Here is a 115,343-nt window from a genome sequence, read left to right as displayed (position 1 = left end):
GTATTCATTGAAGTGCGCGTTAGCTGCGCAAACTCTAGATAAGCTCAAAGTGCTCAAAAATTTTGTTTACATCAATCAACTTAGCATTATTTTTATTCAACTCAGGCATCGTTTACAGTTTGGTGCAAATCGTTACGTAGTTCTTGGTAAAGTTATAAGTAGATGTACATAACTCCTACTGTTTAACTTCAACTAGTAAGATGGTGATCAACAATATCAATCAAAGTAGAACGTGCTGTTTTAAACTCAGCTTCTTAATAAGCAGTTTTGAAGTTGTTTCTTATTATTTTGAAACAGATTTAAATTGTACTTAACAGCATAATAGCTACCTTGAAGGTAAAGTGAATATTCCTGACATGGAAGTTCGAGCGATTTATAAAAAGCTTGAAGTGCCAAGTTTAGATGAAGGGCTTGATCAGATTTTTAAGGTAAAGATTGTGGGGAATGGGGAGTTTACATACATCCCCATCTCACAAAGGAAATCTAATTTTTATTACATTTATTATCCTGACCCAAAGCTCTAATACGATCTTGCTCAATGCGCTTATTAAACAATTTTTGATTCAAAGCTGACATTTTTGTCGCATAATAAGTCATTTTTGTTGAATTCTCCCCCGTAGCTTCTAAAGTCGTTTTAAAGAAAAGCGCCCCATAAGGTAAATTACCCGTAAAAGTACCCATCTTTTTATCGCGATCTAAATATGAATTCACAATTAATGAACCATTTACATCTTTGATTTCAACACATTGTTTATACGCCAGCTTTAAATTCGCATAGGCTTGAACATAATCTATCTCTAAATCGGTAATTACTCCTCCATTGATCGATTTGCTCATTAATTCCGTCTCAGATGTCGGATACATCATTCTGACACATCCCTGTAAACCAAGTATTGAAATCATAATGGCTGTGAATGGAGTTTTAATAAACTTTGACACTTTTTAAATTCCCTATTGGTATATTTTCGATAATTTTCTTTTTAATAATGAAGTGTTCGGGTTCTACGACTTTAAAGCGATTATCTATTTCGTATTCTGCTATAAAAATTTGAGCATTTTGCCCTTTTTTCACATCTGCACCAATAACGTACTTCTTATCTTTTTCAAAATTTACTTCATCTATCTTTGTAAACCAACGTGAATTCCCAAGTCCATTTACAATAATTAAATCGTGCTTTCCAATTGGAATCCTTAAATCATGTTGAGCATATTCTGTTATCCGAACATTGTTTGGATTAAACATTGTATTTTCGAATATTTTCACTGGATTGGAGTCAATTTCATAAACCATGAATGGGATAGGGGTAAACCGATCATTTGTTTGATATGAAGGACGTGGTAGAACTCTAATATATGCACTATTTTGCTCACCATAAAATTCTGATAGCTGATTTGAATAATTTTCAAGCTTCTCTGCTTTACTCAAATTTTTATCATCTACATGTAAATATCTATTTTTATCTGAAATAAGCGGTAACATGTCTACCTGCTTGCCATTTGGGGTCGTAGTGACAGAACAACCAAATAGCACAATAGGGATTGATATAGTAAATATAATCTTTTTAATCATTTCTTAAACCTAACTGCTATATAGAAAATTTATTTTTTTAACTATTAATAATCAAACATCTGTCATTTTTAAGAAGCTATCAAAACCAACCTGTACAATAAACATTTATAACAGATTTTCAATAAAGCGTTAAATGAATCACATCCTAAATAGATATATATAAAAAAACCACCCTTTCGGGTGGTTTTTCAATCTCGAACCGTCTCTTATTGAGCGCGGTTTTTGATTTTGCGGATGGTTTCCAACTGTGCAGCTGTTTCTGCAAGCGCAGCCAAAGCAGCAGCAGCGTCCAAATCGCTCTTTTGATTTGCAAGCAAGTTTTCAGCATTTTTACGTGCTTCAACGATTGCAGCTTCATCTAAGTTTTCTGCACGGACTGCAGTATCTGCAAGAACCGTAACAACATGCGGTTGAACTTCAAGAACACCACCAGATACATAGATTAATTCTTCTGTACCATTCTCCAACTGAACGCGAATCGCGCCCGGTTGAAGTAAAGTTACTAGTGGAGCATGGCCAGGCATAATACCTAACTCACCACCAGCACCTTTAGCAATTAGCATAGTTACAGTGCCTGAGTACAAAGACTCTTTAACACTTACAACGTCACATTGCATAGTCGCCATGAGAACCTCCTAAATTAGGTAGCTAATTAAAGTTTCTCGGCTTTAGCAATAACTTCGTCAATACCACCAACCATATAGAACGCTTGTTCTGGGATGTGATCGTATTCACCAGCTAGAAGACCTTTAAAGCCACGAATAGTTTCTTTAAGCGGTACAAGTTTACCAGGAGCACCAGTAAACACTTCTGCTACGTGGAACGGTTGAGAGAAGAAACGTTGGATCTTACGTGCACGGTATACAGTAAGTTTGTCTTCTTCTGACAATTCGTCCATACCAAGAATTGCGATAATGTCTTTCAATTCTTTATAACGTTGAAGAACGTTTTGAACTGAACGAGCGATTTCGTAATGCTCAGTACCAACAACTAATGGATCTAATTGACGTGAAGTAGAGTCAAGTGGATCGATCGCAGGGTAAATACCTTGTGAAGCGATGTCACGGCTCAATACAACTGTCGCATCCAAGTGAGCGAACGTAGTCGCTGGAGATGGATCCGTTAAGTCATCGGCAGGTACGTATACAGCTTGGATAGATGTAATCGAACCAGACTTAGTAGAAGTAATACGTTCTTGAAGAACACCCATCTCTTCTGCAAGTGTCGGTTGGTAACCTACTGCAGATGGCATACGACCTAGAAGTGCTGATACTTCAGTACCTGCTAGTGTATAACGGTAGATGTTGTCCACGAACAATAATACGTCACGGCCTTTACCGTTTTCGTCTTTTTGATCACGGAAATACTCAGCCATAGTAAGACCAGTTAACGCTACGCGTAAACGGTTACCTGGTGGCTCGTTCATCTGACCGTAAACCATTGCTACTTTGTCAAGAACGTTAGAGTCTTTCATCTCGTGATAGAAGTCATTACCTTCACGAGTACGCTCACCAACACCAGCGAATACAGATAAACCTGAGTGCGCTTTAGCGATGTTGTTGATCAACTCCATCATGTTTACAGTTTTACCAACACCGGCACCACCGAACAGACCAACTTTACCACCTTTAGCGAATGGGCAAAGTAAGTCAATGACTTTAATACCAGTTTCTAAAAGGTCAGTAGAAGCAGCTTGTTCTGCATAAGAAGGCGCTTGACGGTGAATCGGTAAACGCTCTTCAGTTGCAACAGGACCAGCTTCATCGATCGGGCGACCAAGAACGTCCATGATACGACCAAGCGTCGCTGGACCAACTGGTACAGAGATCGGAGCGTTAGTGTTAGTTACGTTCAAACCACGCTTAAGACCTTCTGTAGATCCCATCGCAATTGTACGTACAACGCCGTCACCAAGTTGTTGCTGAACTTCTAATGTAGTTTCAGTGCCATCAACCTGAAGAGCGTCATAGATCTTAGGAACACTGTTGCGTTCAAACTCGACGTCGATAACCGCGCCGATGATCTGAATGATACGACCGCTACTCATTGCTGTCTCCTCAATTCAAAATAATGTTAAACGGCAGCGGCACCACCAACGATCTCAGAAATTTCCTGAGTAATCGCGGCTTGACGCAGCTTGTTATAAATAAGTTGTAGGTTCTTGATCAATTCACCCGCGTTATCCGTTGCAGCTTTCATTGCAACCATACGAGCAGATTGCTCACACGCGATGTTTTCGATCACACCTTGGTATACCACAGACTCGATATAACGAACCAATAAACCATTTAAAAGCTCTTCAGCTTCTGGTTCATAGATATAATCCCAACCGTATTGGCGGTTAAGAGTCTTGTCATCTTCAGCAGCTGCTAAAGGAACAAGTTGTTCGATTTTTTGATTTTGAGTCATGGCATTCACAAAGCCGTTAGACACCAAATAAATGCGATCTAATTCGCCTTTATCGTATGCATCCAACATGACTTGTACAGAACCAGACAACTGTTCAAGACTTGGAGTGTCACCCACTTGAGTGGTTGCACCAAGTACTTTACCGCCGTAGTTTTTAAAAAACGAAACCGCTTTTTGACCAATCAAAGCAAATTGAACTTCAATTGACTGCTCTTGTTGCTGTTGAACGTGTTTTACCACTTTCTTGAACAAGTTAATGTTCAAACCACCAGCAAGACCGCGATCTGATGACACGATGATATAGCCAACGCGCTTAACTGGGCGTTCAACCATATAACGATGTTTATATTCAGGGTTCGCTTGTACTAAATGAGCAATTACACGGTGCATATTTTCGGCATACGGACGGCCCTGAGCCATGCGCTCTTGCGCACGACGCATCTTAGAAGCTGCTACCATCTGCATCGCGCGAGTAATTTTCTGCGTGCTTTTGATACTAGCTACTTTGGCGCGAATTTCTTTTAAATTTGCCATACGCTTAACCTAGTATTCGAAGGCCCTTTCGAGCCCTCGAAGGTTGATTCCGTGAACCAAACCGACACTAAATTTCAACAGTTTGAAAATTAGTAAGTTTGAGTCGCTTTAAAGCTTTCAATACCAGCTTTGAATGCTGCTTCGATGTCTTTGTTCCAATCACCAGTTTCATCGATCTGTTGCATTAACGCAGCATGTTCAGAACGGAAGTAAGAAATTAATGCAGCATCAAAGTCTACAATTTTCTTCACTTCTACGTCAGCCATGTAGCCTTCGTTAGATGCATATACAGAAACAGCTTGGTCAGCAATTGAATATGGAGCATACTGTTTTTGCTTCATTAATTCAGTTACACGTTGACCATGCTCAAGTTGCTTACGAGTTGCTTCATCAAGGTCAGAAGCGAACTGAGCAAACGCAGCCAATTCACGATATTGTGCTAAAGCAGTACGAATACCACCAGACAATTTTTTGATGATCTTAGTTTGAGCAGAACCACCAACACGAGATACAGAGATACCCGCGTTCACAGCAGGACGAATACCTGCGTTGAATAATGATGTTTCTAAGAAGATCTGACCATCAGTAATCGAAATTACGTTCGTTGGTACGAATGCAGATACGTCACCCGCTTGAGTTTCAATAATCGGTAATGCAGTTAATGAACCAGTTTGGCCTTTAACTTCACCGTTAGTGAATTTCTCAACATAGTCAGCAGATACACGAGAAGCACGTTCAAGTAGACGACTATGAAGATAGAATACGTCACCTGGGTAAGCTTCACGACCTGGTGGACGGCGTAAAAGCAATGAAATTTGACGATACGCAACTGCTTGTTTAGATAAGTCATCATAAATGATTAACGCATCTTCACCGCGGTCACGGAAGTATTCGCCCATTGTACAGCCAGAGTATGGAGCAAGGAAAAGCATTGCTGCTGGATCCGCTGCCGCTGCTGCTACAACAGTCGTATACGCCATAGCGCCAGTTTCTTCTAACTTACGTACAACGTTTGCGATAGTTGATTGTTTTTGACCAACTGCAACGTAGATACATTTAATGCCAGAATTCTTCTGTGCGATGATCGCATCGATCGCCATTGCTGTTTTACCAGTTTGACGGTCACCGATGATTAATTCACGTTGGCCACGACCAACTGGAATCATTGTATCAACTGATTTATAACCAGTTTGTACAGGCTCATCTACCGATTGACGCCAAATTACGCCTGGTGCAACTTTTTCAACTGCATCAGATAATTTTGCATCAATTGGGCCTTTACCATCAATTGGGTTACCCAAAGCATCTACTACACGGCCTAAAAGCTCTGGACCAACCGGAACTTCTAATACACGACCTGTGCAACGAGCTTTTTGACCTTCTTGAAGGCTTAAGTAGTTACCTAAAACAACGACGCCCACTGAATCCTGTTCTAGGTTCAGTGCCATACCGTATAAGCCGCCGTCGAATTCGATCATTTCACCGTACATTGCATCAGCAAGGCCGTGAATACGCACAATACCGTCGGAAACCATAACAATGGTTCCTTCGTTCTTAGCGGTCGCGCTGGTGTCCAGATCGCCGATACGCTGTTTAATGAGCGCACTGATCTCGGATGGATTCAGTTGTTGCATTGCGCTATACCTCAATCTTTATTAAGTTCAGTCTTCTTTTTACGCAATTATGCAAGAAGACGAGTCCGCATTTTTTCAAGCTTATTAAGCGCAGAATCATCTATCACTTGGTCGCCTGCACGAATAACAACACCCGCGATTAACGCTGGGTTAACTTCTACTGAAACATTTACAGCTGCGTTGAAACGTTTCTCTAACGCAGATGCAAGTAATTGCTCTTGTTCAGCAGAAAGTGGTAATGCAGATTCAATCACAACATCTACCACATTGTTATTTTGTGATTTAAGAAGTTCGTACTCTGCTTCAATCTCAGGTAACAAAGTTAAACGATCATTTTCAGCCAAAAGTGTCAAAAAGTTAGACACTTCAGCAGTTTGATCTGCACCTAAAACCTTAGCAAATAAACTTACTTGCTCCACAGGAGTAAGCTCAGGGCGACTCAAGTAAGCGGAAAATGCTTCATCTTGCACCGCAGCACTAAGCACTTGTAACACATTTGACCAATTGTCAGTTGCACCTTGCTCAGAAGCGAAAGCAAATGCTGCTTTAGCGTACGGGCGTGCTAACGTCAAGAGTTCAGCCATAATCGCCTCGCTTAAAGTTTAGCAGCCAGCTGAGTAAGCATGGCATTGTGAGCTGCTTCATCAACTTGTTGGTTCAGAATTTTCTCTGCACCAGCAACAGCAAGAGCTGCAACTTGTTGACGTAATTCTTCACGAGCAGCATTGATCTCTGTGTCAACAGCTTCTTTCGCTTGTTGACGAATACGCTCACCTTCAGCAGATGCTTGAGTACGAGCTTCTTCAACCAATTGAGCCGCACGACGGTTCGCTTGTTCGATCAATTGAGCCGCTTGTGCTTTCGCTGCATCTAATTCAGCTTTAACTTGAGCTTGCGCATCTGCAAGATCAGCTTTCGCCTTTTCAGCTGCATTTAAGCCATCAGCAATTTTACGCTGACGCTCACTAATCGCATTGATTAGTGGAGGCCAAACGAATTTCATACAGAATGCGACAAAGATCGCAAACGCAATCGCTTGACCAAACAGAGTATAGTTAATATTCATTGCTATTCCTCAAATAGTTGATTTCGGAATTTAGCTAATTAACCTACTAGGCCGATGAACGGATTTGCAAAGATAATGAACAAACCAATACCAACACCGATCATAGGCACAGCATCAAGAAGACCCGCGATTAAGAACATACGAGTTTGAAGTTGTGGAGCCAATTCTGGTTGACGAGCAACAGCTTCAAGGAAGCGACCACCTAAAAGACCAAAACCGATCGCAGTACCTAAAGCACCGAACGCGATTAAAAGAGCAGCTGCAACAGCAGATAAGCCAACTACTAAATCCATGAAAAAATCCTCAGAGGTTGAGTTTAAATCAAACAAAAAAACTTTAGCCCAACTACATAGTGTAGTCGAGCAAATATTAATTAATGCTTCTCGCTAGCCATACTCATATACACGATCGTTAACATCATGAAGATGAATGCTTGTAACGTGATAACAAGAATATGGAAGATTGCCCAAGGCACAGACAACGCCCATTGAATCCAGAACGGTAATAATGCGATCAAAATGAAGATCAATTCACCCGCATACATGTTACCGAACAAACGGAGAGCCAATGAAATTGGACGCGCGATAAAAGTTACTAATTCAAGAAGAATATTTACTGGAATTAATAATGCTTTTAAAAATGGGTTACTTGGATTGAATGGGTTAAGCGCAAATTCTGCACCGAAACCGACAAGACCTTTTTCACGGATACTATAGAAAATAGTTAACGCAAATACTGATAACGCCATACCAAGGGTTACGTTAGGGTCAGTAGATGGAACGATCTTGAAGTAAACATGATGCGGGTCGATACCGAATAGCCCACCAATTATGTGTTGAGCTGTATAAGGAATCCAGTCAACAGGGATAAGGTCCATCAAGTTCATGAGGAAAATCCACACGAAGATGGTAAGAGCTAGAGGCGCGATTAAACGTGATTTACCATGAAAGGTATCACGAACACTTGAGTCAACAAACTCAACGATCATTTCAATTGCAGCCTGGAACTTGGTCGGAACACCAGAGTTTGCAGCTTTCGCTACTAACCAGAACAACAAACAGAAAATGACGCCAAGGCCGATTGACCAACCCATAGAATCCAAGTGAATAGCAGTGAACCCCATCTCTTTCGCTTCTTCAGCAGTCTCAGCTAACTTCCACGTACCATCTGGTGCTTTACCATAGGTCATGTTCGTTAAGTGATGCTGAATATACTCAGACGAGGTAAGGGTATGTTCTTCAGCAGCCATAAATCACACCTGGTTAATGTCAAATACAAATTAGAGTTAACGAATATCGCGTGCTGCTTGATATCTCGTTAAACATCTAAAAAACTTTTCAATTTTTCGTTGCAATTCAACTCATTTTGATAGACGCGACGCCCAAAAAGGTGCGACCCACGACATGGTCTGAACGAGTATGAAACCACAAAACAATGCGACCGCTGACAACGGTTTCACATTGATTAAAATCAAAATGAAGCCAACAATCACAATTCCAAACTTACCGAGCAACCCCCGATACATATTCGATAGAACCTGTTTCGAAGCTCTTGCACCTGCAGCTCTGAACGACTGCCATGAAAAATAACAACTGGCTAGCCAACATACGAATGCACCTAATGCTGCACTCAAAGCCGCAGTCGAGTCTTTCAAGACCCACGCTATCAAGGCTGAAACAGGTATCATACATGCTTGCAAGATGACTAAAGCTTTCGCTAATCGTCGGTCAATCAAGCGACTAGTTCGGCTCATTTATTATCCACTCACAGCAATAATGCTTGACAAGTTTAGCTGATGATTATTTTTAATCGCAGGCATTATAGAGTTACACCCCTGAACATGCAATCTTTTCCCGACCTAAGTCTGGTATTTTTAGATCGTTTATTGCTGAGCACTTATACAATTATCGGCTGTTTTTACATCACTTTTGTGCTTTTTCTACACATGCACGTACTTGTATCGCTAGAGTCTGCCATGCTGTTATAAAATTCTGGTGTTTAGCAAAACTCTCATCAACTGCGAGAAAATTCACATGACCTAGAGACTTATATTGATTCTTATTAGCTACAGTTTCAGCCAAAAGACACATCTTTTGCTGAGGGCGATGGTCTTTTAAATATTTGATTTGAGCAATTGTAGGTGCCATATGTGGGTCTTCTGTCATCGCACCAGCGAATTTTAGCAACAGCGCACGCTCCAAGTATTGGTATGCATCATGTAATGACCAATACGGCTGAACACCATGATTGAGTTTTACACTTTGTGAGGTTTTCAGCATCTCATGTGCAAAAAGTTTAGCATTACTCCAATACTTGTCTTTAAACTCAGGTTGTTGTTGTGAGCGTAATGCCGCTATAAAAAAGCCAATACGAACTGCATTATTTGGTTCTAACCATACATGAGTATCGACAGTTCCTTTTACTACGTCCCCTCGACTATTTCTAAGCGGCAATGTTTGCAATATTCCTGTATTCAATAAGGCAACTGCTTTAGAGTTTTTCGCCAAAATACTCTCTAATGGCGCTTCATGCGCTTTACCAAGCCAAATAACCAATCCAGCATCCTGAATTAATTTACGGTGCGCAGGGGTCAGATGAACATCATGCCCTGTTTGATTTTCTAGCAACAATTTTGGTTCTTCAATACCTTGAGTGATTTCTTTTGCAATCAAATACACTGGGTGTGTCGAAACCACCAAGGGTGCTTGTGCCCAAGCCAAGGTTGTGAATAATGCTGTAAAGCATAGTGCTAGCAGACGCAACATGAAATTAATTACCACTCGAATTTTGACGTTATAATATAACAAACAGTTAAAAATGCCTATGCTGTTCGTAAGTTGCAAGGTCTCATGATACTATTTATGAGATATCCCCTTCCCTTTTCGAAGTCTTGAGGTCAGTCCATGAGCGCATGTTCACACGAACATCATGATACTTTACACGGTGTGCATGATCACCCGAATGTTGAAGCTCGTTTATTAGAAGCTGAAGCAAGCTGCGCTGCTTCAGGCGCTAAATTGACTCCGCTTCGCAAAGAAGTTTTAGAGTTAATTTTAACGGCCTCAGGGCCCATGGGCGCTTATGACTTGTTGGCGAAATTAAAAGGTAATGCTGAACGTCCAGCAGCACCTCCAACTGTTTACCGCACCCTCGATTTTTTGCTCGAAAAAGGTTTTATTCATCGTTTAACTTCAATTAATGCCTATATTCCATGTTGCCATCCTCGTGCTGGACATCAAGCCGCTTTTCTCATTTGCTCTAAATGCAATACAGTGAAAGAGGCTTCAGCTCTTGGTTTGATTCAACAACTTGATCAATTGGCTTCGTCTGATCATTTTCAGGCTCAACATAGCATTATTGAGATTTCAGGATTATGTCAGCAGTGCTCTCAGTAAGTTCTGCATTGCCATTAATTGAATTGCAACAAATTAATGTGCGAATTGATGAAAGAGACATTTTAAAGAATGTTGACTTTCAGATTCATGACAAAGAAATTATTACCCTCATTGGTCCCAATGGGGCGGGTAAATCTACGCTTATCAAAGTGATTCTCGGAATTGTGAAGGCCAATTCTGGTCAAATTAAACATCATAAAGCTTTAAAACTTGCTTACGTCCCTCAAAAGTTCAATCCATCCCACAGCTTGCCACTTCGAGTGAAAGATTTACTTGATTTAGAAAAGTGTGATCTTGCGATTAAACAAGAAATTATTCGAGATACTGGGATCATAAAATTACAAGATTCGAAAGTCCAACAGCTGTCTGGTGGGGAACGCCAGCGTGTACTTTTAGCACGCGCTCTACTGCGTCAACCCAACTTATTGGTACTCGATGAACCGATGCAAGGTTTAGATATTCAATCTGAAGCTGAACTTTATGATTATGTTCGAAGTCTACCTGAGCGCTACGGTTGCTCGATCTTAATCGTCTCTCATGATTTGCAGTGGGTGATGCAAGGTACACAGCGTGTGGTATGCCTCAATAAACATATATGTTGTAGCGGTTTGCCTGAAAATATTCAACAAGACCCTGAGTATCAAGCTATTTTCGGCACTAATCGAGTGTTCTACCAACATCATCACGATCATTGTGCACATGGTGATACAGCAACACCATGTCAACACGATCCTCGTCCCCATATTCATCCAGAACCGGAAGCTTAGATCATGATGGAATGGTTACAACTTCTATTACCCGCATGGATTATGGGAACATTATTAGTGTTTCTAACTGCACCGCTCGGTTGTCTTATGTTATGGCGCCGTATGTCATTCTTTGCAGACACAATGGCGCATGGAACTCTCTTGGGTGTGGCGATTGCTGGCTTACTCACCCTCCCCTTATGGATGGGGGTTACGTTTACCGCGTTACTCTTGGTCGCAGTCCTTTGGGTATTGCATGATCCTCGCCTGCCCAACGATGCATTACTTGCGTTATGTTCAGCAACGCTGCTTTGCTCAGGACTATTAGTCATCCAACATCTCCCTGCACTAAGACCTGAGTTGCTGAGTTATTTATTTGGCGATCTTTTAACAATATCTTGGTCCGACTTACCGACATTTGCAGTGGTGATTGTCATTGCACTCTCTGTGCTCTATAAAAGTTGGCAATCTCAAATTCAAATTGCGATTGATCCTGATATTGCGGTAAGTGAAGGTGTGAATGCGAAATGGCAGCGCCTTATTTTTATGCTGCTTCTTGCCTTATTTACAGTACTAGCTTTACGTGCAGTAGGTTCATTACTCATGGGTGCTTTATTGGTTATACCTGCATTAACCGCAAGACTTTTAGCACACTCACCTAAACATATGGTGCTATGGTCTTTTATTGTGGCTCAAATTGGTGTGACTGTGGGTTTATGGTCGAGTGCGGGTTTAAATATTGCGACAGGTTTAAGCATTGTATTAACCATGGCAATCGTATTTGCTGTAATTTTTATCATTCAAAAATTTAAAAAGATAGCCTGAATTATTTGGGCTATTCATTAATCTTGCTGCTTTGTAAAATATTTATGAAGACAGATAAAGATATAACAAGAGAATATAAAAACCACCATAACCAATAAATTAATGAGGCCTTTATCCATAACAAATGCCAAAAGCCAAAAAAGGTCTCGGGCATAAACCAAGATTCAACAATATAGAAAGGTTACCATTCGAATAGTAAACCGATTGCAGCCGTCATAAATAAGACTACATTGATCCACATCAAATAAACCATTTGTTTGAAAACAATCTTATATTGCGAAGTATCATCCACAATCATTTTTTTATAAGGGTGGTGACCAAAACTAAAATCAATGTAAGTCCAAATGTGGCGCATATGCCAACACCCGCGCCCCACATCACAAACTTGATCCATTCCCACACACTTTCAGGCTGTAAATAAAAATACGCCCAAATATAGGGAGTTGAAATTAAGCCGAGCCCCAACAGAATAGTCAAAATTAAGATTATAATTTTCAATAAAATAACCCTCAATCGTTATTTTATTGTGTCTTATTGATGCACTAAACTCAATAAAAAAGCCGCACCTGCAAATAAACCTGCAAAGGTACGATTCATCACTTTTTGCTGACGAGGTGATTTAAGTAAACGCAATACCTTCGCTGCAAGACCTGTATATCCAGCCATAACGATAAGATCGATAACAATCATCGTACAAGCCATGATGAGGTATTGTGGCCATTGAGGCTTTGAAAGATCCAGAAACTGTGGCAACACTGCCAATAAGAAGACAATTGCTTTTGGATTACTCATATTGACAAAGAAACCGCTGATTACTAGCTTCATCGCTGACTTTTGCTTTAAACCAGTCTGAATTTCGATGGACTGCACTGGGGCTTTCCACTGTAAATATGCCAAATATAATAAATACCCAACCCCAAACCATTTGACGATCAAAAATGCCAAAGGTGTCGTAGCAAATAGTACGCCTGCTCCCGCAGCGACAACTCCAATTTGAACCAAAAGTGCAAGTTGCAGACCAATTGCATTCCAATAGCCTCGTTTGAATCCATAATTCAAACCACTAGACATAGATGCAATAGCACCTGCACCAGGCGAAATACTAATAACCCAACATGCAAGCATGTAGGCAAACCACATTTGATAAGACATAACGATTTGGGAGATTTATTTTGATGAGATTATATGACAATTCGACTTTTTTAAGATTTAAAATTTGAATGTTTTTTTAAACGTCTGTCTGTTCAGCACTATGATGATCAGGCACAATGTGATCAGCAAAATTAGGATATTATAATTTCAGGAGCCATGAATGACTTCCCAATCCGTAATCTTACCATTACCTTCAGATCATGCTCGCTTTATCACTTTGCGTTTAAAAGATTTATCAATAGATCAACTAAAAGAAAAACTTGAAGATCTCTTTACGACTCGTGATCGCTTAATTACTCAACATCCTCATGCTCAAATTAAAACTGCGGTGGCTTTTGGACCAGAACTTTGGTCACAACTTTACCCTCACCAACCAAAAGGTTTTAAACAGCTTGAACCAATTCAAGGCTCTTTCACCATGCCTGTGGTCCCTGCTGATGTTTTAATCCATATCGCAGCACAGCGCACTGATATTTGTTTTGCCTTAAGCCAAGCTTTTTTTGAAGGCATTCAGGATTTAGTTGAGGTTTTAGATGAGCGCGTGTGCTTCCGAAATTTTGATGGTCGAGATTTAACTGGTTTTATTGATGGCACCGAAAATCCTCAATTTCCAGATGATCGTGCTGAAACAGCTTTATTAGGTGAAGATGCAGGAATTTTCACTGATGGCTCATTCGTTTTTGCTCAACGTTATCGTCATGATTTAGATAAATGGAAAAAACTTAAAGTTGATGCACAAGAGCAAGTGATTGGGCGCACCAAACTCGAAAGCATTGAGCTTGATGACGATATTAAACCTGACAATGCACATGTGGCTCGCACCGTTGTTGAAGATGATGAAGGTGAGGAGCTTGAAATTCTTCGCCACTCTTTGCCATATGGGGATGGACGTGGTGATCAAGGTTTGTATTTTATCGCTTATACGAAAGATTTAACCCGTATTGATCGCATGCTGACACGTATGTTTGGAACTAGTGGCGATGGTATTCATGATCGTTTATTGCACTTTGTTGCGCCTTTAGATGGAGCATACTACTTTGCTCCGAGTGAAGAATTGTTAGAAGAAATTTTAGAAGTTTAATCAATAAAGCCGACGAGAGTCGGCTTTTATAGGGGAGGTAGTAGTTACATACAAATATATGTTAACAATTCCCCTAACCACATCGCCCTCTATAAGTAGAGAAAAAAACCTTTGAATTAGACATGCAGTTTATTTTTTTAGGCTTTTTATTGTCCTTTCCATTTAATTCATTAACTAAATAATTATCTTGAATTACAACTGGTTCATTTTTAGAGTCGACTCTAAATGTTGTATATCTATGACCTAACATAGAGTTATCTGCACAAGTATTATACTCTAATGTAAAATTATTTTCACTGATTACTATATTCTTAAACTCACTATATTGACAATTATTAAAACCATCATCAAATAAAATATTATTTTTCCATAATGTTTTATTATTAAGACCATCCCTAATAACAATTGATTTCAACGAATATTTTCCGCCTAAAACATCAATATAGTCACCAACCCCATCTTTATTAACATCCATTTTTCTTTTTAAAAAAGCACCGCTATAAGATAAAACCCTATTTTCAACAAAATCATTCATTTGATCTAATTTAGAAACTTGACTATTCTCAACCCAACCTTTCCCAGAGTTTAAAAAAACTTTAAATTTATAGTTTGCTTTAGGTATATAATTGGAATCGGAATTATTTGTCTTAACTAAATTATCTTTTGGAATTAAAAAAATAATTTTTTCCTTAACTGCTTTTATACTCTTGTAATTTAGATCTTTTTTTTATCAACACTTGGAATCAAAAAAACAAATGCATTCCCAAGCTTATTAGTCTTACCATTATATATACAGCCATAATCTGGCAAATAATAATAACCATCCAAATTTGTATATTCAGTATTCTCACCATAACAAGTCAATAGACTATCTAACTGAACATTATTTAAATCTTTTTTATCAGCATTAGCAGTACAAGCTGCTAATACCATGATAGAAATAACTACTGTACTTTTTTTCATATTCTCTTTCCACTTATATTGGGTCTAAAATATCCCACCCGTCCAGCATGAGATGCCAAAGCTTTACCCGAAATCGTATAAACAGCTGTTCTACTGCACCCCTTCTACACACAACCACCATTTTCTGTATTGAATCTTTCTTCAGCACTACCAACAAAGCCTATAGCCGCTAAAATTGTTACAGTTTTATTTTCAGTATCGACTGTATAAATAATTTCCAGATGATCATACTAAAACAGCTTTATTAGTCAAAGATGCAGGAATTTTCACTGATGGCTCATTCGTTTTTGCTCAACGTTATCGTCATGATTTAGATAAATGGAAAAAACTTAAAGTTGATGCACAAGAGCAAGTGATTGGGCGCACCAAACTCGAAAGCATTGAGCTTGATGACGATATTAAACCTGACAATGCACATGTGGCTCGCACCGTGGTTGAAGATGATGAAGGTGAGGAGCTTGAAATTCTTCGCCACTCTTTGCCATATGGGGATGGCCGCGGCGATCAAGGTTTATATTTTATCGCTTATACGAAAGATTTAACCCGTATTAATCGCATGCTGACACGTATGTTTGGAACTAGTGGCGATGGTATTCATGATCGTTTATTGCACTTTGTTGCGCCTTTAGATGGAGCATACTATTTGCTCCGATTGAAGAATTGTTAGAAGTTTAATCAATAAAGCCGACGAGAGTCGGCTCTATTAAGATTTAACTTTAAAAAAGTATTTCATTTTTAATTTCTAAAATTTAAAACTAGATTTGAAAATTTTGACTCAACTTCAAATCATTCCAAATTACAGGAAATGTGATCAAAGCTTTCAATTGAGATAGACTCAATTTTATTATTATCGATATTATATATAAAATATCCTTTACTTTCTTTCATAGGGATTTTATATAAAAATAGGTCTAGTGATTCATCCCCACTAAAAACTTTTTTTGGTTTGATATTATTATTTAATTTCGCAACATTAATTTCACCCTTACCAATACTTATATTATTAGCATCAACCGCTTTAACATCTCGAGTATGAATAGAGGTGACAATTTCATTATTATCAACATCAACACTAGTAAGAGTATTATTAACTAAAATATTTTTTCTGTTTTGACATTCTTTTAAGTCAGTAATATCACTATATTTTTGAATAATTATATCCCCCTTAAATCTACTCTTCAATGCGTCTAAATTATCTCCTATTTTAATACCGTTTAATTCATTTTCTTTACTCTTAATACTATGTAAATCAGATGAATTACTTTGACTATTTGAACAACCACAACATAATAAAATAGAAAAAATATAATATAATTTTTTCATAAATTAAATATCCTCTAGATTTGGAGACAGCCCTTGTAAATGAAGGTGATTATTGTGCCTTGGTTTAGCTAAATGATTGCAATTTGGGAAAATATAATTACTTTTGACTCCGGCCTTAGAGTTTGTGAAATACTCACTTAGCATTTTTTTTGATTTACCCCAGCCAAATTTTATAAAGTTATTAATCAAATTTAAAGTTCTTTCATGGTCATAATTAGCATCTTGTAAAATAACCGATAAAGCCTTCTTATCAGTTCTTAAATATCTCAAATCTCCTGCTTCACCATTAATATGAGATTTACTTTCACCAGGATCACCATTGACTCTGCTAAAACCATTAAAGGAAATGTCATCATACCCAGATTTGCATAGTGCTCCTAAAAATGCTGCTAACTCTATACCACCTAAATAATATCGTTGCTGCCCAGAATTCATTAACATTTTATAACCGACTACACCTGAGCGATATTTCTGAAAATGTCTTACATCGATTAAATAAACATTCCCACTGCCTAAGACGCCCTTAGAAGACCATCTTTTTGCTACAACATATTTTGATTTACCTAAATTATGAGACTTACTTGTAGAATCATAATAAATATATTCTGCGAAACCTGTAGCTGATTTGTTCTCTCTTTTAATCTTCCCATCATGATAAATGTGATAACGCGTTGTATCACTTGTAGGTGGGGACTGATTACTAACTTTAGTTAAAGGCTTACCACCGTTTTCTGTATGCGTATTTTGTTGTATTGCTTTCGGTGTTTCCTGCTTTACTTCAGCTTGTTTAGTTTGAGTTGTTGTATTATTTGGTTGTGATCCTGAATTTGTTTGTTGATTATTCGGTTTAGTTTGAGTTGTAGTATTTTGTTTAGAAAGTTTTTCAAAACCTTCATTTATTCGAAATATTCGCGATGTATTACCATATATCGCCCTTACTTTAATAAAAGACTTACTACTAGTACCAAATCCATATACAAAGCCAACTAGCATTTTTACAGAAACTTCACCTAATGCATTAGTTTTTTTAGGAATCTCCCGCCCTCTATAAAATAATGTTATTGGCAAATTCGGCACCAATCTATTGTCTTTTTTTACAATTATTTTGAAAGATTGAACTGGTAACTTAATTTTAACTGTCTGATTAGACAAAGTTTGTTCGACTTTAAAGTGATGTATTTTTTGATTTCCTACTTCACCTGAAACTGAAACTTCTATGTCTTGTCCAACTTCAGCAATAATACCTTGCTTAATACCTTGATCATTCGCTGTATGTTTTTTCTGATTTGCTTTATATGTAAGAAAAAAATTCATATTAGAGATTGGTTTCCCTGTATCACCCTCTACAATTTGAATATTGAAACTAATATCTTTGTTATTTTCAGCAGCTCCTTCTTGCTTAGCTTCAGATTGATTTTTCTCATTTCTTACTTGTTGAGGTGTTTTATTTGGTAGAGGTTTAGGCTGAGAAGTACTATTTTGCTCTAAGGTTGCTGGAAATTTTGAAACTTCAAAATCCTTTAAAATTGCACGTTGTTTTTGGTCAGCTTTCTGAACAATAGGATTTGACTCTTTGCCATCAGCCACAATTTTAATTTCAGTTGATGGATGCCTAACAATGACAGGAAGATATCCATTTTCATCGCTTTTTATTTTAACTTTGGTCTCACCAGAAAAACTTTTTCCAGAATATTTTGAGACAATTGTAACTTCCTTATCTGGTAATACATTATCATTTTTATCCTTCAAATTTATATATATTTTCCGATTACAGCACTGCTCCAGATCAAAGCCACCAAAGTCTTGAATATATTTCTTAATATGTGTTCCATTACCATCCGTTTGTTTTTCACCAGAAAATTTTGAAAACCCTAAAAAAGCACCCAAACCTCCTATACCAACCAAATGCATCCCAGCAATTGCTCCAGACTCATTGACTTCAACGCCTTGAATCGTTCTACCAAAATGCTCATTTAAATTATTATTTCTTATTTGTTTACATAAATAACCAATCCATTCTTTGATAACCTCATACTGAACCTTAGGATTATTTAAAAAATCAGATTTGGAATTTATATTTCTTTTACCTGACCACTTACCCGACCAATTATTAGAGTCAAATTGACTCTTCCAACTATTGTGTAAAGCAGATCCTCTTCTTGCATCTTTAATATCATCATAGGAAATTCCTTTATCCCCTAAATAATACCCCAGCTCATACAGAGCAGACTCTCCCCATTGAAATAGGCCCAAATAACCTGCCTCGTTTACTTTTCTTGCACACCTTATATTGACTGGATTACTTAATGGCAAAGACAAATCTGATGAAGATTCTTTAAAACTTACAGCTTGAATAAAACCCTCCAAATTTGTTTCAAACGTTCTAGTTGTCCCATCTTTAAAAGTTATTGTTTTTTTCATTCTTATTACTCTTTATACCAATCATTTGCTTTATATTTTTGCATACTTACAGATGTATTATTTTTTAAATAAGTATTGAGTATAAATTTCAAATTTGTGTCCGCCCCCTCTTGAGCACAACTCACCTCCACTGATTGATCTTTACTATTCACTTTTCTAAAATATGCAAAAGCATTTTTGTCATCGTAAATTAGCCAAATATTGTGCCCATATTCTTTGTACTCTGAATTGTAAATATTAAACTGTTTTTTATTGTATGATACTTTTTGACACTGCCCTGTTGACATCCATTGTGTATTAGTTGTTTTAAGATTTAAATTATTTACCACTTTGAAGCGATTCAAACTATTTTTACTTTTACCAAAATCCCAGATATGATCACATTCAACTTCTTCTAATACCGTGATCTTTTTCATTGGTTGATTCCAATAATTCATACACTCTTTCGAACTTTCAGCATATAGTGTTGGGCTACTTAAGCACACGAACATAGTCATTATTTTTTTTAGTTTTTTCATAAATCCACCTTAAAGTCCAAAACTATTGAAATCAGCTTCTAAATCACTTTCATCGTTAAATTCTTCATCATGATAGTCATGATCATCTTCATCATGCCCTCCACAACATGCTTCATCTGAACTATCACTTTTATCTTGAGTAAATTCTTCCTCAATTAGAAGCAACTTATCTGATTCATCCTCAGATTTACCCAATAGTACTATTTCAACATTATCAGGGTTCTCACTAAAGATTCTCTCTGTGCGAGCATTTTCATCAAGAAAACCTATATATTCTGTCTTTTTATCATGATTAATGACTTTATATTTATAGCCATTCTTTAAAAGTTCTTTTGAAATTAGTTCACTAAAATCAAATCTTCTACTAAATATCCCACTCTCAGGCATCTTAGGTAATTGCGCATTTACAGTTGCCCCACCCGTAAACAAATGTTGCCCTGCCTTACTCTCAAATTTTCCACCCGTCGTGCTAAATACTCCACTAGCATTAATCTTGAGTTGCGAGCCACCTGCGGTCAGTACAATTTCTTTAGGGCTGGTAATTTCAATTTTATCTTCGGTTGAAATAAGCTTAATCACCTTACGTGCAATTGCTTCAATCGCATCATCTTGCGCTTGTAATTCAACTTTACCTTTAGCTGCGAACGCTCGAAATCCTTTCTGTGCAGCAAACAAACTGATCTTGTCTTGAGCGTGCCCTACAATATTTTTTTGCGCACTTAAATTAATTGAACCCTGTGCACTCTCCGCAATATCTTGTGATGCTTGAAGAATAATGTCCTCAGGCGTTGTTAATGCAATCCCATTGGGTGAAGCCAAAAGCATGAGTGCCTGTCTAAATAAACGCCCTTGCTCTTGTTTTTTTTGATCAGAACTATTTTCTAATCCTTGAGTATATCCCTCCATAAAACCTGTCAGTGTGCTTAAGGCTTTTATTGGATTAATATCATCTTTTTTGTTTGCACCACCAAAACCAGTGCATAACACAAGCTGATCTTCCATATTCAAGTCAACGCTTGAAATTGCTTTACTCACATCTTGAAGTGCTTGAAATGGGTTATCTTTAATCCCATTTTTAATACTTTCAAATTTCCTCTTTATCGCTTCAGAACCATATTCTTGTACGTTATCAATAAATTCCTTGAGATTATCAACCGCTTCTTGAGCATGCTCAAAGTAACTATTAAACTCATCCACAATTCCAGCAGTATTACCACCTAAAGTACCAATATCCTTAATAAAACCACCACAATCTTTCAGTGCATTTAATGGATCCTTCGCTATTCCCTCTTTAAATAAATTCACTGTAGACTGCAAAGCTTGAGCACTACTTTTGATTTCTAATGATTGAATAAATTTAGGTAATCTACTAATTACATTTAATGCATCCGATTGTTGTTTTACTGCAATTTCACTGAGCACTTTCATCCTCTGCTCACTCTGACTCAACAGAGATTGAGCCTGTGTAGCTTCAAGATGATCAGCAATTGCTTTTTCTTGTGCATAAGTCGTAATGAGCATTCCTTTCCCTGCACGAACAGCGCCATACGCATCAGTTCTCAGCTCAAATCCTTCTCCACGTCCATCACTTTTTTCCTTATCCTTAGGATGACTCAAATTACCCAGATTCAATTGAGTTGCCGCATGACTACTTTGCAACTGAGTACTAATTTGTCCTGTCGTATCATCAAATCGGAGTTGGTTAAATCCAGAACCACCAACTTCAGACGAACGAATCCCACTCAGTTTTTTGGTGTCCGGTAACTGCCCCTTAACATCAAACATGGTTTGATGACGTTCTGCTTCATGTAAACGCCCAACAACGAAAGGTCGATCAACATTTCCATCAAAGAAATCAATGACTACAATTTCACCTATACGTGGATGGAATCTTGATCCGTACCCCTCCCCAGCCCAAGAAGTTAAAACATCAACCCATGCAGAGTCTGTATCATTATCATTCGCCCCTGCACCACCATCATGTTGATGATCATCATTACGTGTAAATACGAAGCGAACCTTAATACGTCCCCATTGATCCACATAGATCGTTTCACCTTCAGGACCAACCACTTTTGCCCGTTGAGGATAAGCAACTGGACGATGTTTCAATGGATCATATTCTGGAACAATAGGTATAGCTCGGCGCACTAAACTCAGTTCTGTAGATAAACGCTCATCTGTTTTTGTCTTTTTCCAACGACTCAAATCAATTAATGTTTCAATTTGATTATTTAAATCTTTAGGTAAATTATTTTGATTAAAAAAATGTTTTCCTAAAATAATAAATTGGCGATCTACCCCTTGATGTTGATCTATTTCTGGATGCCCCATAAATTCAAACCAATACCCAACATTGGCATCTCGAACGCTACTCACCGCAGTAAAGTATTTAGCCTGCAAATCTTGGTATTGATTGAGTTGTGTATTCAGTTTTTGCAGTTGTGAATTGTTTGATAGAGTGGCTTGATCTTCACCTTTTAAATCAGCAATCCAAGCAGGACTCACAGTCCATGCTTGTTCTAGACTTAAGGTTTCATTATCCAACTGGTCACTATGTTGATGAGCACTGAGTTGATAATCATCTTGATCTTGCGCAAGTATATCGCCCTGCCAACGTTGTACCTGAATTGCTGTAGATTGTATCGAGCGTTGAGCAATAAAGCTGGTAATCGTATCAAAACGTTCTGTTGCATGACTGCGATGGAATCTGAGCGTGCGTCGATCTAAAGGCTCGTACTGACTATTTTCATCTATTAGCCTTAATTTTTGTGATTGAATTTCTTTCGCTGAGAATGGCACAGTTTGATCTGTCTCATCAATCAACCAATTAATGCCTTCACTCCGCCATAAGCGTGTTAGAAAATCATAGTCTGATTCGTTGGCTTGCATCACAAATGGACGTATATCATATGATGCTTTTAAACCCGCCGTTGACAGACTCAAAGCGGTACTAAATAACACGCTTTTCGTCTGCCACTCTTTAAAAATAATCTCAGTGATATCAACCACGGATTTGTTCATAAATACGCGACTGTTACGGCGTTTGTGCCAAAGTGAAGTTGCATCTTCAACAGTCAACTTATATAAGGTCAACGCTCCATCACTTTGACCTTGGCTCACCCCTGTCACAATCCCAGTAGTCCGAGCTAATTTTCCAAGATCCGTAACTTGATCGACAGCCACTAAACAACCAATGAATTGCTTAAGTTGTAAATGCGCATTCGTCGATAAGCATAATACTTCAGCTTTTAAGCCTTGATTAATAAAGTGTTGACCCTGAATTCGTTGAATGAAAACTTGGCTATCTAATATTGGATTAGAAAATTTAATATGTAAGGCGCGCTTTTGCGGGCTAAGACCCAAGCCTTCTATAATTGAATTGATATTATTGAGCATAGAATGATTAAAGCTATTATTATGATTTTTGAAAATTGTAGCGTATTCCGCTCAATCTTGCTTTTAAATATTGTAATTATTCTAAACAAAAAATAGGAACCAACGCATTGATTCCTATTTATTTCCAATGAATTTATATTGAAAATTCAAGTTTTTTTAAAATGGAATTCGCTTATAACGGCGATATTCAGGCTTCCAGAAATTATCTTCAATACTTTTTTCGATCAGCTCATCACTCAATGGCAAAGCAACACCATCCTCAATTGCCGCTTTTGCAACCTTAAACGCGATGATTCGGGAGACTTTCTGCAAATCATTGAGATCAGGAAGTAAGTCGTCGTCAGGGTTTTGCAATTTTGGAGAGCAATCTGCTAACGCCATGCTTGATGCCATCAGCATATTGTCTGTAACACGCGTTGCCTGCACAGCAATCACCCCTAAGCCAATCCCTGGGAAAATATAAGAGTTATTACACTGAGAAATATTGTGTAGCTTATCTTGATAATTAACTGGCATAAATGGACTACCAGTTGCAATCAAAGCGCGACCGTCCGTCCACTGAATAATATCTGCTGGTACGGCTTCTACGCGCGACGTTGGATTCGACAATGGCAATACAATAGGATGCTCGCAATTGGATGCCATAGTTCGAATAATTTCTTCAGTGAATAAACCCGGTTGTCCAGAGACACCAATTAACACAGTTGGGTGTGCATTTTTTACAACATCTAGCAATGAAATGATGCCTTCCGCATCAGCCCACGCGGATACATTTTCTGAACTTTGAACCAGTTTACGCTGAAAATCTAAAAGGTTTGGTTGATTATCGGTCAATAACCCAAAACGATCGACCATATAAATTCGTGATCTTGCCTCAGCATCACTCAAACCTTCAGCCACCATTTGCGCAATGATTTGCTCAGCGATACCACAGCCCGCTGAACCAGCACCCAAGAATGCCACTTTCTGGTCACGTAATTGTTTTCCTGCAGCTCGACTTGCTGCGATTAAGCTACCGACTGCAACAGCAGCAGTGCCTTGAATATCATCATTAAAACAACAATATTGATCACGATATTTTTCCAGCAATGGCATTGCATTTTTTTGAGCAAAATCTTCAAATTGAATCAAAGCTTTTGGCCAACGGCGTTTAATAGCACGAAGTACGTCATCCACAAAGTCATAGTATTCATCGCCACTAATACGAGGCTGATTCCAACCTAAATAAATTGGATCATTTAGCAACTGTGCATTATTGGTTCCTACATCCAATGTAATGGGTAATGTATAAGCTGGGCTAATACCACCACATGCGGTATAGAGAGATAATTTTCCGATTGGAATTCCCATGCCACCAATCCCTTGGTCACCTAAACCAAGAATGCGTTCACCATCTGTGATTACAATGACTTTGACGTTATTCTTATTCACATTTTGTAAAATATCGTCAATGTTGGCACGATCAGGATATGAAATAAATACACCACGATGACGGCGGTAAATATCAGAAAATCGTTGACAAGCCTCACCTACCGTTGGGGTATAAATAATCGGCATCATTTCTGATAAATGATTTTCTATGAGGTGATAAAACAAAGTCTCATTGGTGTCTTGTATATTTCTCAGATAAATATGCTTATTAATGTCGTCATGAAATGACGTAAATTGTTGATATGAACGTTGGTGTTGCTCTTCAATCGTTTCAATCACATGAGGTAGTAAACCATTGAGATTAAAACTTGCTCGCTCCTCCTCAGTGAACGCAGAGCCTTTATTAAGGAGAGGTAGTTCAAGCAAAGTAAAGCCAGCATAAGGGGTATAAAGAGGGTGTTTCACTTCAGTGTGTTCAGTTGTCATCTCTAATCTCATGGATCAGGCCTAAATTCAGACCCTTTTCATTTCATTTTTACCATTTATTTAAGAAATAGCTTAAGCCGAAATGAAGACAAATGTATATTTATAAAATTGATAATAATATTGGCAGTATTTTTAAATTTTATAACTTCAATCCATCATTCTATTGATTGAAAAATAGATAAAACTGTCACATTTCAAATGTATTATTCATGTTTATTAACTTTTTTTTGCAAACTAATCTGAACGATTCAGCTAATATCGGATTCAATCGTATTTTTACTTCATTATTAGATCCACATGAAAATTACAGCTAAAATTGCCATTTTGCCATTAACTATTATTTCACTGCTAAATGTAACGGGTTGCCAAACCATCACTGACACGACCTCAAGGGTCGGTGATAAAGCACTTTCAATGGTGGGTTTAGCACGCGCCGATAAGACCCCTGAAATTGATAAAAAAGGCATTGTCGATATTAGTAAAACAACCCTCGAGCAAATTGAGAAACTTAAACAAAATATGCCGATTGGTCAGTGGGTATATATCGAAAATGACCTTCAAGGAATTTATGACTTACAAAACAAAGCAGTTGATGGTCACATGCTGTTCCTGCGCTTAAATTGTAAGAATAGTGTCCAAAAACCAAGTCTCAGCATACAAAATGCGGAAGGATCAGAAATTTTAAATAGTCTTCAGCCTGAAGTTGGAACAATCCAAGTACTACTCGACAATAAGAATTACGGAAATCCTTTTAGTTTGGCGAATCAAAAAAAATTAGCGACATTTCAAACTGCTGCTCAAAAGGCCAAAACCATTAAAATCTTCCATGCATCTAAGTTATACACTTTCCAAAATGGTAAAGCAGAATTACTAAATAAGCCTGTCACGTGTATGGCTTAATTTCGAGTCATAAAATTGCCTGATTTCTATTTAAATTCACATTAAATGAGATAAAGACAATCAGGCTCAATTCAATCATCGATATGCATTAGATGTAAAAGATAAATTTCATCATCGTTAATTCTGCAAATAGCGCATAGTGATTAAAAAAACTGATTTTATTATTTTTTATGTGGGATAAGTTTTATTCAACGCAAATCTGCTTCGCTAATGAGCGCTAAATTTGCTATATTTGTCGTTTTTCTGCGACATTAATTTTTCGATAAATTATGAATACGGCAATACAAGCAGCTCTCGATCATGCAGTGCAATCTCTTCAAGCTGAAGGGGTCCTCCCATCTGACTTTAACAACAGCGGAAACTTAACGCGAACCAAAGACCGAAGCCATGGTGACTTCGCTTCCAATATCGCAATGATCGCGTCTAAAGCTGCAGGTATGAAGCCTCGTGATTTAGCAGAAAAAATTCTTGCTGCACTGCCAGAAGTTGCGGATATCAGTAAAGCGGAAATCGCTGGTCCTGGTTTTATCAACTTTTTCTTGAATGCAGACCAACGTTTTGCTGTTCTTGATGCCATTCAGGCACAAGCTAATGATTTTGGTCGTACACAAGTAAATGCTACGAAAAAAATCCAAGTTGAGTTTGTCTCTGCGAACCCGACATCAAGCTTACATGTGGGTCACGGTCGTGGCGCAGCATATGGCATGACGGTTGCGAATTTACTTGAAGCAACTGGTGCTACAGTGGATCGTGAATACTATGTGAATGACGCTGGTCGTCAAATGGATATTTTAGCGACGTCTACTTATCTACGTTACCTTGAGTTAACTGGTCAAACATTAGTATTCCCTAAAAATGCTTACCAAGGCGACTATGTCAAAGAAATCGCACAAAGCATTATTGATCAAGACGGCGATGTATATGTTCGCCCTGTAGCTGATGTTTATAAAGATGTGCCAGAAGATGTGCAGTATGCTGAAGAACTTGATGCCGAAGGTAACAAGGTTGTAATTTCTGGCGATAAAGAAAAACACATTGATGGTCTAATTTTTAACTCGCAGACGTTAATAGGTGAAGGTTATCGCGTTTTTCATCAAGCTGCGTTAAAAGCAATTCTTGATGATATCAAAGATGATCTTGGTGAATTTGGTGTGACTTTCAACCAATGGTTCAGTGAAGCATCATTGACTGAAAAAATTGAAGAAGCATTACAAACACTTGATCAACGCGGCTTCCTCTATGAGAAAGATGGCAACATTTGGTTCAAATCAACAGAATTTGGTGATGAAAAAGACCGTGTTGTAAAACGTCGTAATGGTCAAACCACTTACTTCGCATCTGACATTGCTTACCATCTGAATAAACTTCAACGTGGTTATACTGACATTATTGATATTTGGGGTTCAGACCACCACGGTTATATCGCACGAGTAAAAGCAGCGATTGATGCGATGGGATATGACTCGAAAAAACTGACTGTGTTATTAGTACAATTCGTCAGCCTATGGCGCGGTGGTGAGATGGTTCAAATGTCATCTCGTTCAGGTCAATTTGTCACATTGCGTGATCTACGTAAAGAAGTCGGCAACGACGCTGCTCGCTTCTACTATGTCATGCGTAAGTCTGAACAGCACATCGACTTTGATCTAGATCTCGCGGTTTCTCAAAGTAAAGACAATGCGGTGTATTACATTCAATATGCTCATGCACGTATTTGTCGTATGCTAGAAAAAGCAAGCAGCTTGAACATCAACTTCGATGCGACCACTGCGCGTGGTTTTGCCGCAAAGCTTGAATTAGAAGCTGAAACTGAAATCTTAGCAAAACTTGCAGCCTACCCTGAAATTATTGCACGTGCTGCAAACAGCCATGAACCGCATCAAGTAGGTAACTACTTAAAAGAACTTGCAGCATTGTTCCATGGTTGGTACAACGAAAATAAAGTACTCGGTGATGATGCTGATCTGACCCAAGCACGTTTGTTGTTATCGGTAAATGTTCGTCAAGTTTTGAAAAATGGTTTAGAGCTTTTAGGCGTTTCTGCACCTGAAAGCATGTAAGTCATCGAAGGTGAATCTTTTTAAAAGATTCACCTCTTCAGACTTTTATTATTGAAAAAAATGAGATAAAAATTCCATGTGATGGTAATCCAATTTTCCATTGCATGATCTTAAAATAAGAGAGGTTTCCAAGTGTTTGGAAAAACGCAGCGTGGTGTATCAGAAAGACCTAACAAACCTAAACAACCATTAATACCAAAATGGTTAGGTATGCTTGTTCTGATTTTAATTGTACTGAGTTTTGCCGTAGCCTTAATGCTATGGAAACCGTGGGCGCCAGTCCAACCAAAAAGCAATGATATTCAATCTGAACATTATCAAGAAGATACGAATAAAGATTATCGCTTCTACGATTTATTGCCTCAACAACAAGTGACTCCAATCCCCGATCAAGCTGTACCTGAAAATCAGCAAGTGAACACCGCACCTGTCATCGTGGAAGCACCTGTGGTTGCTGATGCTACAACGACCGAGGGTGAACTGATTGAAAATGCAGAACCTCAACCCGTGGCGAGTAGCTACCTTTTACAAGTCAGAAGTTATCCAGATCCAGACAGTGCTGATGCACGTCGTGCTGAAATTATTCTCAACGGCTTATCTGCAGATGTCATTAAAACCACAGAAGGCGGACAAACTTGGTATCGTGTTGTCTCTGGACCTTATGACTCTCAAGAAGCAGCTGTTATCGCTCAGCAAACCCTACAACACAGCGGTATTGATTCAATCGTTGTAAAACGATAATCATAAAAAAAGGATGCGATTAGCATCCTTTTTTAGTCTAGAGCAAACCTAAAATTTTGCTAAGTAGCGCTGAATAAAAGAAATACACTCTGGCGCATAAACTTTAGCTAAGTCATGTTGTCCGTTCGGGATCACATTCAACTCTGAATACTTAAAAGCGTGATTTAAATACTCGCCTACTGCAACAGGACTAATGTCATCATCTCCGCCCCAGATTAATAGTACAGGACATTCAATTTCAGCAAGCCGTTCATCTAATTTGGTTTCATCATCAATAAACCAATGAGGCACTTCATATTCATTTTGATATTCTGAACGCCAATCTTTAACATGAAATGCTGTTAAATCAACGCCACCTGACGTAGCGACCAACACCAAACCTTGAACCAATTTTGGATACCTCAACGCCGCTTGAACAGCAATGACCCCACCCATAGATTGAGCGATCAGAATACTTGGGTGTTGAAGATGATCAAATACATAATCTTGTAAATCTGACATTGAATTTACATGTGGATGATCAGGATATTCACCAAAACTGGGATAAGCAATGATATGCGTGTCGTACTCAGATTCAAAATGTGATTGAACAGGTTTCCAAAATGCAGTACTGCCAGATGCTCCGGGCAGGAAGATTAATTTCACTGCCTGATCCGCCATCTTAATCACCCCCCTTGATAACCGCTCGCTGATAAGCAGGTCTTTGTTTTATGCGTTTTACATAGGCATGAATGTTTGGATATTTTCCATTTAAGCGTTCATCAATCGCGATCAAGGGAAAACTCATTTGGATATCTGCAAATGAAAACTGAGATGTAAAAAATTCATGTTGCGCCAAATGCTGTTCTAAAAATTCAATATGTTCAGCTAGACGTGGTTGTATAAATCCATCAGTCACCCCATCAATAATTTTATTGGCAATTGGTCGAATCGCAAAAGGTACTTTAGGAGGTACAAACGAGAGAACTAAGGTCATCACTAAAAGTGGCATTAATGAGCCTTCAGCGTAATGCATCCAATACTGATATTGTGTTAAGTCCGGCTGTGACTGGGGTTTAAATTGATGCTGAGTATCATAGCGATCTGCCAGATAGTCTAAAATCACCGCAGATTCTGCGATCACTAAATTATCATCAGTAATCACTGGTGATTTCCCCAAAGGATGAACCTTCTTCAATTCTGTTGGAGCGGCGTAAGTTGGCAATCTTTTATAATGTTGAATTTGGTATTCAGCACCCAACTCTTCTAGCGCCCAAATAATTCTTGAAGAACGTGATTTTTCTAAATGATGTAATGTCAGCATAAGACCACCTAATTTTATTTCTCTCTATATAGCCATTTTGAATAAAAAAAAGACATCCTGCTTTACACAAAATGTCTTCTTTTTAGCTGTAAATTACAAAAATACAGAATGTTGATGCCTATTAAATTGTCTATATTTAAACAATTGTTGTTTTAATTTCGACGCTTCTGAGCAATGTTTTAGTGACGGGTGTTTTTTGGCACACATTTAAAACTTTTTCTTGTAGTGCTTCATCCAAGTTAGTTTTAAAACTTAAACGACGCTCAATCCATTCCTGCCCTTCTTTATTGGCTTTAAAATCTGCCTCAACACTAAATTCGCCTAAACCCAGTCCTTTATGCTCTGCATACATCCGTAATGTGATCATTGTGCAGGAAATTAATCCTGAACAAATAAAATCATACGGTGCAGGCCCACGATCTAAACCTTGGAATGATTCAGGTTTATCGGTGAGAAATGTGTGCTGACCAGATTGAATTTCACCACCCCATTTTTCAGGTAGTGTGGTGACCTTTGCATTTGCAATCGTTGCCATTTTATTTTCCTTCTTTGTCTTATTATTTAGATGGACGCATGCTATCAGGCAATATCGGAGCTTTCAAACGCTCGCCTTGGTATGATGGAATTGACCCAAAACGTGGATCTTCTGCTATCCATTGATCACGTGCAATTTTGATTTCTTCTTGCGTACGTCCAACGAAATTCCACCATAATAAAATTGGTGACTCAAATGGCTCACCGCCCAAAAGCAGTACACGACTATTGTCATGGATTTCTACTTCCACATGTTCTAGCCCTGGCTCTAAAATCACCATATTGTCTTCATCTAAATGATGACCATTAATAGTTGCTGTACCTTCAAGCGCCATGAATCCATATTCAAACTTTGGATTTAAAGGTAAACGTGCTTTAGCGGCTGTTTGCGCAAATAAATCAACACCTAAAAGCTCTGTATGTACTTTGACTGGTGATACTGTATTTAGATACTCACCGACCAATACCGTAAATTCGATACCTGACTGATTAACCACGGGTAATTCAGGATAGTGATTAAAAGCTGGATCGATGGTAAGTTTGTCATCAGGCAATGCAATCCAAAGTTGGGCCGCATGCATTTTTGTTTCATTCGCTGGCGCGACTTCAGTATGTGAAATACCTCGACCTGCTGTCATGAGATTGACTTGCTTGGGCTGAATGAGCTGATCTGTTGTACCTAAGCTGTCGCTATGCAACATGGTCCCTTCAATCATCCAAGTAAAGGTTTGTAGACCAATGTGTGGATGTGGTCCAACATCTAGACCTTGTCCAGCTTCAAATGTCACAGGACCTGCATGATCTAAGAAGCACCATGCGCCAATCATACGCTTATGGCGACTTGGTAAGGCGCGTTTGATCACTGTCCCTTGACCAATTTCAGCACGGCGCAGTGGAAATTCCTGAATAAATTGGTTGGCGTATTTTTCACAGTCTTCTGAATGAGACAATTCGGTATAAGTATTATTGGTCATGTTGTTATCCTAAAAGTTTGGCAAATGGCTATCTTTGTTATAGATATTAACAAGGTCATGCAAATTGAACCACCTTAGACTTAATACGCTGAATACTATAGGTAGGACAATTAGAGTTTTGTATGTATTAAAAATAGAATGCTTGCCTGCCCTTGATTTAATAGTTTTGGAAATAACTGTGATAAAGGATACTCATGCTCTAACGTATAAATAATTTTATCCAATCTAAATTGATCTGCTGTTAGATCAACTATATATATCTACTTCGTACATTTAAAAGCCAAGCAGACTTTCTGTTTCCTTTATATTTTTTCCTAAAATATATTGGAATTCACCATATCCTTTTGATTCTAAGTAAGTAGCAATCAAATTGCTTGCATTGCCACAACAAGAGTTTGGGGAATTTCTTAAAACAACGTTATTTGGGCTAATGACTTCCTATGCTTTACGTATTTTGACTATTCCTTCAAACATAGAATTCTTCTAAATTAAATTTTAGATAATAAATAGAAAGGACGCCTAAGCGTCCTTTCTATTGGGACATGTCTTGATTCAGATACTGCCGCGCACGCAGCGCTTGGAGTAATTCAAGCGGATAGCCATGCTGTCCGAAATCCCTCACTGCCGCTGGGACAGCCCTTGGCGTAATCTAGGCAAGAAACGTTGTTTCTTGAAAGCCCTAAATTACTCCCATTCAATCGTAGCAGGTGGTTTAGACGATACGTCATAAACAACACGAGAAACTTCTGCAATCTCGTTCATGATACGAGTAGAGATTTTATCAACAAGATCATAAGGGAGGTGTGCGAAACGAGCCGTCATAAAGTCAACTGTTTCAACCGCACGAAGTGCAATCACCCATGCATAACGACGACCATCACCGACTACACCCACAGATTTTACTGGTTGGAATACAGCGAATGCTTGTGCAGTTTTGTCATACCAACCACTTGCACGAAGTTCTTGCATGAAGATGTCATCGGCTAAACGAAGAATGTCAGCATACTCTTTCTTCACTTCACCCAAGATACGAACACCAAGACCTGGTCCTGGGAATGGGTGACGATAAAGCATCTCAAATGGTAAACCTAAAGTCGTACCCAAACGGCGTACTTCATCTTTAAATAAATCACGAATTGGCTCAACCAATTCAAAAGCGAGATCTTCCGGTAAACCACCCACGTTATGGTGTGATTTAATCACATGCGCTTTACCTTGTTTGCTTGCAGCAGATTCAATCACATCAGGATAAATCGTACCTTGCGCAAGGAAGTTCACGCCATCAAGCTTACGTGCTTCTTCAGCAAATACTTCGATGAACTCACGACCAATGATTTTACGTTTTGCTTCAGGATCAACTTCACCTGCCAAAGCATCAAGGAAACGTTGTTCAGCATCAGCACGAATCACACGGATACCCATGTTTTTCGCAAACATTTCCATCACTTGATCCCCTTCATTTAAACGAAGAAGACCATTGTCAACGAATACACATGTCAATTGATCGCCAATTGCTTTGTGAAGCAATGCAGCCACAACAGATGAATCTACACCACCTGAAAGTCCAAGAAGAACCTTCTGATCACCAATCTGTTCACGTAATTGTTCAACACGTAAATCAATGATGTTTTCAGAATTCCATAGGCTACGGCAACCACAGATCTTTTGTACAAAGTTCTCAAGTAACTCTTTACCTTTAGCAGTATGTGTTACTTCAGGGTGGAACTGGATACCGTAGAAACGACGAGATTCGTCAGACACCATTGCCACTGGGCAACTTGGTGTACTTGCAGTAATTTGGAAACCTTCTGGAATTTGAGTCACTTTATCGCCATGACTCATCCATACTTTCAATTTGTCTGCTGAATCTTCAAGATCGCCAATTAAAGCATCACGTACTTTAATATCGACTTCAGCATAGCCAAACTCATGAACTGTACCCGGTTCAACTTTACCGCCCAACTGAGCAGACATCGTTTGTAAACCGTAACAAATACCCAATACTGGTACGCCTAAGTTAAACACAACTTCTGGCGCACGTGGGCTGCCTTCAACGTGAACACTCTCAGGACCACCTGAAAGAATAATCCCTTTTGGATTAAATGCGCGGATGTCCTCTTCCGACATATCAAAAGCATACATTTCAGAATATACGCCTGATTCACGTACACGACGTGCGATCAATTGGCTATATTGAGAGCCGAAATCCAAAATCAGGATACGATCTTCGGTAATTTGAGTATTGGTAGTCATGATAACAACTATGAAAGGCTAACGAAGGATTAGCGCGCTATTCTATCATTTTTATTAAGCTTACGCACACTATTCAAATCTCTCTATATTTCAATACATTATTATTAAATATTGCCTTTTTATTCAACAATTTCAGTTGATTGCTTTGATCATATAAGCCTTGGAGTTACATTCAGATCATGATGCAGCAGGCGAATAATTCTGTCATTTCACCTGCGTTGCGTATTCGTCATTTATTTTTCAAAACCCTGATCAACACTCCATTGACCTGCACCATGCAATACGAGAAAGATTAGACCACCCGCCATAGCAAAGTTTTTCATGAAATGTATCGAATCTTCAGGTGTACCATGAAAAAGAAATGCGGTAACTAAACTGAAACCAGCTAAAGCTGCTGCGAATAATCGTGCTTGCACTCCAAACAACAGTGCTAAGCCTCCACCCAGTTCAACCAAAATGGTTATTGGCAATAATGCACCTGGCACACCCATCGTTTCCATATATCCAACTGTCGCGTATAACCTGCGAGTTTGCCCCACCCCGCTACGATAAAGATATATGCTAAAAGGACACGTGCGACGAAGGTTAAAGTTGCATGCACTGTGGATTGAGCAACAATTTTTTGAATCACTTGATTTGGATTAAACATTAGGTTGACCTATCTACGTTTTGTTTTTGGTAATGACCCTAGATTAGTAGCTTTTATTTTTAGGATAAACAATCAACACAAAGAATCAGCGTTGCATAATCAGAACAATAATTCACCTATAATTTAAATCAATTGACTACTGACATCAGCGCCGTTGGCTGTTAGCATTTGAACACATTTTTGCTCAGTTCACCCCTCATGGATTTAATCGATTTTATTCTGCATGTAGATGATCATCTACTTGAATTTATTACCAATTATGGCATTTGGATTTACGGAATTTTATTCCTGATTATTTTCGTAGAAACGGGCTTGGTGGTCATGCCTTTTCTACCCGGGGACAGTTTACTGTTTGCAGCAGGTGCTTTAGCAGCCTCAACAGGTGCAATGGATCCGTGGCTTTTGGGCGTGTTGTTATTCACTGCGGCAGTATTGGGTGATACCTTAAATTATCATATTGGAAAATATATTGGACCACGCGTTTTTGAAATTGAATCTCGATTTATCAATAAAAAACATTTGGTTTATACGCAAAAATTCTTCGAAAAACACGGCGGTAAAACCATTATTTTTGCGCGTTTTGTCCCATTCGCACGTACATTTGCACCCTTTGTCGCTGGTGCAGGAAGCATGAACTACAAATACTTCATTACTTATAATGTCGTTGGTGCTTTCTTGTGGATTTCTTCGTTTATCACCTTGGGTTATTTGTTCGGTAATATGCCGATCGTGAAAGATAATTTCACCCATTTAATTTTCGGAATCATTATTCTGAGCGTATTGCCGGGGATCATTGGCTTTATTCGCCACAAGTTTTTCCCAAAGAAAAATCCCGAAATGATGTAATGATCTTAGACGTCAAAAAAAGCAGATTCTCCACCAAGAATCTGCTTTTTTTATCACTACAAAATATTGAATGGCTTAGAAAAATCCAATAATGACAGGTAACATACTGAGCATAAGTAACATGGCAGAACCTTTGTATAAGCGATCTGCGCTGACCACCGTCTGATTCCCTGCCAAGACTTTACGACCAAAATACATCCAAAATAAAGCACATGGAATTAAACATAAGGTGAATACACCCAAAACTAAAAAATAGTTTTGAAAAGAATCCCAAGTCCATGCTGGAAAAATACCAACTGCAAACAAAATAGATTTTGGATTTTTCAGAGTCGATTTAAAAAGATGACTGCGACTCATTCGAATGTTTTTTTGGCTCAATTGCTTAAGGTGTGAAGCTTTCCATAAATGAAAAGCCATCCAAATCACATAAACTGCACTTACCAAATGTAAGATATGAATCAGCATCGGCCAAATTGGTAGGGTTAAATGCACCAACAGCGCCCAAATGCTAATGCCGTAGATATAACCCAGTAATTCAAGAGGTACGAAATAGAATGCTTTTAATACGCCATGGTGATGTGCTGCGCTAGCCAATAATGCATTGGTTGGACCGGGAATAAGTAATACCGCGAACACTGCAAAAATATAAAGCCAACTTTCTACCATAGATTAAAATCAGAAATTTAGAGGAGGCACACCTTAAACGAAAAATGAATTTAAAGACAAGTTTTTAAAGTGAAGGAATGATGAATGTCACGTCTATTTTCAGTTAATAATTTTATAAAATATTGATTTTTAATAAATTTACATTGAAACATTTTGCTAAAAAAAAGCTGCTCAAGCTCAGATTGAACAGCCCTTTTAAATTACTGAGCTTGCTGTTGACGTTTAGGGACATAAGGACAATTTTTGAAAGTTGCCGCTTGTGAGATCGCATCTTGCTCGCCATATAATCGCGACAATTCAGTATTTTTGGTATTCGATGACTGCCCCATATTGACGGAAACTGAAGGGCCAAAGCCCCAACCGCCACGGCCCCAGCCACCACCAACACCTAGACCAACGCCAACACCTGTACGTTTAGGCGGTTGTACACCATTATTGATGTACTGCTGAATACGATTAAATTCAGCACCAAGTTGTACACAGTTCAATGCTTGATATTGCGTCGGAGAAACATAACTCGGTTTAACCGTCGTCGCACAAGCAGTCATCAATACAGCAACCGTACCGACTGCACTAAGTTGCATGACCATTTTCATCGCGCGTGAGTTCATACTCTTCTCAAATCTTATTTATTCTCGATTTCATTGAACAATGATTGGTAGGCCTGCGTCAATTTATGATCTGTATTTAAATAGATTAACGGCATATTTTTATGATGAGACTCTTTCATCAATACCGACGGTGGCAACATCGCATTGAGCACAGGTAGTTGTTCATCTCTGAGCTGCTGTACCACTTCACGAGGAAGTTTTGCTTGCGCTTGAAACTGGTTAACAATGATACCTTCAATTTCCAATCGATCATTATGATCATCTTGGGTTTCTATAATGTTTTCGATCAACGTGTTTAATGCCCGCTTAGAAAAGACATCACAATCGAATGGAATCAACACTCGGTCTGCTGCAATTAATGCCGACAAAGTAAAAAAATTAAATGCAGGCGGTGTATCGATATAGATCCGATCATAAGTCCCTGCTAGATGCTGAATCGCGTCACGCAGCTTATAAATTTTATGTTTGGATTCGAGGCTATGTTCTAAAGCACCAAGCGAGGGACTTGCAGGCAAAACATCGAGAGATGGGAATGGTGACTGATGTATATAAGCTTCTAAGACTTTATTTTTATTTTTGAGCAAATTTCCAATGGCTTGACCAATCAAACCTTTGCTCGACTGATTCGCCAATACATCTTCGAAAAAATTTTCAATATTGGGTTCTAGTGCAGGTTTATCGGCATTATAAGTCGCATCATCACCCAATAGATACTGACTAGAATTGGCCTGAGGATCGAGGTCAATGACAAGCGTCTTAAAACCCTGATGTGCACTAAGTGCAGCCAAGTTTACTGTAATACTGGATTTACCAACGCCACCTTTTTGATTAAACACCACACGTGTACGCATCATTCCCTCTAGGCTCAATTCACTTTATAGATGAAGTTTAACCTAGAGGGGTGAGAGCCTAAGCGATTGTGTCTAACAATTAACCGAAAGTTGGCTTAATCATCACGATGCCAATAATGGCCATAAATGCGACACAACTAATCAGTACCCCCGCACGACGTTGAATTAACAATACAGACGCATCTTGGCGATATGCTTTAATTAATGAAGATAACATCACTATCACTAAGACCACTTTGGCATAGAACCAAGGCTGAACTTGAAAATTATTCAAAAACAATAAAATCAAGCCTGTCCCAATGATCAAAGTAAATGCCAAATGTTGAAGCGCAACATAAGCCTTACGTCCTTTCGGATTGGGTTGTTGATTTTCGACGCCAACATATAAGGTTGTCGCACGTGCTAATACAGCAATAATCAACAAGAGCAAACTCGACATATGCACGATTTTAATGACTAAGTGTGTATCCATTTCAGCCACTCTCCTACTTTTAAAATTTAAGCTTTCGGTGCATGTGCACATTCAGGACTATTTGGCGCTTGACCAGTCCATTCAGTTGGCACATAAGCATGAATCGCCAAAGCATGAATCTTTCCTGGACTCAATAGGTCACCCGCCAGTGCATATACTTTTTGATGGCGTTGTACTAAACGTAAGCCTTGAAACACTTCACTTACAACAGTGACTTTAAAATGCGATTCTTTACCAGGGAAATAGCCACCATGACCTGATGACTCATTCACCACGTCCAAGTGCACAGGAGACAATTGTTGTAAACGTTCAATTAATTGTTGCTCTAAAGTCATGCTTACATTCCACACGCATTCATTGGTTGCCAGCAGTATACCGTGAAGTTTTAGAATAAAAAGTAAATAAAACACACCGCCATTGGAGAGTTACGCTTTAATCTTGAGCTTAAGACCTATCAAAAATTAAGCGAAATACATTGAAATGCTTTAATTTTATTCAATCACACGATATTTTTTTATAAAGTTGTTGACCCTGATTTTTCATGCTGTATTATACACGGCATGCGGGAATAGCTCAGTTGGTAGAGCATAACCTTGCCAAGGTTGGGGTCGGGAGTTCGAGTCTCCTTTCCCGCTCAAAATTTTTTCATTCAGTTTTTTCACTTAAAAAATTGATAGACTCCGCGGGAATAGCTCAGTTGGTAGAGCATAACCTTGCCAAGGTTGGGGTCGGGAGTTCGAGTCTCCTTTCCCGCTCCAGATTCAAAAAAGCCCTGATCAATATCAGGGCTTTTTTATTATTAAATTTTTATAAATTCAATTTTTTACATCCAATAAAGTTTCACTACATTTTTTCCAAAAAAAATTCATCCACTTATGAGCGCTGCTTGATTTACAACCAACAATAAGCATCATAACGTAAATTAATTTACTGAATTTAATTGTAATTTTTCATCTCAACCCATGCCGTACTTACATAAAATCGCTATAATTTTCATCATCAATTTGCTCAATAGATTAGAACCTTAACATGGAAAAATTAACCTGTTTCAAAGCCTATGATATCCGCGGAAAATTGGGCACAGAACTCAATGAAGATATCGCATACCGTGTTGGACGTGCTTATGGCGAAATTTATCAACCTCAAAAAGTAGTGGTTGGATGTGATGTTCGCTTAACCAGTGAAGACCTAAAACAAGCTACCATTCGTGGTCTAAATGATGCCGGCATTGATGTTTTAGATTTAGGTATGACGGGGACTGAGGAAGTTTATTTCGGTGCATTCCATCTTGATGTGCAAGGCGGGATCGAAATAACAGCCAGCCATAACCCGATGGACTATAACGGCATGAAGCTTGTACGTGAAAATGCTCGTCCGATTGGTGCAGACTCGGGTTTAAAAGATATCCAACTTCTTGCTGAAAAAAATCAGTTCAAAGCAGTCGAAATTAAAGGCACAACTCAGCATTATAATATCTTGCCTGAATTTATTGATCATTTGATGATCTATATTGACCCTGCTAAAATCAAACCACTAAAACTCGTGGTCAATGCGGGGAATGGTGCAGCAGGTCATGTGATCGATGCGATCGAAGAAAAGTTTAAAACCCTGAATATTCCAGTAGAATTTATCAAAATTCATCATGAAGCGGATGGCAACTTTCCAAATGGTATTCCCAACCCCATCTTAGTTGAAAACCGTGCAAGCACCTCCGATGCTGTACTTCAACATCAGGCTGACATGGGCATCGCGTGGGATGGTGACTTTGACCGTTGTTTCCTTTTTGATGAAAAAGGTCAATTCATTGAGGGGTATTACATTGTCGGTCTCTTAGCACAAGCATTTTTACTGAAACAAAAAGGCGAAAAAATTGTGCATGATCCGCGTTTGGTGTGGAATACCTTCGATATTGTTGAACAATATCAAGGTGAAGCTGTGCAATCGAAATCAGGCCACTCCTTCATTAAAGATAAAATGCGTGAACACAATGCAGTGTATGGTGGTGAGATGTCAGCGCACCACTACTTCCGTGATTTTGCCTATTGCGACAGTGGCATGATTCCATGGTTATTGGCAATCTCGGTTGTCTCTGAAACGGCAAAACCACTCTCTGCTCTGGTTGAGGAAATGATTGAAAAATTCCCATGTTCTGGCGAGATTAACTTTAAAGTTGCGGACACAAAAGAAACCATTCAAAACATCTTTGATCATTTTGCTGACCAAAAACCCAAAATTGATGAAACGGATGGCGTCAGTTTAGATTTTGGTGCTTGGCGTTTAAATGTACGGGCTTCAAATACAGAGCCATTACTCCGTTTAAATATTGAAAGCCGTAAAGACAAAAATCCGAAGCCGATGCAAGCTTATGTCGATGAGCTTACTCAACTCATTCTGGCTTAAAACCGCATAAAAAAACGGAGCGTTTCAAACGCTCCATTTTTTATTCACAATAACCGTTTGGATTTTGTTTTTGCCAATTCCAGCTATCTGCCAACATATCTTCAAGCTTATATTGTGCAGACCACCCCAGCTCGTTAAATGCTCGTGCACTATCTGCATAAAAGCAAGGTAAATCCCCTGCTCTTTTCTCTACAAACTCGTATGGAATTTTAACCCCATTCACTGCCTCAAAAGTTTTAACTACTTCTAAAACAGAAACTGGCACACCTGTACCAATATTCCATGCTCGACATCCTTGAGCATTTAATCGATTTTCTATCGCTAGCACATGCGCTTTGGCCAAATCGACCACATGAATAAAATCGCGTTCACATGTACCATCAGCAGTCGGATAATCTGAACCAAAAATGGAAAGTTTGTCACGACGCCCGACTGCAACCTGTGTAACAAAAGGCATTAAATTATTCGGAATCCCTTGCGGATCTTCCCCAATTTGACCACTCTTATGTGCGCCAACAGGTTTAAAATAACGCAGTAAAGCAATTGACCAAAGTGGATTGGCTTGTGCTGTCTTTACTAACAGTTGCTCCACCACCATTTTGGTATAGCCATAATTATTATTGGGCATACTTAGCGGCATATTTTCCTGATACGGTGATGGATTTGTCTCACCATAAACCGTTGCAGAAGAACTAAAGACCAACTTAAAGACTTGGGCACGTTCCATGGCTTTGACTAAGCTAATCGAGCCAGAAATATTATTCTCGAAATACTGCAATGGGATTTGCTGACTTTCACCAACCGCTTTTAAACCAGCAAAATGAATCACAGCATCAATCTGATGATTTTGGAAAATTTGATCCAAAATCGCTTGATCAAGAATATCACCCTCGATAAATTCTAAAGATTTAGAGGTTAAAGCTTGAACGCAATTCAAAGATTCTGGTGAGCTATTCGATAAATTATCAAGAACAATAACTTCATGTCCTGCATTTAACAATTTAACACAGGTATGCGAACCAATATATCATGCACCACTCGTCACTAAAACTTTAGACATTGTCTTTTCCCATTAATATCTGAATTAAACCTTGTGTCGACGCATCAAGATTCGATACATCTGTTTGTTCTCCACTTAAAATCGGCAATAGTTGATTGGCAATCTCCTTGCCTTTTTCAACACCCCACTGATCAAATGGGTTGATATTCCAAAGCACGGATTGAACAAAGACTTTGTGCTCATACATGGCGATCAGCATACCCAAACTATAAGGATTCAGCTCTTGCATTAAAATGGTGGTGCTCGGTTGATTACCTGCATATTGTTTATATGCAGGTAAATCTACAACTTCATGTTGATCCAATACCTGATTACCAAATGCCAATAAACGAGACTGTGCCAAACAATTTGATAATGCTAAATGATGTTGTTCGATTAACGCATCTGCATTATCGATATAAGTAAATTGTTGCCCGTTATAACGCTTAACTGGTGCAATAAAATCACAACTGACGGACTGTGTCCCTTGATGCAATAACTGATAAAAAGCATGCTGTGCATTGGGTCCTACTTCGCCCCACACAATCGGACAGGTATCTAAATCGACTTTCTTGCCATCGCGTTGAACTGACTTACCATTCGATTCCATTTCCAATTGTTGTAAATAAGAGGCGAAATATTTCAAACGACCGTCATAAGGCAATACAGCATGGGTTTGAATATCTAAGAAATTTGTGTTCCAAGCACCCAGTAAACCCATCAGTACAGGTAGATTTTCAGCAAAAGGCGCTGTTTGGAAATGCTGATCTATGGCATACGCCCCTGCCAACAACTGCTTAAAGCCATCTAAACCCACGGTTAAAGCAATCGGCAAACCAATACAAGACCATAAGGAATAACGACCACCGACCCAATCCCAAAGGAGCAGTTGATTTTCAGGTGCAATTCCCCAAGCGGTCATTTTTTCAGGTTTGGTCGAAACTCCGATAAAATGGTGTTTTAAAACTTTCGCTTCCTGACCTAAAGCTTTTTCCAACCATAAACGTACCGTTTGAGCATTGGATAAGGTATCAATCGTCCCAAATGATTTCGATGAAATAATAAAAAGTGTCGTTTCAGGGCGCAGCTTATGTAATAAATCAGAAAGCTGACTACCATCCATCGTGGATACAAAATGCACATTAAGTGGCTTTTCTGTCGTTTTCTTAAAATCAGACAGTGCATGACTGACCATAAGCGGCCCTAAGTCCGATCCTCCGACACCAATATTGACCACATCCTGAATCACTTCACCAGTTGCACCGCGGTATTGCCCTGCATGAATTTTATTAACCAAAGCATACATTCGATCCAGTTGTGCATGCACTTGTTTTGCCAATTCAGGATGAGTCAGATCATGCTTCGGTAAACGAAGTGCCCAATGCATGGCTGCTCGGTTTTCTGTGTAGTTGATCTCTTGTGTCGAGAATAGACGTTTGATCCAAGGATTAAGGTCGTGCGCATTTGCCCATGCGACCAAAAGATTTAAAGCGTCTTGATTAATACGATGTTTACTAAAATCAAATACAATTGGTGAAACAGTCACAGAAAATTTTTCAAAACGTGTAGCATCTTTGGCAAATAACTCAGTTAGATGTAATTGCGCAAATTCAGCTTTCAATGTGTTTAATTGTTGTATGACTGTCGCACGATCTTCAACCGCATAAGGTTTTGCATGACTGCTCATTAGCGACCTACCCCCATATAAGCAAATCCTTGTGCTTTCACATAACTTGGATCGTAAATATTTCGCCCATCCAAAATCAGTGGATGGTGCATGGTTTTTAATAATTCAGGATAATCAGGACTCCAATATTGCTTCCAAGCGGTCAGCAAACACAGCGCATGTGCGTCTTTGACTGCATCATATTGGTCTGTACAGTAGATTAAGTCGGGACGATGGCCATAAACTTTTTCAATTTCAGGCAAAGCTTGAGGATCATGTAACTTCACTCTGATCCCTTGCGCCCAAAGTGCGTTCAACATGGTGTGAATCGGAGATTGCTGAATACGTGAGGTATTTTCTTTAAATGCAGCACCCCAAATCGCAACAGTTTTACCGTTTAAATCACCATGATAATAATTCCATAATTTACGGAATAGAATTTCTTTTTGTTGTTCGTTAATATCCCAAACTTGTGCCAGCAGTTGACTCCTTGCACCCGCACCTAACACCGTTTGCGTCAATGTCAAAATATCATGTGAGAAGTTCTCCCCACCAAAACCTGCACCTGGATATAAATAAGATGCGCCAATACGGCTATCCGCTGCCATGCCTTGACGCACTTGTTCAATATCAATCCCCATTTTTTCAGCTACTACCGCCAAGTCATTAATATAACTAATACGTGTCGCCAACATGCCAGAAATACTCAGTTTGGTAAATTCCGCATCCAAAATTGGCATAAACAAATATTGTTGTTCACGTGGAAATAAAGGACGTAGTAACTCTTTCAGCGTACTTTTTGATATGTCATTGTTACAGCCAACAATTAGCTGACTCGCCTGAGTGAAACTATGCAGTGCATTACCTTCTTGAATCACATCTGGCAAATAAACCCAGTGATCTTGTGAGAGTACGCTTTCAAATTTTTGTGTTCCGCGCAAACCCAATGTTGAAGCATTAATCATGAGTTTAGGATGAATGATCGGACGCTGTTTCAGATCACGCAGGATCTCGATAGCCTGTACTTCTTCTGTTGGATTGAAGCTATATAAATAGACATCACTGTCTAAGGGAATGTCATCAAATTTGCAGTAGGTCAAAAAGCCTTTGGTATGTTGCTTATTCAATAAATGCTGCACCGCTTCATCTTGTGCATATACCTTTTCAGAAGCAGGTTTTGTCAACAAATCACACCAATACACAGTATGACCACATTCAGCCAGTAAAGCGGACATTACGCCTGAGTATAGCGTCTGACCAAATACGGCAACTTTCATAACATCCCCTAGCTAAATAGCTTAAAGTTTAAGTTCTTGAATCAATGCTTTAAAATCTTGACCTAAATCAGGATGAGTTACACCATAGTGTAATACAGCTTTTAAATACCCTAACTTGCTACCACAATCGAAGGTTTGGCCCTTCATACGATACGCTTCAACTGTATCCGTTTGCTGTAGCATTGCTATTGCATCAGTCAGCTGAATTTCATTGCCTGCCCCTTTCGGAGTCTGTTCAAGGAATTGCATGATTTTTGCAGACAAAATATAGCGACCAACGACAGATAAATTTGATGGTGCAGTACCAATCGAAGGTTTTTCAACAATACCTTGCATTTTAATACTGTGACCTTCTGCAGGCGTAGATGCAACATCAACAATACCATATTGATCCACCATATGATCAGGCACAGCTTCGACCATAATCTGTGATGCTTTGGTTTCATTAAAACGTTGAATCATCAAACTCAAATCATTCTTGTCTGATGAATCTTTAACAAGAACATCTGGTAAAAGAACCGCAAAATCATCTTCACCTACAACCGCTTTTGCACAGAGTACTGCATGACCTAAACCTAATGGTTGTGGCTGACGTACACTAATCACACTAACGTGAGGTGGTAAAATTTCAGTAATTTCTTTAAGCAGATCAAATTTCTTTTTAGATTGTAAAGTCGTTTCTAACTCAAAATTACGGTCAAAATAGTTTTCAATTGAAGCTTTTGAAGAATGCGTCACTAAAATAATTTCTTCAATACCTGCAGCAACTGCCTCACGTACCACATATTCAATCGCAGGACGATCAACAACAGTCACCATTTCCTTAGGAATAGACTTACTTGCAGGTAAGAAACGTGTGCCAAGGCCTGCAACAGGGAGAATAGCTTTCTTAATCATTTTATTAATCACAAAACTTAGGAATTACTTAGAGCCCACTTTAACTTTAGACTCATTTTGGTTTGAAAATCGCACAGCTCCAACCTTTTGATCAGGAGCATTAATCCCTTCTTTAGCCAGGATGACCTTAACTGTTTTAAACATAATTTTAAAATCAAGCCAAATAGATTGGGTTTCGACGTACTTTACATCAAGTTCAAATTTTTCTTCCCAAGAAAGATTATTACGTCCACTGACCTGAGCCAGACCAGTCATTCCAGGTTTTACTTCATGTCGACGCATTTGTTCAGGCGTATAGTGATCCAAAAACTCTTTCATTTGAGGACGCGGGCCCACAATACTCATGTCACCCTTCAACACATTAATAAGTTGTGGCATTTCATCCAATGTAGTAGAGCGAAGCTTTTGACCAAATGGTGTGATCCTATCTTCATCAGGCAAAGGGTTACCATTTTTATCAAAGGTATCTTTCATTGATCGAAACTTAATCATTTTAAATATTTTGGCATCTTTACCTGGACGTTCTTGCAAAAAAAATACTGGTGAACCTAGCTGTTTTCTCACCTGATAAGCAACGAATGCAAAAATAGGTAAAAGTACAATAATTGCTATTAATGCAATAAGTATATCGAGAAACCTTTTAAGCATTGTAGAAAATCCTAGTATATTTCTGATTTAAAACTAACTTGATCTAAGCATTTAGCGTTTAATTGATCACGGCTAGGATCAAAAAACCATCCCCATTTGTTGAAATATTTAATCGCACTTTGTAAGTGTGCTTTCAATAATTTAACATTCTTATATGATGCTTGCTCATGATGATGCACAACTTCTGCTAGAGGATAGTAGATTGTACCGAATTTTTCAGCACATCTTCTAGATAAATCTATATCTTCTAAATACATAAAAAATCTTTCATCAAAACCATTGAGTTCTAACAAACAATTAGACTTAAAAAGCATAAAACAGCCAGATAAATAAGGCACAAAATAGGCTTGATCAAGTTCTAAATCTTTCAATAAATAAGTTTGATCTAGTTTTTCAGCCAATTTAGGAGAAAATCTACGAGCAAATAGATTAAGTGGACTCGGCAATAATCTTGCACCAAACTGATTTTCTCCACTAGGGTACATAATTTTAGGCAAGAACAGGCCTTCTGTACGGGTTTCAGCAAAATTTACTAGTTTTTTAAATTCACAATCAGTAAATTGAATATCAGGATTACAAATTAAGAAATAATCACTTTCTTGTGCGTACTTTTGAATTGCAACATTATGACCATAACCAAATCCAAAATTACCTTCAGATTTTATATACGTTACTTTAGGATGTAAAAATTTAGATGCCCAATCACTATGCTCATTATCTACTAAAATAATCCTAGAAATAGCGGAAGACTTTAATAAACTATTCAAAGTAGGCTCAAGCTCTTGATAGCCATGTTTGTAGATTACAATTGATACATTTACTCTAAACATGATAATCCTTACTTTGTTTTAACCCATCACGTATTGCTTTTAAATAATACTTAATATATTCATTTTTCTTATCTTTAATTAAAATTAATAATATCTGATGAACGAAATTTGATAGCATCAATTTTATTGTAAGAATTTTTGGAATATATGGCATCTTCCACATAAAAAATAAATTTCTGATCCTATAGTATCTCCTGAAACCAGAATGAACTGGAATATTAAACCCTAAAAATCGAATAGTATCATCGCCTATGCTATGTTCCATAATTGCATTTTTAGAGATGAAAATTTTATACCCCATACTTATTGCTCTAAAACACCACTCAGTATCTACATAATCGATAAAAAATTCATTTTTCATAAAGCCAATTTTTTTGAGCGCATTAATAGAAATCAATGTTCCAGATGAAATTAGACAACTTACTTCTATCGAATCATCTATATTAACAACATCAAGCTTGTCAATTAATCCAAATCTGTTTAATTTTAAAGCCGGAAAATAAAAATTATTTTTTTTATCAATAAACTTAGGACCTAAAGCTGCAATATTTTTATTTTTATTTTGAATTAATTTAAAATCATTATAAATATTATCAATAAATGAATTATCAATACAACTATCTTGGTCAAAAAACAAAATCTCTGAAATAGATTTTCTATTATTAAAAACATCACTAATAGCAAAGTTTTGTGCAAAAGCTATTCCTTTATTTTCTGGGAGACTTACTAAGCATAATTTTTCAGAAAAAATAGAAGATGAAATATCACTTAAAATACATTTATCTGAATTATTATCTAGAATATAAATAACTTCCACACTATCAGAATTCAAAAGCACATTAACTAATTTTATAAGTGTTTGAAAACAAGGATTGTAAGAAACAATAGCAACAGCAATCAATTTAGACCTCTATTTAAAAAAATATTAGTATTTGAATTTTTTCCAAATGAATTAAAACATAATGAAAAAACAAACCATAGCATAAAATTACCTATAAATGATGCCTCAAAAACCCCATAAACAAAAAAACCTATAAAAAGTCCTATTCTCAATCTTGAATAAGCATCGTTAGAGTTATTTAACTGATAAAAAATAAATATTAAAAAAATCAAGACTGAAAACAATCCATAATAGATATAAGATAATAAATACATATTATCAATACCACCATATAAATCTTGTATTTTTTGATAAGAAGAAAAAGACACCCCCAAAGGAAAACTATTATTAATAATATCCATATAAATTAATGTTCTATCCAACCTACCATTCTCCTGAAGATTATTAAATCTATTCATTAAAGGAGTGTTTTTTATAGACATAAATATTAAAAAAAAAGAAAAACCAAATGTAAACATTTGTTTAAAATTCTTTAGAGAGAAAAAAAACAAAACAATTATTAAAAATAAAATTGATGCTCGTGATTGAGTTAAAACAAGAATACAAAGAGAAATAAGAAATAAGAAATACTTTTTATTAACATAAAAGCCTATTGAAACTAAAGCACTTATGATTGCAATTACATTAGGATTAAGTGTACCATTGCCAAATACAATAGGCCAAAGCCTATCATTCAACATAAATACACTTTTTGTATCACCATATCTCTGCTCTAAAAAAGGTAAAATTACTAGAAATGGTAAAAAAAAGAAAGAGTATAGTTTTAACGATTTTAAAATATCAAAAGAAAATTTTGTTGAATATAATAATATAGAAAAAACCATTAATATATAAATTTTAAAGTTATCAAAACCAACCAATAAAAAGAAAGGAGAAATAAATAAAAATACACATAGATTAACTATATTTGACTTAATAGCGCTCATTAAAAAAATTAAAGAAATTAATAAAAAATAATAAGTACCAAAAACAAAAGATAAAAAGTTAAAGATAATTACCGCCAAAAGCAATATTTCACTTTTTAAAATTTTTAAATTTAAAATCATATCAGTTAAACACTTTTGAATTAGCTATGTTTTTTAAAAAAACAGATAGTCTCAACATAATACTTTTACATATTTTTAATACAATATTAATATCCCCATGCTCTCTTAATTTAAAATAAATTGAATTACCCCTAGCATTTCCATTTAAAAATTCATATTTCATTTTATTTTCTTTAATTATATAATCAAAACTTAATTGATCTCTTATTGAATTTTCATTTACACACAACCACCACTCCTCCATAGCTTTAACAACATCATTTTCACAATGTTTTCTAAACATAACATTAGTTTCTGCCAATCCTGCATTTGAGGGATAGCCATTATCAATACATTTTTTAATCTGCAAATACACATTTTCTACTGAATCTTTTTCAAAATTTATACAAGCTAATGCCTCCTCATAAACACAATTTCTTAAATAATGTTTAAATGTATATATTTTTGTTTTTTTAACAAAAAAATATTCATTAATAACTTTACTAAGATCATCAATTATATCAATGTTTCCATCAACCCAAATACTGTATTTATAGCCTTTTAAGTACTTATGTGGTCTTATTTTTATTTCTCTAGCTTGTTTTCTTGGTGAATCACTATTCTTTTCAATAGTGACAATCTTCCAAATATTACTTTTTAAGTTTTTATTATCGGTAAAACATATATAGTCTACATTTGGTGTAATTATTTTGGGGTCACAAATCTTGTCAAATCCACCCATAATTGCAGTATATACAACAACTTTATTTGAATTCTTCATTTTAAATAACCTTTAAAAAACATCTTTATTTAAAATTGCATTTTTCAATACTGGTGCCAACTCATCTTTATTTGTCAAAAATAAATTTATTTTCTCATCAAACGGCCATTTAATTTTAATATCTGAATCATTCCAAACTATTGAGCGTTCACACTCTTTGGAGTAATAATCCGTCGTTTTATACAAAAACTGAGTATTATCTTCAAGTGCAATAAAACCATGTGCAAAACCTGCTGGTATCCAGAATTGTTTATGGTTATCACCACTCAATTCAACACCTACCCATTGACCAAAGGTTTCAGAGTCTTTACGAATATCAACTGCAACATCCCAAGCACGCCCCTGAACAACGCGGACTAATTTACCTTGAGCGTGTGGATTTAACTGATAGTGCAAACCACGCAAGACACCTTTTTTTGAAAAAGAATGATTATCTTGAACAAATGTTGGGATATCTAATCCACGATCAGCTAAAGCTTTTTCAAACACCTGCTGATTAAAGCTTTCCATAAACCAGCCACGATCATCCCCGAATACACGCGGTTCAAAAATCAATAAATCTTTAATCTTGGTCTCTATGACATTCATAACACAAACTCTAATTTAGATAATCTTTTAATAACAAAGTGCCCACTTGGGCACTTTGATTTTATTTCGCTTTAGCCGTATGTTCCTGATATAGTTTAAGCAAATATTGCCCATAACCTGTTTTCTTAAAAAACTCTCCACGGGCTTTAAGCTGCGTTGCATCAATCCAACCATTGTTGAATGAAATCTCTTCAAGACTTGCTACTTTTAAGCCCTGACGGTTTTCAATGGTTTGGACAAACTGACTCGCTTCAAGCAAAGAATCATGGGTACCAGTATCTAACCAAGCAAATCCTCTACCCAAAACCTCGACATTCAAAGCATTCTTGTCAAGATAAATATTATTTACATCTGTGATTTCAAGTTCACCTCGATGTGAAGGCTTAATATTCTTTGCAATCTCGACAACATCGTTATCATAGAAATATAGACCTGTTACAGCATAATTCGATTTTGGTTGTTCAGGTTTTTCTTCAATGCTTAATGCTTTCCCTTCAGCATCAAAATCAACCACACCAAAACGCTCTGGATCATTCACATAATAACCAAACACTGTTGCACCACTGGTTTGATGAGCTGCCCGTTTTAGCTGATCACTAAAATGCTGACCATAGAAAATATTATCTCCTAAGATCAAGCAAACATTATCATCACCAATAAATTCTTCACCCAAAATAAAGGCTTGAGCTAAACCATCTGGAGATGGTTGAACTTTATAAGATAATTCAATACCTAGTTCTTCACCAGTGCCCAATAATTTTTCAAAATTAGGCAAATCTTCAGGCGTAGAAATAATTAAAACTTCACGAATACCCGCTAACATTAATACGGATAAAGGATAGTAAATCATTGGCTTATCGTAAATTGGAAGCAGTTGCTTCGATGTTCCCATTGTGATTGGATACAAACGAGTACCCGAACCACCAGCCAATATAATACCTTTACGCTTTATTGAAGTTGTCATGTTTTTAAAATCTCATTCATTACTTGAGCTACGCCTTGCTGCCATTCTGGCAAGCGAAGTTTAAAAGTTTTCTGCAATTTCTGCGTATTCAATCTTGAATTCAATGGCCTACAAGCAGGTGTTGGATAAGCCGAGGTCGCAATTGGATTTACTTTTTGAATAGCTAAATTCACACCACTTTGGCGAGCTTGCTCAAAAATATATTGAGCATAATCATACCATGTAGTTTCACCCGTTGGTGCCAAATGATAATGCCCATGTAATTGTAACTGTTGTTCAGATGGCTGCAATGTGTAATAGCGCAAAACTTGTGCCGTAACATCAGCAATCAATGCTGCACCTGTTGGTACACCAACTTGATCCTGAATAATCCCTAACTCTTCTTTGGTTTGTGCCAACTTCAACATCGTCTTAATAAAATTATGACCATGTGCACCATATACCCAGCACGTACGGAAATTAATAAAACGCACTTGGCTATTTTCTAAGGCAATTTCACCATCACGTTTAGTACGTCCATAATGGTTTATGGGTGCTTTGACATCATCTTCAGCCCAAGCACTTGTACCCGTCCCATTGAATACATAGTCTGTTGAGTAATGTATTAACAGTGCATCCTGTTGTTTGCATTTTTCTGCCAAATGTGCAATTGCAAGATGGTTAATCAGATCCGCTTGATCTTGTTCAGATTCAGCCTTATCTACAGCTGTATAAGCAGTGGCATTTACCACAATATCAGGTTGCACTTGCTTTAATACATGTTCAATCGCTGTAAACTTTGCAATATCACCACATAGACCATCGCCATTGATAGAACGATCCAAAGCAATCACTTCACCAAGTGGCTGTAATGCACGTTGCAATTCCCAACCGACTTGACCATTTTTACCTAAAAGCAAAATTTTCATCTAATTAATTAAGCCTTTTCAGTTTGATATTGCTGTTGAATCCAGTTTTGATATTCACCACTCTGAATGTGCTCAACCCACTCCTGATTATTCAGATACCATTCAACCGTTTTACGCAGTCCTGTTTCAAAGCTTTCTTGAGGTACCCAACCTAGATCTTTTTTAATTTTTGATGCATCAATGGCATAACGTAAATCATGTCCTGGGCGATCTGTCACATAAGTAATGAGATCTTGATAATGCTCAATACCTGATGGCTTATTAGGAGCTAACTCCTCAAGTAAAGCACAAATAGATTTCACAACATCAATATTTTTCTGTTCATTATGTCCACCAATATTATATGTCTCACCGACTTTTGCCTCTGTTACAACTTTATATAGTGCACGTGCATGATCTTCAACAAATAACCAATCACGAATCTGATGTCCATTACCATATACAGGCAATGCTTTCCCGGCTAATGCATTTTGAATAATAAGAGGAATGAGCTTTTCAGGGAAATGATAAGGTCCGTAATTGTTTGAACAATTTGTAATAACTACAGGCAAACCATAGGTACGATGCCATGCACGGACTAAATGGTCTGAACTTGCCTTACTTGCCGAATAAGGAGAGCTCGGTGCATAAGGAGTAGTTTCTAAAAATAATTCATCAGTTCCTTCGAGATCGCCATATACTTCATCGGTTGAAATATGATGGAAACGGAAAGCTTGTTTTTTTGCTTCCTCTAAAGTGTTCCAATAATGTCGAGCAGCTTCGAGTAATTGATACGTTCCAATAATATTGGTTTCAATAAAATCTGCCGGTCCAGAAATTGAACGATCTACATGTGATTCAGCAGCCAAATGCATTACAGCATCAGGCTTGAATTCAGCAAAAAGTTGATCTAGTGCTGTACGATCACAAATATCAGTTTGTGAAAAACGATAACGTTCATTATATTCAATCAACGCTAAGGATTCTAAATTTCCTGCATAAGTAAGTTTATCGACATTTAATACATGATGATCTGTATTCTTTATAATATGACGTACGACAGCAGAACCAATGAAACCCGCACCGCCTGTGACAATTATATTCATAGTATTTCCTTAATTTTCCCCAAAGAGGTCGCGTGAATAAACTTTAGCTTTTGCCGAGCCTAATTCTTCGTGCATACGATTTGCTAAAATTACATCAGATTTTTTTATAAACTCAGATAGTTCATCTATAACACTATAATTTTCAAAGTGTGTACAATTCAATGTCGGTTCATAAACAATAATCTTAATACCGTAATCCTCTAATTCACGTATTATATCCTGAATAGCTGAATCACGAAAATTATCGGAACCCGCTTTCATAGTGAGCCTGTATATGCCAACTACGTCAGGGCGCTTTTTCAAAATTTCTTTAACAATAAATTGTTTACGTGTTTGATTTGAGTGAATTATCGCCTGAATTAAGTTCTGTGGCACACCTTTATAATTTGCCAAAAGCTGCTTGGTATCTTTTGGCAAACAATAGCCACCATAACCAAATGATGGGTTGTTATAATGTTGCCCAATACGTGGGTCTAAACCTACACCACGTATAATATCAAAACTATCTAAATCGTTTTTCGCACAATAAGTATCAAGCTCATTAAAATAAGCCACACGCATTGCTAAATATGTATTAGAGAACAATTTAACTGCTTCTGCTTCCGTCGAATCCATACAACGTGTTGGAGCATTTTTTTCGATGGTTGCATCTAAATAAAGCTGAGCAATCGCTGCACCACGCTCAGACTTTTCACCCACAATAATTCTAGATGGATATAAATTGTCGTAAAGTGCTTTGCCTTCACGTAAGAACTCTGGAACAAATACAATTTGATTAGTTCTAAATTTTTCCTTTAACTGTGCCGTATATCCCACTGGTATTGTCGATTTGATAATAATCGTTGCTGTAGTATTGATCGGTAAAATCTGAGCAATAACATTTTCAATCGAGGATGTATCGAAATAATTTGTTTCCGCATCATAATTTGTCGGCGTTGCAACAATAATGTAATCGGCATCTTTATATGCTTGCTCAGCATTTAAGGTTGCAGTTAAATTCAACTTTTGTTCACTTAACGCTTGTTCAATATAGTCATCTGCTATGGGTGACTTTTTTTGATTAATTAAATCAATACGTGCAGAATTAATATCCAAACTAATGACGTGATGCTGCTTCGCAAAAAGAACAGCATTTGACAATCCTACATAGCCTGTTCCAACGACCGTAATATTCATTTTTTGATCTCCCATAATGTTCCCATCATTTCTCCAAACGCTCCTGAAAAATTTAGGCTTCTCCCTGCCCCAGGAGTGAATGTTATTTCGCCGAAATAAATTTTGTTTTCGGTGATATACCAATCCAAACGAACATAATCATAGTCAGGACACAGTTTTGTATTTAATTTAACAATTTCAGCAATACAATCCTTTTCTCTTTCAGTTAATACAAGTTTAAATCCGAACGGTGAGTGAAAAATATGATCTAAGTCATTTACATCAAAAAAAACAGTTTCAAAACCCTGTTCAGATCGGTCAGATATAATTTGCAAAATTTGTCGATATGATCCATTTTCCGAAAAAAATCGATGGAATTTGTAATCAGTTAACCCTTCTTTTTTTCGAGTTATTTTTTTTTCTACAAGAATTTTAGGTTTTATAAAGCTGTAATGTACTTCATCTCCTATTTTTCCATAATTAACTTGTAGCCAACATTGAGCTTCGTTAATTATATTTAGCTTTGTGAAGTGATCAGGTTCACTGTCAATAATTTTTACCATACCCGCACCATGGTTTGGCTTTATAACAACCTGCTCCCAATTTTTCATAGTTTGTAAATCACAGGCATTTTCATATACAGCAAGTAGTGGGATTAAAAAATCGCTACCAACAGTATCTTCTATATACTGCCTAACCTCATATTTATCTGCAAAGAAGCTAAATTTATTATCTTTTTCATAAATAATTCTATGAAGAATTTTTTCATTAAAATTTTTAGGCTCGTCAATATTGGGCCAAACTTTAAAAATACGAAAATAATTAACTGCAATTCGTATTTTTTTGGGTAAATGATTGAGAATTAGTCGATAAATTTTCTTAATCATTTTTGATTTCCGTTCTTAAATTTTAATAACGTTGAATAAAGGATATTTAAATGTGTTTTCAACATGAGACCTTTTCTAAAAAAATAATTCGCTATTGTTAAAGAAATAAATTCAACAATTACAAAACAAATTGCCGCGCCCAAAACACCATATTGAAAAATTAAAAAATATGACATTAATACACTTAAAGTAGCCATAATAGACATTTTTATAGCTAAATATTTATAAGCATTAAATACAATCATATAACGATAGCTAATTGTACCCAATGCTGATAATGCAGTACCAATAACGATATAAGGAAGTAAATCTGAAGATGCACTATATTCAACCCCATATAACCATGCTACAACCCACTCACCTAACCACAATACACCTGAGAGTGCACAACCTGAAATTAGAAGAACAATGATATGTAATTGCTTTAAAATCTTTTGTTGAACTTCAAATTGCTTTTCTTCATAAACTTTGGAAAAAAAACTTGTAATTAAAGCTAAGTTTACAAAGCCCCAAGCTCCACCCAAAGTCATAGCAACGTTATAAATGGCTAATTCTGAAAAGGAAACAAACTTCGCCAAAAATATATTTGAAATTTGTGTATAAAACACAATAGATAATGTTGAAAAAACTAGACTACTACCCGTTAAAAATAAATATTTATTATATTTTTTCGTAAGTGTGACATAAATTTTCTTGTTTTTCTGATAGTAATAAATTTTTCTTAGTAAATATGGAATCAACGCAATGATAATAATTGGATAGACCATGGTGTAAGGTTCTGCTTCAAAAAGCACCAAAAAAAACCTTAAAACTAAAGCCACAGCCAAACCAATGGTGTTTGAAATGGCATTTACATAGGAAATTAACTGACTATTATTATAAATCGTATAAAAATCACTCACTATAAAATAGCTTGCTATAAAATTACCTAGTCCAAATATAAAGGTGAGCGGATCTGTATACAGCCATAAATATACCAGAGCGATCGCAGAAACTAACACACAAAAAAATTGTCGCATTTTTTGAGTGGATATAGCTAGCTTTAATCCAGATTGAGCATTTTGGCTAAATCTTTTAAATAGAATATTTTGAGCACCAAACCATGCCAAGGTCTGTACAAATAAAAAAATAGAAGTGGTAAAAGCTAATTTACCAAAATTTTCAGGCCCTATATATTTCGCCATCAATGCATTCACAAAAATTAAACCAAAAATGGAAATCACTTTTTCAAGCATCATCCATAGGGAATTAGAAAATATCTTTTTAGAAAAAACTTGCATTTCAGACTTCTAATCCTATTAATGGCTTATTTCATCTACTTATATAATTAGTAAGAGTTCACTTACAGATTTCCACACATTATAGTAAAAACCATCTTTGTTGTCTTTGTTTTTTGACAAAACCCATGTTTTAGTGTTGTTTTTTAACATTATGAATGTACAAATCCATCTACATAAGTTCGTAATATCCTCATAAATTGAGCTTTACTTTCATCCCTCATGATTTCATTAAATTCATTATAAACATTCGATATTTCAGCATGTTTATAAAATTTCTCAAAACACTTTAAAATCCGCTCATGCCCTGTTTTTTCAACACCGTCCTGATCAATCAACAACTCTTCATACAGTTTTTCACCTGGACGAAGCCCTGTAAACTGAATCTCGATATCCCCTATCCCATTTTCATCAATCGGACGGAAACCACTAAGACGAATCATTTGTCGAGCTAGGTCAACAATCTTTACTGATTCACCCATATCTAATAAAAATATATCTCCGCCCATCCCCATTGCACCTGCTTGAATCACGAGCTGTGCAGCTTCAGGAATAGTCATAAAGTAACGTGTTACTTCAGGATGGGTCACCGTCACAGGTCCACCTTGTGCAATTTGCTTCTTAAAGAGCGGCACCACCGAACCCGATGAACCGAGTACATTACCAAAACGTACGATACTAATCTGCGTTTTAGGATTGGTTGATGCTAAGCCTTGACAATAGAGTTCTGCCATTCGCTTGGAAGCACCCATGACATTGGTTGGACGCACGGCTTTATCGGTTGAAATCAGTACAAAAGTTTCTACACCTTGTGCTACAGCGGCATCGACGCTGCGCTGGGTACCAATCGATGTGTTATAAATCCCTTCAAAAGGATTGGCTTCTACCAAAGGTACATGCTTATAAGCGGCTGCGTGATAGACCGTTTGAACACTATATTGCTGCAAAATACGTTCCAATTTTACTTGATTTGTCACAGAGCCTAAAACTGGAACAACCTGCACACCTGAAGTTTGTAATTCACGATCAATCGAATACAGCGCAAATTCAGACATCTCAAATAACACGAGCATTTTAGGCTCATGTTTGACGATCTGACGGCACAGTTCAGAACCAATCGACCCCCCTGCCCCAGTCACCATCACGACTTTACCTTTAATATTCTTCTCTAGTAATTCAGGCTTCGGTGGTACAGGATCACGACCGAGTAAATCAATAATATCCACTTCACGGATATCAGACACTTTAACTTTGCCATCGACTAGTTGAGTGACTCCTGGCAATTCCATGATTTTGACATCAGTGGCTTCAAAAGATTCAATAATTTCCTTTTTACGGGCACGCCCCACCGATGGCATGGCCAGTAACACTTCTTCAATGCCAAATTTACCGAGTTTCTTCTGTGCTTTTTTCGGTGAATAAATCTTTAAGCCACTTAAAGACTGACCCTTCAGTGATTTTTTATCATCAATAAAACACACAGGTAGATAATCATCAGAACGGTTTAAAGCGGCCGCAATCTGCTGTCCTGCTAAACCTGCACCATAAATCGCCACACGTTTACGGGTTTGTTTTTTGGCAAAAGTTTTAAGGGTCGCGTAACGAATCACCGCGCGACTCCACCACATGTAGGAAAACAGCATAAAGCCATACATGAGTGGAATACTCATTGGGATAAAGGCCACATCTAATTTTTTAATGGCATACAACGCCACAATTTGAATAAATGTCCCAATCGAAATACGCAGTAAATAATCTTCGTTAAATGACCGTACAATCGCACGGTAGATCCCGAGCAAGGCGAAAATCAGTACACCTGCGATCGCCACATAGATATACCAAGCCTCAAGCCCTTGCATCACAGTCACATTTGGACGTGCCAAACGAATGGCATAAGCCAGCCACATCATCAGTGGCAACATGCACATGTCCACGGTCACCAAAACCACTTGTTTTTGGCGACGCGGTAAAGATGCAATGGAACGAATAAAATCTTTCATTGAGGCTCAGTGATATTAGCTGAAAAAGCACGGCATTATTATACGCTGTTTTAGGCTTGAATCTTGGCAATCACGCTTTGAATCGCATCTACAGTTTTTTGCAGACTTTGTTCAGACAATGTTGGATGCACCAAGAACATCAGACTGTTTTCACCTAAGGCTTTTGCATTGGCTAAACGTGTTTCTGGACGCCACGGTGTCTCATCAAAGGCTTTTTCTAAATACACTTCTGAACATGAGCCACTAAAACATGGCACCGCTTGCGCACTGATTTCCGCCATGATGCGATCACGTGACCAGCCTTCAGGCAAAGCATCAACATTGACTTGCACATAGCATTTATAACTTGCATGTACATAATCTGATGATGGCTTAGGCACTGTAAAATAAGGATTATTTTCAAATACGGCTTGGATACGTGCCATATTGGTATTGCGTTTTGTTGTCCATTCCTGCATTTCTTTCAGTTGCAAACGACCAATCACCGCTTGCATTTCCATCATGCGCCAGTTGGTGCCAAATGAGTCGTGTAACCAACGGAAACCCAGTGGATGTTGTTTGTTATAGACGCTATCAAAGTTTTTGCCGTGATCTTTGTACGACCACATTGCTTTCCAAAGACTTTCATCATTGGTGGTGACCATACCGCCTTCACCACCAGTGGTCATAATCTTGTCTTGGCAGAACGACCATGCGCCAATATGACCGATTGAACCTGCGGATTTACCCTTATACATCGCACCATGCGCTTGGGCGCAGTCTTCAATTACAAAGATGCCTTTTTCCTCAGCGAGTTGCATGATAGGATCCATATCACACATCCAACCCGCCAAATGTACACAAATAATGGCCTTGGTATTCGGTGTAAGCACCGCTTCAATGGTACGGCGTGAAATGTTTTGTGAATCGAGTTCCACATCAGCAAAAATTGGATTGGCACCTGCAGTGACAATCGAACTTGCAGACGCTAAAAAGGTACGTGAAGTGACAATCACATCATCCCCTGCACCGATGCCGAGGGCTTTGAGGGCTAAATCCAGTGCCACGGTGCCATTCGCTACCGCAACGGCATGTTGGGTTCCAACAAACTGTGCAAATTCCTTTTCAAATTCACGGCATTCCTGCCCTGTCCAATAATTGACTTTATTAGACAAAAGAACTTTTGACACCGCATCGGCTTCTGCTTGGGTAAAGCTTGGCCAAGGCTCAAATGCACTGTTTAACATGGAATTTTCCTAAAACTTATTGCTGTGAAGTCGTGACAATCCGCGCAGGATTACCGACCACTGTTGCGCCCGCAGGGACACTTTTGGTGACTACGGCACCCATGCCAACAATCGCACCTTTGCCAATCACTAAAGGCTGATCGGGCGTGCCCTGCTTAATCATGGCACCTGCGCCAATATAGGCATGGTCATGAATATGAATATTGCCGTTGCATTTTACGCTTGGTGCAAAGGTAACGAAATCCCCAATCACACAATCATGCTCAACATAGCTATATAAATTGGCGTGGAAGCATTTACCGATTTTAATATTGGAGGTGATGGTGACAAATGGGCTTAAGGCTGAACCTTCCTCGATGTGCACTTCATCCATCAAAATGACGTTATCGGCAGAGATTGACCAAAGCTGAATACCGTCCGCTTCTAAACGATGGGCTATCTTTTCTCGTACACGACTATTGGCAATCGCAATTTGCACGTATTTTGTCGATGCTGATTCATTTAAAAAGGCTGAATAATTCATAGCACGATGACCATTCACCGAACTGATTTCTGTCAAAGCATCATCAATAAACACGATTTCAGCATCTTTTTGTTCACGTGACAGTTGTTGACGAGCAATGGGCATCAGACTGCGCCCACAACCTGAAGCGCCATAAATCGCATAAAGTGTTGTCATTATTGTTATTCCAGTGTGCCGGTAAATTTGGTCATGGTTGCCTCGCCTTCAGCGCTAATATCATCCTTGGCAATCACTTTTTTTATGGTTTTCAGCATGATTTTAAAATCGAGCCACAAGGACTGATTTTCAACATACCATGTATCAAGTTCGAATTTCTTTTCCCATGAAATGGCATTACGTCCATTTACCTGTGCATAACCGGTGATGCCCGGACGCACGTTATGGCGTTTGGCTTGTTGCTCATTATATAAAGGCAGATATTCCATCAGCAGTGGACGTGGACCGACAATGCTCATATCACCTTTAATCACATTCCACAATTCAGGCATTTCATCCAAACTTGTTGCACGAAGCATTTTACCAAATGGGATGAGACGCTCACTGTCGGGTAATGGGTTGCCCTCAGCATCCAGTGCATCTTTCATGGTACGGAACTTAATCATTTCAAAAGGCTTGCCATGCAAACCCGGACGTACCTGACGAAACAGTACAGGCGAACCCAAATTCTTTTTCACCTTATGTGCCACGATCAAATACACAGGCGACAGCAGAATTAAAGCGGTCGATGCAATCGTGATATCAATAATACGTTTTAACATTGAATTCCTCTGCCCCTTAGTCAAGATCTGTCCAACGTCTATTTACAGATTGACCTGCATTATTCATGTGAATCACTTTGGCATAATTTCCCACAGCCGTGGCATTTTCAGGAATATCTTTAGTCACCACACTGCCTGCGCCAATCGTTGAATTATCACCAATTGTGATTGATTCCACGATACAGACATGAGGTCCAATATAAACATTATTACCAATTTTGGCCGCTCGACGACCACCATTAGCACCAATCGTTGTGAATTGAGATAAATTGACGTTATGCCCAAGCTCTGCTGTGGGATTAATGACTAAAGGTCCACCATGCCCAATATATAAGCCATAGCCAATTTTGGTCGTGGTATGAATATCGATCCCATATTGCTTTCTTTTATAATAATAAATGGGATAAGCAAGTTTTGCTAAAAACATTTTTGAACTGGCAATCCGTAACCAAAATGAAAAATTAAAGCCGCGATTAAATAGGTAGTTTTTAACAAACAATTTAAAACTGACTTTTCCCGTATAACGATATAAATCGCTTTTGATGTATTTAATCAACATGCGCCAGACTCTAAATTGATATCGATGATTCCCATTTCACGGAGCATGTGGGCATTCACTTGATGCACATCATATTTATTCAGGGCAATTTCACGTGAACGTTGACCCATGAGCTCAATGAGTTTTGGATCTTCAATAAAATATTGCATGCTCTGCACCAAATCATCGACTGATTTCACCCCGACCAAATAGCCGTTGATACCATGCGCTACCGTTTCACGGCAACCTGGCGCATCGGTGGTAATGATCGCTCGCCCCATCGCCATCGCCTCCAAAACCGTACGTGGCGTACCTTCACGATACGATGGCAACACATAGACAGAGCTTTCCGCAATCGCAGGACGTACATCGCTGAGTTTACCCCAATATTTTAAGCGTCCATCGGCAATCCATTCATCGAGTTCAGTTTGCAAAATGGCTGAGGGATTATCATCAATCCAACCGACCAAATGAAACTCTGCTTCGGGATATTGTGCTTTGATGATCCGTGCCGATTCGGCATATTCACGGACACCTTTATCCCCTAAAAGGCGTGCAATTAATAAAAATGACGTCTTCACTTGTCCTTGCGCATTTTTCGGTAAGGGCATCACGTCAAAATCTTGTACATTCACCCCTGACCCATTCACCACCACATTAGGCTTGTTGGCATCGAGCAACTGCATGTCTTGAAACAGCTTTAAATCATCCGGATTTTGGAAAAAGACTTTATCGCTATGTTTTAAAGCTTGGGCATACAAACAATGCACCATTTTTTGGAACAGACTGCGCTTACCTGATTCGATATTTTGAAAGGCGTAACCGAGACCGGTAATTAAAGCAAAACGATGTGGCACTTTGGCAAGCCATGATGCGAGTGTGCCGTAAATCACCGGTTTAATGGTATAGGACAGCACATAATCGGGCTGAATATGACGAATCTGCTGATACAGGTTTTTAAGCAGTTTTAAATCTGCAAGTGGATTGGTGCCAGTACGTTGCATGGGAATTTCATGCAAATGATAGCCAAGTGCTTGCAGTTTTTGCTGCTCTTCAGGAAAGTCTGCAAACTCAGGTGCCATGATGTGAATTTCATAGCCTTGGGCAGAAATCGCTTCCAATAATTTGCCACGAAAATTTAGTACCGATGGCAAAAAACTACTGATCATTAAAAATTTCATGCCTGTTGGCTCCACACCTGCATATATTGACGGCTGACGGTTGCAATACTGAAATTCTGCTCAACACGTTCACGCGTTGCTTGTTTTAAGGCTTGTTTTTCTGCCTCTGTTTTTTGCACATATTTTAAAATTGCATTTGCCAAAGCTTGCGCATTGCGTGGTGGAACGATACTGCCTAAATCCTGCACCATGTATTTGGCATCGCCAACATCGGTACTGATACACGGCAAACCTGATGCCATGGCTTCAACCAATACGTTCGGAAAACCTTCGGTAATTGAGGTCATCAGAAAGGCGTCAATCGATTGATAAAAAGCAGGCATATCTGAGATTTGATCGAGTAGATGTACTTTTTGAGCATCTAACTGATACAGCTCAAACAAAGCTTTGACTTCGGGGTTTTCTAAGCTTGCACCTGAACCTGCAATTTTAAAGATGATGTTTTCATTTTTCAGCAAGCCCATGGTTTCAAACAAGTATGGATAACCTTTGGCGTTGTGATAACGCCCTGCAAACCCAATTACAGTGGGTTTATTCACTTGTGGATTAGGTTGAAATTTATCAAGAAATACGCCATTGGCAATCACATGCTGATTCGCATTTTGAAAGCCAAAATCGCCATGTTGTTGTTTGGATGAATGTGCACAGTAAATAATTGCCGTTGGTTGTTTCGATAAAACCTTACTTAAAATAAGTGCAATTTTGGTGCTGATCGACTCATCTTTGGGCGATGCAAGCGAGTGATGAATGCCCCACACCACATTAGGTTTTTGAGCTAAACCAATCACACTGAGACTGGTGAGCACATTGGCATGATACATCCAACATTGCACCGTTTTTGGTTGTAACTGTTTAAGTAAACTACGCAATTTTTGAATCGTACTCAGTGTATTTAAACCATTCCACTGCAGCGCATAATGTGCTTGGCAACGATCTAAAGTTCTTTGATATACCGCTGAAGTTTTCATCAAACTAATGATCACATGCTGATACTGATCTTCAGTATATTGAATCAGACGTGCCAACATCATCTCAGCACCACCAACCCCTGCAAAGTTGGTAATCACATGCACCATTAACGGTTTAGTCATGCTTTCGACTCCAACAAATCGTGATACTGACGCACGACAGTATCTTTATGGAATTGCAAACAATGTTGTTTAAAGGCTTCCGCATCAAATGTCACATAATCATGATAAATCGCTTGATGCATGGCGTCGCTTAAGGCTTTTTGATCGTCACATGGTACTAAAAGTCCAAACTGACCCTCTGCCAAAATTTCACGTGGACCACTTGGGCAATCGGTACTGACCACTTTGACTTTGGATGCCAAGGCTTGAATCAACACACCCGGCAAACCTTCCCAGTTCGAACTTAAAACAAACAGCGAAGCATATTTAAAATAAGCATACGGATTTGGATCAAAGCCCGGCAAATCCACCACATCTGTTAAATCCAGATCGCTAATTAAGGCTTCAAATTCGCTACGTAACTCGCCTTCACCCAAAATAATGAGACGGATTTCAGGATGAATCTGATGCAATTCATGAAAACTACGAATCAATAAACCAAAATTCTTAGCTTCAGTTAAACGCCCCACCGCCAACACCACTTGATGATCTTGGCTAAAGAAACGATGCTGTACCGGCGCTTTAAGTTTTTGCAAATAACGACTATCAATCACAGGGTTATAAATAGTGCTGAGGTTATTCTCAGAATAATGGTAGTAATGCTTAAAATCCTCTAATACACCATTGGATACACAAACCACTTGATCAGCACTGCAATATGTCCAATTCACCAAACGATTAAAAACAAACTTTTTCAGCCCTGTCAGCTTCATATTTTTCGATGGCGTCGAGACTTCACGCAAAATGAGTTTGCTTTGACTTTTCGCCAAACGTTTTGCAATGGCACAGACAATATTACTGTGGCTTTGTGTGGCAATCACTACATCATAAGGCACAGCTTTTAACAGTTGTTTTAATGGCGTGATTGCTCGAAAAACACGACCGCAATTTAAGTCGATGAGCTGAATTTTAGAGTCGACTTCAGGCAATAATTTGGCTTTTTCACCCGTTAAATCACAGACCACCACATCTACATTACGACCTTGCTGTACCAAGTTATTTGCCAGTTGGATTACGGTACGTTCGGCACCGCCACCACCTAAAGTTGGCAAGAAAAACATGACTTTATTCAGCATAGAACAACCTAAAATGTGGGGAGAATGAGTTAAGAAGATTTTTGCTGTTGCAATTGCATGGCACGTTCAACGCGCTGTTGATAATCCTTGATGCCAACCAAGTCGCTATCACTGGCACAGGTACTTTGAATTTTGGTTTGATAATCGGCAAAATTTGAGACTATTTTGGCAGGTACGCCAATCGCAACACTGTTATCCGGAATATCTTTAGTCACCACCGAACCTGCACCAATCACCACATTCGAGCCAATATTCACACCCGGCATAATAATGCTATTCACACCAATAAACACATACGAACCAACCTGAATTGGCGCAAAGCGTTGATAGCGTTTACCTTGTGCATCTTTGACCAAGCAGGTACTGCCATCATGGGTAATAAACTTCACACCTGAAGTGACGGTGACATGATCACCTAATGATATTAAAAACGGTTCTGAGCCCCAATTTTTAATATAAATTCGGCAGTTTTCACCAATCTTCACCCCCTTTTTACGTGCATATGCCACACTGCCTTTAGCCATAAAATAAGCCAAATCAAACAACTGTCGAAAAGCAGAAACAATAAATGCCATATACATGACCTATGTCAGGTTTCAAAAGAAGGAAAAATGACTGAATATTTTACGCTGAAAATTTACTTTAGGATATGAATGCCAAAGTCAGCATGATGACCTGGTTTATAGGTCTTTAATTTTTTTCACGGGACTGCCGACATACACCCCCGCATCATCCAGTGGTTTGGACACCAAACTACACGCGCCAACCACGCTGTTGCTTGTAACGGTAACCCCATCTAAAACCGTCACGCGTGCACCTAGCCAAATGTTTTCACCAAGGCTTACACCGAGTTTGGTAATCGCATCTTTCACTAAAACCTCAGGCTCACCAAACTTATGGTTACTGGCAATAATAATACTTTGCGTGCCAATACGGGTGTTGTCACCAATGGTCACACCACCACAACCATTGACATACGACTTAGAGTTGATGCTGACATCTTTACCAATCACCACCTTGCCACCAAAGCATTTGATATAACAGTTTTCACCAATAAAACTGTTGTCAGCAATCTCTAACACTGCACCATGTTCAACAATTAAGCTGACATGATCACCAATATAAACATTATTGCCGATCTTCACTTGTCCACTAATATCCACGGTACAGCCTTTGCCGAAATAGCGAAACTTGGTGCCAAAAGCCACGTTATAAAATTGCTGACGACATTGTGCAGTGAACCAATTCATCAGTTTTAACAGTTTAAAAAACATCAGCTTTTGTTTCTCCACACCACATATAAAATGGCAAAGTTATAGAGGATGAGTGCTACTGGCACTGCCAACAGCATATAAATTTTATTCTCAAATAAAACATATAAGCCTGCAAATAATGCAAACTTAATGATCAATTCCACGATTTGCAATTTAAATAACACTTGGCTGTTGCGCTTAGCAATCAAAAAAGCAGAGCTCGGTGGATTACAGAAAATCGCCCAATAGCCCAAGGCTAAAACTTGAAAATAGGTTGAAATGCCGACCCACTCTCTGCCAAAAATCCATAAATAAACAGATTCAGGCAGAACAAAAAATACAGCAAACAAAGGTAGTGAAACGAGACTGAGCAATACACTCGCCTTGAGAGCACTTTGATTGGATTCTGTGCTTTTAAATTTGCGAATAAAGAACTGACGCAAGGTTTGCGAAATCAGATTGATCGGTACACGAAGCGTACGCTCGACAATGGCATAAAACCCCATCGCCTGCACACCGATAAAATGCGACACCACATAGTACGGTAAATTATGCGAAAAACTATTCAATAAAGCATGTGGCGTATTGGCATAAATGAAATCTTTATAATTTTTAAATGCCTGCCAACTGATTTGATACAGTTGATGTTTCAATAAATAAATTAACACCGCTACAATCATGATGATCGAGCTGACGTTATAACTGCTCACCAAACTGATGTGCATCACAAGCGGTAAAGACAATTGCACTGCCACCACAATCGCACTTCTAAAAATATTTAAACCAGCACAGAAATATTCTTTGTGTGCGGCAAATTGATAGTTATATAGACTTTGAATCAGAGTATTGGCAAGCACACCTGTGGCAACAGCCCCTGCCATTTCAACGCTTAAAATAATACTGATGACAATACCACTGATCACAGCAATGCCTGTTGAGAATACTATCCCTTCAAAAATCAGGCTTTTTTTATCCTGTTCCTCAGCGACCAATAAAGCTTGATCCAGACGTAAATTCGCCACCGTGGATAAAACACTAACAATCGCTAAAGCAATGCCGTATGCACCAAAGTCCGCAACAGAATATAGGCGCGTTAAAACAGGAAGTGCGATAAATGTCATTATCGCACCTGCCAATAAACTTAAGGTGATCAGCCCAATCGACTGATACTTTGCGAATAGTTTCGCAATCATCTGCTCAAGATCATTTTAAGTTATTGACGTACCAACGCATCGCCAGTTGAATGCCTTCGGCAATTTTAAATTCAGGTGCATAGCCCAAATATTGCTGAATTTTGGCAATACTCGCTTGTGAATGACGGACATCACCAGCACGGAAATCACGGTACACCGGATCACGTTCAAAATGCACATCATTTTCCGCAAGTGCTAATTGAATCGCACGGTACAAGTCATTGAGCGTAGTACGATCACCCACAGCCACGTTATAGACCTGATTTTTCGCCTCATCAGATGCAGTTGCTGCCAAAATATTGGCTTGTACTGTATTGTCGATAAAACAGAAATCACGACTGGTTTCACCATCGCCATTGATGAAGACATCTTCACCATCAATCATCGATGCCGTCCATTTTGGAATCACTGCCGCATAAGCACCGTTTGGATCTTGGCGTTTACCAAACACGTTGAAGTAACGTAAACCAATGGCTTTAAAGCCGTAGCTCCGAGCAAATACATCGGCATACAGCTCATTCACATATTTAGTCACCGCATAAGGTGACAATGGATTGCCAATATTTTCTTCGACTTTTGGCAATGCAGGATGATCGCCATAGGTTGAGCTACTTGCCGCATAAGTAAAGCTTGCAACAGCGGCATCACGTGCCGCAGTCAGCATATTGAGGAAACCACTGATATTGGTTTCATTGGTGGTGATCGGGTCTGCAATTGAACGTGGTACTGAACCCAGAGCCGCTTGATGCAAAACATAATCCACACCGGCACAGGCTTTTTGACAATCGGCAAATTGACGGATGTCACCTTCAATAAAGCTGAATTTCGCCCACTGCTCTGTGGTCACAGATGCTTGTACTTCATCTAAATTATACTGATGACCTGTAGCAAAGTTATCTAAACCCACCACAGTTTGATCAAGCTTGAGTAAAGTTTCTAAAAGGTTTGAGCCGATAAAACCTGCAACGCCTGTCACCAGCCATGTTTTTGGCTGTACTTTCAGTTGCTCACATACCTGTTGATATTGATTCATAAAAAATATGTCCTCTTACAAACGCAAATCAGATTCGGCTTGAGATAACACATATTTCAAGTCATACAATACATGTTCAGATTTACCCAAAGCACGGATAGCATCTGCACCCATCGCTTTAAACTGATCATGTGCCACCGCTAAAATCACGGCATCATATTTGCCATTTTCTAAAGTCGAAATTGGCTGAATGCCATATTCATGCTTAGCTTCTTGAGCATCAATCCATGGGTCATAGACATCGGCATCAATATGATATTCTTTGAGTTCATTCACGATATCAATGATGCGGGTATTGCGAATATCGGGGCAGTTTTCTTTAAAGCTGAGACCCAAAATCAGGACTTTGGCATCTTCCACCTGAATGCGTTTTTTTAGCATGGCTTTCACAAGCTGAGTCACCACATACGCACCCATGCCATCATTGAGACGACGACCTGCCAAAATAATTTCAGGATGATAGCCAATCGCTTGGGCTTTATGGGTTAAATAGTACGGATCCACACCGATACAGTGACCACCCACTAGACCCGGACGGAAAGGTAAGAAATTCCATTTCGTGCCAGCCGCTTGCAGCACCGCTTCGGTATCAATGCCCATTTTATTAAAGATCACTGCAAGCTCATTGATCAGCGCGATGTTCACGTCACGTTGGGTGTTTTCAATCACTTTAGCTGCTTCAGCGACTTTGATACTCGCTGCTTTATGGGTACCAGCTTCAATAATCAAGTTATAAACTTCATCGACAAAGTCAGCGACTTCTGGCGTTGAACCTGAAGTGATTTTTAAAATATTGGTGACACGGTGCAATTTATCACCTGGGTTAATACGCTCAGGACTATAACCTGCAAAGAAGTCTTGGTTAAATTTAAGACCTGATGCTTTTTCTAGTTCAGGAATACAGATTTCTTCTGTCGCACCTGGGTATACCGTAGATTCATAGACCACCACATCGCCTTTTTTCAGAACTTGCCCAATACTTTGCGATGCTTTAACAAGTGGGATAAGATCTGGCTGTTTATATTCATCAATTGGTGTTGGCACTGTGACAATATATAAATTACAGTCTTTTAGATCTTCTAAATTCGCACTATAAATCAACTGCGTAGACTGCGCTAACTCTTCTGATGAAACCTCTAATGTATGGTCATGCCCCTTACGCAACTCATCAATGCGTTTTTGATGGATATCAAAGCCCACGACAGGAACTTTTTTACCAAACTCAACAGCGAGCGGTAAACCGACGTAACCCAATCCGATAATGGCAATTTTTAGATTATAGAGATCATACATCTCTGAAGCCTTATATATGCTCTAAAATGGATATTCTACATCATTAATAGTTTGATAAAAATTACTCTTATTAAACTCCTTTAAGTCAGAGAAGTTATACTTTCTGCATTTAAAACATAAAGATAGCTTGGTTAAGATATATTTATTGTTTTAATTGGTATAAAATGTCGCTTAACTTTATTTAGTTAAGTTAAGATTAATTTTTGAATAATCATAAATGTATACAATATAGGAATACGAGTGAGTCACTATCGTTATAGTTTGCTGTTGGCATTAAGTTTAAGCTTTACAGGATGTGCTGTTACCTCAGGTCTTCAAACCTATGACTTACCTGAAGAAGGTGTTTTTCAGACGGATTTGGGCACTCAAGTCAATGTCATCAAACTCACTCAAGAGTCCCTTTTTGCTGTTCAACCTGCACAAGTCAATGTTCACCAAGATTTGGGACATTTGTTTCTACAAAATCAAAAACAATATCTACTCAGTGCTGGTGACGTATTATCCATTTATCTATGGGCATATCCAGAAATTACACCGCCCACCAATACCATTAATAATGAAGAAGCCATTAAATCTAACGGCTATCAAATCGACTCTCGTGGGTATATTCAATTTCCGATTATTGGACGTTATAAAGCGGCTGGCAAAAGTTTAGATCAAGTGAATCAAGAACTTCGTCAGTTACTTGCCCGTTATTTAAAAACACCTGATGTCATCGCTCGAGTTTTGTCTTACCAAGGTCAACGTTATTCAGTACAGGGCAATGTCATGAAAGGTGGTCAATATACACTAAATGATCAACCCACCAGTATCTATACGGCGCTTGGCTTAGCTGGTGGCATCAACACACAATTTGGTGCGAATACATCGATTAGCCTCGTTCGAAATGGTCAAACTTATAATTTAAATTCGATTGAACTTGAGAAAGCAGGGTTTTCGCTACACAATCTTTTGGTGCAAGCTAACGATACGATTTATGTCAACTCTCGCGAAAACCAAAAAATCTATGTCATGGGTGAGTCAGGTAAAAACCAGTCCCTGCCGATGCGTGATCAAGGCATGACTTTGAGTGATGTGATTGGGGAGAGCTTAGGTCTGAATCCATTGTCAGCAAGCAGCAGTAAAATTTACGTCGTTAGAAGTCAAAGTGACTCACCGATGACTGAAATCTTCCATATGGATCTGTCTAGCATTGCTAATTTTGGTCTCGCCAATCAGTTTAAAATGCAAAGTAATGATATTGTCTATGTTGATGCAACGGGTCTAACGCGCTGGCAACGTGTAGTTAACCAGGTGATTCCTTTCTCCAATGCTTTATATAATTTAGATCGTTTGGGGAATTAATGAATTTTAAAAATATCTTAGTGGTCTGTATTGGAAATATCTGTCGAAGCCCCATGGCAGAGTATTTCCTAAAAGATGCATACCCTGATCGAAAAATTCACTCTGCTGGTATTTCTGGTCTAGTTGGCCATCCAGCAGATGATAAAGCATTACAATGTATGCAAAACTTCGGTATAAATATGCAAGATCATGTGGCGCGTAAACTGAATGCTGAATTGGTCAAAAATGCGGATTTGATTCTTGTCATGAGCCAGAACCAACAGAAGCATATCGAACAAACATGGCCATACGCAAAAGGAAAAACCTTTCGCTTGGGGCACTGGCGTGAAAAAAATATTGCGGATCCCTATCAACACGATCAAGCATTCTTTAATGACACCTGTCAGTTGATTCAGAATTGTATCGCTGATTGGAAAAAACACCTTTAATATTTTGAATAAAGATTATGAGTCAAACCGCGAATACCGAAGATACAATTGATTTAAAAGAATTATTTTTTTCATTAATCGCACAATGGAAATTGATTGCCTTATGTGTGATTTTGAGTCTGGTCTGTGCCCTACTCTACTTACGTACAACACCAGATACTTATTCTGTAGATGCTTTGGTTCAAGTTGAAGAAAGCAAAGGTGCCTCTGCAGCACTTTTGGGTGATCTATCAAGTATGATTGAACAGAAACAACCTGCTCAAGCAGAAATTGAAATCCTGAAATCTCGATTAGTCCTCGGCTCAGTGATCAATCAATTGAATCTTGATTTGAAAATTGAAGGAACTCAAAACTCATTTTTCGATCGGTTGTTTGCACCACATGACTATTCGACCAACTATTCACGTCAATCTGTAATTTTTAACGATGACGAACAATCTTTTGCGATTCCCCATTTCCATGTTCCTCAGAAATTTCGTGACCGTGCATTGGCACTTAATTTTACTGAGAAACAATTTACCCTGACGGATATAAAAACCGAAGAAGTGGTGCTAAAAGGTTCAGTAAACCAACTCAATCAAAGCTCTACCCGTGATGGCGTATGGAAAGTTGAGATTCGCACACAAGATCAATTGAATGACGGCTATCTCATCACCAAACAATCTTTACCAGCTGCGATGAAATCACTTTTGGCCAACTATTCAGTGGCTGAAAAAGGGAAAATGACTGGAGTTCTAGGGCTAAACTATCAAGGTCAAGATAAAGAGCACATTACAAAAGTCCTGAATACGATTTTAAATGCGTATAGTCAGCAAAATGTAGAACGACGTTCTGCTGAAACAGCTCAAACATTGAAATTCTTGGATGAACAACTGCCAGAACTAAAACAACAACTGGATGTCGCCGAACGTGAATTTAACAAATTCCGTCAAGGCTTTAATACGGTTGATGTCACCAAAGAATCTGAATTGTATTTAACACAAAGCGTTGCTTTAGAAACACAAAAAGCTGAACTTGAGCAAAAAGTGGCTGAAGCGGGTGCGAAATACACCAATGAACATCCAATCATGCAACAAATGAACGCTCAACTTGGTGCGATCAATAAAAAAATCAATGAATTGGATGGCACCTTAAAACAACTCCCAGACTTGCAACGTCGCTATCTACAGTTATTCCGTGAAGTTGAAGTCAAACAACAGTTGTATACAGCTTTGCTGAATTCGTACCAACAACTTCGTATTGCGAAAGCGGGGGAAATTGGCAATGTTCGTATTGTTGATACGGCCGTAGAACCAATTGAACCAATTAAACCCAAGAAACTGATTGTTTTAGTGTTATCGATATTTGTTGGCGGTTTCCTCGGGGCACTTCTGGCGCTGTTACGTAATATGATGCGTTCAGGCATCAAAGATTCTAGTCAAATTGAAAATGAATTAGATCTACCGGTTTATGCAACAGTACCGCGTTCGCCAGTACAAGAAAGCCGAATTAAGATGCTGAAAAAGCATAAGAAAATCCCAATTCTGGCGATTAAGAATAGCGATGATATTGCGATTGAAAGTTTACGCAGTATGCGCACGGCGATTCATTTTGCGCTGAGTTCAGCTCGAAATAATGTGATTATGATTTCTGGTCCTGCACCTGAAGTGGGTAAATCATTTATTTCAACCAATTTAGCCACGATATTAGCACAAGCCGACAAACGTGTTTTGATTATTGATGCTGACTTACGTCGTGGTTATCTACACAAATATTTCAATATTGAAACACAGCCAGGTTTGACTGATTACATGACTGATCAGCACTCTCTACAAAATATTATTCGAGACACTGAAGTCTCTGGTTTAAGTGTGATCACTCGTGGTAAGAGTCCGAGCAATCCATCTGAGATGTTGAGTTCTGAAAAATTCAAACAGTTGCTTGAACAGCTTTCAACACAGTTTGATCATGTGATCATTGACACGCCACCTATACTTGCGGTGACTGACGGTATTATCATTTCGCAATATGCAGGTGTGAATATTGTCATTGCTCGCTATGCGAAGACACAAATGAAAGAACTCGAAATCACAGTCAATCGTTTCGAACAAGCCGGTGTGAAAGTGAATGGCTTTATCTTAAATGACATTCAACGTAATGCAGCGGGTTATGGCTATGGTTATAACTATGCGTATGCGTATAAAGCCTCAAAGGACAATGATTAATTATTGTTGAATCAAAGCCTGATCTATTCAGGCTTTTTTTATGCCGATCAAGCACTGTATATTTGTGAAATTTTGTTGATTTCATTGAAATTCTATATCGCTGAAAGTGAATTGACGCTATGCTGTTTTAGTTCCGCGATTTTAGAATATCGCACGTATAATTGAAAAAAATTGGAAATCTCATGAGTAAAGCTTTACCCATCGCTGTTGCTGTCGTTTTAGGCGGTGCTGCGCTCGTCCCTGTTTATTATGCAAGTCAACATCCAACATCTGCGACAGTTTCTAGTATGACTGCTGATGCAAAACCGATTGATAAAATCAGTTATGCGCTCGGTTATGAAGTTGCCAGCCAAACTCCTCCTGAAGTCGCGATTGATCCGTTTATTGTCGGTGTCCGTGAAGCGCATGCTAAAAAAGAACGTGCCTATACCGATGAAGAACTGCAAACTGCCTATGTGGCTTTACAAAAAGAATTAGAAGAAAAGAAAGTCGAAGACTCTAAAGCTGCCAATGCACAAAGCAATAGCTTCCTTGCTGAAAATGCAAAAAAACCGAATGTTAAAACAACTGCTTCTGGTTTGCAGTATCTCGTCAGCAAAGAAGGTACAGGAAAACAACCTGCTGCAAACTCTGTGGTTAAAGTGCATTACACCGGTAAATTACTTGATGGCAAAGTCTTTGATAGCTCGGTTGAACGTGGTGAACCGATTGAATTTCCGTTGAATCAGGTCATCCCTGGTTGGACCGAAGGCCTACAATTGATGAAGGAAGGCGGTAAAGCAACCTTATATATTCCATCAAATCTGGCTTATGGTGAACAGGGTGTTCCTGGTACGATTCCACCAAACAGCACGCTCATTTTTGATGTTGAATTAATCGAAGTCAAATAAGTTAATCAAAAGGAGAGCCCTCAGCTCTCCTTTTTTGGATTTGAATAATGAAAAAAATCTCTATATTAAGCAGTCTGCTGATCCTCAGCTCTGCCTCATTTGCGGCAAACATTAGCAATAAAAGTACTGAGAAAGATCAGCTCGGATATAGCTATGGCTATGTGATGGGACGCACTAATGCGGATACATTAAAAGATATTAATTTGGATGCCTTTATTGAAGGATTGAAACAAGGCTCAACTGGTCAAAAATCGAGTTTAACCGATCAAGAAATGGCGCAGGCTTTAACCAAATACAAAAAGCAGAGTGAATCCAAACAGCTGATCGAATTTCAAAAATTGGCTGCAGAAAATTTAAAATCTGGGCAGCAATTTTTACAAGAGAATGCCAAGAAAGCAGGTATCGTCACACGACCAACAGGTCTGCAATATCAAGTGATTCAGCAAGGTCAAGGCAAAACGCCTCAAGCGACGTCAAAAGTGAAAGTTCATTATGAAGGACGTTTAATCGATGGCACAGTATTCGATAGTTCGATCGCGCGTAATCAAGCGGTTGAATTCCAAGTGAGTCAAGTCATTCCGGGTTGGACTGAAGGCTTACAACTCATGAAGGAAGGTGCTAAATACCGCTTCTTTATTCCTGCTGATTTGGCCTATGGTGAGATCGGTTCGGGCGATGCGATTGAGCCGAACAGCACCTTAATCTTTGATGTCGAACTTTTAAAAGTTTTGCCTTAATGTTCACATGACTTATAAAAAAACATCGCTTCCGCGATGTTTTTTTGTTTTATTTAGGGTCTGGTTGAAACACTAGCCATGTTTTAATTGTCTTGGTCTAAAGCCAGTCGCAAATAAACCCAATACATAAGCAACCACACCCAATACACAGAGACCAAGCACTTCAAATACACGCATCCACGGTGCTACATCTGGGTTATACCAGCTTAGACCATACCATAAAGCTGCGATCATCACGGCGTTACCGACCATAAATTGGAAAAATAATTTTTTCCAATGCGGACCAAATCGGAATATTTCACGCTTGTGTAAATAGAAATATAGCATCCCTGCATTGACTAAAGCAGAACCTGTAGATGACAACGCCAATGCCATATGGAGTTCTTCCCAGCCCATCCATTTGAAGATACCAATAAAAACCACATTGAGAATGGCATTGGCTGCAACTGCCATTAGGCCAACACGTACTGGGGTTTTGGTATCTTGAATCGCATAAAATCCAGGAGCAAAGACTTTAATTAACATGAATGCCAAAACACCACCACTCATACATTGTAATGCCAAAGCGGTCATTTCTGTCGCTCGTGCATCAAAAGCACCGTGTTGGAACAGCGCTTGAATAATCGGTGTAGACAACATAAATAAAGCGATACTGGCTGGGATACCAGCAAATACGATGACACGTGCAGCCCAATCTAACATGGCCTTAAATTTAGTTTGATCCTGTTCAGCTTTACGCGCAGAGAGTGCAGGCAGAATCACCGTTCCAATGGCTACACCAATTAAGCCCAAAGGCAATTCGGTCATCCGTTCTGCAGTATAAAGCCATGACACAGAACCATTTTGCATAAAAGACGCCCAAATGGTATTGAGTAGTAAATTAATTTGTGTGACTGAAACCCCAAACAGTGCAGGCAACATTAATTTTAAAATACGCTCGACACCTTCGTGCTTAAAATCAACTTTAGGGGGGATCAGGAGTTTTTTGCGCCACAGTTCCGGAATTTGTAGGGCTAATTGCAAAATGCCAGCAAACACCACTGCCCAACCCAATGCCATAATGGGTGTTTCCATATATGGAGACAGCCACAAAGCCCCTGCAATCATTGCAATATTCAACAACACTGGCGCAAATGCGGGTGTGGTAAATGAGCCATAGCTGTTTAAGATACTGCTGGCAAATGCCGTCAGCGACATAAACATCAGGTAGGGAATGGTGAGACGGAATAAGTCGACTGACAAATCAAATTTGACTGCATCGGCATGAAATCCTGGCGCATAAACATACAATATCGCAGGTGCAACAATCATACACAGCAAAGTTAATGCAGTCATCACGGTAAGCAAACATCCAAATACCCGACTAATTAGGATCTGAACTTCAGCATGGAGTTTGGTGGTTTTATATTCTGTGAGAACAGGAATAAATGCTTGGGAAAATGCACCTTCGGCAAAAAGACGCCTAAAAAAGTTGGGAATACGAAACGCTACAACAAAAGTATCGAAGTCTTTACCTGCCCCGAACACATTTAACAGCACCATGTCTCGAATAAGCCCCATGACACGAGACAACATGGTCATTGCACTCACAATAAAGGTGGATCGCCAAAGCGCCATCATATTCACCACTTAAAAAGATTGACGATATTGTAATAAAACTTCGCTTTTAAATTGTTATTTCATTCGACAAAGCATCATATTTTTCGTTGTTTTAATTGATCTCTAAAATAAGACCATTGAAAATGCGGTCCTGGATCGGTCTTTCGTCCAGGTGCAATATCTGAATGCCCTGCGATATGACTTTTAATTTTAGGATAAGCGTGTTGAAGTGTTGCCACGACCTCAACTAAAGCTTGATATTGTTGTTCCGTAAAATCTTGATCATCACTACCCTCGAGTTCAATGCCAATAGAATAATCATTGCATTCTGGATTTGCCATGTACGTAGAGCGTCCCGCATGCCAAGCACGGTCTTTAAAATTAACAAACTGTAAAATTTCGCCTGACCTTAAAATCAATAAATGTGCTGAGACCTGCATCCCTTCAATGGTTTTAAAATAAGGGTGTGCATTCCAATCTAATTTATTTTGGAAAAACTGCTCAATATAGCCTCCTCCAAACTGTGAGGGCGGTAAGCTAATATTGTGGATGACCACCAGTTGAATGTCAGTATGGTCTGGTCTTTGATTAAAATTTGGTGAAGCAATAAATCTTGCACCTTGTAATACACCATCTACCACTTGAAGCTTGGGTACATTCGACATGTGTGATCTCAATCCGTGTTTGCAACTTATGACAATTCATCCACGCTCATCTTTGGAAAAGACTTGGACGAAAAAAACAGCACCATTACTTGAGGTGCAATGGTAATATATTGCTCATTTTTCTGGTGCCTACAATAGGGATTTTATGAGCATACCGCAATCTTTGCTTGAACAATCAATTCAAATCAATATCCAACAAGCATTGCAAGAAGATATTGGTGAGCGTGATATCACCGCATTGCTGACACCTGAAGATGAACAAGCAACAGCAACCATTATCAGTCGCGAAACGATGATTCTTGCAGGGCAACCGTGGGTGAATGCTTTAATTAAAGCCTATGATCCAAGCGTTGATGTGATTTGGTTAAAGCAAGATGGCGATCAAGTTCAAGCCAATGAGGCATTTTTAAAACTTGCCGGCTCAGCACGCAGTCTGTTAACCGTTGAACGCCCAGCACTTAATTTTGTACAAACCCTTTCTGCTGTTGCTACAAAAACGGCTGAATATGTGAAACATTTGGAAGGTTTAAATACCAAACTGCTTGATACACGTAAAACATTACCAGGCTTACGTATTGCGCAAAAATATGCGGTGGGTGTAGGTGGTGGTCAAAACCATCGTTTAGGTTTATTCGATGCTTTTTTAATTAAAGAAAACCATATTATGGCTGCAGGTGGCATTCAGCAAGCAATCGACAAAGCGCATGCCATTGCACCAGGTAAACCTGTGGAAGTCGAAGTTGAAACTTGGGATGAGTTAAACCAAGCTTTAGATGCTGGTGCGGATATCGTTATGTTAGATAATTTCAGCCAACAACAAATGATTGATGCAGTCAAGCATGTGGCTGGTCGTTGTAAATTAGAAGCTTCAGGTAATATTACCATCGAGAACTTACGTGAAGTTGCTACTTCAGGCGTCGACTTTATTTCCATGGGTGTACTGACTAAAGATGTCAAAGCCATCGATTTATCTATGCGCTTTAACGCTTAATTGATTCAATCCTATCTCTCAATAAAAAAGGGGCTTTGCTCCTTTTTTTAATTGCTTAAAACTGTGATGCTACATTAACTTTATCGCAAGAATACAAAAAAATTTGAATTTATATGGTCCTAGTTGATACCTTCCACGCTTTAAGATTATTTTTTAATCAAAATCATGCTAAATCCATAGAATGCAAAGTAAATCATTAAATTTCAACTATTTATTCGCCTTAATTTTACAATTATTCAATTTTCTGTCATGGAATGCTGCTCAATTTTCATTCATAGTGAAGCCAATAAATACAATTAAACCATGAGTTCGCATTGTCTAAATAATAGGAGGGTGTCAACGCATAGACCATGCAGAATGTCAGTGAATAAATAAAAAGAAATGCAGTCATCGGATCGATTGCATCCACCATGTTGTACATTAGGGAAATCACATGAAAACGCAAATGATCTATACGCTTTTAAGCGTCGCGATTAGTAGCAGCTTACTCGTCGGTTGTAAAAGCTCCAGCGAATCTGGGGGGAATTCAGGCGGTGGTAATGGATCACAGCCAACTCCGACCAATCCAACTGATCCTGACAATCCAACGAATAAACTTGAAAAAGAATTCGTGACTGTTCTATCAACTCGCCCCGATCTTGTGACAGATAATGATGTATTGATCGAATTAGACCCATCGATTAATTTTAATGACTCAAATATAAGCATTCATTTAAATGGACAGGACATCAAATCTCGCTTTTCTAATGCTCAGAATAGAGTGCTATTAGATGGATTACGGTTAGGGGAAAATCTACTTAAAATTGAAACACCAAATGAAATTCAAAATTTATATTTAAAAAATTTCAGTACCACAGGCCCTCTTTTATCTGGACCTCAAATTAATCCATGGACCTGTACCAACGGCTCGACTGATTTATTTTGTCGTAAACCTGTTCAATATAATTACTACTATCGGAATTTGGTCGGAACTTTACAAACCTATAATCCTGAGAAACCACCTTCGGCGGGTCTAATTTCCAAAATTAAGACCGATACAGGCGTAGAAGTGCCATTTATCATTCGAGAGGAGGTCGGCTATCAAAATCGTGATGAATATCGGTTTGCTGTATTGTTTAATCCTAATCAGCCTTGGACTGCGTTGAATCCACAACCCCAATTTAATAATAAACTGTTAGTAACCCATGGGCAAAGTTGCGGAAATGATTATCAGTCTGCAACCGCGCCTACCGTGGTTGCGACATCAACTTCTATTTTGCCAGATATTACCATCAAGGCTTTGGGCAAAGGTTATGGCGTCATGTCTACGGCGCTATCCAACAGTGGACATAACTGTAATTTGGCTGTTCAAGCTGAATCAATCATTATGGCCAAAGAACGTTTTATCGAACAATACGGCACTTTAGACTACACGATTGGACAAGGCTGTTCAGGTGGCGCGCTCGCATCTCAATGGGTAGCTAACGCTTATCCAGGTGTATACCAAGGTTTGTTAGTAACGTGCTCCTTCCCTGATGCATGGAGTACAGCGTCTCAGTTTGCTGATTATCATATTATGATCAATTATTTTAAAACAGCAGAAGGCCGCTCTTTCCTCCCTCATCAAATTAACCATATTCAAGGTCATATTTCTGAGATTAATGGTTATGTCAGTGAACTTGCGCAATTCGATGTTGCTCGACCAAATACAATTTGTAGCGGAATATCAGAAACACAACTGTACAATGCCACCTCAAATCCGAATGGGACACGCTGTTCAATTCAAGAGGCTGCTGTAAATTTGTTGGGTCTCAGAAATCCAACTGAAGTTGATCCAAATACACAACAGCTTAGACAAATTTGGAGTCCTGTCGAAAACCAGCGAAATATTGGGTTTGCTAACCTACCAATTGATAATGTCGGTGTGCAATACGGGCTTCAAACCTTATTTGATGGTGTGATCAATGCTGAAAAATTTGTTTTATTAAATGAACGCCTCGGTGGAGTTGATATTGATATTAATCCAATTCCCGAACGGTTATATGCAACGGAGCAAGGTTTAAAAAATGCTTATCGAACTGGTTTAATCAATGTTGCCAATAATTTAGATCAAGTGGCGATTATTGATTGTCGTGGTCCAGATCCAGCGATATTCCATGATGCTTACCGAGCATTCGCGATTAGAGCACGTTTAGACAAAGCACATGGACATCATAACAATCAGCTTCTTTATGGAGGTGATACCATTATGATTGGCGATCTTAAATGTTTAGAAATCAGTTTCGATGATATGAACCAATGGTTGGATCGCGTAAAAAATGATACAAGCAATTTACCTCTGCCACAGAAACTCACTCGCAATAAAGTAAATCTTAACGACTCATGTATCACATTAGGAACGATTCGAAGATCTGGGTTCTGCAATAACCTTCGTGTACCAGTCTATAAAACACCGCGAATGGTAGCAGGTGATCAAATTAGTACCTACGCCAATAAATGTAAACTACAACCACTCACACGTCGTCTTTACCCCAATATTAACTTTACAGATGAGCAATGGGCTCGATTACAAAAAGTTTTTCCAGATGGTGTTTGTGATTACACCCAAGATCCTGTTGGGTTTGGTAAAACCTATCCTTGGTTAACATATCAAAATCAAAATGGACAGATCAATGATGTCATTTATGGTGGTAAGCAACTGGATGAAGATCCAAATCGCCCTGAGGAGCTTATAATGCCTCAACTTCCGAAAGGTTGGATCTCTAATTCATTTCGACTGTCTTAATGCCTGAATTTTTCAATTGTGAAAAAAGCCGTGAACATTCACGGCTTTTTTACTTCGTGTTTAAGATTTAGGTTGCAATAATCCCATCATAGGATCGGTACATGTATGCTGCCCTGTTTCAATACGTCCAGCAAATCGACGTTCATAAGCCTGCTCTCCCTGCTGTTGGGCAATTACCACATTAAAATCATACCATCCCCAAGACTCCGTTAAATCGAGATGAAGTTCAGCCTCATTCGCTTGAGTTTTGACAGTCCACATTTTTTGATTGTAGTACGCATTGTCCTTGACCATCATCTCCACAGCTTCAGCACCATCATGCCGTATTTTTAAAATTATTTTAGGTTGACAGGCTTCATAGCAAATTCGAATTTCTGGCAAATGATCTCTTTCAATTTGATGGTGAAGATTTCCCTTGAATGCTCGATGATAACCATTTGGTCCAAGTATCCAAAGATCATATTGATCATCTACTAGTTCCCAAACATCCTCAAGCTGTTTGCCTGCCTCCACCATAAAACGTCGAGGAATGGCATTTAAATCTAGTTTGTCATAGACATGGAAAACCGCACCTTGTTCTCCACCATTTGCGAAAATCAATTGTATGTTTCGGGTTGCAACCTGTACGCGCGCGCTGGTATGTAATAAATAAGGTAATGCTCGAGAATGACGTATTCCAGATTCTTGCACAGGAAATTGTTGATTTGCTGGGACTGGAACCTTGCTGAGTTGCTCTTGCGAACGACGCGTATTGTCAGCTTCTTGTTTTGTTCTTTGCCCATTGAGTGTTGGCAGAATATTAAAGTTAGGTGTCTTAAAGTCAAACGCCGACGTAAGGTCACCACAGACTGCTCTACGATAAGGGCTAATATTAGGCTCTTGCACGCCAAAACGTTGCTCAAGAAATTGAATAATTGAAGTATGATCAAATACCTGAGAGTTGACCCATCCCCCACGACTCCACGGTGAAATGATATACATTGGAACACGTACTCCTGGACCATACACACCATGCCAGAAGTTTTCATTCTTACCATTTTTAAATTTTAATTCAGGCTGTGCTGTCGAACCTGATACACGTGGGTGATTGAAATATTCATATGATATCTCTTGTTCTGATAACGTGGTTTTACCATGAACTTTAACGATATCACCTGCTTCATTGATTTCTCTTGATGGTGCAGATGGCGATGGTACATGATCAAAGAAACCATCATTTTCATCAAAATTGACCAGTAAAACCGTCTGACTCCATAACTCTGGATCTGCCGTTAAAGTGTTTAACAGTTCTTGAATGTACCACGCGCCTTGAACAGGACTTGATGGTCCCGGATGTTCACTATACGCTGCTGGTGCGACCACCCAGCTCACCTGTGGCAATTTACCGTCTAAGATATCTTGTTTAAATTGTCCTAATAAACCTCCGTCCTTAGGCATCGTATTGGCAATACCCTTATAGAGAGGTTGTCGTTGATCAATACGCTCATCATATTCAGGCGACAAAATATTGGCATGGCTAACTGGCTTACCAGATAATTCATTGGCTTTGCGATATTGCTTAAATCCCGCCAAAGGATTATCCGTAAAATTATCGGGCATATTTTGATAAACCTTCCAACTGATCCCAGCCTGCTGTAATCGTTCAGGATACGTGGTCCAGTCGTAACCGATCATTGATGAGCCAATACTATCAAACTCGTTGACTACACTCGCGACACCTGCAGCAGTTGGCCCGTTGGTCCCTGTCCAAATAAATTTACGATTGGGATTAGTTCCCGCGTGCATAGCGCAATGGTAGGCATCACATAAAGTAAATGCTTCTGCTAGCGCAAACTGGAACTCGAGTTCTTGTTTCTTAAAATAACCCATGGATTGAGGTTGTTTATGTTCCACCCAATTGCCCATACGCCCACAATCCCAAGCGGCTTGACCATCCTTCCATGAATGAGGTGTGCCCGAAACACGTTGAGCATTGCCCAATGAACTGTCTAGGTGATAAGGCAAAATTTTATTTTTGTTGGCATCATACTGTTCCCACACCGCTCTTTTACCACTCAATGGAATGGTGAATCGATCACCAAAACCACGTACTCCTTTGAATGTTCCAAAATAGTTATCAAAAGAACGATTTTCTTGAGTCAAAATCACCACATGTTTCACATCTTGAATAGTGCCAGTTTCCACTTTTGCATCAATTGCTAAAGCTTTTTGAATACTCAACGGAAAACTCGCTAATGCAGATGCACCCAATAATGTCTTGGTCGAATTTAAAATAAAGTCACGACGGTTCATACAATTATCCTGTTTTTATTCTTGTTATGGTTATGGAGCACAGTGGATTTCACAGCTTGGATCTGAAGGTTGCGGTTTGGATGTTTGGTTATCATCATCTCCCCCACAAGCTGTTAACAAAATACTCGGTGTAAGGATGAGTATAAAAAAATAAGCTCGCATGTAGTTATCCTTCTCGTTTTATGCGAACTCAGTGATACGCTTTTTTCGTGACGCTGTAATGAAACTTCAATTGCAAATCTATGAAATAAAAAAAGCACCTCTATCAAGGTGCTTTTTTGCAATTAACGCATGCTATCAGATGCGAATTACCAGCCTAGTGCTTGTTGTTGCTTTTGAATTAACTCTTGAATGCCTTTCTCAGCCATTTCAAGCATTGCGTTACATTGCGTACGCGTGAACGGTTTATCTTCTGCAGTACCTTGAATTTCAATAAACTCCCCCCCCTGAGTCATCACCACATTCAAGTCTGTTTGGCAGTTTGAATCTTCTTCATAACATAAGTCGAGTAGTACTTCGTCTTGATAGATACCAACAGAAATTGCAGCCACCAAACCTTTGAGTGGATCTTGTTTGATTTTCTTTTTCTCAAGTAATGAATTCATAGCATCAATCAAGGCTACCGCAGCACCTGTAATAGACGCTGTACGTGTACCACCATCGGCTTGAATAACATCACAGTCGATTGTAATCGTGTTTTCACCCAATTTCTTCAAATCCACCATAGCACGTAAGCTACGACCGATTAAGCGTTGAATTTCTTGAGTACGTCCACTTTGTTTACCACGAGCTGCCTCACGGTCACTGCGTGTATGGGTTGAACGTGGCAACATGCCATATTCAGCAGTCACCCAACCTTGGCCTTTTCCTTTCAAGAAGCGCGGTACTGAATTATCAACACTGGCAGTACAAAGAACTTTGGTATGACCAAATTCAACTAAAACTGAACCTTCTGCATAACGTGTATAGTTTCGAGTAATTTTAACATCACGTAACTGGTCTAATGCACGCTGGTCAATACGCATAATACGTCCTAATTTTTACTTAAAAAAAGATTGGGCACATTATAGCAGATTGATGGCATCTAACTTTGTTATAAGTCCGTGTTTTAAATCTGACAAACTTAAATTTTGAAAGAATTAAGTCATACCTAAAAGCTCATTGAGAGCAAAAGAAAAAGCGATTTAATCCAACTTCGCATAAGGTGTCTTATTTTAATTTTAGAAAATCTATAAGTCAGTTTCAAATTCCATTCTTCTTGCTGTATTCAATGCAACATCTCTATTCGTTACTTTAGATACGATATATAGAGAAGCATTGATCCCTGATGATATCCCAGCAGAAGTTATTATCTTATTTTCATCTACAAACCTAACATCTTTCATAACTGTAATTTTAGGGTATTCTGCCTCTAAACGTGAAATATCCATCCAATGAGTAGTAGCATTTAGCCCATCTAGTAGCCCTGCCTCCGCTAAGATGAATGCTCCTGTGCAAATAGAGAATGTGATATTTGACGTTTCGTGTTTTAATTTTATCCAATTCAATAGATGAGTATTATATAGCTCGACTGTTTCAGCACCATATCCTCCAGGGATCACGAGAATGTCTATAGATGGACAGTTGTCTAAGAGGTAATCACTTCTTACTGCAAGACCATTTCTTGCTTTAATTTCATGTTTTTGTGCCACAGTAAACACATTAAAAAGCTTTTTATTATGATTATCTGTAGTAATAGCAAAGACTTCATAGGGCCCTGCAAAATCTAAGACCTCAACCTCATCAAATAATAAGATTCCAATATTCATTTTTTCACATCTATACTTTTAATTTTCGAAATAATAGTACTCAGAAATAAGATACTAGATCTCTTTCATAAATCAAAAAAAGATCTATCCCTTGCTGACTATTTGTACCGAATAATTTTAAATATTCATGCATAAATTGCGAATGAAATACATCGACTCAAAGAAGCTTTCTGAAACACAGTTTAAGCGATATACAGGCATCTCATGGTCAACCTTTGATTTAATGACTGAACAGCTAAAAATGCTTGTACCTGCTAAAGGTAGACCATCTAAGTTAAGTGTAGAAGATCAAATCCTTCTGTGCTTAAGTTATTGGCGTGAATATCGAAAATTGTTTCATGTCGCAACGAGTTATGGTGTATCAGAGCCTACTGCTTCAAGAATCGTCCGCCACTTAGAGGATTGCCTGATCAAGTCCAATCTATTTAATTTACCCAATAATTTGCCTGAAGGCGAAGGTATCGACTGGAATGTGGTGATCGTAGATGCCACAGAAATTCCAATACAAAGACCTAAAAAAACAGAAGAAAAGCTATGATGGTAAGAAGAAGGCACATACTTTTAAAGTACAAGCCATTATCCATTATAGAACACAGCAAGTTCTGAGTTTATGCACGAGTCGTGGTGCAGTACATGATTTCGAGCTCTTCAAACGCAACCTGTATCAGATTCCTAAAGGTGCTTTTATTCTTGCAGATCAATGCTCCATGCCTTTCATGAATTAAACTAAATAGTGATAGTCAGGCAAATATTCCTCTTAATTTTCTTATAGATTGAGAAATTTTAGTTGTCTTATCATTTGGTAAAGAACATTTAGCTAAACGAACCCAAACGCTCCAGAATTGTTTCATAAAGTTAGCTTCATTATAGTGAATGCCATATTCCTCACATAATGCTTTAATTTTTGGCGCAGCTTCTGCATAGCGATTTGCAGGCATATCAGGGAATAAATGATGCTCGATTTGATGACTCAAATTACCACTCAAAATATGCAGCCATGATGTTCCCGTAAAGTTACTTGAACCTCGAATTTGACGTAAATACCATTCTGCTCGCGTTTCATTTTCGGTATTATCCATCTCAAATGTTTCTGCATCTTCAGTAAAATGACCATTAAAAATCACTGCAGATGACCACAGACTTCTAATTACATTTGCAACTGCATTTCCTACGAAGACAGGAAGCGCATTTGGACCAGCGATAATCGGGAAAAAGATATAATCCTTCACCACCTGACGTCGTACTTTTTTTCTTAATTTTTCAGCATCTTTCCACACTTGGTTCCAAGATTTGGTTTTATAAACAAGCGCGTCTTCCAAGTGTAGGTTTTGAACACCGACATACCATTCAAAAAACACCATCAATTGAATCGCTAATGGAATATTCAACAAAAATCTTGGTTCCCACGGTTGAGATGCTGAAACACGAAGTAAGCCATAACCTACATCATGATCCATCCCCACAATATTGGTATAAGTATGATGTACATAGTTATGGGTATATTTCCAGTCATCGCCTGTTGAGATGGTATCCCAGTCATATGTCGCACCGTTTAAACTAGGATCATTCAACCAGTCAAATTGACCATGCATCACATTATGTCCAAGTTCCATATTTTCAACAATTTTGGACACACCTAGTAATCCTGTACCCACCAACCAAACAGGTGGAATCCAACCACCAAACATCAGCAATGCACGTGAGCCAATCTCGCTATAGCGAACAAAGTTACGAATCTTATAAATATATTTGGCATCTTGTTCACCCAAATTATTCATAATACTGAGTCGGATCTGCTCAACGCGTTGTCCAAATGCTTCAGTTTGCTCAGCGGTCAGATGTTTAGATTTTGATTGCCATGTTGTATTAAGTGACATATTCATTATTTTTCTCCAGTCTTATACGATACCGTTAAATTACAAATTAATCACAACAGGGCTTACTGCCTGACTAATACATAATTTAATTTGTCGATTTGGCTCATGTTCAATTTCACCTGTGAGCATATTTTTAGTAGCGCCACTCACTTTGTTACAGACACATGCATTACAAATACCCATTCGGCATCCATGAGCGGGTCTTAATCCAGCCTCTTCAGCACTCACCAACAAACTTTTTTGAGCTTCAAACAATTTCTGACTGCGGATAAACGTGACAGATTGTTTTTCAATTTCTTCATCTACACGGATTTGAAAAAACTCTTGTTTGAGCTGATTGCTGATCCCCTCTTCATGACAAATTTGATTTACAGCTTGCATCATCGAAGTTGCACCGCATGCATAAATCTGTGCTTGCCTAAAACTTGGCATTAACTGCTCTAACAACGCCAATGTCAGATATTGTTTATGTTGGCGTGTATTAAAATAGTGATAATTAAAATGATCATGTTTTGAAGCGAGCTGTTGTAGTTTCACGTGGAACGCGTCATCTCGACAGAAATAAATCAAATAGATAGGTACAGATAATGTGTTTAAAGCCTTCGTAAGCAATGCATAAATGGCGGTAATGCCACTCCCCGACGCCAATAACACAATTGGCTGTTGAGTCGGCTCAAGCGTAAATTTACCTTGCGCTTGAGAAATTTCCACAACAGAACCTATCGCCAATTGACTTAAACAATTCGACACTACTCCTTGAGCTCGGACAGCAATCACCAGATTACCTGTCGCAGAAATTTCCACAATCGAATAACTACGTTGTAGACGCACGCCTGCAATTACGACTGTCACTAAAACACTTTGCCCTGCCTCAATCTGTTGAAAATCGAAATTGTGATTTGGACATAAATGAATCTCATAGAAATCGTGACTAAGTGCCTGACGACTCACGAGCGATGCTTTGACTTTTTTCCAAGCCAAAGTTGGATGTATTTTTTCAGCGATAAAATCGACGAAATCTTCTCGAATCCATTCAGGACGATATGACAGATAACTACTCATCTCAAACGTTCCTCTTTTGTATTTCAATTTAATTGAGTGAACAAGTGTTCTAATAGTGAACAAGTGTACACTATATTGATTTTGAAATTGAGTCAACACATGTTCACTGACATTCGTCGTTTAATTTTTATATTTTTTTGATAGACTCATCTCGACTTCACTTCTCAGGTTTTAAGATGTCTATACGCGATGAACGTAAACAACAAAGTCGTCAGGCTTTACTGGATGCCGCTTTGCGCTTAAGCACATCTGGCCGTTCATTTAGCAGTATTAGTCTGCGTGAAGTTGCACGTGAGGTTGGTTTGGTGCCAACAGCCTTTTATCGACATTTTCAAGATATGGATGAATTAGGCCAAGAGTTGGTGGATCAAGTCGCGTTATATTTGAAAACCGTACTTCATCAGCTCGGTCAAGGTTTGGCCCACCCTGATGCGAAAGCCGAAACCAGCATGGAACTTTTTTTTGAAGCCATCGATTTAAATACCCAACCTTGGATTTTTATGATCGCAGAGCGCTGGGGGGGGTCTGAAGTGGTAAGACGTGCGATTGCTCGTGAAATTGAGTTTCTAAATTCTGATTTGGCCAATGACCTACAAAAATTCGAAATCGTACAAAATTTTCATCAAGCTGATGATCTAAAAATGTTGTCGAATATTTTAATTAATTTATGTTTTACATGGGCAATGTCTTGGATTAGCTTGGGCCGTCAATATTCAGGTATGGAGCTTGAATTACAAAAATTAGTACTCAAAAAACAGTCCATTACCCAAATACGATTAATCTTTAAAGGGATTTTGAATTGGAATAATACTGAGGCATAAAAAAAACCCGCTCAATGCGGGTTTTCTATTATTTAGCTTTGCGCTCTTTATCCAATAGATAATCGACCACTTGTAACACACGGCCATTATCACCTTGTACGACATATTTCCCATTTACTACAACAGCTGGCACACCCGTCAATTGATATTGTTGCGCTAATTTATTCGCTTGAGAGACTTTGGCAGTAATTGCGAAAGAATTATATAAACTATTGAATTTCGCTTCTGGGATACCATACTTCGTAAAGAATTGTGCTTGTGATTTTTGGTCAAAAATCTGCTGACCTTTGTCATGGATCGCGTGGAATAGAGGCAAATGGGTACGTTTACGAACACCAAGAGCTTCAGAAACGTAGTAGCCACGTGCATTCTGTTCCCATACTTTGTTCATTGCAGCAGGTGTACGGACAAAATTCACATCTTTTGGAATTTTACGTAACCAAGATTGCATATGAGGTTCTAAAGTAAAGCAATGACCACAGCCATACCAAAAGAACTCACGTACTTCCAATTTACCAGCGACATCAACCTTTCCTGGGTTTTGCACGACCGTATAATCTTTGCCTTCAACAAAGTTCGCCATTGCACCTGTTGAAAGTGCCATCAGCACCGCAGCGGCAACGCCACTAAAAACCACCTTTTTCATTAAGTTTTTATCCTCTAAATCATTCTGATTAGCATATGGTTTCACTATAAAACAAATATGAGAAAATCGTTTTGATTCTGTGAACTTTTTTACAAGATTTATCGCTTTTTTTGGAATTAGCGATACACTAAGATCTGATATAAATTCTACCCATTAAAACGAACTTTGCTAAGGTGGCTGTAATGACTCAACTGAATGTTGACCCACAAGAAATTGCTAAATTTGAAGCACTTGCTGCAGTATGGTGGGATCAACACTCTGAGTTTCGCCCTCTCCATCAAATCAATCCATTACGATTGAATTGGATTGATGAACATGCAGGTGGTCTTAGTGGCAAAAAAGTCCTAGATGTGGGCTGTGGCGGCGGTATTTTGGCCGAAAGTATGGCACGCCGTGGTGCCGATGTCCTCGGTATCGATATGGGCGCAGCACCATTAAATGTCGCACGTCTGCATGCAGAACAAGAAAACGTAACCAATATCGAATATCGTCAAATTCCAGTTGAGCAATTGGCTGAAGAACAAGCTGGTCAATACGATGTCGTAACTTGTATGGAAATGTTGGAACATGTACCAGATCCAGCGTCAATCATTCAAGCATGCCAAAAACTGGTGAAACCAAACGGTCATGTATTCTTCTCCACAATTAACCGTAATCCAAAATCATATTTATTTGCGATTATCGGTGCAGAGTATGTGTTACGTCTTTTGAAAAAAGGAACTCATGACTATCATAAATTTATTAAACCTTCTGAATTAGCGCATGATATTCGTAACGCAGGTTTAAAACTTAAAGATATGACAGGCTTACATTACAACCCATTAACTAAACATTATTGGTTAGCCCCAAATGTCGATGTGAACTATATGGTTTACACCCATAATGAGGTGAATGAATGAAGGCCATACTTTTCGACCTAGATGGTACTTTAATTGACACTGCTGCGGATTTTATTCGTATTATACAAGCAATGTGTCGTGAAGAAGGTCGAGAGATCGTAGATGCAGCCCTGATCCGAACTCAGGTCTCCGAGGGGGCTCGGGCGATGGTGAAATTGGTTTATCCTGAATTACAGGTTGATGATCCTATTTTCCTTGCACATCGTCAGCGCTTTCTAGATATCTATGGTGCTGATATTGCTGTGGATACAGACCTTTTTGCAGGAATGTATCCTTTAATTGAGGACTTGGAACAACGGGATATTCCATGGGGAATTGTGACAAACAAACCTCGTTGGCTGAGTGAGGCACTACTTCAAGCCTTAAACTTAACTGAACGTTGTGCCGTTCTCGTATGCCCAGATGATGTTAAGCACACTAAACCTGACCCAGAACCAATGTATCTCGCTGCTCAACAAATTAATGTTCCAGCTGAACAATGCATTTATGTTGGTGATCATCCACGTGATATTGATGCAGGTCGAGGCGCAAATATGTACACGATTTTGGCTGCTTACGGATATTTACCATTAGAACACAAAGATGACTTAGATTCTTGGCAGGCAGATTGTATAGTGAATGATGTACAAGAATTACATCAACACTTAATCGAATTGATCGAATCTCACCAAAAAACAGCTTAATTAGAACAATGAAGGAGGTCGCACATGAAATATTCAGAATATCAACCTCGCCCAGATTTATTGAAAGATAAAGTAATTTTAATTACGGGTGCAGGTGATGGCATTGGACGCGCAGCAGCGTTGAGCTATGCTTTACATGGTGCGACCGTCGTTCTTCATGGTAGAACGCTGAACAAGTTAGAAGTGATCTATGACGAAATTGAAAGTTTAGGTGCTCCTCAACCTGCAATTTTGCCACTGCAACTTTCTACTGCAACAGCATATGATTACGAACGTCTTGTGGAAACGCTTGACCAACAATTTGGTCGTTTAGATGGGATTTTGCACAATGCTGGGATTTTAGGTGAGCGCGTTGAATTGGCCCACTACCCTGCTGAAGTGTGGGATGATGTAATGGCTGTAAATTTAAGAGCACCTTTTGTTCTTACTCAACATTTACTTCCATTATTAGAAAAATCTCAAAATGCCTCTGTTGTTTTTGCAAGCTCAGGTGTCGGTCGTGAAGCACGTGCGAAATGGGGCGCATACTCAGTTTCAAAAATTGCCATTGAAGCGGTCAGTCAAATTTTTGCAAAAGAAAATGTCTATCCAAATATCCGTTATAACTGCATTAATCCTGGTGCAACACGAACAGCTATGCGTGCTAAAGCATATCCTGATGAAGATCCGAAAGTATTGGCAACGCCTGAACAAATCATGCCAGCTTATTTATATTTAATGGGCGAAGACAGTATAGGGATGAATGGTCAGAGTATTGATGCTCAGGATTAGTTTTTTCAAAATTACATGATGAGGATCGTCAGATCCTCTTTTTTTAAATTATAGTTCTAACAAAACCTATTAAAAAATTTACCTTTAGATTTTAAAAGCTTAAACAAATAAGTCTCAACAACTTTTTGAATACACCCATAAACTAAGAAATTATCTAATGGTAGTATCACTTACTTTGCTTTAAGCGTCTTAAGTATTTATAACTTAATAAAAACCCGACAATAATGTCGGGCTTTTATTTCATTCTGATCAGTCAAATAAACGATCGAAGAATGATTTCTTTTTAGGTGAAGATTTACTGTCCGCACCATCTAAAGATTCTTGTAACTCTTTTAAAAGTTCACGTTGACGTGCAGTTAAGTTGACTGGTGTTTCAATCACGATACGGCAAAGTAAATCACCTTGCATACTTGTGCGTACTGGTTTTACACCCTTGCCACGTAGACGGAACATTTTACCTGTTTGTGTTCCCTCAGGTACTTTCAAGTTCACACGACCATCAAGGGTTGGAATCTCAATTTCTTTACCCAATGCAGCATCAGCGATACTAATCGGCACATCCATATACAAGTCCGCGCCATCACGTTGGAAGATTTCATGTTCACGAACATTAACTTCTACGTATAGATCACCTGATTGACCATCACGAATCGCTTCACCTTTTCCAGTTAAACGAACGCGATCGCCATTATCTACGCCTGCAGGAATGGTAACTTCAAGTGTCTGTTGACGATCTTTAACACCTGAACCATGACAAGTGCCACAAGGATTTTTAATAATCTTACCTTGTCCGCGACAAGTGCTACACGTTTGCTGAACTGAGAAGAAACCTTGTTGCATACGGACCTGGCCAGCCCCGTGACAAGTTTTACAGGTTTCAACATCATTCGGGTTTTTAGAACCTTTACCATCACACACTTCACATGGTGCTGGCGCAGTAAAAGTGATTGTTTTCTTTACGCCACGTACAGCTTCTTCTAAGCTGAGCTCAAGCACATAACGTAAGTCTGAACCACGTCTTTGACGCTGTTGGCGACCGCCGCCACCAAACGCACCACCGAAAATGTCACCAAACTGACTAAAAATGTCTTCAGCGCTAAAACCGCCACCGAAACCACCGCCGCCGCCACCGAAGCCGCCTTCAAACGCATTATGTCCCATGCGGTCATACATGCTGCGTTTTTCACTATCAGATAAAACTTCATACGCTTCAGCAGCTTCTTTGAATTTTTCTTCTGCTTCAGCATTATCAGGGTTACGGTCTGGATGATATTTCATCGCCAACTTACGGTAGGCTTTTTTAATTTCATCATCACTAGCTGTTTTAGAAACCCCTAAAACCTCATAATAATCACGTTTAGCCATGTCTGGCGATGCTCCACAAAAAAATTTGATATGACTTCTCTGCGGAATATGTTGGGGTCATATTCCGAGATTACAAGTAAATTAAATCATTATTTTAAAAAGCGGCTTTTTTCTGGAGATATTTAACTAAGCCTTTAAGCCATGCATTTAGGAGAAATAGCCATGCAATTGTGGTAAAAATGACACCAATCACCGTACACCCTTTCACCCATAACACACTATCCCAATAGATAAAGCAGGCAGGAATAAACCAAAGAGCAGCAAATGCGGCCATCATCATGAATAGCACAACATTTCGTGCAATCCATAATGCTTGAGCATGGATCCAGACTTCAGCGTCTTGCGCTTGAGCCACTTTTTGCGCTAAAAAATAGGCGATTGCAGCACTGATACCAGTGAACAATGCAAGAAACATGAATACATAAGACATCGTAATTAATCGACGATGTCTTGTTAAATTGTCTCGCCCCATGGATGCTTTTTTATACCTCAACCGAGTGCACATTCAGTTTTTTTATGTACTCAGCCCACTGTGTTATTTTGTGTTAAAAACTAGGGACTACTATATTGAATTTTTCAATGCTTCGCACCTAGTATTCACATAAAACTACGCGGTTTTTGACTCTTTTTTTACTTTAAACCATGCCGCATAGAGTGCTGGCAAGAAGAACAGCGTTAATAATGTTGCGATAATGAGTCCACCCATAATTGCTACCGCCATTGGACCAAAGAAGATACTGCGTGAAAGCGGAATCATCGCCAACACAGCAGCCAATGCAGTCAAAATAATTGGACGGGCACGGCGTACTGTCGCTTCTAAAATCGCTTCCCATTGAGAATGACCCGCTTTGATATCTTGCTCGATCTGATCAATCAAGATAAGCGAATTACGCATAATCATTCCAGATAAAGCAATGGTACCTAGCATCGCCACAAACCCGAAAGGCTTATTGAATATTAACAGGAACAATACCACGCCAATTAAACCCAAAGGCGCGGTCAAGAAAACAATAAACGAACGTGAAATACTCTTGAGCTGAATCATGAGCAAGGTAAAGACCACAGCCAAAAATAACGGCATGCCAGCATTTACTGAAGTTTGCCCACGTGCAGATTCCTCCACAGTGCCTCCCACTTCTACCAGATAACCACTTGGAAGTTCGGCACGAATTTTCTCAATAGATTCAGTTAATTCACCAACCACAGTAGCTGGTTGGAGTTTAGTCCGAATATCTGCGCGTACAGTAATCGTCGGCAAACGGTTACGATGCCAAATCAGACCATCTTCAAACTTATATTGGATATTCGCAATCTGTGCCAATGGAACTGTTGTACCTTGACTCGTCGGTACAGCGAGACTTTGTAACGATGCTACATCAACACGTTCCGCTTGATCGCCACGTAAACGAATATCAATTAACTCCCGTTTCTCACGATACTGATTAATCGCAGCACCTGTTATTGAACTATTTAAGAAATTCGCCAAATCTAAGCTAGATACGCCTAACTGACGCGCACGATCTTGATCAATTTCAAGTGAAATAATTTTACTCGGCTCACCCCAATCTAAATGAACATTGGCGGTATTTGGATTTTCACTGATTGCTTGTGACACTAATTGTGCTCGTTGGCGAACAGTATTTAAATCTTCACCAGAAACACGGTATTGAATTGGATAACCGACTGGTGGCCCATTTTCCAATAGCGATACACGTGTCCGTACTTCAGGCAATAACTTACTAATTTCTTCACTCAGATTCTTTCTAATCTCATCTCGCTCATCTAATGAGGAAGCCAAAACCACAAATTGTGCAAAACTCGCCTGAGGCAATTGTTGATCAAGTGGTAAATAGAAACGTGGAGAACCTGTACCAACATAAGCGACGTAATTATCGATCCCTTTTTGAGTCGACAAGAATTTTTCTACTTTTTTAACCGCATTTTCTGTCGCTGTTAGAGAAGCACCTTCCTCTAGTTTTAGATCCACTAATATTTCAGCACGGTTTGATGGTGGGAAAAATTGTTGTGGAACAAATTTAAACATCAAAATTGACAAGACAAATATCGCAACCGTCGCAGCAATGACGGTTTTACGATAAGTAATACATAACCCAACCCAAGATCTAAATTTTTGATACATCTTAGTTTGATATGGATCGTGATGCTCACCATGGTGTTGAACGACGGGTTGTGGCTCTGGTTGTTGACGTAATCTTGCCCATAAGCGTTGATACCACGGAGCTTTCTGATTCATTTGATTAAAATCAGGCAGTAATTTGTCACCTAAATAAGGAACAAACAGTACCGCTGCAAACCATGACACCACTAAAGCAATGGTTACAACTTGGAAGATTGAGCGAGTATATTCACCTGTGCTCGACGCAGCAGTGGCAATCGGCAAGAATCCAGCTGCAGTGATCAACGTCCCCGTTAACATTGGAAATGCGGTCGACTTCCAAGCAAAACCTGCGGCTTTTAATCTGCTATATCCTTGTTCCATTTTAATGGCCATCATTTCAACTGCAATGATGGCGTCATCAACCAAAAGTCCAAGTGCTAAAATTAACGCGCCTAAAGAAATCTTGTGCAGTCCAACATCAAAGAAATTCATGCCTGCGAACGTCATTGCCAAGACCAAGGGAATAGAGAAAGCGACCACTAATCCTGTACGGAAACCTAAAGAGAAGAAGCTGACCAATAAGACAATAATCACGGCCTCTGCGAGCACTTTGATAAATTCGTGAATACTGCGTTGCACCGCTACAGGCTGATCTGAAACTTTTTTAAGTTCCATCCCTAAAGGTAAAGTTTGTTGTAGATCATTAAAGGTCTTTTCTAGATTTTTCCCTAGCGCAATGATATCACCACCCTTACGCATAGACACCGCAATACCAATACCATTTTTGCCCATAAAGCGCATACGTGGTTGAGCTGGCTCACTAAAGCCACGGTAAACTTCAGCCACATCGCCCAATTGAATGGTCTTATCACCAACCAGTAATGGCATGTTCTTGAGATCTTCGACTGATTTCAATTGTCCGCTGACACGCACTTGAATACGATCTGAGCTTGTTTCAAAGAAACCTGCGCTCGCCATGGTATTTTGTTTTTGTAGTGCTTCTTGAATTGCAGAAACTGGAATACCCAATTGAGCGGTTTTCGTATTTGAAATTTCTATCCAAATTTTTTGATCTTGCAAGCCGACTAAATCAACTTTCCCGACATCTTGCACACGTTGTAGTTGCAGCTGTAAGCGATCGGCATATTCCTTCATCACAGCATAATCAAAATCATCACCCGTTAAGACATAAATATTCCCAAAGGTGTCACCAAATTCATCGTTAAAGAATGGACCTTGAACACCGCTAGGAAGTTGGTGTTTGATATCTCCAATTTTTTTTCTAACCTGATACCAAACATTCGGTAATTCATGGGAACGCAGCGAGTCTTTGGCAACAAAGGTCACCATTGATTCACCAGGACGAGAATAGGCTGCAATACGATCATAGAGCCCCGTACTCATTAATTCTTTTTCAATGCGATCAGTTACTTGTAATGAAACTTCTTCCGCTGTCGCACCTGGCCAATAGGTTTGAACCACCATTACTTTGAAACTAAATGGAGGGTCTTCACTTTGTGATAGTTTTGAGTAGGAATAAACACCCAATATTCCCATCAAAATCATGAAATAAAGGATCAGTCCCTTATTTTTTAACGCCCATTCTGACAAGTTAAAGTTCATATTTTCGCTCCAACTTGTCCTGCTTTTACATTGACTGCACGGTTTTGACGGTCAATCGGATTAATTTTTTGTTTATCTCGCAGTAAGTGTACACCGCCAACCACGATCCAATCAGAAGCTTTTAAACCTTGGGTCACAGGTACCGTATCACGACCATAAGCACCTATTTGAACATTCACCTTACGGATACTGTGATCTGGATTCACAACCCAAACATAAGGCTGATCTTCTGTTGCAGATACACTGGTCAAAGGAACATTAATCACATTTGAACTGGTATTTGAAAAAAATACTCGCGCACTTTGTCCAAGTTGAATTGCTGAACGCCCTTCAGTCAAAGCAACTTTGACACTAAATGTTCTAGATTGGTCGGCAGCAGGTGAAATTTCACGCACATATGCGGCGAAACGCTCCTCTGGTTTTGACCATAGCGTAACCCAAGCTTTTTGACCTGTTTTAATTTCTGATACTGCTTGTTCTGGCACACCAATCACCACTTCACGATCACCATCTATCGCCAGTTGATATGCTGCCTGCCCTGCTGCGATCACTTGACCAACTTCAATACTACGCTCAGTGATGACGCCATTTTTATTGGCAATGAGTTGGTTATATCCCGTCTGATTACTACTCACTGCATAATTTGATTGTGCTTGTTTTAAATTTGACATGGCCGATTTATATTGATTTTCTACGGCATCATATTGCGAACGACTCACCGCATTAATAGGTAATAACTGCTTAAAGCGTTTGTATTCTTCTTCGGCAATTTTGGCTGCAGATTGCGCGCTTTCTAACTGAGCTTTTGAAGCATTTAACTGCAGTTGAGCATCTTTCACATCTAATTTTGCTAAGACTTGCCCGACTTTGACTCGATCCCCTACATCAACATAGCGTTCAGTAATTTGTCCTCCAACACGGAAAGCCAATGCCGTTTGCTGTCTCGCCTGAACTTCTCCTGCATAACTTTTCAGTTCATCTTGGGAAGTATTCGGCTGGGCAACCATCACAAATGGAATTTGTTCCTCTGTGGGTTTATCCTTACTACACGCGGTGAGTATCACGCTACAAATGAGCATTAGACTGTATGTGGCAAATTTTTGAAGACTCATGTGCACTGCTCTTATGTCAATTTTTAGGCAAATCAAATTAGGGATATTAATTTGATTATTTTTTAATTAATATACCGCATGGTACAGTAATTAAAAATCATTTTTCAAGGTATGACCTAAACTGTTTTTTTGGATTTTTTTGTGCGAATGAATATTGGACGTCCTAAGGATTTAGTTAAAAAGAAACAAATATTAGAGGCAGCTAAACGTTTGTTTCTAAAACAGGGCTTTCATGGTTCAAGCATGAATCAAATTGCCAAAGAAGCTGGCGTGACTAAACTGACGGTGTATAACCATTTTCAAGATAAAGAATCGTTATTTACCTATGCAATTGCAGAAACGTGCGAAAAATCAATCAATGCTCGGCGAATCCAATTACACCCTGAATCCAATTTTTTAGAAGACTTCTATCAGGTGTGTAGTTTAGCGCTGCAAATTGTCAATCTTCCTGAAGCCATTAAGCTTGAGCATTTATTATTAGAATTGGCAGCAGAGCAAAATCCTTTGGCTGAACCTTTTTATAATGCATCTCATAAGCGGTTATTTGTGGTTTGGACTGATTTTTTTGCTCAAGCGATTGAGCACGGATTTATCCAGAAAGATGATGCTGAAAAGCAAACACATTTGCTCCTTTCTTTACTCTTAGGGCATCGACATCATGAAGTATTGTTAGGTGTTCGTCAGGTTCCCAATGAAGCAGAATGTGATGAAATTATTCATCAAGCCATCGAATTATTTATGCTGAAATACAAAAAATAGCTCTCTCCATTCTTAAATGGCGTATTTTTCACCTAATTTTCTTTAAATTATTTTGCAATCGCTTGGCATGTCATGAATAAGCGGTATAGTCAAAAGAACAAGAAAAGGAGAAAAAAATGATTCAACAAATTGATGCTCCATTACGTGAAGACGTACGCTTACTCGGTAATCTTTTAGGAGAGACTTTAAAAGAACAAGCTGGACAAGATTTGTTTAATCAAGTTGAACAAATTCGTGCACTCGCGAAAGGTGCACGTGATGGTGATAGCGAAGCTGAAAAACAATTAGAAAGTTTATTTTTAAGTTTAAAAGATGATGAGATTCTTCCACTGACACGCGCTTTTTCACATTTTCTGAACTTTGCCAATATTGCAGAACAATATCATGTGGTACGTAGCCGTCGCCAAAATGAGTTTGATGAAAACGGTGCTGCAGCAAATGTCCTTATTCCCCTTTTTGAAAAATTTCAACAACAGCTGATTTCAGCGGAAACCCTTTATCAACAAATTTGTGAGCTAAATATTGAGCTTGTACTCACCGCACATCCTACGGAAGTTAGTCGTCGCACCTTGATCCAAAAATATGATGGGATCAACGAGTGTTTATCTAAGTTTGATCAGCAAAAGCTGACCCCCAAACAGCGCGCTCAAGTTCTTTCTGAATTAAAACAATTGGTTTGTTCAGCATGGCAAACCGATGAAATTCGCCAACATCGTCCAACCCCAATTGATGAAGCAAAATGGGGTTTTACTACCATTGAGCAAACTTTATGGAACGCTATTCCTAAGTTTGTCCGTGAATTGAATCAATTGGTTCAAGAGCATTGTTCTCAAGCTTTACCTTTAGATATTGCACCTGTGCGGTTTGCATCTTGGATGGGTGGTGACCGAGATGGAAACCCAAATGTCACACACAAAGTGACTCAAGAAGTTTTATGGTTATCTCGATGGAAAGCCGCGGATCTCTACCTCCGAGATATTGAAGATTTACGTTGGGAGCTTTCTGTTCAGGCGTGCAGTGATGAACTAAAGACTGCCTTAGGTCAGCCTCATCCAGAGCCTTATCGTGAATATTTAAGAACAACACGTGAACGCTTAAAAATTACAAGAGAATGGCTCACTGCAAAATTACAAGGTCAACATTCTGATGTGGATCGTAGCCAGATTATTCATCACAAAGATGAGTTGTTGCAGCCATTATTGTTATGTTATCGCTCATTAGTCGATTCAAACCTTTCCGGTATTGCTCAAGGAAAGTTACTCGATTTTATTTATCGCGTGAATTGTTTCGGTATTGAGTTATTAAAACTAGATATTCGCCAAGAGTCAGGTCGTCATCGTCAAGCAATTTCAGCGATTACTGAGTATCTTGGACTTGGCAATTTTGAGACATGGACTGAACAAGCCCGTCAAAACTTCTTATTACAAGAACTGCAAAGCAAACGCCCTTTACTTCCTAAACATCTTAATGAATCTGCTCAAAGTCTTATTGAGCATCCTGATGTTCAAGAAGTATTCGCTACCATGCGAACTTTGGCAGAACAACCTGCTGAGAGTCTAGGTGCTTATATTATTTCAATGGCGGAATATCCAAGTGACGTTTTGGCGGTTCTATTACTCCAAAAAGAAGCAGGTATTAAGCAACCTCTGCGTGTAGTTCCATTATTTGAAACGTTAAAAGATTTAGATGGCGCAGCTTCGACCATGAATACTTTATTCAGTATGCATTGGTACAAACAACATATTCAAAACAAGCACGAGGTCATGATTGGTTACTCTGACTCAGCAAAAGATGCAGGTTTCATGTCTGCGAATTGGGCTCAGTACCGTGCACAAGAAGAGTTAACAGCTATTGCCAAACAACATGGTATACAACTCACTTTGTTCCATGGTCGTGGTGGCTCAATTAGTCGTGGTGGTGCTCCAACCCAACAAGCACTATTTTCACAACCACCTGGCTCAATCTCAGGTGCAATCCGTGTGACCGAACAAGGCGAAATGATCCGATTCAAATTTGGATTAGAAGAAATCGCACTGCAAAATTTAGAAATTTATACCGCAGCTACCTTAGAAGCGACTTTACTCCCACCACCAGAACCCAAGGCAGCATGGCGCGAGTTGATGCACAAGATGACGGAACTCTCTGTGAATGTTTACCGTCAAACAGTCCGCGAAAACCCTCATTTTGTCCAATACTTAAGAACCGTGACGCCAGAGCTTGAATTACAGATGCTACCTTTGGGTTCAAGACCAGCGAAACGAAAAATCAGCGGTGGTATTGAATCCTTACGTGCAATTCCATGGGTATTTGCATGGACTCAAATTCGATTAATGCTTCCAGCATGGTTAGGTACTGGTGCAGCCATCAATCAAGTCATTTCAGAAGGTCACAAAGCTGAGCTAGATGAAATGTTAGAACAATGGCCTTATTTCCAAACTTTAATTGATATGTTGGAGATGGTGCTATCTAAATCAGATAGCAATGTCGCATTGTATTATGAATCTCATCTCACCCAAGATGAAAATCTTAAAGTATTGGGTGCGGAACTACGCCAACGCTTACATGACGCAGTACAAACTTTATTGGCAATGAAAGGTGAATCTAAATTACTCAGTTCTAATGAAGTTCTTGATCAAGCCATGAAGATTCGTAAACCCTATCTTCTTCCATTACACCTGTTACAAGCAGAACTCATGAAAAGACGTCGCGAATATTTAGCTGAACGAACTGTCGAACAAACTGAGGTTGACCATGCATTAATGGTAAGTATTGCAGGTATTGCTGCTGGATTACGTAATACGGGTTGATTTCACGACTGCCTATGCTCAAGTACCTTTATGGGCTTGAGCAATTTAGAGACTTTATTCTAATTTTCAGTAATGACAACGAAGCACCTATAAATTTTTTACTCAATATGGATATAGATTTTTTTGATATAGCTGAATTGCAATAGGCTGATTTTACTTTATTTTTAAAACATATTTTTTTTACCGATGGGTAAAAATTCAATAAAAGTCAGACCATTAGTTTTAATAATTTTGCAAGAAACAGATGATTTCTCATAAAACAGGCGTATGATGTGCACAATTTAACTATTGAGTGCTCACTTTATGACCAGTTGGTTTCCTAAATGGCGTCCCTTTACGGATGATATTGATACGCGTCCTGTTGGCACGACCGAATATTTACCTCCTGCGCAAAGTGTAGTTCTTGGCATTCAACATGCTTTTGCCATGTTTGGTGCGACAGTTTTAGCACCATTATTAATGGGTTTTGATCCTAATCTTGCCATATTAATGTCAGGTATTTGTACCCTGTTATTTTTCCTCATCACTGGCGGTCGAGTGCCCAGTTATTTAGGCTCAAGCTTTGCTTTTATTGGTGTAGTCATCGCGGCAACGGGATATGCCGGTGCTGGAGCAAATGCGAATATTGCATTAGCTGCTGGGGGAATTATTACCTGTGGTGTACTTTATGCCTTAATTGGTTTTCTGGTGATGGCAACAGGTACTCGATGGATTGAAAAGCTCATGCCTCCTGTCGTAACAGGTTCTGTGGTCATGATCATCGGTCTGCATCTTGCACCGGTAACGGTAAAAAGTGTCGCGGGTAATCCATTTAATATGTGGATGGCATTGATTACTGTCATTTGTATGGCTTCAATTGCAGTATTCACCAAAGGGATGCTACAACGCCTACTTTTACTTGTGGGTTTGGTGCTGTCTTATATCGTATACTTTGTTATTACGAATATCATGGGTTACGGTACTCCAATTAACTTCACGCCGATTACACAAGCTGCATGGTTTGGTCTGCCTAACTTTCATGCTCCTGAGTTCAGTATGAACGCGATGCTCATCATTGCTCCTGTAGCTTTAATTTTAGTGGCTGAAAACTTAGGTCACATCAAAGCAGTCTCTGCCATGACTGGTGAAAATCTAGACCCACATATTGGTAAAGCGTTTGTAGCCGATGGTGTTGCAACATCATTAGCCGGTGGTGTAGGTGCTCCAGGCATGACCACTTATGGGGAAAATATTGGCGTGATGGCTGTGACACGTGTCTATTCCACGATTATTTTTGCCATCGCAGGTGTATTCGCAATTTTCCTTGGCTTATCACCAAAATTTGGTGCAATTATTCAAACCATTCCAACTGCGATTCTTGCAGGTGCATCAATTGTGGTGTTTGGTTTAATTACCATCGCTGGTGCTAAAATTTGGATCGAACATCGTGTCGATTTCTCTAAAAATAAAAACCTCATGATTGCTGCGATCACGCTGATCTTAGGTACTGGTGACTTTGCGCTTCAATTTGGTAGCTTCAATTTAGGTGGTATTGGAACGGCTACCTTTGCTGCATTATTCCTGAATTGGTTCTTTAGCTTAGGTGGAAAGTCTAACTAAAAATCTATCGCATATAAAAAAAGAGAGCTTAATGCTCTCTTTTTTAATTTTTTATTCTAATTAAGTATTTTAAGATTTTTTTTCAATGGGTTTAGGTCGACCAAAATAATAGCCTTGAAACGTATTACAACCATTTTCTTTTAGAACTTGGAACTGCTCTTCAGTTTCTACACCCTCTGCCACCACATTCAGATCAAGAATTTGTGCTAAATCAATAATCGTTTTCACAATAGCAATATCACGTGGATTACCGACAATATTTTCTACAAATGAACGATCAATTTTGAGTTGATCCAGTGGAAGCATTTTGAGGTAATTCAATGAAGAATATCCTGTTCCAAAATCATCCATAGAGAATCTTAATCCACGCTCGATGAGCTTTTTCATTTTCTCAATTGAGTTATGCATATCGGTATAGAACATGCTTTCAGTGAGTTCTAAACGTAATAATGTTGGATCAATTCCTGCTTCATCAATAATCCGAAGCACATTTTTATCAAAGTCAGTCTTACGGAATTGTTCGACACTAATATTGACTGAAATCGTCCAGTTTGAAGATTCTGGGTATTGGCTCCAATCTTTTAACTGTTGGCATGCTAATACTAATACACGATTACCAACATCATGTATGAGATCAGTTTTCTCCACTTCTTCAATAAATCGACCTGGTAAAATTAAACCGTGTTCAGGATGACTCCAACGTAGCAAAGCCTCATACCCGATCACTTCCTCTTCGCGATTTACTAAAATCTGATAATAAAGTTGGAACTCATCTCGTAATAAAGCTAATCTTAAATCATTTAATAAAGCAGCTTTAGCAATAACACTTTGTTCCATTTCAGGATCAAAAACACATATGCAGTTTTTACCATTTTCTTTAGCTTGATACAGCGCCATGTCGGCGTACTTAAGCAACTCATTTTTTGGCAATTTTGAATTACGGAAAATAAAAATTCCGATACTAGAGCTAGTATGAATTTTATTATCCTTTAATACGAAAGGCTCATTTAATGCAGCACGAACTTTATCAGCGATTTGCATCACTGCTTGATTAGCAATCGTTTCATCTGGATCTAAATCTGAAAGAATAATTAAAAACTCGTCTCCACCAAGACGGACAATTGCATTCTGCTGTGCCACACACTCCATAAGACGCACCGAGACCATTTTGAGTAGGTCATCTCCACGATCGTGTCCTAACGTGTCATTAATATTTTTGAAGTTATCCAAATCCAACATCATGAGTGCACTATGTGTACCATTTTGTTTACATGATTCAATCACCGCCAACATGCGTTCTTGCATAAAACGGCGGTTAGGCAATCCCGTTAATTCATCATGTAATGCCATATAACGTGCATGGTCTTCGGAATTTTTTAGCTGTGTGATATCAGTTCGAATGGAGATATAGTTTTGTAAAACGCCATTATTATCTTTAAGCGGCACAATCGTGGTTTCAACCCAATATAAAGAACCATTTTTAGCTCGGTTACAAATTTCGCCTTTCCAAATTTCTCCACTCGAAATGGCTTTCCACATATATTTAAAAAAACTTCTCGGGTGATAGCCTGAATTAATAATTTTATGTGTTGATCCGACCAGTTCTTCATAAGAATACTGTGAGATATTACAAAACTTCTCATTGACATGAGTAATGACACCACGTGCATCTGTTATGGCTACAATTGAATGTGCATCAATGGCTACTTTGTAGTTTTCAAGATCCTTGACTATTTTTTCTAATTGTAACTGGGTATCCATAGCGCCTTCGACCGTCAGTCTAAAAAGTGATGTATCCAAATGTTAACTTAATATTATTTTTTGTAACACTAAGCTTTGTTGAACCAGTTCACAAATCGGCTATATATTTTGTAAATTTCAATGAATAAAAGAGGAAACTAAGTTCCTCATTCTTATTAAGAATTCCGACTGTTATGGTCGTATTTCTTTTAACTCTCTTTGAATAAAGTGTTGAATCATCTCTCGATATATTTTTTCCATGAGTAATGGATCCACACCATTTTTTGTAGCCAATTCACGTATTTTTTCAATCACTATTTCAACACGTTCAGGTGACTGTACATCTTGGATAGTTCTTTTAAATCGCACTGCCTGATCTACGTAATATTGGCGTAAACCAATTAATTCTGTTATGGCTTGATCAATTGAATCTATTTGTGCTCGAGCTTGCTGAAGGGTTTCGCATTTTTCTTTATTGATTTTCAATTGATTCGGTATCCCTGTGTTCAGATTCATTTTCACTTTTGTACTTTTGTTCTAACACATTACTGAAAATACTTTCAATCATCCATACACGATATAAGCTATTAAACACATAACTCTTTCCATCGATACGAAGCTCAAGCACTGGTAAATCAGGTTGTGATTTCATCTCACAGAGTAATTGATTTTCTTCCAGCTTTTGACTGATCGACTCTTCAGTGAGCGTCGTGATATTCAAGCTCTGTTTTAAGGCTTGAATATGAGGTCGATACGATAGATCTTTACCTTTACTCCATACAGCCTGCAAGATTTCATACATTGCATCAAGGCGTTGATCCTCAGGCACACTGTAAAACAATCGTGCTATTTCATATGTCGCCTGCTGAGTCGGTCGGCAAAACGGCGTAAATTTTACTTCTGTTCGTTTAGATAAACGCGTTGCCAAACTCCAATCAAATAAATCTCGTCCCTGATATTGCAATGGATAAACGGTAAGTTGGATATCGTAATAATCGGCAAGTTCCTCTTTAATATAAGCTAATAATAACCAAGAGATCGGATCTTCTAATGCAATATAGAGGTCCAACTCAGGATTCATTGCCTGAATCTCAGATAATTCCTCAGCATCATTCATTAGGTGTTCCCGCCACTCAATATGATTGATAAGAAAAATAGGATTACCGGTCAAGAGTCTTTGTTGTTTTAAACGGCGGGTCAATCTTAATAAATCATCTACCGCATGATACCGACGATTACCGAGCTCAAAAAAGCTTGCTAAAACTGGCGTGTGATCAAAAGTTCGCTCAGCGATTTGTTGTTCTTTTCGATGTCGACTGGCCATGACATACAAAGTACGTAATTTTCCATACTGCTGTTGCCACAACATATGGAAGACATCTTCCAATAAATAGAGAAAATTTTCACCTGTTAATGGGGTATTTCGTAAAATCGTTTCTGCCTGTTGAATCGCTTCAGCACTTGGTATTTCAGGCTTTTCATTATCGAATCCGAAACGATGCTGGTACGCTAAAATTTGGGCATCACGTAGACTGTAATCTTGCCACTCTTCAGGACTCATATCATTTGGAGCTTCAGCAGCAGTATCTGAGATAACAATTTTTAAAGGCTTAATTTCATCTTTTAAAATGTCATTTAATTGTGCCAATTGCTGGACTGCAAGATAACTATACACATCATCTAAACGAAGATAGATCGTTAAACCCTGCTCAGTTGACAAGACCTCTTGACGATTTGGTTTCTGATAAAACCAACTCGATCGTAGCGGATCAAACCAACGGCGTAACAATGACATGAGATGTGCCTCAGATGATTTTACTGGTAAATTATGTGCTCAAAGTATCGAATTCATCGCTTTTTTTAAAACTAAAAAAGTTTGAACGCGAGCAAAACTTATATCAAGACAAAGAGAATTGATCAATATTTATGACCTTTCTATCAAATATTGTCATTAATGTAATTGACGCTTTCAGATGAAATTCAAACTTTTAGTGATTAAAAAAGCATCCCGAAGGATGCTTTTTAATCATGATTGATCTAGTTTATAAGCAGATTAGATATCACGTACCGCACCTTTTGCAGCACTTGTTGCATGCATTGCATACGCTTTCAGTGCTTTAGATACTTTACGTGGACGCTCTTTCGCAGGCTTCCAACCTTTAGCTTCTTGTACTTCACGGCGCGCAGCCAATACATCATCAGCAACTGCTAAGTGAATCGTACGGTTTGGAATATCAATTTCGATACGGTCGCCATCTTCAACTAAAGCAATTGCACCGCCTTCAGCCGCTTCTGGAGACACGTGACCAATTGAAAGACCTGATGAACCACCCGAGAAACGACCATCAGTCACAAGCGCACAGTCTTTACCTAAGCCTTTTGATTTTAAGTAGCTTGTTGGATACAGCATTTCTTGCATACCCGGACCACCTTGTGGACCTTCGTAACGAATCAGAACCACGTCACCTGCTACGATTTTGCCGCCTAAGATTGCTTCTACTGCATCATCTTGGCTTTCAAATACGCGTGCTGTACCGTTGAATTTCAGAATCGAGTCATCTACACCAGCCGTTTTTACGATACAACCATCAAGTGCGATGTTACCGTAAAGGACTGCTAAACCGCCGTCTTTAGAGAAAGCATGTTCTGCATTACGAATCACGCCATTTTCACGGTCGCCATCAAGACGTGTGTAGTAACGGTCTTGTGAGAATGCTGTTTGTGTTGGTACACCGCCCGGTGCTGATTTATAGAAGTTATATACCTCTTCATTTTCAGTACGAATAATGTCCCACTTATCTAATGCGTCTTTTAATGTTTTTTCGTGTACGGTTGGTACAGAAGTATCTAACAAACCTGCACGGTCTAGTTCGCCAAGGATCGACATGATACCGCCTGCACGGTGGACATCTTCCATGTGAACATTTTTAACCGCAGGTGCAACTTTACACAGTACAGGCACTTTACGTGATAAACGATCGATATCGTCCATTGTAAAATCAACTTCTGCTTCATGCGCAGCCGCTAATAAGTGAAGTACTGTATTGGTAGAACCACCCATCGCGATATCTAAAGTCATGGCATTTTCATAAGCAGCTTTAGGGGCAATGTTGCGTGGTAATACGCTGTAATCATTTTGTTCGTAATGGCGTTTTGTGATTTCAACAATCAACTGACCCGCACGCTCAAATAGTTTTTTACGGTTGGCATGCGTTGCAAGTGTTGAACCATTACCCGGTAATGATAAACCTAATGCTTCTGTCAAACAATTCATTGAGTTTGCAGTAAACATCCCTGAACATGAACCACAAGTTGGACATGCAGAACGTTCGTATGCTTTTACTTCTTCATCTGTGTAGTTGTCATCTGCAGCAACAATCATGGCATCCACAAGGTCAATCGCTTGTTCACCACCACGAATTTGGACTTTACCAGCTTCCATCGGGCCGCCTGAAACAAACACCACAGGAATGTTTAAGCGCATTGCCGCCATCAACATCCCTGGTGTGATTTTGTCACAGTTCGAGATACAAACCATTGCATCTGCACAGTGTGCATTGACCATGTATTCAACTGAGTCAGCAATCAAGTCACGCGATGGTAATGAATACAACATTCCGTCGTGACCCATTGCAATACCGTCGTCTACTGCGATTGTATTAAATTCTTTAGCTACACCACCCGCTTGTTCAATCTGACGTGCAACAAGCTGACCTAAGTCTTTAAGATGCACATGACCCGGTACGAATTGTGTGAATGAGTTGACTACTGCAATAATTGGTTTGCCAAAATCTTCGTCTTTCATTCCAGTTGCACGCCATAAGCCACGTGCACCCGCCATATTTCTTCCGTGTGTTGATGTTTTCGAACGATAGTCAGGCATTTTTATTTCCAACTTAAGCTGAGCTCGATGAATATGTATTCAATCTGGCTAAATGATACTGAAATATAAGGCTAAATCAGTTGAACCTTACTTCTATTATGACAGCTTTCTGATTAACAGTTAACCATTGCTTGCAATTGTTCGTATAGGTCTGATTTGCCCTCAACGATCTAAATCGATGTAAGAGATGTGATCTACTATAAACCCTTATCTGAAATCGTAATACAAAACTTTCATGAATCTTTTTTTAAAAATACATAAATTTTATTAATCACACCTTAAGCACAAAATGCACATGAAAACGTTTCAAATTACGACCTTATTTGGGCGAAAATCGCTTTTGGCATATAATGTTCTTTATATTGTTTTGGAAGTGTCTGAGTGAAAATCATCTTTGCGGGAACCCCTGAATTTGCAGCGAGTGCATTAGCAGCTTTGCTAAAGACTTCTCATGAAATTGTTGCTGTGTATACGCAGCCAGACCGTAAAGCAGGACGTGGACAAAAACTAACAGCGTCAGCGGTAAAGCAATTGGCGCTTGAGCACAATATTCCTGTTTACCAACCTTTACATTTTAAATCGTCGACTGAGGAAGGTTTGGCTGCTCAAGCTGAACTCAAGTCTTTCAATGCTGATGTGATGGTGGTCGCAGCATACGGTTTAATCTTGCCTCAAGTCGTTTTAGATACACCTAAATACGGCTGCTTGAATATTCATGGTTCCTTATTGCCTCGCTGGCGAGGTGCAGCCCCTATTCAACGTGCTATCGCGACAGGTGATACTGAAACAGGTATTACGATCATGAAAATGGCAGCTGGTCTAGACACTGGTGACATGATGTTTAAAACGATCTGTCCTATTACGGCTGAAGATACTTCCGCAACCTTACATGATAAACTGGCTCAACAAGGGGCTGAAGCCACTCTCGCTGTTTTAGAAAGTGAAGACACTTTAAAGCATTATTTAGATACACGTGAAGTTCAAGATGAATCACTTACAGTGTATGCACATAAACTGTCGAAGGCTGAAGCTCAAATTAACTGGGCAAATGATGCTGTGACGATTGATCGAAATATCCGTGCTTTCAATCCTTGGCCCGTAGCTTTCACTCCTATTGATGAAACCAACAATTTACGTATTTGGAATTCGAAACTTTCTTCACTCACTCCATCAACTCAACAAGTCGGTGAAATCATCGGTGTCGATCAGGATGGTGTTCACGTTGTGTGTGGTGATCATCAAGTGATTTGCCTCACTCAACTTCAGTGGCCAGGCGGTAAAGCGCTCAATGCTGCACAAATTCTACAAAGTCAAAAATTGCAGCCAGGACAGATCTTCGCATGAGCCAACAATCTTCTCATTTAAATTTACGCGGACATGTGATTAAAACATTACTGGCCGTTCAGAATGGGCAATCCCTCACCTCTGTTCTTTCCCAACATCTTTCATTGGTTGGTGAGCGTGATCGGGCCTTATTTCATGAATTGACTTTAGGCACTTTACGCCAATGGCATGCACTTAAAGCAATTACTCTCCCTCTTCTGACTAAACCGCTCAACAACGAAACCGTTGAAAGCTGCCTATATTTAGGTTTATATCAACTGCTTTGCACGCGTATTCCAGCACATGCGGCTATCTCAGAAACGGTAACAGCCACCAAACAACTTGGTTTTGAAGCTTTAAGTGGCGTCGTGAATGCGATTCTACGTCGTGTTTCACGTGAAACTGAAGAATTCGGCGAAGCATTAGACCAAGCCCATGGTTTACCTAGTTGGCTATTTAAACGCTTGAAAAAAGATTGGCCAGAGCATCTTCAAATGCTTTCAGCTGAGCTTAAACTGGCTGCGCCTTTGACACTACGTGTAAATGAACGACAGGTAAGCCGTGAGGAATATTTAGATATTCTTGATGAAGAAGGGATTGATGCTCATCCATGTGAATGGTCCGATGTAGGCATTATCTTAGATCAATCCGTGCATATTCCTCACCTCCCTGGCTTTGAAGAAGGTGGTTTTTCTGTTCAGGATGAACATGCTCAACTTTGCGCGACCTTGTTGCCGAATCTTGATGATAAGATCGTAATTGATGCATGTGCGGCTCCAGGTGGAAAAACAGCACATATTTTAGAGTGTTATCGTCCTAAAAAGCTGTATGCGATCGATCACGACACAAAGCGTTTAAGCCGCGTAAGTGAAAACTTAGAGCGTCTTGCACTTAATCATTATGCTCCAGTAGAAATACTCCCTGCTGATGCTACGGTATGGTCTGCACCTGAACAAGCTGACTGTATTATTCTCGATGCACCGTGTTCTGCTATTGGAGTTGTACGACGTCATCCAGATATTCGTTTACTTCGCCAATCTACCGATATCCAACAAACGGTTGCTCTTCAAAAACAGATTCTGAATCATATGTGGCAACAACTCAAAGTTGGCGGGTCAATGCTTTATATTACCTGCTCGATTTTGAAAGCTGAAAATGAACACCAAATGATTGATTTCTTCAACACGCATGCAGATGCTCAAGAAATCAAATTAAATGTAAATTGGGGAATTGAACAAATCCACGGCCGTCAGTTATTGCCACAACAAGGTCATGGTGATGGATTCTATTATTGTTTAATTCAAAAGATTTAATGCTATTTTTTAAGATAGTTTATTTCTAATTTATCGACATATTAAAAAAGCCATGACTCATGTCATGGCTTTTTTAATATTGATCTAAAGTGGTTTAATCTTCAAGCTCATCTGGGTTTTTTGCCAAATGAATCATGGCTAAAATAAGACCACCCCATAACAGCACTGTTGAGATAATAAGCATCATTAAAGCAGAAGTATTCATCTTATTTCTCCTCAGGTCCATTGTCTTTTAGACGACTAAAAACAACCGCACAGAATACAAAGATTGCAACTACACCGCCACCAATTGGCAATAGAATCTCAATTGGATAACCGCCATAGCCTTCAGTAAATATTGAGTTCAAAGTTAGCAATAACGCAGCTAACAATGAAATTGGCGTGACTATCGTCAACATGAAGTTCCAACCAACACCTAGCTTAATACTAGAATATTGATTTACATGCTCTTGAAGTTGCTTTAACAATGGTCGACGGAACCATGACACCAATACAATTGATAATAAGCCACCCGCGACAATACCAATATTATTGGCAAAGTAATCGATAATATCGACAAAGGTAATCGCGCTGTGAGTTGAGAACAATAAAGTTGAAACAATTGCTGAACCACCTGCAATAATTGTCACAGCCTTCTTACGAGACCATCCTAACTTGTCTTGAAAACCTGCGATTGGAACTTGAAGAATACTGACCATGGATGTAATCCCTGCAACTGTTAAAGATGCAAAGAACAAGAAGCCAAATAAGTCTCCGCCAGCCCCCATGCTTGAAATGATTTTAGGGAAAGCGATAAAAGCTAAACCAATACCACCAGATACAACATCGTCAACTGAAGCACCCGCACTGTAGGCCATGAAACCTAATGCTGCAAATACCCCAATACCAGCTAAAATTTCAAAAGATGAATTTGCAAGAGCAACGACTAGTCCAGAACCAGTTAAATTCGTTTTTTTCTTCAAATACGAAGCGTAGGTCAACATAATCCCGAAACCAACGGATAACGAGAAAAAGATATGACCAAATGCAGCTAACCATACTTTATAATTGCCCATCGCTTCCCAGTTTGGTGTAAAGAATGCATTTAAACCTTGGACAGCACCTGGTAAACGAATAGCTTGAATCACGAGAATCGTAAATAAAACCACCAATAATGGCATAAAGATCTTATTCGACAATTCCACGCCTTTCTTCACCCCACCATACAGGATGAACATAACGATCGCCCAAACGACAACCAAACCTATAAATAAGGTCGGAACAAATCCAAATGCTAAACCTTCGCCATTTTGAAGATAGGTAGTGAAAAAGAATTTCTCTGTATCACTTCCCCACTGTTGACCAAACGAGTAGAACATATAACTACCCGCCCATGACAATACACTGGCATAGTAAATACCAATAATTAATGTCACAGCGACTTGCCACCAACCCAATGATTCACCATTCATCAACTTCTTGTAAGCTGTGGGTGGGGCTTTACGGTATTTATGTCCAACTGCATAATCTAAAAATAAAAGTGGGAGACCGGCAGCAAAAATTGCAACCAGATAAGGGATTAAAAATGCCCCGCCACCATTTTCATATGCGACATAGGGAAAACGCCAAATATTGCCTAAACCTACTGCAGAACCAATAGCTGCAATAATAAAACCTGATCTGGCGCTCCAATTTTCACGTGAAGCTGTCATATAGTACCTAATCCGTAAATGGGTACACGCTTACTGCTATTGTTGATGTTATCTCGCAAGTAATTGCATACCATTAAAATTTTTTTGTTTGAATCAGAAACGGCCTTTTGAGCATTTTTTTCGAATTACAAACCACCCCCTTATTTAATATTCTTGGTTAAAGAAAGATGAAATAAAGGATGTTTAATGAATCAACAATAGCGCTTTTAATGAGATTTTTCTGTAATTAATTCAGGAAAAAACTGTGTTTCATCATTTTTTTATTCTTATTGATTAATTTTAACTCAATATGTTTATTTTTAAATCACTGCGTTAATCTAAACTAAATAATTTAAAAGGAGCGTTATGCTCCTTTTAACATAAAAAATAATTATCCTTGTTTAATCACAAGCAAACGCTCTTCTTGCATATCTCGAATTGCTGATTGAATCCCTTCTCGACCTAGACCCGAATCCTTAACGCCACCATAAGGCATATTATCTACACGGAATGATGGAATATCATTAATGATGACACCACCTACATGTAAATGATTCCACGCATACATCATTTTATTCAGACTTTTTGTATAAACGCCAGCTTGTAGACCAAATCGGCTTTGATTAATTGTAGCAATGCCTTTTTCAAAATCTTTGTACTTCTCTAGAATGGCAACGGGTCCAAAAGCTTCATCTTTATAAATTTCTAAAGACGCATCAACATTTTCTAACAATATTGGATCAAATAAAGCCCCTTTAACCTGACCTTCAACTAAAACTTTGGCGCCTTTCTTTACCGCTTTATCGACCCATTTTTTAAGCCTTTTAGCTTCTGCCTCCTTGATCATAGGGCCACATAAGGTCGAGTCTGAATTCGGATCGCTCGCTTTGATTTTTTTTATTTTGGAAATTAATTTCTTCTTTAAATCCGTATAAATATTTTCATGGACTAAAATTCTTTGGACACTAATACAAACTTGACCTGCATGGTTATAAGCTCCCCCAATAAGACGATCAATTAACACATCAGATATTTCAGTATCAGGTTCAATTAAAACAGCAGCATTTCCACCAAGCTCTAAGGTGACTTTTTTTCGACCAGCACGTGCTTTCATATCCCAACCGACTTCATCCGATCCAGTAAAACTGAGTAATTTGAATCGGTCATCGGTTACCAAGATATCTGCCTGTTCGCGAGGACAAGGTAAAACTGAAAATGCACCTTGAGGTAAATCAGTTTCCGCCAACACTTCTGCAATTTTTAGAGCAGAAACTGGTGTAAGTGACGCAGGTTTCAGTACGAAAGGACACCCTGCTGCAATTGCAGGTGCAATTTTATGAGCAGTTAAATTAAGTGGAAAATTAAAAGGACTAATTAATGATATAGCACCAATCGGAACATGTTTAATCATACCTGTATAACCCTGTGCAGCAGCTGTCACAGCCAATGGCATTAAACGCCCATCGTCCATTTGTGTAACAGCATCAGCAGCGATTTGAAAGGTATTTATAAGACGCTCAACTTCAGCCTGAGCTGCTTTTAATGGCTTTCCACCCTCTGCAATCAGAATTGCAGTTAATTCCTCTCTCATTTCGCCAAAGCGTTTGACACAATGTAATAAAATCTTTTGCTTTTGAAATGGTTCTAATTTTGCCATTGCCTGTTCTGCATCAATTGCAGATTGGATTGCTTTTTCTAAAGTATTTGCATCTGCTAAGGCTACTCGGGCAAATATTTTTTGGCTAAATTTATCTTTTACTTCAAGCCATTGACCTGTTTGGGATGCTTTAGAGGCAACATAAAGAGAATAATCACACTCAATTTTTTTTTCTGAATTGGTCATCACGTATCCTTAAATATATTCGGATTTAAAACTTTTAAATTCACTATATCATGACCTCTCAAGCAACTTCTGTTCATGAGTAATTAAGTAATATATTTTTCACTCTTACTTTTTATTATGTAAATGCCTCTATTGCATCTCGCATGCATTTTAGTCACTCATTATTTAAAGCATTAAAAGACAACCACGACCAATTGATTAGGCGATCATTTTTCTATGTACACAGGTGTACCAATAGAAACTAATCATATTTTATGAATTTGAGCATCAGATGGATAAGAGAGGTTGCTATAACTGTTCAAGACATAAAATTTATCGTCTATATGATTATTTATTTCAATTTATATATATAAAAAAACACCCCCTTGTATTGAAGGGGGTGTTTAGAATAATGAGCTGGCGATGACTTACTCTCACATGG

106 protein-coding genes, 2 tRNA genes and 3 pseudogenes are annotated in these 115,343 nt (G+C 38.7%); 30 read left to right on the top strand and 81 right to left on the bottom strand.

Annotation, left to right across the window (positions count from 1 at the left end; translation table 11 throughout):
* Positions 1–483: 483 nt before the first annotated feature.
* The 12 genes from AC1M9A_RS11270 to AC1M9A_RS11215 form a co-directional block, all read right to left on the bottom strand.
* Positions 484–939 carry a hypothetical protein gene (locus AC1M9A_RS11270; RefSeq protein WP_481610237.1) on the bottom strand — a complete coding sequence of 152 codons (456 nt, stop codon included), beginning with the start codon at positions 937–939 and terminating at the stop codon, positions 484–486.
* Positions 923–1,570 (bottom strand): hypothetical protein, encoded by a 648-nt coding sequence (locus tag AC1M9A_RS11265; RefSeq protein WP_481610236.1) that lies wholly within the window; start codon positions 1,568–1,570, stop codon positions 923–925. The genes AC1M9A_RS11270 and AC1M9A_RS11265 overlap by 17 nt, the downstream gene beginning before the upstream one ends.
* 206 nt (positions 1,571–1,776) lie before the next feature.
* Entirely contained in the window at positions 1,777–2,196 is a 420-nt protein-coding gene (locus AC1M9A_RS11260) for a F0F1 ATP synthase subunit epsilon (RefSeq protein ID WP_481610235.1), read from the bottom strand.
* Positions 2,197–2,222: 26 nt separating this feature from the next.
* Positions 2,223–3,617 carry a F0F1 ATP synthase subunit beta gene (gene atpD / locus AC1M9A_RS11255; RefSeq protein ID WP_035268203.1) on the bottom strand — a complete coding sequence of 465 codons (1,395 nt, stop codon included), beginning with the start codon at positions 3,615–3,617 and terminating at the stop codon, positions 2,223–2,225.
* Between the two features lie 26 nt (positions 3,618–3,643).
* Positions 3,644–4,513 carry a F0F1 ATP synthase subunit gamma gene (gene atpG / locus AC1M9A_RS11250; protein WP_035268202.1) on the bottom strand — a complete coding sequence of 290 codons (870 nt, stop codon included), beginning with the start codon at positions 4,511–4,513 and terminating at the stop codon, positions 3,644–3,646.
* 89 nt (positions 4,514–4,602) lie between these two features.
* Positions 4,603–6,147 carry a F0F1 ATP synthase subunit alpha gene (gene atpA / locus AC1M9A_RS11245; RefSeq protein ID WP_035268197.1) on the bottom strand — a complete coding sequence of 515 codons (1,545 nt, stop codon included), beginning with the start codon at positions 6,145–6,147 and terminating at the stop codon, positions 4,603–4,605.
* 47 nt (positions 6,148–6,194) lie between these two features.
* Positions 6,195–6,731: a F0F1 ATP synthase subunit delta gene (locus tag AC1M9A_RS11240; protein WP_035268194.1), complete on the bottom strand. Its 537-nt coding sequence runs from the start codon at positions 6,729–6,731 to the stop codon at positions 6,195–6,197.
* Positions 6,732–6,742: 11 nt separating this feature from the next.
* Positions 6,743–7,213, bottom strand: coding sequence for a F0F1 ATP synthase subunit B (locus AC1M9A_RS11235; RefSeq protein ID WP_035268191.1), 471 nt, complete (start codon positions 7,211–7,213; stop codon positions 6,743–6,745).
* Positions 7,214–7,251: 38 nt separating this feature from the next.
* A complete protein-coding gene (gene atpE, locus AC1M9A_RS11230; protein WP_035268188.1) occupies positions 7,252–7,506 on the bottom strand; it encodes a F0F1 ATP synthase subunit C in 255 nt (84 codons plus the stop codon).
* An 80-nt stretch (positions 7,507–7,586) separates the two neighbouring features.
* Positions 7,587–8,462, bottom strand: coding sequence for a F0F1 ATP synthase subunit A (gene atpB / locus AC1M9A_RS11225; RefSeq protein WP_035268181.1), 876 nt, complete (start codon positions 8,460–8,462; stop codon positions 7,587–7,589).
* A 111-nt stretch (positions 8,463–8,573) separates the two neighbouring features.
* Positions 8,574–8,966: an ATP synthase subunit I gene (locus AC1M9A_RS11220; RefSeq protein ID WP_035268179.1), complete on the bottom strand. Its 393-nt coding sequence runs from the start codon at positions 8,964–8,966 to the stop codon at positions 8,574–8,576.
* 169 nt (positions 8,967–9,135) lie between these two features.
* Positions 9,136–9,978, bottom strand: coding sequence for a metal ABC transporter solute-binding protein, Zn/Mn family (locus AC1M9A_RS11215; RefSeq protein ID WP_035268175.1), 843 nt, complete (start codon positions 9,976–9,978; stop codon positions 9,136–9,138).
* 138 nt (positions 9,979–10,116) lie between these two features.
* On the opposite strand from AC1M9A_RS11215, the gene AC1M9A_RS11210 reads away from it, so the two are divergent.
* The 3 genes from AC1M9A_RS11210 to znuB are packed head-to-tail and all read left to right on the top strand — an operon-like array spanning position 10,117 to position 12,179.
* A complete protein-coding gene (locus AC1M9A_RS11210) occupies positions 10,117–10,608 on the top strand; it encodes a transcriptional repressor (RefSeq protein WP_035268172.1) in 492 nt (163 codons plus the stop codon).
* Positions 10,587–11,375, top strand: coding sequence for a zinc ABC transporter ATP-binding protein ZnuC (gene znuC, locus AC1M9A_RS11205; RefSeq protein ID WP_035268168.1), 789 nt, complete (start codon positions 10,587–10,589; stop codon positions 11,373–11,375). The genes AC1M9A_RS11210 and znuC overlap by 22 nt, the downstream gene beginning before the upstream one ends.
* A 3-nt stretch (positions 11,376–11,378) precedes the next feature.
* Complete coding sequence (gene znuB, locus AC1M9A_RS11200) at positions 11,379–12,179, top strand: zinc ABC transporter permease subunit ZnuB (RefSeq protein WP_481610234.1); 801 nt, start codon at positions 11,379–11,381, stop codon at positions 12,177–12,179.
* 181 nt (positions 12,180–12,360) lie between these two features.
* Here the strand turns inward: znuB and AC1M9A_RS11195 are convergent, their stop codons facing one another.
* Together AC1M9A_RS11195 and AC1M9A_RS11190 are read right to left on the bottom strand one after the other, a co-directional pair.
* A complete protein-coding gene (locus tag AC1M9A_RS11195; RefSeq protein ID WP_481610233.1) occupies positions 12,361–12,573 on the bottom strand; it encodes a hypothetical protein in 213 nt (70 codons plus the stop codon).
* Positions 12,574–12,710: 137 nt separating this feature from the next.
* Positions 12,711–13,331 (bottom strand): LysE family transporter, encoded by a 621-nt coding sequence (locus AC1M9A_RS11190; protein ID WP_481610232.1) that lies wholly within the window; start codon positions 13,329–13,331, stop codon positions 12,711–12,713.
* Between the two features lie 160 nt (positions 13,332–13,491).
* Between AC1M9A_RS11190 and AC1M9A_RS11185 the strand changes: the two genes are divergently transcribed.
* Positions 13,492–14,412, top strand: a complete 921-nt coding sequence (locus AC1M9A_RS11185; RefSeq protein WP_481610231.1) for a Dyp-type peroxidase — start codon at positions 13,492–13,494, stop codon at positions 14,410–14,412.
* Positions 14,413–14,485: 73 nt separating this feature from the next.
* Here AC1M9A_RS11185 and AC1M9A_RS11180 read toward each other — a convergent pair whose 3' ends face one another.
* The 3 genes and pseudogenes from AC1M9A_RS11180 to AC1M9A_RS11170 all read right to left on the bottom strand — a co-directional run.
* A complete protein-coding gene (locus tag AC1M9A_RS11180; protein WP_481610230.1) occupies positions 14,486–14,947 on the bottom strand; it encodes a hypothetical protein in 462 nt (153 codons plus the stop codon).
* A gap of 179 nt (positions 14,948–15,126) precedes the next feature.
* Positions 15,127–15,375, bottom strand: a complete 249-nt coding sequence (locus tag AC1M9A_RS11175; RefSeq protein WP_481596431.1) for a hypothetical protein — start codon at positions 15,373–15,375, stop codon at positions 15,127–15,129.
* Positions 15,372–15,599 (bottom strand): annotated as a pseudogene (locus AC1M9A_RS11170) (LysM peptidoglycan-binding domain-containing protein); the annotation flags it as partial. The pseudogene AC1M9A_RS11170 and the gene AC1M9A_RS11175, both read right to left, overlap by 4 nt.
* Between AC1M9A_RS11170 and AC1M9A_RS11165 the strand changes: the two are divergent.
* Positions 15,590–16,050: pseudogene (locus AC1M9A_RS11165) on the top strand (Dyp-type peroxidase); the annotation flags it as partial. The pseudogenes AC1M9A_RS11170 and AC1M9A_RS11165 sit on opposite strands and share 10 nt — an antisense overlap.
* 111 nt (positions 16,051–16,161) lie before the next feature.
* Here the strand turns inward: AC1M9A_RS11165 and AC1M9A_RS11160 are convergent.
* From AC1M9A_RS11160 to AC1M9A_RS11140, 5 genes are all read right to left on the bottom strand, one after another.
* Positions 16,162–16,698, bottom strand: coding sequence for a hypothetical protein (locus AC1M9A_RS11160; protein WP_481597752.1), 537 nt, complete (start codon positions 16,696–16,698; stop codon positions 16,162–16,164).
* A 3-nt stretch (positions 16,699–16,701) separates the two neighbouring features.
* Positions 16,702–19,119 (bottom strand): hypothetical protein, encoded by a 2,418-nt coding sequence (locus tag AC1M9A_RS11155; RefSeq protein ID WP_481610229.1) that lies wholly within the window; start codon positions 19,117–19,119, stop codon positions 16,702–16,704.
* 5 nt (positions 19,120–19,124) lie between these two features.
* A complete protein-coding gene (locus tag AC1M9A_RS11150; RefSeq protein WP_481610228.1) occupies positions 19,125–19,637 on the bottom strand; it encodes a hypothetical protein in 513 nt (170 codons plus the stop codon).
* Positions 19,638–19,646: 9 nt separating this feature from the next.
* On the bottom strand, positions 19,647–23,036 hold the full coding sequence (locus AC1M9A_RS11145; RefSeq protein ID WP_481610227.1) for a type VI secretion system Vgr family protein: 3,390 nt from the start codon (positions 23,034–23,036) through the stop codon (positions 19,647–19,649).
* 156 nt (positions 23,037–23,192) lie between these two features.
* Positions 23,193–24,893: an NAD-dependent malic enzyme gene (locus AC1M9A_RS11140; protein WP_481592185.1), complete on the bottom strand. Its 1,701-nt coding sequence runs from the start codon at positions 24,891–24,893 to the stop codon at positions 23,193–23,195.
* A gap of 297 nt (positions 24,894–25,190) precedes the next feature.
* On the opposite strand from AC1M9A_RS11140, the gene AC1M9A_RS11135 reads away from it, so the two are divergent.
* The 3 genes from AC1M9A_RS11135 to AC1M9A_RS11125 all read left to right on the top strand — a co-directional run bounded on the left by AC1M9A_RS11135 (position 25,191) and on the right by AC1M9A_RS11125 (position 28,594).
* Positions 25,191–25,793 carry a hypothetical protein gene (locus AC1M9A_RS11135; RefSeq protein ID WP_481610226.1) on the top strand — a complete coding sequence of 201 codons (603 nt, stop codon included), beginning with the start codon at positions 25,191–25,193 and terminating at the stop codon, positions 25,791–25,793.
* Between the two features lie 269 nt (positions 25,794–26,062).
* Positions 26,063–27,853 (top strand): arginine--tRNA ligase, encoded by a 1,791-nt coding sequence (gene argS / locus AC1M9A_RS11130; RefSeq protein ID WP_481610225.1) that lies wholly within the window; start codon positions 26,063–26,065, stop codon positions 27,851–27,853.
* 132 nt (positions 27,854–27,985) lie between these two features.
* Positions 27,986–28,594 (top strand): SPOR domain-containing protein, encoded by a 609-nt coding sequence (locus AC1M9A_RS11125; protein ID WP_035268975.1) that lies wholly within the window; start codon positions 27,986–27,988, stop codon positions 28,592–28,594.
* A gap of 48 nt (positions 28,595–28,642) precedes the next feature.
* On the opposite strand, the gene AC1M9A_RS11120 is transcribed toward AC1M9A_RS11125, so the two are convergent.
* The 6 genes and pseudogenes from AC1M9A_RS11120 to AC1M9A_RS11095 form a co-directional block, all read right to left on the bottom strand.
* Positions 28,643–29,254 carry an alpha/beta fold hydrolase gene (locus tag AC1M9A_RS11120; RefSeq protein WP_481610224.1) on the bottom strand — a complete coding sequence of 204 codons (612 nt, stop codon included), beginning with the start codon at positions 29,252–29,254 and terminating at the stop codon, positions 28,643–28,645.
* A 1-nt stretch (position 29,255) separates the two neighbouring features.
* On the bottom strand, positions 29,256–29,897 hold the full coding sequence (locus AC1M9A_RS11115) for a glutathione S-transferase family protein (protein ID WP_481610223.1): 642 nt from the start codon (positions 29,895–29,897) through the stop codon (positions 29,256–29,258).
* A gap of 136 nt (positions 29,898–30,033) precedes the next feature.
* Positions 30,034–30,432: an OsmC family protein gene (locus AC1M9A_RS11110; RefSeq protein ID WP_481610222.1), complete on the bottom strand. Its 399-nt coding sequence runs from the start codon at positions 30,430–30,432 to the stop codon at positions 30,034–30,036.
* Positions 30,433–30,454: 22 nt separating this feature from the next.
* Positions 30,455–31,405: a pirin family protein gene (locus AC1M9A_RS11105; RefSeq protein ID WP_481610221.1), complete on the bottom strand. Its 951-nt coding sequence runs from the start codon at positions 31,403–31,405 to the stop codon at positions 30,455–30,457.
* A gap of 684 nt (positions 31,406–32,089) precedes the next feature.
* Complete coding sequence (gene guaA, locus AC1M9A_RS11100; protein ID WP_092767916.1) at positions 32,090–33,658, bottom strand: glutamine-hydrolyzing GMP synthase; 1,569 nt, start codon at positions 33,656–33,658, stop codon at positions 32,090–32,092.
* A gap of 233 nt (positions 33,659–33,891) precedes the next feature.
* Positions 33,892–34,307: pseudogene (locus AC1M9A_RS11095) on the bottom strand (DoxX family protein).
* A gap of 198 nt (positions 34,308–34,505) precedes the next feature.
* On the opposite strand from AC1M9A_RS11095, the gene AC1M9A_RS11090 reads away from it, so the two are divergent.
* Positions 34,506–35,153: a DedA family protein gene (locus tag AC1M9A_RS11090; protein WP_035268957.1), complete on the top strand. Its 648-nt coding sequence runs from the start codon at positions 34,506–34,508 to the stop codon at positions 35,151–35,153.
* A gap of 75 nt (positions 35,154–35,228) precedes the next feature.
* Here the strand turns inward: AC1M9A_RS11090 and AC1M9A_RS11085 are convergent, their stop codons facing one another.
* From AC1M9A_RS11085 to AC1M9A_RS11065, 5 genes are all read right to left on the bottom strand, one after another.
* The gene (locus AC1M9A_RS11085) at positions 35,229–35,819 is read right to left on the bottom strand and encodes a LysE family translocator (RefSeq protein ID WP_092767920.1); all 591 of its coding nucleotides are present in this window, start codon (positions 35,817–35,819) and stop codon (positions 35,229–35,231) included.
* A gap of 200 nt (positions 35,820–36,019) precedes the next feature.
* Positions 36,020–36,409: a hypothetical protein gene (locus tag AC1M9A_RS11080; protein WP_416224328.1), complete on the bottom strand. Its 390-nt coding sequence runs from the start codon at positions 36,407–36,409 to the stop codon at positions 36,020–36,022.
* A 35-nt stretch (positions 36,410–36,444) separates the two neighbouring features.
* Entirely contained in the window at positions 36,445–37,281 is an 837-nt protein-coding gene (locus tag AC1M9A_RS11075; RefSeq protein WP_481610249.1) for a ParA family protein, read from the bottom strand.
* Positions 37,282–37,360: 79 nt separating this feature from the next.
* The gene (locus AC1M9A_RS11070) at positions 37,361–37,753 is read right to left on the bottom strand and encodes a SirB2 family protein (RefSeq protein ID WP_481610220.1); all 393 of its coding nucleotides are present in this window, start codon (positions 37,751–37,753) and stop codon (positions 37,361–37,363) included.
* Positions 37,754–37,779: 26 nt separating this feature from the next.
* Positions 37,780–38,088: a BolA family protein gene (locus AC1M9A_RS11065; protein WP_035268950.1), complete on the bottom strand. Its 309-nt coding sequence runs from the start codon at positions 38,086–38,088 to the stop codon at positions 37,780–37,782.
* Between the two features lie 227 nt (positions 38,089–38,315).
* Here AC1M9A_RS11065 and AC1M9A_RS11060 point away from each other — a divergent pair.
* The 3 genes from AC1M9A_RS11060 to AC1M9A_RS11050 all read left to right on the top strand — a co-directional run bounded on the left by AC1M9A_RS11060 (position 38,316) and on the right by AC1M9A_RS11050 (position 40,153).
* Positions 38,316–38,388 (top strand) — tRNA-Gly (locus AC1M9A_RS11060).
* Between the two features lie 47 nt (positions 38,389–38,435).
* Positions 38,436–38,511, top strand: a tRNA-Gly gene (locus AC1M9A_RS11055).
* Positions 38,512–38,782: 271 nt separating this feature from the next.
* Positions 38,783–40,153: a phosphohexomutase domain-containing protein gene (locus AC1M9A_RS11050; RefSeq protein ID WP_481610219.1), complete on the top strand. Its 1,371-nt coding sequence runs from the start codon at positions 38,783–38,785 to the stop codon at positions 40,151–40,153.
* Positions 40,154–40,193: 40 nt separating this feature from the next.
* Here the strand turns inward: AC1M9A_RS11050 and galE are convergent, their stop codons facing one another.
* The 29 genes from galE to tviB all read right to left on the bottom strand — a co-directional run bounded on the left by galE (position 40,194) and on the right by tviB (position 69,285).
* Positions 40,194–41,177 (bottom strand): UDP-glucose 4-epimerase GalE, encoded by a 984-nt coding sequence (galE, locus tag AC1M9A_RS11045; protein WP_481610248.1) that lies wholly within the window; start codon positions 41,175–41,177, stop codon positions 40,194–40,196.
* 28 nt (positions 41,178–41,205) lie between these two features.
* Positions 41,206–42,879 carry a glucose-6-phosphate isomerase gene (gene pgi, locus AC1M9A_RS11040; RefSeq protein ID WP_481610218.1) on the bottom strand — a complete coding sequence of 558 codons (1,674 nt, stop codon included), beginning with the start codon at positions 42,877–42,879 and terminating at the stop codon, positions 41,206–41,208.
* Complete coding sequence (locus tag AC1M9A_RS11035) at positions 42,879–44,135, bottom strand: nucleotide sugar dehydrogenase (RefSeq protein ID WP_481610217.1); 1,257 nt, start codon at positions 44,133–44,135, stop codon at positions 42,879–42,881. Before AC1M9A_RS11035 ends, pgi begins: the two co-directional genes overlap by 1 nt.
* A gap of 21 nt (positions 44,136–44,156) precedes the next feature.
* On the bottom strand, positions 44,157–45,032 hold the full coding sequence (gene galU / locus AC1M9A_RS11030) for a UTP--glucose-1-phosphate uridylyltransferase GalU (RefSeq protein ID WP_481610216.1): 876 nt from the start codon (positions 45,030–45,032) through the stop codon (positions 44,157–44,159).
* A 24-nt stretch (positions 45,033–45,056) separates the two neighbouring features.
* Positions 45,057–45,680 (bottom strand): sugar transferase, encoded by a 624-nt coding sequence (locus AC1M9A_RS11025; RefSeq protein ID WP_481610215.1) that lies wholly within the window; start codon positions 45,678–45,680, stop codon positions 45,057–45,059.
* A gap of 11 nt (positions 45,681–45,691) precedes the next feature.
* Positions 45,692–46,510, bottom strand: coding sequence for a glycosyltransferase (locus tag AC1M9A_RS11020; RefSeq protein ID WP_481610214.1), 819 nt, complete (start codon positions 46,508–46,510; stop codon positions 45,692–45,694).
* On the bottom strand, positions 46,503–47,411 hold the full coding sequence (locus tag AC1M9A_RS11015; protein WP_481610213.1) for a glycosyltransferase family 2 protein: 909 nt from the start codon (positions 47,409–47,411) through the stop codon (positions 46,503–46,505). The genes AC1M9A_RS11020 and AC1M9A_RS11015 overlap by 8 nt, the downstream gene beginning before the upstream one ends.
* Positions 47,408–48,457 (bottom strand): O-antigen polymerase, encoded by a 1,050-nt coding sequence (locus AC1M9A_RS11010; protein ID WP_481610212.1) that lies wholly within the window; start codon positions 48,455–48,457, stop codon positions 47,408–47,410. The genes AC1M9A_RS11015 and AC1M9A_RS11010 overlap by 4 nt, the downstream gene beginning before the upstream one ends.
* Before the next feature lies 1 nt (position 48,458).
* Positions 48,459–49,217: a glycosyltransferase domain-containing protein gene (locus tag AC1M9A_RS11005; RefSeq protein ID WP_481610211.1), complete on the bottom strand. Its 759-nt coding sequence runs from the start codon at positions 49,215–49,217 to the stop codon at positions 48,459–48,461.
* A 12-nt stretch (positions 49,218–49,229) separates the two neighbouring features.
* Positions 49,230–49,805: a dTDP-4-dehydrorhamnose 3,5-epimerase gene (gene rfbC / locus AC1M9A_RS11000; RefSeq protein WP_481610210.1), complete on the bottom strand. Its 576-nt coding sequence runs from the start codon at positions 49,803–49,805 to the stop codon at positions 49,230–49,232.
* Positions 49,806–49,866: 61 nt separating this feature from the next.
* Positions 49,867–50,769, bottom strand: a complete 903-nt coding sequence (gene rfbA / locus AC1M9A_RS10995) for a glucose-1-phosphate thymidylyltransferase RfbA (RefSeq protein ID WP_481610209.1) — start codon at positions 50,767–50,769, stop codon at positions 49,867–49,869.
* A complete protein-coding gene (gene rfbD / locus AC1M9A_RS10990; RefSeq protein WP_481610208.1) occupies positions 50,766–51,677 on the bottom strand; it encodes a dTDP-4-dehydrorhamnose reductase in 912 nt (303 codons plus the stop codon). The genes rfbA and rfbD overlap by 4 nt, the downstream gene beginning before the upstream one ends.
* An 8-nt stretch (positions 51,678–51,685) precedes the next feature.
* Positions 51,686–52,762, bottom strand: a complete 1,077-nt coding sequence (gene rfbB, locus AC1M9A_RS10985; RefSeq protein WP_481610207.1) for a dTDP-glucose 4,6-dehydratase — start codon at positions 52,760–52,762, stop codon at positions 51,686–51,688.
* Between the two features lie 9 nt (positions 52,763–52,771).
* Positions 52,772–53,938, bottom strand: a complete 1,167-nt coding sequence (locus AC1M9A_RS10980) for a nucleotide sugar dehydrogenase (RefSeq protein WP_481610206.1) — start codon at positions 53,936–53,938, stop codon at positions 52,772–52,774.
* Positions 53,935–54,804, bottom strand: coding sequence for an ATP-grasp fold amidoligase family protein (locus AC1M9A_RS10975; RefSeq protein ID WP_481610205.1), 870 nt, complete (start codon positions 54,802–54,804; stop codon positions 53,935–53,937). The genes AC1M9A_RS10980 and AC1M9A_RS10975 overlap by 4 nt, the downstream gene beginning before the upstream one ends.
* Positions 54,801–56,084: an oligosaccharide flippase family protein gene (locus tag AC1M9A_RS10970; protein WP_481610204.1), complete on the bottom strand. Its 1,284-nt coding sequence runs from the start codon at positions 56,082–56,084 to the stop codon at positions 54,801–54,803. Before AC1M9A_RS10970 ends, AC1M9A_RS10975 begins: the two co-directional genes overlap by 4 nt.
* A 149-nt stretch (positions 56,085–56,233) precedes the next feature.
* The gene (locus AC1M9A_RS10965; RefSeq protein ID WP_481610203.1) at positions 56,234–58,081 is read right to left on the bottom strand and encodes a polysaccharide biosynthesis protein; all 1,848 of its coding nucleotides are present in this window, start codon (positions 58,079–58,081) and stop codon (positions 56,234–56,236) included.
* A 50-nt stretch (positions 58,082–58,131) separates the two neighbouring features.
* Positions 58,132–59,307, bottom strand: a complete 1,176-nt coding sequence (locus AC1M9A_RS10960) for a DegT/DnrJ/EryC1/StrS family aminotransferase (protein ID WP_481610202.1) — start codon at positions 59,305–59,307, stop codon at positions 58,132–58,134.
* A gap of 16 nt (positions 59,308–59,323) precedes the next feature.
* Positions 59,324–59,986, bottom strand: coding sequence for an acetyltransferase (locus tag AC1M9A_RS10955; RefSeq protein WP_481610201.1), 663 nt, complete (start codon positions 59,984–59,986; stop codon positions 59,324–59,326).
* Between the two features lie 5 nt (positions 59,987–59,991).
* Positions 59,992–60,588 carry a sugar transferase gene (locus AC1M9A_RS10950; protein WP_481610200.1) on the bottom strand — a complete coding sequence of 199 codons (597 nt, stop codon included), beginning with the start codon at positions 60,586–60,588 and terminating at the stop codon, positions 59,992–59,994.
* Positions 60,589–60,604: 16 nt separating this feature from the next.
* Entirely contained in the window at positions 60,605–61,147 is a 543-nt protein-coding gene (locus AC1M9A_RS10945) for a serine O-acetyltransferase (protein WP_481610199.1), read from the bottom strand.
* A complete protein-coding gene (locus AC1M9A_RS10940) occupies positions 61,141–62,307 on the bottom strand; it encodes a glycosyltransferase family 4 protein (RefSeq protein ID WP_481610198.1) in 1,167 nt (388 codons plus the stop codon). The genes AC1M9A_RS10945 and AC1M9A_RS10940 overlap by 7 nt, the downstream gene beginning before the upstream one ends.
* Positions 62,304–63,398, bottom strand: a complete 1,095-nt coding sequence (locus AC1M9A_RS10935; protein WP_481610197.1) for a glycosyltransferase — start codon at positions 63,396–63,398, stop codon at positions 62,304–62,306. The genes AC1M9A_RS10940 and AC1M9A_RS10935 overlap by 4 nt, the downstream gene beginning before the upstream one ends.
* Positions 63,395–64,513, bottom strand: a complete 1,119-nt coding sequence (locus AC1M9A_RS10930; RefSeq protein WP_481610196.1) for a glycosyltransferase — start codon at positions 64,511–64,513, stop codon at positions 63,395–63,397. The genes AC1M9A_RS10935 and AC1M9A_RS10930 overlap by 4 nt, the downstream gene beginning before the upstream one ends.
* A gap of 29 nt (positions 64,514–64,542) precedes the next feature.
* Complete coding sequence (locus AC1M9A_RS10925; RefSeq protein ID WP_481610195.1) at positions 64,543–65,088, bottom strand: acyltransferase; 546 nt, start codon at positions 65,086–65,088, stop codon at positions 64,543–64,545.
* 105 nt (positions 65,089–65,193) lie between these two features.
* The gene (locus tag AC1M9A_RS10920; protein WP_481610194.1) at positions 65,194–65,787 is read right to left on the bottom strand and encodes an acyltransferase; all 594 of its coding nucleotides are present in this window, start codon (positions 65,785–65,787) and stop codon (positions 65,194–65,196) included.
* A complete protein-coding gene (locus AC1M9A_RS10915) occupies positions 65,787–66,959 on the bottom strand; it encodes a lipopolysaccharide biosynthesis protein (RefSeq protein WP_481610193.1) in 1,173 nt (390 codons plus the stop codon). Before AC1M9A_RS10915 ends, AC1M9A_RS10920 begins: the two co-directional genes overlap by 1 nt.
* Positions 66,960–66,969: 10 nt before the next feature.
* Complete coding sequence (locus tag AC1M9A_RS10910; RefSeq protein ID WP_481596465.1) at positions 66,970–67,992, bottom strand: NAD-dependent epimerase/dehydratase family protein; 1,023 nt, start codon at positions 67,990–67,992, stop codon at positions 66,970–66,972.
* Positions 67,993–68,007: 15 nt separating this feature from the next.
* On the bottom strand, positions 68,008–69,285 hold the full coding sequence (gene tviB, locus AC1M9A_RS10905) for a Vi polysaccharide biosynthesis UDP-N-acetylglucosamine C-6 dehydrogenase TviB (RefSeq protein WP_481590663.1): 1,278 nt from the start codon (positions 69,283–69,285) through the stop codon (positions 68,008–68,010).
* Between the two features lie 240 nt (positions 69,286–69,525).
* Between tviB and AC1M9A_RS10900 the strand changes: the two genes are divergently transcribed.
* From AC1M9A_RS10900 to bamJ (AC1M9A_RS10880), 5 genes are all read left to right on the top strand, one after another.
* A complete protein-coding gene (locus tag AC1M9A_RS10900; RefSeq protein ID WP_481610192.1) occupies positions 69,526–70,629 on the top strand; it encodes a polysaccharide biosynthesis/export family protein in 1,104 nt (367 codons plus the stop codon).
* Positions 70,629–71,057, top strand: a complete 429-nt coding sequence (locus tag AC1M9A_RS10895) for a low molecular weight protein-tyrosine-phosphatase (protein ID WP_481590661.1) — start codon at positions 70,629–70,631, stop codon at positions 71,055–71,057. The genes AC1M9A_RS10900 and AC1M9A_RS10895 overlap by 1 nt, the downstream gene beginning before the upstream one ends.
* Positions 71,058–71,074: 17 nt before the next feature.
* On the top strand, positions 71,075–73,261 hold the full coding sequence (locus AC1M9A_RS10890; protein ID WP_481610191.1) for a polysaccharide biosynthesis tyrosine autokinase: 2,187 nt from the start codon (positions 71,075–71,077) through the stop codon (positions 73,259–73,261).
* Between the two features lie 182 nt (positions 73,262–73,443).
* Positions 73,444–74,151 (top strand): BamJ family beta-barrel-assembly machinery protein, encoded by a 708-nt coding sequence (gene bamJ, locus AC1M9A_RS10885; RefSeq protein ID WP_035267750.1) that lies wholly within the window; start codon positions 73,444–73,446, stop codon positions 74,149–74,151.
* Positions 74,152–74,198: 47 nt separating this feature from the next.
* Positions 74,199–74,888 (top strand): BamJ family beta-barrel-assembly machinery protein, encoded by a 690-nt coding sequence (bamJ, locus tag AC1M9A_RS10880; RefSeq protein ID WP_481610190.1) that lies wholly within the window; start codon positions 74,199–74,201, stop codon positions 74,886–74,888.
* Between the two features lie 72 nt (positions 74,889–74,960).
* On the opposite strand, the gene murJ is transcribed toward bamJ (AC1M9A_RS10880), so the two are convergent.
* On the bottom strand, positions 74,961–76,514 hold the full coding sequence (gene murJ, locus AC1M9A_RS10875) for a murein biosynthesis integral membrane protein MurJ (protein ID WP_481610247.1): 1,554 nt from the start codon (positions 76,512–76,514) through the stop codon (positions 74,961–74,963).
* 68 nt (positions 76,515–76,582) lie between these two features.
* Positions 76,583–77,152: a 1,6-anhydro-N-acetylmuramyl-L-alanine amidase AmpD gene (gene ampD, locus AC1M9A_RS10870; RefSeq protein WP_092767969.1), complete on the bottom strand. Its 570-nt coding sequence runs from the start codon at positions 77,150–77,152 to the stop codon at positions 76,583–76,585.
* A gap of 145 nt (positions 77,153–77,297) precedes the next feature.
* On the opposite strand from ampD, the gene nadC reads away from it, so the two are divergent.
* Entirely contained in the window at positions 77,298–78,143 is an 846-nt protein-coding gene (nadC, locus tag AC1M9A_RS10865; RefSeq protein WP_179999994.1) for a carboxylating nicotinate-nucleotide diphosphorylase, read from the top strand.
* A 433-nt stretch (positions 78,144–78,576) separates the two neighbouring features.
* On the top strand, positions 78,577–80,907 hold the full coding sequence (locus AC1M9A_RS10860; RefSeq protein ID WP_481610189.1) for a DUF6351 family protein: 2,331 nt from the start codon (positions 78,577–78,579) through the stop codon (positions 80,905–80,907).
* Positions 80,908–80,967: 60 nt separating this feature from the next.
* Here AC1M9A_RS10860 and AC1M9A_RS10855 read toward each other — a convergent pair whose 3' ends face one another.
* From AC1M9A_RS10855 to AC1M9A_RS10845, 3 genes are all read right to left on the bottom strand, one after another.
* Positions 80,968–83,199, bottom strand: a complete 2,232-nt coding sequence (locus AC1M9A_RS10855; protein WP_481610188.1) for a phosphocholine-specific phospholipase C — start codon at positions 83,197–83,199, stop codon at positions 80,968–80,970.
* A gap of 308 nt (positions 83,200–83,507) precedes the next feature.
* Complete coding sequence (rph, locus tag AC1M9A_RS10850) at positions 83,508–84,224, bottom strand: ribonuclease PH (RefSeq protein WP_481592138.1); 717 nt, start codon at positions 84,222–84,224, stop codon at positions 83,508–83,510.
* A gap of 204 nt (positions 84,225–84,428) precedes the next feature.
* Positions 84,429–85,007 carry a DJ-1/PfpI family protein gene (locus tag AC1M9A_RS10845; RefSeq protein WP_481610187.1) on the bottom strand — a complete coding sequence of 193 codons (579 nt, stop codon included), beginning with the start codon at positions 85,005–85,007 and terminating at the stop codon, positions 84,429–84,431.
* A 142-nt stretch (positions 85,008–85,149) separates the two neighbouring features.
* Between AC1M9A_RS10845 and AC1M9A_RS10840 the strand changes: the two genes are divergently transcribed.
* A complete protein-coding gene (locus tag AC1M9A_RS10840; RefSeq protein WP_481610186.1) occupies positions 85,150–85,545 on the top strand; it encodes a transposase family protein in 396 nt (131 codons plus the stop codon).
* A complete protein-coding gene (locus AC1M9A_RS10835; RefSeq protein ID WP_481610185.1) occupies positions 85,493–85,732 on the top strand; it encodes a transposase in 240 nt (79 codons plus the stop codon). The genes AC1M9A_RS10840 and AC1M9A_RS10835 overlap by 53 nt, the downstream gene beginning before the upstream one ends.
* Positions 85,733–85,747: 15 nt before the next feature.
* Here the strand turns inward: AC1M9A_RS10835 and AC1M9A_RS10830 are convergent, their stop codons facing one another.
* Together AC1M9A_RS10830 and AC1M9A_RS10825 are read right to left on the bottom strand one after the other, a co-directional pair.
* The gene (locus AC1M9A_RS10830) at positions 85,748–86,890 is read right to left on the bottom strand and encodes a fatty acid desaturase family protein (RefSeq protein ID WP_481610184.1); all 1,143 of its coding nucleotides are present in this window, start codon (positions 86,888–86,890) and stop codon (positions 85,748–85,750) included.
* A 33-nt stretch (positions 86,891–86,923) separates the two neighbouring features.
* The gene (locus AC1M9A_RS10825; protein ID WP_481610183.1) at positions 86,924–87,946 is read right to left on the bottom strand and encodes a flavin reductase family protein; all 1,023 of its coding nucleotides are present in this window, start codon (positions 87,944–87,946) and stop codon (positions 86,924–86,926) included.
* 176 nt (positions 87,947–88,122) lie between these two features.
* Between AC1M9A_RS10825 and AC1M9A_RS10820 the strand changes: the two genes are divergently transcribed.
* Positions 88,123–88,767, top strand: a complete 645-nt coding sequence (locus AC1M9A_RS10820; RefSeq protein ID WP_481596476.1) for a TetR family transcriptional regulator — start codon at positions 88,123–88,125, stop codon at positions 88,765–88,767.
* Between the two features lie 28 nt (positions 88,768–88,795).
* Here the strand turns inward: AC1M9A_RS10820 and AC1M9A_RS10815 are convergent, their stop codons facing one another.
* Positions 88,796–89,413, bottom strand: coding sequence for a thiol:disulfide interchange protein DsbA/DsbL (locus tag AC1M9A_RS10815; RefSeq protein ID WP_180000355.1), 618 nt, complete (start codon positions 89,411–89,413; stop codon positions 88,796–88,798).
* A gap of 182 nt (positions 89,414–89,595) precedes the next feature.
* Here AC1M9A_RS10815 and ubiG point away from each other — a divergent pair, with 182 nt between their 5' ends.
* From ubiG to AC1M9A_RS10800, 3 genes are read left to right on the top strand one after another with little or no spacing between them, the layout of a single operon-like run.
* Positions 89,596–90,312, top strand: a complete 717-nt coding sequence (gene ubiG, locus AC1M9A_RS10810) for a bifunctional 2-polyprenyl-6-hydroxyphenol methylase/3-demethylubiquinol 3-O-methyltransferase UbiG (RefSeq protein ID WP_035268814.1) — start codon at positions 89,596–89,598, stop codon at positions 90,310–90,312.
* Positions 90,309–90,995: an HAD family hydrolase gene (locus AC1M9A_RS10805; protein ID WP_481610182.1), complete on the top strand. Its 687-nt coding sequence runs from the start codon at positions 90,309–90,311 to the stop codon at positions 90,993–90,995. The genes ubiG and AC1M9A_RS10805 overlap by 4 nt, the downstream gene beginning before the upstream one ends.
* A gap of 24 nt (positions 90,996–91,019) precedes the next feature.
* Positions 91,020–91,766: a YciK family oxidoreductase gene (locus tag AC1M9A_RS10800; protein WP_035268812.1), complete on the top strand. Its 747-nt coding sequence runs from the start codon at positions 91,020–91,022 to the stop codon at positions 91,764–91,766.
* A gap of 249 nt (positions 91,767–92,015) precedes the next feature.
* On the opposite strand, the gene dnaJ is transcribed toward AC1M9A_RS10800, so the two are convergent.
* The 4 genes from dnaJ to AC1M9A_RS10780 all read right to left on the bottom strand — a co-directional run bounded on the left by dnaJ (position 92,016) and on the right by AC1M9A_RS10780 (position 97,985).
* Positions 92,016–93,131 carry a molecular chaperone DnaJ gene (dnaJ, locus tag AC1M9A_RS10795; RefSeq protein ID WP_035268804.1) on the bottom strand — a complete coding sequence of 372 codons (1,116 nt, stop codon included), beginning with the start codon at positions 93,129–93,131 and terminating at the stop codon, positions 92,016–92,018.
* 94 nt (positions 93,132–93,225) lie between these two features.
* A complete protein-coding gene (locus AC1M9A_RS10790) occupies positions 93,226–93,603 on the bottom strand; it encodes a hypothetical protein (RefSeq protein ID WP_035268802.1) in 378 nt (125 codons plus the stop codon).
* 135 nt (positions 93,604–93,738) lie between these two features.
* Positions 93,739–96,873, bottom strand: a complete 3,135-nt coding sequence (locus AC1M9A_RS10785; protein ID WP_481610181.1) for an efflux RND transporter permease subunit — start codon at positions 96,871–96,873, stop codon at positions 93,739–93,741.
* On the bottom strand, positions 96,870–97,985 hold the full coding sequence (locus AC1M9A_RS10780) for an efflux RND transporter periplasmic adaptor subunit (RefSeq protein ID WP_481610180.1): 1,116 nt from the start codon (positions 97,983–97,985) through the stop codon (positions 96,870–96,872). The genes AC1M9A_RS10785 and AC1M9A_RS10780 overlap by 4 nt, the downstream gene beginning before the upstream one ends.
* 141 nt (positions 97,986–98,126) lie before the next feature.
* Between AC1M9A_RS10780 and AC1M9A_RS10775 the strand changes: the two genes are divergently transcribed.
* The 3 genes from AC1M9A_RS10775 to AC1M9A_RS10765 all read left to right on the top strand — a co-directional run bounded on the left by AC1M9A_RS10775 (position 98,127) and on the right by AC1M9A_RS10765 (position 103,150).
* A complete protein-coding gene (locus AC1M9A_RS10775) occupies positions 98,127–98,744 on the top strand; it encodes a TetR/AcrR family transcriptional regulator (RefSeq protein ID WP_481610179.1) in 618 nt (205 codons plus the stop codon).
* A gap of 116 nt (positions 98,745–98,860) precedes the next feature.
* Entirely contained in the window at positions 98,861–101,551 is a 2,691-nt protein-coding gene (ppc, locus tag AC1M9A_RS10770; protein WP_481593771.1) for a phosphoenolpyruvate carboxylase, read from the top strand.
* A gap of 303 nt (positions 101,552–101,854) precedes the next feature.
* The gene (locus AC1M9A_RS10765; protein ID WP_481592128.1) at positions 101,855–103,150 is read left to right on the top strand and encodes a solute carrier family 23 protein; all 1,296 of its coding nucleotides are present in this window, start codon (positions 101,855–101,857) and stop codon (positions 103,148–103,150) included.
* Positions 103,151–103,219: 69 nt separating this feature from the next.
* On the opposite strand, the gene AC1M9A_RS10760 is transcribed toward AC1M9A_RS10765, so the two are convergent.
* The 4 genes from AC1M9A_RS10760 to ilvD form a co-directional block, all read right to left on the bottom strand.
* Positions 103,220–104,911 carry a putative bifunctional diguanylate cyclase/phosphodiesterase gene (locus tag AC1M9A_RS10760; RefSeq protein ID WP_481589406.1) on the bottom strand — a complete coding sequence of 564 codons (1,692 nt, stop codon included), beginning with the start codon at positions 104,909–104,911 and terminating at the stop codon, positions 103,220–103,222.
* Between the two features lie 171 nt (positions 104,912–105,082).
* The gene (locus AC1M9A_RS10755; RefSeq protein WP_035270424.1) at positions 105,083–105,370 is read right to left on the bottom strand and encodes a chorismate mutase; all 288 of its coding nucleotides are present in this window, start codon (positions 105,368–105,370) and stop codon (positions 105,083–105,085) included.
* Positions 105,363–106,685, bottom strand: coding sequence for a hypothetical protein (locus AC1M9A_RS10750; protein ID WP_180028931.1), 1,323 nt, complete (start codon positions 106,683–106,685; stop codon positions 105,363–105,365). The genes AC1M9A_RS10755 and AC1M9A_RS10750 overlap by 8 nt, the downstream gene beginning before the upstream one ends.
* 258 nt (positions 106,686–106,943) lie before the next feature.
* Positions 106,944–108,773 (bottom strand): dihydroxy-acid dehydratase, encoded by a 1,830-nt coding sequence (ilvD, locus tag AC1M9A_RS10745; protein WP_081403313.1) that lies wholly within the window; start codon positions 108,771–108,773, stop codon positions 106,944–106,946.
* 381 nt (positions 108,774–109,154) lie between these two features.
* On the opposite strand from ilvD, the gene fmt reads away from it, so the two are divergent.
* Both fmt and rsmB read left to right on the top strand, forming a co-directional pair.
* The gene (gene fmt / locus AC1M9A_RS10740; protein WP_481592125.1) at positions 109,155–110,117 is read left to right on the top strand and encodes a methionyl-tRNA formyltransferase; all 963 of its coding nucleotides are present in this window, start codon (positions 109,155–109,157) and stop codon (positions 110,115–110,117) included.
* Complete coding sequence (gene rsmB / locus AC1M9A_RS10735) at positions 110,114–111,409, top strand: 16S rRNA (cytosine(967)-C(5))-methyltransferase RsmB (protein ID WP_481592124.1); 1,296 nt, start codon at positions 110,114–110,116, stop codon at positions 111,407–111,409. The genes fmt and rsmB overlap by 4 nt, the downstream gene beginning before the upstream one ends.
* Positions 111,410–111,503: 94 nt before the next feature.
* On the opposite strand, the gene AC1M9A_RS10730 is transcribed toward rsmB, so the two are convergent.
* The 3 genes from AC1M9A_RS10730 to AC1M9A_RS10720 form a co-directional block, all read right to left on the bottom strand.
* A complete protein-coding gene (locus tag AC1M9A_RS10730) occupies positions 111,504–111,614 on the bottom strand; it encodes a methionine/alanine import family NSS transporter small subunit (RefSeq protein WP_081403317.1) in 111 nt (36 codons plus the stop codon).
* Position 111,615: 1 nt separating this feature from the next.
* Positions 111,616–113,100, bottom strand: a complete 1,485-nt coding sequence (locus AC1M9A_RS10725; protein ID WP_481589409.1) for a sodium-dependent transporter — start codon at positions 113,098–113,100, stop codon at positions 111,616–111,618.
* A 370-nt stretch (positions 113,101–113,470) separates the two neighbouring features.
* A complete protein-coding gene (locus AC1M9A_RS10720) occupies positions 113,471–114,922 on the bottom strand; it encodes an aldehyde dehydrogenase family protein (protein ID WP_481592123.1) in 1,452 nt (483 codons plus the stop codon).
* Between the last annotated feature and the right edge of the window lie 421 nt (positions 114,923–115,343).

It is taken from the genome of Acinetobacter sp. ANC_7634, from assembly GCF_056779875.1.
Note: the sequence above shows the minus strand (reverse complement) of the source record. Positions and strands in the feature narration are given on the sequence as shown.

Excerpts from the sequence above, each read along its gene's own strand:
- AC1M9A_RS11265 (WP_481610236.1), bottom strand. The coding sequence starts at position 1,570 with ATGATTAAAAAGATTATATTTACTATATCAATCCCTATTGTGCTATTT.
- AC1M9A_RS11260 (WP_481610235.1), bottom strand. The coding sequence starts at position 2,196 with ATGGCGACTATGCAATGTGACGTTGTAAGTGTTAAAGAGTCTTTGTAC.
- atpD (WP_035268203.1), bottom strand. The coding sequence starts at position 3,617 with ATGAGTAGCGGTCGTATCATTCAGATCATCGGCGCGGTTATCGACGTC.
- atpG (WP_035268202.1), bottom strand. The coding sequence starts at position 4,513 with ATGGCAAATTTAAAAGAAATTCGCGCCAAAGTAGCTAGTATCAAAAGC.
- atpA (WP_035268197.1), bottom strand. The coding sequence starts at position 6,147 with ATGCAACAACTGAATCCATCCGAGATCAGTGCGCTCATTAAACAGCGT.
- AC1M9A_RS11240 (WP_035268194.1), bottom strand. The coding sequence starts at position 6,731 with ATGGCTGAACTCTTGACGTTAGCACGCCCGTACGCTAAAGCAGCATTT.
- AC1M9A_RS11235 (WP_035268191.1), bottom strand. The coding sequence starts at position 7,213 with ATGAATATTAACTATACTCTGTTTGGTCAAGCGATTGCGTTTGCGATC.
- atpE (WP_035268188.1), bottom strand. The coding sequence starts at position 7,506 with ATGGATTTAGTAGTTGGCTTATCTGCTGTTGCAGCTGCTCTTTTAATC.
- atpB (WP_035268181.1), bottom strand. The coding sequence starts at position 8,462 with ATGGCTGCTGAAGAACATACCCTTACCTCGTCTGAGTATATTCAGCAT.
- AC1M9A_RS11220 (WP_035268179.1), bottom strand. The coding sequence starts at position 8,966 with ATGAGCCGAACTAGTCGCTTGATTGACCGACGATTAGCGAAAGCTTTA.
- AC1M9A_RS11215 (WP_035268175.1), bottom strand. The coding sequence starts at position 9,978 with ATGTTGCGTCTGCTAGCACTATGCTTTACAGCATTATTCACAACCTTG.
- AC1M9A_RS11210 (WP_035268172.1), top strand. The coding sequence starts at position 10,117 with ATGAGCGCATGTTCACACGAACATCATGATACTTTACACGGTGTGCAT.
- znuC (WP_035268168.1), top strand. The coding sequence starts at position 10,587 with ATGTCAGCAGTGCTCTCAGTAAGTTCTGCATTGCCATTAATTGAATTG.
- znuB (WP_481610234.1), top strand. The coding sequence starts at position 11,379 with ATGATGGAATGGTTACAACTTCTATTACCCGCATGGATTATGGGAACA.
- AC1M9A_RS11195 (WP_481610233.1), bottom strand. The coding sequence starts at position 12,573 with ATGGATCAAGTTTGTGATGTGGGGCGCGGGTGTTGGCATATGCGCCAC.
- AC1M9A_RS11190 (WP_481610232.1), bottom strand. The coding sequence starts at position 13,331 with ATGTCTTATCAAATGTGGTTTGCCTACATGCTTGCATGTTGGGTTATT.
- AC1M9A_RS11185 (WP_481610231.1), top strand. The coding sequence starts at position 13,492 with ATGACTTCCCAATCCGTAATCTTACCATTACCTTCAGATCATGCTCGC.
- AC1M9A_RS11180 (WP_481610230.1), bottom strand. The coding sequence starts at position 14,947 with ATGAATGATTTTGTTGAAAATAGGGTTTTATCTTATAGCGGTGCTTTT.
- AC1M9A_RS11175 (WP_481596431.1), bottom strand. The coding sequence starts at position 15,375 with ATGAAAAAAAGTACAGTAGTTATTTCTATCATGGTATTAGCAGCTTGT.
- AC1M9A_RS11160 (WP_481597752.1), bottom strand. The coding sequence starts at position 16,698 with ATGAAAAAATTATATTATATTTTTTCTATTTTATTATGTTGTGGTTGT.
- AC1M9A_RS11155 (WP_481610229.1), bottom strand. The coding sequence starts at position 19,119 with ATGAAAAAAACAATAACTTTTAAAGATGGGACAACTAGAACGTTTGAA.
- AC1M9A_RS11150 (WP_481610228.1), bottom strand. The coding sequence starts at position 19,637 with ATGAAAAAACTAAAAAAAATAATGACTATGTTCGTGTGCTTAAGTAGC.
- AC1M9A_RS11145 (WP_481610227.1), bottom strand. The coding sequence starts at position 23,036 with ATGCTCAATAATATCAATTCAATTATAGAAGGCTTGGGTCTTAGCCCG.
- AC1M9A_RS11140 (WP_481592185.1), bottom strand. The coding sequence starts at position 24,893 with ATGACAACTGAACACACTGAAGTGAAACACCCTCTTTATACCCCTTAT.
- AC1M9A_RS11135 (WP_481610226.1), top strand. The coding sequence starts at position 25,191 with ATGAAAATTACAGCTAAAATTGCCATTTTGCCATTAACTATTATTTCA.
- argS (WP_481610225.1), top strand. The coding sequence starts at position 26,063 with ATGAATACGGCAATACAAGCAGCTCTCGATCATGCAGTGCAATCTCTT.
- AC1M9A_RS11120 (WP_481610224.1), bottom strand. The coding sequence starts at position 29,254 with ATGGCGGATCAGGCAGTGAAATTAATCTTCCTGCCCGGAGCATCTGGC.
- AC1M9A_RS11115 (WP_481610223.1), bottom strand. The coding sequence starts at position 29,897 with ATGCTGACATTACATCATTTAGAAAAATCACGTTCTTCAAGAATTATT.
- AC1M9A_RS11110 (WP_481610222.1), bottom strand. The coding sequence starts at position 30,432 with ATGGCAACGATTGCAAATGCAAAGGTCACCACACTACCTGAAAAATGG.
- AC1M9A_RS11105 (WP_481610221.1), bottom strand. The coding sequence starts at position 31,405 with ATGACCAATAATACTTATACCGAATTGTCTCATTCAGAAGACTGTGAA.
- guaA (WP_092767916.1), bottom strand. The coding sequence starts at position 33,658 with ATGACTACCAATACTCAAATTACCGAAGATCGTATCCTGATTTTGGAT.
- AC1M9A_RS11090 (WP_035268957.1), top strand. The coding sequence starts at position 34,506 with ATGGATTTAATCGATTTTATTCTGCATGTAGATGATCATCTACTTGAA.
- AC1M9A_RS11085 (WP_092767920.1), bottom strand. The coding sequence starts at position 35,819 with ATGGTAGAAAGTTGGCTTTATATTTTTGCAGTGTTCGCGGTATTACTT.
- AC1M9A_RS11080 (WP_416224328.1), bottom strand. The coding sequence starts at position 36,409 with ATGGTCATGCAACTTAGTGCAGTCGGTACGGTTGCTGTATTGATGACT.
- AC1M9A_RS11075 (WP_481610249.1), bottom strand. The coding sequence starts at position 37,281 with ATGCGTACACGTGTGGTGTTTAATCAAAAAGGTGGCGTTGGTAAATCC.
- AC1M9A_RS11070 (WP_481610220.1), bottom strand. The coding sequence starts at position 37,753 with ATGGATACACACTTAGTCATTAAAATCGTGCATATGTCGAGTTTGCTC.
- AC1M9A_RS11065 (WP_035268950.1), bottom strand. The coding sequence starts at position 38,088 with ATGACTTTAGAGCAACAATTAATTGAACGTTTACAACAATTGTCTCCT.
- AC1M9A_RS11050 (WP_481610219.1), top strand. The coding sequence starts at position 38,783 with ATGGAAAAATTAACCTGTTTCAAAGCCTATGATATCCGCGGAAAATTG.
- pgi (WP_481610218.1), bottom strand. The coding sequence starts at position 42,879 with ATGAGCAGTCATGCAAAACCTTATGCGGTTGAAGATCGTGCGACAGTC.
- AC1M9A_RS11035 (WP_481610217.1), bottom strand. The coding sequence starts at position 44,135 with ATGAAAGTTGCCGTATTTGGTCAGACGCTATACTCAGGCGTAATGTCC.
- galU (WP_481610216.1), bottom strand. The coding sequence starts at position 45,032 with ATGATTAAGAAAGCTATTCTCCCTGTTGCAGGCCTTGGCACACGTTTC.
- AC1M9A_RS11025 (WP_481610215.1), bottom strand. The coding sequence starts at position 45,680 with ATGCTTAAAAGGTTTCTCGATATACTTATTGCATTAATAGCAATTATT.
- AC1M9A_RS11020 (WP_481610214.1), bottom strand. The coding sequence starts at position 46,510 with ATGTTTAGAGTAAATGTATCAATTGTAATCTACAAACATGGCTATCAA.
- AC1M9A_RS11010 (WP_481610212.1), bottom strand. The coding sequence starts at position 48,457 with ATGATTTTAAATTTAAAAATTTTAAAAAGTGAAATATTGCTTTTGGCG.
- AC1M9A_RS11005 (WP_481610211.1), bottom strand. The coding sequence starts at position 49,217 with ATGAAGAATTCAAATAAAGTTGTTGTATATACTGCAATTATGGGTGGA.
- rfbC (WP_481610210.1), bottom strand. The coding sequence starts at position 49,805 with ATGAATGTCATAGAGACCAAGATTAAAGATTTATTGATTTTTGAACCG.
- rfbA (WP_481610209.1), bottom strand. The coding sequence starts at position 50,769 with ATGACAACTTCAATAAAGCGTAAAGGTATTATATTGGCTGGTGGTTCG.
- rfbD (WP_481610208.1), bottom strand. The coding sequence starts at position 51,677 with ATGAAAATTTTGCTTTTAGGTAAAAATGGTCAAGTCGGTTGGGAATTG.
- rfbB (WP_481610207.1), bottom strand. The coding sequence starts at position 52,762 with ATGAATATAATTGTCACAGGCGGTGCGGGTTTCATTGGTTCTGCTGTC.
- AC1M9A_RS10980 (WP_481610206.1), bottom strand. The coding sequence starts at position 53,938 with ATGAATATTACGGTCGTTGGAACAGGCTATGTAGGATTGTCAAATGCT.
- AC1M9A_RS10975 (WP_481610205.1), bottom strand. The coding sequence starts at position 54,804 with ATGATTAAGAAAATTTATCGACTAATTCTCAATCATTTACCCAAAAAA.
- AC1M9A_RS10970 (WP_481610204.1), bottom strand. The coding sequence starts at position 56,084 with ATGCAAGTTTTTTCTAAAAAGATATTTTCTAATTCCCTATGGATGATG.
- AC1M9A_RS10965 (WP_481610203.1), bottom strand. The coding sequence starts at position 58,081 with ATGAAAGATTTTATTCGTTCCATTGCATCTTTACCGCGTCGCCAAAAA.
- AC1M9A_RS10960 (WP_481610202.1), bottom strand. The coding sequence starts at position 59,307 with ATGTTAAACAGTGCATTTGAGCCTTGGCCAAGCTTTACCCAAGCAGAA.
- AC1M9A_RS10955 (WP_481610201.1), bottom strand. The coding sequence starts at position 59,986 with ATGACAACACTTTATGCGATTTATGGCGCTTCAGGTTGTGGGCGCAGT.
- AC1M9A_RS10950 (WP_481610200.1), bottom strand. The coding sequence starts at position 60,588 with ATGTTAAAACGTATTATTGATATCACGATTGCATCGACCGCTTTAATT.
- AC1M9A_RS10945 (WP_481610199.1), bottom strand. The coding sequence starts at position 61,147 with ATGTTGATTAAATACATCAAAAGCGATTTATATCGTTATACGGGAAAA.
- AC1M9A_RS10940 (WP_481610198.1), bottom strand. The coding sequence starts at position 62,307 with ATGAAATTTTTAATGATCAGTAGTTTTTTGCCATCGGTACTAAATTTT.
- AC1M9A_RS10935 (WP_481610197.1), bottom strand. The coding sequence starts at position 63,398 with ATGACTAAACCGTTAATGGTGCATGTGATTACCAACTTTGCAGGGGTT.
- AC1M9A_RS10930 (WP_481610196.1), bottom strand. The coding sequence starts at position 64,513 with ATGCTGAATAAAGTCATGTTTTTCTTGCCAACTTTAGGTGGTGGCGGT.
- AC1M9A_RS10925 (WP_481610195.1), bottom strand. The coding sequence starts at position 65,088 with ATGGCATTTATTGTTTCTGCTTTTCGACAGTTGTTTGATTTGGCTTAT.
- AC1M9A_RS10920 (WP_481610194.1), bottom strand. The coding sequence starts at position 65,787 with ATGTTTTTTAAACTGTTAAAACTGATGAATTGGTTCACTGCACAATGT.
- AC1M9A_RS10915 (WP_481610193.1), bottom strand. The coding sequence starts at position 66,959 with ATGATTGCGAAACTATTCGCAAAGTATCAGTCGATTGGGCTGATCACC.
- AC1M9A_RS10910 (WP_481596465.1), bottom strand. The coding sequence starts at position 67,992 with ATGAATCAATATCAACAGGTATGTGAGCAACTGAAAGTACAGCCAAAA.
- tviB (WP_481590663.1), bottom strand. The coding sequence starts at position 69,285 with ATGTATGATCTCTATAATCTAAAAATTGCCATTATCGGATTGGGTTAC.
- AC1M9A_RS10895 (WP_481590661.1), top strand. The coding sequence starts at position 70,629 with ATGAATTTTAAAAATATCTTAGTGGTCTGTATTGGAAATATCTGTCGA.
- AC1M9A_RS10890 (WP_481610191.1), top strand. The coding sequence starts at position 71,075 with ATGAGTCAAACCGCGAATACCGAAGATACAATTGATTTAAAAGAATTA.
- bamJ (WP_035267750.1), top strand. The coding sequence starts at position 73,444 with ATGAGTAAAGCTTTACCCATCGCTGTTGCTGTCGTTTTAGGCGGTGCT.
- bamJ (WP_481610190.1), top strand. The coding sequence starts at position 74,199 with ATGAAAAAAATCTCTATATTAAGCAGTCTGCTGATCCTCAGCTCTGCC.
- ampD (WP_092767969.1), bottom strand. The coding sequence starts at position 77,152 with ATGTCGAATGTACCCAAGCTTCAAGTGGTAGATGGTGTATTACAAGGT.
- nadC (WP_179999994.1), top strand. The coding sequence starts at position 77,298 with ATGAGCATACCGCAATCTTTGCTTGAACAATCAATTCAAATCAATATC.
- AC1M9A_RS10860 (WP_481610189.1), top strand. The coding sequence starts at position 78,577 with ATGAAAACGCAAATGATCTATACGCTTTTAAGCGTCGCGATTAGTAGC.
- AC1M9A_RS10855 (WP_481610188.1), bottom strand. The coding sequence starts at position 83,199 with ATGAACCGTCGTGACTTTATTTTAAATTCGACCAAGACATTATTGGGT.
- rph (WP_481592138.1), bottom strand. The coding sequence starts at position 84,224 with ATGCGTATTGACCAGCGTGCATTAGACCAGTTACGTGATGTTAAAATT.
- AC1M9A_RS10845 (WP_481610187.1), bottom strand. The coding sequence starts at position 85,007 with ATGAATATTGGAATCTTATTATTTGATGAGGTTGAGGTCTTAGATTTT.
- AC1M9A_RS10840 (WP_481610186.1), top strand. The coding sequence starts at position 85,150 with ATGAAATACATCGACTCAAAGAAGCTTTCTGAAACACAGTTTAAGCGA.
- AC1M9A_RS10835 (WP_481610185.1), top strand. The coding sequence starts at position 85,493 with ATGCCACAGAAATTCCAATACAAAGACCTAAAAAAACAGAAGAAAAGC.
- AC1M9A_RS10830 (WP_481610184.1), bottom strand. The coding sequence starts at position 86,890 with ATGAATATGTCACTTAATACAACATGGCAATCAAAATCTAAACATCTG.
- AC1M9A_RS10825 (WP_481610183.1), bottom strand. The coding sequence starts at position 87,946 with ATGAGTAGTTATCTGTCATATCGTCCTGAATGGATTCGAGAAGATTTC.
- AC1M9A_RS10820 (WP_481596476.1), top strand. The coding sequence starts at position 88,123 with ATGTCTATACGCGATGAACGTAAACAACAAAGTCGTCAGGCTTTACTG.
- AC1M9A_RS10815 (WP_180000355.1), bottom strand. The coding sequence starts at position 89,413 with ATGAAAAAGGTGGTTTTTAGTGGCGTTGCCGCTGCGGTGCTGATGGCA.
- ubiG (WP_035268814.1), top strand. The coding sequence starts at position 89,596 with ATGACTCAACTGAATGTTGACCCACAAGAAATTGCTAAATTTGAAGCA.
- AC1M9A_RS10805 (WP_481610182.1), top strand. The coding sequence starts at position 90,309 with ATGAAGGCCATACTTTTCGACCTAGATGGTACTTTAATTGACACTGCT.
- AC1M9A_RS10800 (WP_035268812.1), top strand. The coding sequence starts at position 91,020 with ATGAAATATTCAGAATATCAACCTCGCCCAGATTTATTGAAAGATAAA.
- dnaJ (WP_035268804.1), bottom strand. The coding sequence starts at position 93,131 with ATGGCTAAACGTGATTATTATGAGGTTTTAGGGGTTTCTAAAACAGCT.
- AC1M9A_RS10790 (WP_035268802.1), bottom strand. The coding sequence starts at position 93,603 with ATGGGGCGAGACAATTTAACAAGACATCGTCGATTAATTACGATGTCT.
- AC1M9A_RS10785 (WP_481610181.1), bottom strand. The coding sequence starts at position 96,873 with ATGAACTTTAACTTGTCAGAATGGGCGTTAAAAAATAAGGGACTGATC.
- AC1M9A_RS10780 (WP_481610180.1), bottom strand. The coding sequence starts at position 97,985 with ATGAGTCTTCAAAAATTTGCCACATACAGTCTAATGCTCATTTGTAGC.
- ppc (WP_481593771.1), top strand. The coding sequence starts at position 98,861 with ATGATTCAACAAATTGATGCTCCATTACGTGAAGACGTACGCTTACTC.
- AC1M9A_RS10765 (WP_481592128.1), top strand. The coding sequence starts at position 101,855 with ATGACCAGTTGGTTTCCTAAATGGCGTCCCTTTACGGATGATATTGAT.
- AC1M9A_RS10760 (WP_481589406.1), bottom strand. The coding sequence starts at position 104,911 with ATGGATACCCAGTTACAATTAGAAAAAATAGTCAAGGATCTTGAAAAC.
- AC1M9A_RS10750 (WP_180028931.1), bottom strand. The coding sequence starts at position 106,685 with ATGTCATTGTTACGCCGTTGGTTTGATCCGCTACGATCGAGTTGGTTT.
- ilvD (WP_081403313.1), bottom strand. The coding sequence starts at position 108,773 with ATGCCTGACTATCGTTCGAAAACATCAACACACGGAAGAAATATGGCG.
- rsmB (WP_481592124.1), top strand. The coding sequence starts at position 110,114 with ATGAGCCAACAATCTTCTCATTTAAATTTACGCGGACATGTGATTAAA.
- AC1M9A_RS10730 (WP_081403317.1), bottom strand. The coding sequence starts at position 111,614 with ATGAATACTTCTGCTTTAATGATGCTTATTATCTCAACAGTGCTGTTA.
- AC1M9A_RS10725 (WP_481589409.1), bottom strand. The coding sequence starts at position 113,100 with ATGACAGCTTCACGTGAAAATTGGAGCGCCAGATCAGGTTTTATTATT.
- AC1M9A_RS10720 (WP_481592123.1), bottom strand. The coding sequence starts at position 114,922 with ATGACCAATTCAGAAAAAAAAATTGAGTGTGATTATTCTCTTTATGTT.